This is a genomic window from Pseudomonas corrugata (assembly GCF_001269905.1).
GTDB classification, from domain to species: Bacteria; Pseudomonadota; Gammaproteobacteria; order Pseudomonadales; family Pseudomonadaceae; genus Aquipseudomonas; species Aquipseudomonas corrugata.
Genome location: NZ_LHVK01000003.1, coordinates 455,382 through 569,621, shown reverse-complemented (window position 1 = coordinate 569,621; position 114,240 = coordinate 455,382). Strand labels below are relative to the sequence as shown.

Below are 114,240 nucleotides of genomic sequence, written 5' to 3'. Positions count from 1 at the left end.
CTGGCTGTGCGCTACAGGTTGCATCATCCTGTATATGGTCCAGAAAACGCGCAAGACCTGAGCGCAGGACCGGCTCGCGCTGCACCGATGAGCGCGAGCCCGGGTTTCAACCCTGCAAAGAGCGTTCAACCGTGACGCTCACCCCGTTTGCTTTCGCCCAAACGTCGAACGATAGCTGCCCGGCGGAACGCCGAAGAAGTCCCGAAAACGCCGTTGAAAATGCGGGGAGCTGACGAAGCCCGTCGCCACGGCGACTTCTGTCATCGATCGATTGGTCTGCTGGATGAGCTGGCGTGCCCGGGTCAGGCGCAACTCCAGGTAATAACGCGTTGGGGTCGCGCCGAGAAAGCTGCAGAAGCGTCGCTCCAACTGACGCTTGGAAATCTTGACGCAAGCCGCCAACTCGTCGATCGTCAACGGCTCTTCGATGTTCTGCCACATCAATTCCAGCGCCAGCTTGAGGCTTTCCGGCAGCCTCGGGTCTGTCTCGACGAAGACCGGGGGCAGGTCCGACGCATCGCCCGATTCATCACATCGCAGGATTTCCTCGATAGCCCCCACCAGGGCCTCCCCTCCCGTCTGACGGATCAACTGAAGCATCATCCGCAGCGAACTGTTCGCACCGGCACAGCTGACCCGTCCGCGATCGACGACATAGGCCCGGCTCGACACCTTCACATGAGGGAAGACTTCCAACATCATCGCTCGGCTTTCCGGGTGGACGGCACACTCGAATCCATCCAGCAGGCTGGCGTCGGCAACGAAGAACACGCCATTCCACAGCCCTCCCAGTATGGCCCCCGATGCCGCATTGGCGCGCAGCTTGCGCCGCAGCAGTGGTACACCTTGCAGCTTCACGCGAAAACCGCCGGCGACGATAAGAATGTCCTGGTTTTCCGACAACTGCGCCAGCTCGATGTCGGTGGAAATGACAATCCCCAGGTCACTCGTCACCTGTCCCCCCGACACCCCTACCGTCAGAATCTCGTACAGTGGCATGTCACACATCAGGTTGGCCGTTACCAGAGCGTCCACCGCGCCGGTGAAGGACATCATCGAGAAATTGTCCATCAACACGAAAGCGACACGGGTCGGCGCCTGATCAGCCCCCGGCGAGCCGAGTCGCCGATAAGCCATGTTCTTGTTTTTAAGTACGCTCTCGAATGCGCTTGGCATAGGTCTCTTCCAGAAGACGATCAGACTGCTGTCACTCTCGCACCTCAGGCAAGCGGCCATGGTATGAGGAGCGTCGCTATCGTGTGGATTAGCGACGCGGGCAGCAATAGCCGCCCCTTAACTGCCTGACGCCCTAAAGTCCGTACGCCTTTAGTCGATAGATTGAGAGTAGACATGGGCGCTTTCCTTTCCAGCACTCACAACGCTCGCCGCCATTGTTTCCGCCGACCCAACACTTATAAATACCCGCGGGAGAAGTCATGAATATCAAACAGAAGCTGACATGGGCGTTCGCGACCATCGCCTGCCTTCCGGTCATCCTGGTGGCGGTGCTCGTCGTGCTGAACCTGCGCGACGCGGCGAAAACCAACTTCCTCGACAGCAGCGGCCGGGAAATCCGCCAGATCGACAATGGCATGAAGACGTTCTTCGATGGCATCAGCCAGAACGTCGAATTCTTCGCCAAGGATCCGCGGATCGTGGCGGCCAAGGACCTGAAAAACTATACGGGCGCCGACGCTGCACAAACGCCACTGCCTGAAATCAATAAACAGCTTCTGGATATCTTCGACCGCTTCGCCAAGAGCCATCCGACCACCGCCTATCTTTCCGTGGGCCTTGCCGATGGCGGCTATGCCAGCTGGCCTGATGACCCCAAAATCTCCAACTACGACCCACGCGTGCGCCCGTGGTACAAGGCCGCCATCGCCGCGCCTGGCGTGACTGTGCGTACAGACGCCTATTACTGGGCGCCGGATGATATATCGCTGATCGGCATCGTTCACACGGTATCCGACGCTGCCGGCAAACTGGTGGGTGTCGTCGGCCTCGACGTGTCGCTCAAGCAACTGACCGAACTGGTCAAGAATATCAAGCTGGGCGAAAGCGGCTACCTCATTCTGGTCGAGGGGAACGGCAACGTCCTGGTGGATGCCAGCGATGCCAAGCACAACTTCAAGCCTTTGGCCGACCTCGGCCCGAACTACGCCGCGCTGGCCAAGAGCAGCGATGGCATGACCCAGGTCGAGATCGACGGCGTGTCTTACATGGTCAACATTGTGACCTCCAAGACCCTGGGCTGGCGCTTCATCGGCCTTATCAAAAGCGAAGAGGTCATGGCCGGGGCCTCCAGCCTGACTTGGTTGATCGCTATTATCGCCGCTGTGCTGGCAGTCATCTTCGCCGTGGTCGGCGCAAGCTTCGCCAGTGTCATCGTTCGACCGATCCGCGGCGTTGCAAATGGCTTGCAGGAAATCGCTGAAGGCGAAGGCGACCTCACCCGTCAACTCTCCGTACAGGGCAAGGACGAAACGGCCAGCCTGGCAAGCTGGTTCAACCAGTTCCTGGGCATGATTGCGCAGCTGGTACAGCGAATCGGCAGTGCCTCCTCCGACTTGCAAAGCGCTGCGGCCGATACCAGCGAAGTCGCCACCAACATGAACGAAGCCGCCGGCCGCCAGCGCCAGGCAGTGGAGCTGGTCAGTACCGCTTTCAATGAAATGGTCGCGACCGCCAACGAAGTGGCCCGCTCCTGCAGCCAGGCCGCCACCAGCGCGGACACCGGCTACCGGGACGTGCACGACGGCCAGCATCACATCGGCGAAGCCACCGGCAGCGTGCTTAAGCTGAGCGAAGACCTGCAGCAGTCGACCCAGACCATGCAGGCGCTCGAGCAGGACAGCAAGAACATCAACACCATCCTCGACACCATCCGCTCGATTGCCGAGCAGACCAACCTGTTGGCCCTCAACGCCGCCATCGAAGCCGCGCGCGCCGGCGACCAGGGTCGCGGATTCGCCGTCGTGGCCGATGAAGTGCGGGCGCTGGCACGACGTACCGCCGACTCCACCGGCGAGATCGACAGCCTGCTCGGTAACCTGGCCCGGCGTACCCAGGAAGTGACACAGCAGATGCAGAGCAGCCTGCAAGTGTCGCAAACCAGCGTGGAACGCATCCAGCAGGCCCGCGACAGTTTCGACAAGATCCGCAACTCGGTGGATTCGATCCGCGATCAGAACACCCAGATCGCGACCGCCGCCGAGGAACAACATCAGGTGGCCGAAGACATCAACCGGCACATCGCGCAGATCCATGCCGATGCGCAGCTGGTCGAGGAATTTGCCCACTCGGCGCAGACCGGTTCGGGTCGCCTGACAGACATTTCCGGTCAACTGAGGGGGTTGGTGGGACGCTTCAAGTTCTAAGCAAGGTTGCTGAAGGAGCCCACTCGAGGCTTCTACATTGCCCCCTGTTGGGGGCAATGTCCCTTATGAGAACGTCTGGTGGCCTATCCTTGCATTCACGTCTCTATACCGGACACCGCTATGGCCGCCTCCGAATCAGAGCTTCTTCAAAGCTGGCATCACAATGCCCGGGCCTGGATCAATGCCATTCGCACCGGCGCCATCGAAAGCCGGCGCGAAGTCACCGACCAGGCCATCCTGCTGGCAGTACTCAGCCGCCAACCCGAGCGCGTGCTTGACCTGGGCTGTGGTGAAGGTTGGTTACTGCGAGCCCTGGCTGGGCGGGGCATCCAAGCCGTTGGAGTGGATGGCGATGCCACGCTGGTGGCGTCAGCACGGACGACCGGTTCTTCGCCCGTGCACCTGGCCAGCTATGAAGCGCTGGTGCAGGCGAAGGTGGATGTCGGCAGCGACTACGACCTGATCTGCGCCAACTTCGCCCTGTTGCACCAGGACATCATCCCCCTGCTCACCGCCATGAAGGCCCTGCTCGCCCCTGGCGGCGCCCTGGTGATCCAGACCCTGCATCCCTGGGTCGCCGCCGCGGGCGACTATCAGGATGGCTGGCGGCTGGAGCGTTTTGAAGGCTTCAAGGGGCAGTGGCAACCAATGCCGTGGTATCTGCGCACCCTGCCCAGCTGGTTCAATGCCCTGGATATGGCGGGCTTTGGGTTGACGGGCCTGCAGGAACCGCAACATCCGCAGAGCACGGTGCCGCAGTCATTGTTGTTGGTGGCTGAGTGAGGCCGCCGTTGCACCGAATTACTTCGGCGCATAATCCTTGCACATACCCTGCGCTACGCCAGCCAGTGGTGAGTTGACGAGGTTATTCGCCATGCTCATCACTTGAAATTTATAAGCCGGATCGGACTTTATCTTCCTGACTTCCACCTTGGTCGCCTCGTCGATCCTGGGATCAGCGGCCATGGCATTCTCCACGTCACCGTTCAGGCCTGGGTTGGTTTTGTTGCACACCTGCTCCATGGCAACCATGGCGACCAGGCCCTGATGCTTTTCATCCTGCTGATTCGCGAAGACGACGCCAGCAAAACCCATCCCTGCCAGGCACAGTGAAAGTGTGGACATCCTTAACAACGACATTCAAACGCTCCTTGATTGTAGAACCCAGGCCATCTGTCGGCCAAAACATGCGCACTTTATCACGCCGTTTCGCGAACTTCGTTACAGGCCGCGACAGGTCTTTCGAACCAGAATCGACCCTTTGGACACGCTCTGCCGTACCACAATTCAAGCGCCCGAGGATGAACATACGTTCATCCCAATCATGGTCAAACGCGTCTACCCTGCGGGTTACAACATAGTGACTACAGGAGTACCCACCATGTTCTCGCACGAAAGCACGCCGTTGATTTTAATGTTCGTCATTTTGCTGCTGTGCATGCTTGCGGCTGTTCTACACCCGGTTCACGCTTTCTTTGACCGGGTTCGCAGGCGCAGGGGATCATCTGCCGAGATTGCGAAAGAGGTGGACTCGCGCTGAATGTATTCTCTGAAAGGCCCGGCGGCGTCCGGGCTTTTCTGTGCCTATGCCTCGAACCGCGGTCATGGACGACCGGGCTGGAGCCAGGCAAGCGGTAACCAGACACACACTTCGAAACCTTCCTGTCGACCAGTCGCAGGGGACACCAATTTCATTCTCGCGTTGACCCCTTGCACGATGGTTTTCGTAATCGCCAACCCCAGCCCTGAACCACTGATTTCACTGTGACCACGTACAAAGCGCTCTGTAAGATGCTGCAATACCGACTGCGGCACCGCCGGGCCGCCATTGACCACCCGCAGTAGTGCCTGTTCGGTGAGGCTGACTTCTATCGGTTGATCTGCTGCCCCGTACTTGAGCGCATTCTCGATCAGGTTGCGCAGGAGGATGCCAAAGGCGTCCGGATCGATGTTCGAGTACACGCTGGCTTGGCCTGGCAGATGCAACTCGATGCGCTGACCGCTGCGTTGGTTCCACTCATCGACTCCATGGGCGAGCAATGGAATCAGGTCCTGAGGTGTTTCGGACAGCAGCCCACCGCCCTCGGCCTTGGCCAGTTGCATGAGCTTTTCCGAAAGCCGCACCAACTCGCGCAACGCGTTCTCGATCTTCGCCGCTCGCACTCGCAATGGGCCTTCGGGCGCCTCGTGATGTAGCCGCTGGATCTGCGCCAGGGTCGCGGCCAATGGCGTGCGCAACTCATGGGCGCTGTTGGCGGTGAAGCTGCGCTCGGCTTCCAGGGCCTTGCGCAAGCGCTCCAGCAGATGGTTGACGGCCTCGGCCAGCGGATCAATTTCTGCCGGCAGGCGGGCCACCTTGATCGGCGATAAATCACCCACGCCACGCGCCTCGACCGCACGACGATACGCCAGCACACTGCGAAGACTGATCCGCACGAACAACCAGGTGCCCAACAGGCTGACGGGAATCAGCGCCAACAGCGGCAACAACAGGGCAAACAGAGCTTCTCGGGCGGCTTCACGGCGATGCCCCAGCGGCTCGGCGATTTCAATGAACAGCGTTCCGCGCAATGCGCTGGCACCATACAAGCGGTACTTTTCAGAGGTGGAGAAACCCTCAATCGGTTGTTGATTGAAGATATTCGGGTTGGCATCGTGGGACTGCATCAGGATCTGGCCGCTGGCATCTCGCACCAGGTACGTCAGGTATTCCTTATGCATTTTCAACGTCGCAACGTGCTGAGCCTCACGGGGCCCCTCCCGGTTGCTGATTTCCAACACGGCCAGTGGCAAGATGCGTTGCGCGGTCTCTTCCAGTGCGCTGTCGAACGCCTCGTTCAACTCATGTTGCACCACCAGCCAGGCACCGACTGTCGCGCCCAGCCACAGCAAGGTCATACCCAGGGTCAACCCCAGGCCGAGGCGTTTTTGCAGGCTCGAAGAAGGCTTCATGCGGCCATCAACCGGTAGCCCATGCCACGCACGGTTTCAATCAGCTCGCGTCCGAGTTTCTTACGCAGACGACTGATGTAGACCTCGATGGTATTGCTCTCGATTTCGGCACCGAAGGCATACAGCCGCTCTTCCAGCTGCGACTTGGACAACAACGCGCTGGGACGCTGCACGAACGCTTCGAACAACGCCCATTCGCGTGCCGTCAGGTCCACGATGGTACCGTCACGCTGCACAGTGCGGGCGCTCATGTCCACCTGCAGATGACCGAGCCTGATCTGCGGGTTGGGGTTGCCGCTGTAACGTCGGGCCACCGCGGCGACTCGGGCAGAGAGCTCGGACAGGTCGAACGGTTTGACCAGATAATCATCAGCCCCGGCATTGAGGCCGGCAATGCGATCGGAAATCTGATCCTGGGCCGTCAGGATAATCACCGGGGTCACATTCCCCGCCGTGCGCTGCTGACGCAGAAAATCCAGCCCGCGACCGTCCGGCAGCATCAGGTCCAGCAGAATCAGGTCGTATGGCGTGGTGCGTACGCTGTCGCGCGCATGGTCCAGACGCTGCACCCAATCCACGGCGTGACCGTCATCCGCGATCTGCTCGCGCACCGCGTCCCCCAACCCAAGGGCGTCCTCGACCAATAGAACCCGCATCTGGCAACTCCTGTGGTGGTTGTCGTGCCGCACCTTAATCGTCTTACCTGACGTGAATCTGAAGATTCAGCTGATTGTCAGGAATGCACTCTAGGGTATGCGACAGATGCCGACCGCGGCAGGAGACAGATCATGAAATCAGCTTTTATTGCCCATGCAACCCTTTTGAGCCTGCTGCTCAGCGGTCATGCCCTGGCCGACGAAGACTGCAGCGACCCGGTGAGCGACTGGCAACCCCGTGACACCTTGCGTCTGCAAGTCGAGCGGCAGTATGGCTGGAACGTGCAACGCATCAAGGTTGACGACGGCTGTTACGAGCTCAGGGGATTGGATCGAAAAGGCAACGCCATCGAAGCCAGCTACTCACCGGCCTCGCTGCGCCTGCGCACCCTAGAGATCCATTTCCGCGACGATGGCGATGCCAAGGACTACCTCGGCAGCCCGATCACCGAATGACGCCTCACCTCTCGATGAGTTTTTCCTGCGCTTCAGGTTGCTGTCAGCAAGCAGGTCCAGGCTCTCGACCTAACGATCAGAAGGAGACACTCATGAAGAAGATCATCGCAGCCACCTGCCTCGCCGGCGCCATTGCCCTGCCAGGGTTGGCCCATGCCCGTGAAGTGACGCTGACCACCCAGCTCAAGGACTACAGCGGCAATGATGCCTACCTGGCGATCTACGTGACCGACGCCAATGGCCAATACCAGAAAACCCTCTGGGTGGCCGGCAAGAAGGCCAAGTACTACAAGCACCTGGGAGACTGGGCCCGTGGTAGCGGAATGAACCGCACCGAGTTTGATGGGGTCAGCGGTGCCAGCGTCGGCAGTGGGCGCACGCTCAAAGTCAGCGTCGAACTGGCAGACACCCTGATCGATGCCGGGTACCAGATCCGCATCGACAGTGCCGTCGAGGACAAACGTGACGCCCGCGCCGATGTCAGCGTGCCACTCACGTCCAAGGGCGCGGGCCAGCCAGCGGCCGGCAGCACTTATGTCGAGTCCTTTACTTACGATCTGTAGCACCTGCCCTTTCCGGAGGCTGAACATGCTTCGCCAGTCCCATTCCCTGCCCGGTCTGATCGCCGCCCTGTTGGTCATGCTGTTGGCCATCAGCGGCGCGATCCTGTCGGTCGACCCGGCGCTGGAACGCTTGCACAGTACCACCACCGCGACCGGACAACTCAACGTCGGCCAACTGGCCGGACGTGTTGCCAATCACTTCCCGGGCGTAGAGCAGATCCAGCGTACAGCGTCCGGGACAGTCATCGTCTACTACAACCGGAACGGTCAGGCCGGGGCTGAAACGGTCGATCCGCTGACCGGCGAAGGCCTGGCACCCTATGCACCCAGCGCGTTCACGCGCTGGGTGAAAGAGCTGCACCGCTCGATGTTCCTCGGCTCGCCAGGCCACGGGGTGTCGGGGGTCGGCGCGCTGTTCATGCTGATGCTGTCGGTGTCTGGCGCGCTATTGCTCGCCCGGCGCCTGGGGGGTTGGCGCAACGTGCTGCGGCCACTGCGGGGCACCTTCAGCCAGCGCTGGCATGCTGAGGTCGGCCGACTGGCCTTGCTCGGTCTGCTGCTGTCGGCGTTGAGCGGGCTCTATATGTCTGCCACCATCTTCGGCTTTATCGCTGACGGCAGTCAGAGTGAACCCGCCTTCCCCGCTGACGTCAGTAACGGCCCGGCCTTGCCGGTGGCGAGCCTTCAAGCCTTGCAGGCTACCGACCTCAATGAGCTGCGCGAACTGGTCTACCCCAGTCCCGGTAACCCGAAGGATGTGTTTTCCTTGCGCACGATCCAGGGCGACGGCTACGTGGATCAGGTCAGCGGCGCCTTGCTGTCCTATCAGCCCCACGACTCGATGCATCGTCTTTATGAATTGATTTACCAGATGCACACCGGCGAGGGCCTGTGGTGGCTGGGCCTGCCCCTGGGACTCTGCGCCCTCTGCGTACCGTTGATGAGCGTGACCGGCATCCTGTTGTGGTGGCGCCGCCGCAAGGCTGGCCCGAAGATCCGCCACAACACCCCTGCCCACTCTGCCGACAGCGTGATTCTGGTGGGCAGTGAAAACAACAGCACCTGGGGCTTTGCCAACACCTTGCACGCCGCCTTGCACCTGGCCGGACACCGGGTGCATAGCGCGACCATGAATCAGTACGCCAACGACTACAGCAACGCCCAGCGGGTGCTCATCCTGACGGCGACCCACGGTGACGGCGACGCGCCAGCCTCGGCCTCGCAGTTCCTGGCGCGGCTGGCCAAAACCGGTATCAAGCCCGGACTGCCCTTTGCTGTGCTGGGCTTCGGTGATCGGCAGTTCCCGCAGTTCTGCCAGTTCGCCCATCAGGTGCACGACGCCATGTTGCAGGCCGGTGGCGCGCCGTTACTGGGGCTGGAAACCGTCAACCGCCAGTCCTCTCAGGAATTTACGCGATGGGGCCACGCGCTGAGCGAAGTGCTCCAGCATGACCTGACACTGATCCATGCCCCGCAGCGGCCACAGACTCACCCATTGCAGCTGACCGAGCGCATTGTCTACGGCGAACAGGTGAACGCCCCCACCCACGTCTTGCGCTTCAAAGCGTCCAGCGAGTTGCCGGACTTCCTGGCCGGTGACTTGGTCGCGATAGTGCCCCCGGGCAGTCAGACCCCGCGTTTCTATTCGCTGGCCAGCGGTTCGCAGGACGGCGTGCTGGAAATCTGCGTGCGCAAACACAACGGAGGCGTGTGCTCGGAGTTTCTTCACGGCCTGGACATTGGTGCGTCGATCGAAGCGTTTATCCAGCCAAACCCGCAATTTCGTCCGGCGTCGGGCACGCACCCGGTAATCCTGATCGGCGCCGGTACCGGCATCGGCCCCCTGGCCGGTTTTATCCGCAACAACACGGCCCGCCACCCGATGCATTTGTATTGGGGTGGACGCAACCCGGCCTCGGACTTTCTCTATGAGCCGCAGCTCAACCAGTACCTGGCCGACCGTCGCCTGACGGCACTGCGCGCCGCCTTTTCTCAGGTTCAGGACCGCTGCTACGTGCAAGACCGACTGATCGGCGATGCCCTGGCCCTGCGTCGACTGATTGAGAAAGGTGCCCAGGTGCTGGTGTGTGGCAGCCGCGAGATGGCCAAAAGCGTGATGCAAGCCCTCGATGAAGTATTGGCGCCTCTCAATCTGAATGTTCTGACCCTCAAGGCACAAGGACGCTACCGTGAAGACGTCTACTGAGTTGCAGCGCTACAGCCTGAGCGGCGAAACCATGGGCACCCGCTACACCGCTCTGTTCTATGCCGGGGCCGGGATCGATAGCGACGAAGTGGGTCGTCACTTGGCCTGCGCTGTGGCCCGGGTGGACCAGCAAATGTCCACCTGGAAACCCGACTCGGACCTCAACCGCCTCAACGCCGCGCCCGAGCAACAATGGGTAGCAGTGCCCCGGGAACTGGCGACAGTGTTGTCTGCGGCACTGCGTATCAGTCAGCAATCCGCTGGGGCCTTCGACATCGCGGTGGGAGACCTGGTTGATGCCTGGGGGTTCGGCCCCGGAGAACAGACAGTCACAGAACAGGCGCTCGCGACGATGCCGCCGAACACCCGGTTGTCAGCCAGCGCCGCGCTGGTGGTTGACCCTTTACGCAATCAGGTGCGCAAACGCGCGCCGCTGCACCTTGATCTGAATGGCATCGCCAAAGGATTTGGAGTCGATGAACTGGCCCGTTGCCTGGACGGTTTTGGTATCAGCCGCTACCTCGTCGGCATCGATGGCGAGATGCGCGCCCGGGGCGTCAAACCCGACGGTCAGTGCTGGGTCGTGGCGGTGGAAAAACCTGAACGGGGCGTACGTGAAGTCATGGGTGTCATGGAGCTTGGCGATGCCGCGATCGCGACCTCCGGGGACTACCGACACTGGGTCGACGTGGCCGGTCAAGCCTATGCCCATACCATGAATCCGGCCACTGGCGCGCCGCTGTGCAACCCCATCGCCGCCGTCACCGTGGTGGCCGCTTCGTGCATGCTCGCTGATGCCTGGGCCACGGCGCTGATGGTGTTGGGTGAAACCGAAGGGCCACGTCTGGCTCAGGAACGCGGGATGGATGCGTTGTTCGTGCTGCGCGACGAACAGCGATTCAAGGAAATATCCATTGTCGGCGGTCGGTTGCAGGCGCAGATTGAAACCCGTCCGATGTGAAACCCTTGATAGCAGCGAGTCGCTCTCAACCATGAAATTCATGCACAGGCACACCGAGTCCCACCGCAGTGATCGTATCGGCTGGCTGCGCGCCGCCGTTCTTGGGGCCAACGACGGAATTGTCTCCACCGCCAGCCTGCTGATCGGCGTGGCCGCCGCCAACTCCAGCCATGTCACGTTGCTGGTCACGGGCATGGCCGGGCTGATGGCCGGCGCCATGTCCATGGCAGCAGGTGAGTACATCTCCGTGCATTCCCAGGCCGATACCGAGCGTGCCGATTTATCCCGCGAACGGGCCGAGTTGGCCAGTGACCCGAAAGCCGAACACATCGAGCTCGCCAACATCTACATGCAGCGAGGCGTATCACCCGAGCTGGCGCGACAGGTGGCCGATCAATTAATGGCCCATGATGCGCTCGGCTCACATTCCCGCGACGAACTGGGTATCAGCGCCACCTTCACCGCCAAACCCTTGCAGGCTGCCCTCGCCTCCGCCGCCAGTTTCGTGGTGGGTGCCGCCTTGCCCCTGACGGTGACGTTTGTCGCGCCGGAACACAGCGTGGTGCCCTGGATATCGTGCATGTCATTGGTGTTTCTCGGGACACTGGGCGCCATCGCCGCCAAGGCCGGCGGAGCCAAGGTCATCACTGGGGCCTGGCGGGTGACATTCTGGGGGGCGCTGGCCATGGGCGTCACGGCACTGGTGGGATCGCTGTTTGGAGCGGTGGTTTGACGAGGCGTACGCGCTCGAAACCATAAAGGGGTCGTTCACAGTAAAAATGCTATCGCCAGGCTGGGTAGTACCAACAAAACCGCCGCGGTGGTTCGCTGGCTGTGCTCTTGCGCGTTACGGAAAATTTTCTGCGGGCAACTGATCTACATCAAGTCCGTTCAGCGCGCAGCAAATACCTTAAAACCTGGCTGTTGATGATCAAACTCCAAGGGTCGCCGTGGAGCTCGTAAAGCCGGCAGTCTGGCTTCCTGCCTGGCGACCCACGTCCTACCTTGCAGGCCCGCTCTATTTTACCAGTCGATCCGTTTTCAACATAAACAAGGAGCTAGCTGACTTTCATACCAGGGAGTTTCCGATGCTGAACATCAAAATACGCGGTCCAGGATGCGCCAACTGCAAAAAGCTCGAGACCGCAGGTGCTTGCGCCTAGCGCAACGCAATCCGAACCAAGTAACTATCAACCTGATTGACCGGACTTGCTATTACAAAAACAATGATAATGAGGGCTGGCAGATGAAAACTATTCTATTGGCACTAGCCTGTACTTTATCCAGTGCATTTACGGCATCCATCTTTGCAGCAGATGCACAAAAAATATTCTCCCAAGGAGGCGCTAATCCAGGGGCCATAGCCTGCTCAACCTGTCATGGTCCTGACGGTCTGGGTATGCCTGCGGCTGGTTTCCCAAGGCTTGCGGGCCTACCTGTTGATTATCTGACGAAGCAGATCGCTGATTTCCGCTCAGGCGCCAGAAGTAATCCAATAATGCAACCAGTCGCTCAGGCATTGAGCGAAGACGAATCAAAAGCCCTCGCGGTTATGTTTGCCAAGATGCCAAGCTCAGTAGTAACACCAATCAATCGTGCACACGCCGCGAAAGGACCTGGCGAGGTCATGGCTTTGAGAGGTGCATGGGATCGAAATATTCCCGAGTGCGTAGCGTGCCATGGGCCAAGTGGTATCGGAGTCGGCGGCGCTTTTCCGCCGCTTTCAGGCCAGTCGGCTCAATACCTCACATCTCAACTGAATGCCTGGCGGCAGAAGACTCGCAGAAATGATCCAGCCGATCTCATGGGCCATATTGCGCGCTCGCTCACTGATAGCGAAGTCGAGGCCGTTGCCCAATATTTTGCGCAACTCAGTAAATAGAGGCCCAGCCATGAAATCAATCGTCGCGGCACTTATTACTTACAACATCCTATCGATGGCTTGTGCTACTGAAGTTGTAGAATCAACCGCGCCATCCAAAAATCCGAACCCAATCCGGAATAAGGCTGCCACATTCGTCCCTCCCGCGGAGCAAGCGCTACCTGACAATGCTTTTGGTCGATTAGTCCAGCAAGGCCGCGCAATCTTTGTAGATACGAAAGCCAATGCATCCGAGTTCGTTGGAGACGGATTGAACTGCACCAACTGCCATTTGGAACAAGGAAGAAAAGCTGACTCTGCTCCTCTTTGGGGGGCTTACACAATGTACCCGGCCTATCGAAAAAAGAACGACAAGGTCAATACCTACGCTGAGCGCTTACAAGGGTGCTTTCAGTTCAGCATGAACGGAAAGCCGCCTCCGGCAGACAGCCAAGTCATCGCGGCTCTAACCGCATACTCCTACTGGCTCGCAACGGGCGCACCTACAGGCCAAGAGCTGCCCGGACGTTCCTATCCCGAGATTCCTGAACCTGCCGGCGGTTTCGATCTCACCAAGGGAAAGGCCATCTACGCCAAGCAGTGTTCTGTATGCCACGGAGCTGAAGGTGAAGGTCAGAAAGCAGGAAGCGACTATGTGTTTCCACCACTTTGGGGCAAAGATTCATTCAACTGGGGTGCGGGAATGCATCGAATCAATACCGCTGCCGGCTTCATAAAATCGAACATGCCGTTAGGCAAGGGGGGAACACTCTCCTCCGATGAGGCGTGGCATGTTGCAGCCTATATGAACAGCCACGAACGACCAAAAGACCCAAGGATGATAGCCGGCTCTGTCGAACAGACCAGACTGAAATTTCATGAGACGGACGGGGTCAATCTTTATGGGCAAAAGGTGAACGGAGTGATAATCGGCCAAGGCACTGAGTGAGTCAGCTCAAACGAAACCAAGCTATCCCTGACTGCACGAGTGTCGTCATGTTATAGCTTGGTGACGCTGCATCCTCTCTTGTCGCCAGTCCTCAATGTAGAAACCTTACCCAGCCAGCAACTGCAAGCGTCGCAAGGCAGGTCCAGCCTGAGAAAAGCCAACGCCACACGAGCGTCCGCGGAACAAATCCCACACCTCTCACAAAAGCCACACTCATGGCTGCGAACAATGCTGTCGCCAGAGCATGATCCGGCCTGCCATCGGCAGCAGCCATCATGGGAGGATAGAGCGTACATGCAAGCATGATTGCTATAGCGATAACCAGACTCGGCAAACGAATCTGTGAGATCGGTTGTGGGTCAGCGACACGCGGCATCATGACCGTGCCTCCTCGTTGTCACTCGAGGCTCGGCCGACTTCGTTCTCGCCCCACATCGCATTGAGAATAGCCAGTAGCAACGCAAAACCGACACCCAGCATCCAGGCGAAATACCACATGTTCATGACTCCTTTGCCGGCATTAATAGGCCGAATGTTCGTTGGCTTTGATCTGCGCGATGGTTACCTTGCCCCGCATGACGCGGTAAGCCCAAGAGGTATAAAGCACAATCAGTGGCATGAAGATCAGCGTGGCCCAGAACATGATGGTCAGGCTCAAGTGACTGGAGACGCTGTCCCACACCGTAAGACTCGCTGCAGGCATCGTGGATGACGGCATAACGAACGGAAACATCGATATACCTGCCGTGCTGATAACACCGATGACCGCGAGCGATGACGCAATAAACGCTGAAAGTGTACGTCGCACCATCAACAACAAAGCAGCGCCTGCTGCGCCACTCAATCCCAATGCGGGCAGTAACCACAGCAAAGGATAGTGGCCATAGTTGTCCATCCAGGCTCCAGCTTCGCGTACCACGGATTTGCCGAGAATGTCGGGCAGTCCCGCTGTATCAACCACGGACGTGATGCGGTAGCCATCGATCCATTGCAGCCAGATGCCGGCAACCAGGAAGGTACACACCAGCACGACCGCTGCACCCACCCCGCCTTTGATTGCCCTTGCCTGGATAACACCCTCAGTGCGATGTGCCAGATAAGCACCGCCTTGCAGAGTGATCATTGCACCGCTCACAGCACCGGTAAGTAACGCGAAGGGATTGAGCAGTTGCCAGAAACTGCCGGTGTAGGTCGACACCAGAAAATCGTTGAAGTGGAAAGGTACACCTTGCAGAAGGTTTCCAAACGCAATCCCGAACACCAGAGGCGGCACTGCCCCACCCACGAAGAGTCCCCAGTCCCAAGTGCTACGCCAGGTGGAGTTGTGGATCTTGCTGCGATAGTCAAAACCCACGGGGCGGAAGAACAACGCCCAGAGGACCAGAATCATTGCCCAATAGAAACCGCTGAACGCTGTGGCATACACCACAGGCCATGCCGCGAACAATGCGCCGCCCGCAGTGATGAACCAAACCTGATTCCCATCCCAATGCGGACCGACGGTATTGATGACGACGCGACGCTCCATGTCATTGCGGCCAACAAATGGCAGCAGCGTGCCAACTCCCATATCGTGGCCATCCATGATGGCGAAGCCGATCAGCAGCACACCGACCAGCGCCCACCAGATAATTTTCAGGGTGAAGTAATCAAGCATGGAGGAGTTCCTTCAAATGGGCATCGTGAACATAACGGCCGGTGCCGAGGCTGCCTGGACCTTGACGGGCAAACTTGACCATCAGGAACATTTCAACCACCAGCAGCACGGTGTAGAAAACGATGAATCCCGCCAGCGAGCCATAGAGGTTGTTGACGCTGAGCGTGGATACGCTCATGTGGGTCGGCAGCACGCCGTATATGGTCCAAGGCTGGCGGCCGTATTCAGCGACGAACCAGCCAAGCTCACAGGCAATCCATGGCGCAGGCAGCATGCAGAGCGCCCAACGCAGTAGCCAGCGGCGGCGCGTGCAGGTCGACTTCAGGGTGCTCCAGAAGGCAAGCCCGAAGAGCATAAGCATGGCAAAGCCGAGACATACCATGATCCTGAACGCCCAGAACATGGGCGTCACGCGCGGCACCGTATCGTTCACAGCCTTTTCGATAATGGCCGGCGTAGCCTGGTTGACGTCCTCGACATACTTCTTGAGCAACAGGCCGAAGCCCAGATCGGCCTGGTATTTCTCGAATGTATTGAGCGCTGCTGAATCGGTGCGATTGGCCCTGACGGCTTCAAGAGCATTGACGGCGGTAATGCCTCGGAGAATTCGAGCGCGGTTCTTTTCCTTAATCTCATGAATGCCTGGAATCTGCTTGCTGACTGATCGTGTGCCAATGAGGCCCATCAACCAAGGCACTTCGACTTCCCAGTTATTTTTGGACTCGGCTTCATTGATACTGGCCACCAACGTCAGGCCTGCCGGTGCAGGCTTGGTTTCCCACATGGCCTCCATGGCAGCCATTTTTGTTTGCTGTGCCTCACCCACCGTGTAACCAGACTCATCACCCAGTACGATCACACTCAGCACCGATGCCAGGCCAAAGGCTGCCGCCACCCGGAAGCTGCGTTTGGCAAACTCGACATCACGATTCTTGAGCAAATACCAACTGGAAATCGACAGCACAAACATCGAGCCGGTGACGTAACCGGCTGAGACGGTGTGTACGAACTTGGCCTGCGCCACTGGATTGAAAACCACCGCCCAGAAATCAACCACCTCCATGCGCATGGTGATGTAACTGAATTCTGAACCCACCGGGTTCTGCATCCATCCATTGGCGATCAAAATCCACAACGCTGAAAGGTTTGTGCCAATCGCCATCAGCAACGTGACCAGTAAATGGTGCTCTTTCTTCAGACGATCCCAACCAAAGAAGAACAGGCCGATCATGGTCGATTCAAGAAAGAACGCCATCAAGCCTTCGATTGCCAGCGGGGCTCCGAAAATATCGCCGACGTAATGCGAGTAGTACGCCCAGTTCGTACCGAACTGAAATTCCAGAGTGATGCCCGTGGTCACCCCCAAGGCAAAGTTGATGCCGAACAGCTTGCCCCAGAAACGCGTCATGTCCTTCCAGATGACATTACCGGTCATCACATAGACACTTTCCATGATGACCAGCAGCCAAACCATGCCAACCGTGAGCGGTACAAAAAGAAAGTGGTAAAGCGCGGTGGCTGCAAACTGCAGCCGAGACAAATCCACCAGGTGTTCTGAAATCACTTGCTTGCCCCTTGAGTCGAGGTGGGTACGCCGAACCTGTCGCCGATAGTGTTCGAATCGACGCTAACGCGCGAATCCCGGATGAACATCCACCACAACACTGTCAGCACCAGTAGTTTGATCACTACTGCCGTGAGCAGTTGGCGTCGCAGTCGTTTGTCGGAAATGGTCATGACTATGCAGATAGCACAGGGCATGCCAAGGGCAAGCAGTTGTATTTTTTCTTTTTTAAAACAGTCAGTTAACCACTAGATCGGTGATACGCAAGATGCCTCGGCAGGGCTAATGCACTGCCAATCTGCCAGGGCTGGCAGTCATTGGCAGTCTTGCGCTTGAACACTTGTTACTAGGCCAGACCTTGCTCTTTCAATCGTCGGTACAACGTCCGTTCGCTAATACCCAGGTGCCTGGCCAGCTCACTGCGAGTACCTTTGAAAGTTGCCAGTTCCTGTGTCAGCGAGTTGCCGTCGAAAGCAGTTGAAGGAGCGGACTGAGCAGACGCCGCCACGGATACCGGGGGCAAATGTATGGAGCGGATCACCCCATCGTCAGCAAACAGACTGGCTCTTTCCAGAACGTTGCGTAATTCACGAATATTGCCGGGCCAGGCATACCGCTGCAATTGCATTAAAGCATCTGCATCTATCGTCAGTCGGCGCTTGCCTGTACCGACACGTTGCAGAAATGAATTTACAAGCAGACCAATGTCTTCCACTCGGTTACGCAAGGGCGGTAGTTGAATTGGAAAGGCGCTGATGCGGTAGTACAGATCCTGTCTGAACTCCCCCTTCTCCATCATCTTTTCCAGTGGTTTGTGGGTCGCAGCAATCAACCTGAAGTTGGCATGAAGGGTTTCGACACTCCCGACACGGCGATAAGTGCCCGATTCGATCAGGCGCAACAACTTCACTTGCATGGCCAGTGGAACATCGCCAATTTCATCGAGGAACAATGTGCCGCCTTGGGCAGTTTCAACCAGGCCAGGCTTACGCGTGGTGGCACCGGTGAATGCTCCTTTTTCATGGCCGAACAGTTCGCTCTCGAATAACGTTTCGGTCAATCCAGAGCAATCAACGACGACAAAGGGTCCAGTGGCCCGCTCGCTGGTTTCATGTACGGCGCGGGCAAACAGCTCTTTGCCCGTACCGGATTCACCCAGCAACAGCACTGGCAGCATTGATGGTGCCACCCGCTGCAGCTCCGACAGGGCACGGTTGAAGGCGGGTGAGCAGCCGACAAGCCCCTCATTGCTGGGTCGCGCATAGGCACTGCGGACCAGGGTGAGACGCTCCACGTAGGCAGTAATAACACCGTGTTCGTCTAGGATCGGACGCAACTCGACGTCGACATGCTCAGGCCCACGAGGCGTGTGGTGAATGTGCAGGACACGATCCGGTCCGCGCATTTCCTGCGCTTTTTTCATCGGGCAATTCTCACCCGCCTGATCACAAGGTACGTCGTAATGGTGTGAGATTTGATAACACTTATGACCGATAAAGGGTTTGTCAGCGCTGCCAAACTGCCGTTGATAGGCCGTGTTGGCAGCCAGGATGTTGTAGTCCGGATCGAGCACGATCATTGGCTGGGATTCGTGCTCAAGAAACGAAACAAGTGACTGCACTTGTTCCGAGTGCGGGAGTGAGTGGGTTGGGGTGGGCAGGATAGTTTTCATCGTGGCTCCTGATATTCCATCCATCCTGTAATGGCACTGCCACCTCTGTCAACACGGACTGCCAATGGCAGTAAATCCAAGTGAATATTGAAAGAGTCAGACTACTTCACGAAAAATAAAAACCAATAAAATCAAATAGATAAGACTTAATTTTCGTACCGATCCGGTCTGGCAGACTTATTGCTATGTCAGTCCTTAGGCTGGGTAAAGCCCCTAAGGAGACAGGTCATGAGCATAAAACTTCACGTCGAAGGATTCTTCGACTCTGCTACCAATACCGTCAGCTATCTTGTGTTGGATGAGGCCACCCATCACTGCGCTGTAATCGACAGCGTACTTGATTACGATCCCAAATCCGGCCACACCGCCACAACGTCTGCCGACAGATTGATTGCGAGGGTGAACGAACTCAATGCACGGGTCGACTGGATTCTTGAGACCCACGTCCATGCAGACCACTTGACGGCTGCGCCCTACCTGAAGGAAAAGCTCGGTGGAAAAATAGGAATCGGTAGCCAGATTTCGACGGTGCAGGAAGTGTTCGGCACGCTGTTCAATACAGGTCGCGGTATGGCCCGCGACGGAAGCCAGTTCGATCACCTGTTCGTTGATGACGAACCGTTTGCCATTGGCACGCTGCAATGCCACGCGCTCCATACACCGGGCCATACACCAGCCTGCATGACTTATTTGATCAGCGATGGGACCGAAACGGCCGCATTCGTCGGCGATACCCTGTTTATGCCGGACTACGGTACTGCACGCTGTGACTTTCCCGGGGGCAACGCGCGTACGTTATTCCATTCAATCAACAAGGTGCTGAGTCTGCCGGCCAACACCTTGTTGTACATGTGCCACGACTACCAGCCTGGTGGTCGCGAAGTGCAGTTCGTCAGTACCGTTGCCGACCAGCGCGCGCACAACGTCCATGTGCGTAATGGCATCAGTGAGGAGGAGTTCGTGGCGATGCGCACCAAGCGTGATGCGTCGATGGACATGCCAACACTGATCCTGCCATCCGTTCAGGTCAACATGCGCGCCGGGCATTTGCCTGAGCCTGAAGCGAACGGGACGCGCTACCTGAAAATCCCGCTCAACGCCGCCTGACGTTGCCCCTCCCCCTAGAAAATCAGAAGAAAAATACCCTTGACGGAGACCCTTATGGACATTCGTTGCCTTGCACCTGGACTGTCGGTATCAGAACAGATTTTTCCCAATCAATTGGCAGAACTGAAAGACGCCGGTTTTCGCGCCATCGTGTGTAACCGTCCCGATGGCGAAGGAGGCGACCAACCCCTATTTGCCGAAATCAAACGAGCCGCCCAAGCCCTTGGCCTCGAGGCGCACTACCTTCCCGCGGAATCAGGCAAAGTCACCGACGAGCAAGCCATCGCTTTCGGCAAGCTCCTTGAAACACTGCCAAAACCGGTGTTGGCCTACTGCCGTTCCGGTATGCGCTCGACAACGATGTGGGCGCTGTCACAAGCGGGCCAACAATCCCTGCCCCACATTGTCGAGACCGCCAAAAAAGCCGGGTTCGATATGAAAGGCGTCATCCGCCGTATTGTGAATCAGGGACGCACGCCGGTCGAAGTCGCTGAGGCGCAGCACACTGTGGTTATCATCGGGGGCGGTGCGGCAGGTATTGCGGCGGCATCCAGCTTGCTGGCACGAGCCCCAGGACTCGACGTTGCCATCATCGACCCGGCAGATGTGCACTACTATCAGCCTGGCTGGACACTTGTCGGCTGTGGCGTCTTCGATGCAGCCCAAACTGCACGCACGATGGGTACGACCATCCCCCGCGGTGTGCATTGGATCAAGTCGGCGGTCGCCGCTTTTGAACCCGAAAGAAATGCCGTCATTCTTGATGGATGCAGAGTCGTCAAATATGAGCAACTGATCGTCTGCCCTGGCCTGAAGCTCAATTGGCATGCAATCGAGGGGTTGTCGGACACCCTGGGTCGCAACGGCGTGACTTCAAACTACCTGTATCACCTTGCGCCTTATACGTGGGAACTCGTGCAGCAACTGAATGGTGGACGAGCCATCTTCACGCAACCGCCCATGCCAATCAAATGTGCCGGGGCGCCGCAAAAAGCAATGTACCTGTCTGCCGATCATTGGAAACGTACTGGTGTATTGGACAAAGTCGAGATCGAGTTCCGCAGCGCCGGCGCGGTGCTGTTCGGCGTTCCCGACTATGTGCCTGCATTGATGGAATACGTCGCGGCCTATGGTATCGACCTGAACTTCGGCAACACCCTCACCAGCGTAAATGGACCCGCACGGACTGCAACGTTCAACTGTGTCAATCCGGATGGCAGCGCCCATCTTGTTACGCGCGACTTTGATCTCCTGCATGTGGTGCCACCACAGATCGCGCCGGATTTCGTTCGGGTCAGCCCTCTCGCAGACGCGGCTGGCTGGGTTGATGTCGACCCTGCCACCCTGCGTCATAAAACCTGGGCAAATATTCACGCCCTGGGAGACGCCACCAACTCCAGCAACGCGAAAACCGCGGCAGCCGCACGCAAACAGGCGCCAGTCGTTGCCCATAATGTATTGGCAGCAATGGGGAAAGCGAAAGGCAGCGCCCATTACGACGGGTACGGCTCCTGCCCGCTGACGGTTGAACGCGGCAAGATCGTACTGGCTGAATTCACCTATGGCGGCAAGGTTGCCCCCAGTTTTCCATCCTGGCTGATTGACGGTACCCGGCCATCGAGGCTGGCATGGCTGCTCAAAGAGCGGATTCTTCCACCGCTGTATTGGAAGGGAATGCTCAAAGGCCATGAGTGGATGGCGAAACCTGAGATGGCTGATTTATGAAATCAGGACTGAAGGCAAGGAGACTGGGATGATCGTGGTCTTACTGCTCGGGCTCACTGTAGGAGTCATTCTTGCGCTGACCGGCGCCGGCGGAGGAATACTGGCTGTTCCGTTACTGGTATTCGGCGTCGGGTTGAGCATGGCCGAGGCGGGCCCCATTGGGTTACTGGCTGTCGGGTTAGCTGCGACCCTGGGTGCCGTAATGGGACTCAAGAACGGCACCGTCCGCTATAAAGCGGCGCTTCTGATTGCCGGCGCGGGGATCGTCTGTTCTCCCCTTGGACTCTGGCTGGCGCAGCGCACACCTAATCGCCCGTTGACGATCATGTTTGCCTTCGTGCTGATGTACGTTGCGTTTCGGGTCTATCAACGATCGCTCGCGCCCTCCACTGAGCCGAAGCCCTTCGTCACATCCAAACCGCCACCTTGTCTATTGGACGTCAACCGAGGAAAGCTCAACTGGACCGGTCCGTGTGCTTGGGCACTCACCGTCTCCGGCATTGTCGCGGGCGGGTTGTCTGGATTGCTCGGCGTGGGCGGAGGCTTTGTGATGGTGCCGGCGCTCCAGCGATACACCAATTTGACCCCGCAGTCAGTGCTCGCAACGTCTCTGGCCGTGATCGCGCTGGTTTCCATTTCCGGTGTTGCCGCAAGCTCGGCAGCCGGGCACCTGCAGTGGGCAGTTGCCATTCCGTTTTCCATCGGAGCATTGGCTGGAATGGTGTGCGGACGCCTGATCGCGGCCCGGCTGGCGGGTCCATACTTACAGAGGGGCTTCGCCGCAGTTTCCATGGTAGTTGCGGTGGCGTTGCTGGTGAAGGCGATTTAGTCATGTGCATAAGCCGCCGTCACGCAAAGCAGGTGTTCTATCGCATCAGGAGCCCCGCAGCACTGGCTGTCATCCAGAACCTCTATCAACAATTTCGCGCCGGAGAATCCTCATGAATGTCGACTGGCTCAACTTCACACCCTGGTCGTCCCTTGCCGGAGGCGCATTGATTGGCCTGGCCGCCAGTCTATTTGTCGTTGCCAACGGACGTATCGCAGGCATCAGCGGTCTGATCGGCAGCCTTTTGCAGCGTGGGAGCGAGGGGGTGAGTGAGAAAGCTCTTTTTCTCCTGGGCCTGCTCATCGCGCCGCTTCTCTGGGGCTTGTTCGGCACGCTGCCACAGATCGAGTTCAAAAGTGGCTGGTTCGGACTGGCCGTCGCCGGTGTATTGGTGGGCATTGGCACACGATACGGATCAGGTTGCACCAGTGGCCATGGGGTATGCGGCCTATCGCGCCTTTCGCCGCGATCGATGGTCGCCACTGTTTGTTTCATGTTCAGTGGTTTCGCCACAGTGTTTGTCTTGCGTCATCTGCTGGAGGGGTGGACATGATCAAACTGACCGCATTCATCGCTGGCCTGGTGTTCGGCTTGGGTCTGCTTCTGGCAGGCATGGCCAACCCGAGCAAAGTGCTCGCTTTCCTGGATCTGGCTGGTGCCTGGGATCCATCCCTGGCATTGGTCATGGTCGGGGCCATTGGCACAGCCGTTGGCCCGCTAACCTGGGCGCGACAACAAACCAGTTCGCTGCTGGGAAGGCCCATGCAGCTACCGATCAAACGTGAATTGGACCCCCGCTTGATTGGCGGGAGCCTGTTGTTCGGCATTGGCTGGGGAATAGCGGGCATCTGCCCTGGCCCCGCAGTCGCAATTCTGCTGACTGGACGCTGGCAGATAATCGTATTCATGTTGGCCATGCTGGCCGGCATGTTGTTGTTTACTGCGCTGGAGACCCGGCGCAGTCATTGATCGGGAGATCGTCATGAAAGCGAACATTGGAACCATTGACCGTAGCCTGCGTATCGTCGCCGGTCTGCTTCTCATTGGCCTCAGTCTGTCCGGTGTGATCGGCGTGTGGGGTTGGATAGGTTTAGTGCCGCTGGCCACTGGCATTTTCCGTTTCTGCCCCGCCTATGCATTGCTAGGCATCAAAACCTGTAACCGTTGCTGAACGAAAACCGTTGCACATCAGGTACGCAGCGCTGATCACGGTTCCTTACAGAACCTTTGGCAGATCAGCACTGCTCTCGTGTATCGAAAAGAGAATTCCATCATGAACCCCCATGTAGAAGCTTTTTTTGACTCCGCTACTTATACCTACAGCTATGTTGTCAGTGACCCAACCACAGGCCGCTGCGCCATTATCGACTCTGTGCTCGATTACGACCCCGCATCAGGTCGCACCTCCTGCAAAAGCGCGGAACGTTTAATCACCTACGTGCGTGAGCAGGCGCTTACGGTAGAGTGGTTATTAGAGACCCATGTACATGCCGACCATCTTTCCGCGGCTCAGTATCTAAAGCACGAGTTGGGCGGCCAACTGGCCATCGGCGATCAGATCACCGTGATTCAGAATACTTTTGGCAAGTTGTTCAACGTCGGCAGCGAGTTCGCCACCGATGGTCGTCAATTCGACCGGCTGCTGAAAGACGGTGAGCGCTTTTGGGTCGGAGGAATCGAAGCGCACGCCATCCATACGCCGGGACATACACCGGCCTGCATGACCTATCTAATCGGAGATGCTGGTTTTGTCGGCGACACACTGTTCATGCCTGACTACGGCACGGCCCGATGCGACTTTCCCGGCGGCGATGCGCGAAAACTCTTCCAGTCCATTCAGAAGTTGTTCGAGTTGCCCGACGATACCCGTTTGTTCATGTGCCACGACTACAAGGCCCCGGGTCGGGATGACTACCGCAATGAAACCACCATTGCCGAGCAAAGAGCCCACAATATTCATGTGCATGAGGGCACTGGAGAAGCGGATTTCGTAGCTATGCGCCAAGCGCGGGACGCTACGTTGGGCATGCCGACACTTATCCTGCCATCCGTGCAAGTGAACATGCGAGCAGGTCATTTGCCTCCACCTGAAAGCAATGGCACTTGCTACCTGAAAATCCCTCTCAATGTGCTCTGAGGGCTGACGTCAATTGACTCACTTGAGCATTCAGCGTCGACCAATGTCATCGCAGCCTCACAAGGGTAGCTGAACGCTTCAGCTCGTGATTCAACTCCCCGCCAAGGCCATGCGCTGCAACCCCGGCAGTTGAATCCATGAACGTGCAAGTGGATGGCTACTGGTTAACGCTGCTCTGAGCGGAGCCGTTTCAAGACTTGTTCGAGCAAGGAGATTTTAATGTCCGACCTGAAAGATCCACGCGTGTTCTTTGCTGCGGAGAGAACCCTGCTGGCGTGGAACCGAACCAGTCTTTCGCTTATGGCCTTCGGCTTTGTGATTGAACGATCCGGGCTACTGCTACAGATGCTCAAACCCGGTGCTTCGGGCAGCCCTGAAAGGCATTTCTCCTTCTGGATCGGACTCGCTTTTCTCATGCTGGGCTCATGGGTTGCATGCTGGTCATCCTGGCAGTACAAACGCGTCGTCAAGGCTCTGGAGCCCGTTGAAATCCCTGACGGGTACAGTATCAATTCCGGCCCTATGGCAAATGTGATCACTGCTGCTCTGGGAGCCTTGCTCATGGTCTATCTTTCCATCATCTGAGTAGGCCTCAGCCTTTACAGCAAGAGGGTTCAGCTGGATGTCCTCTATTGATACATGACCAGCCTTGCGAGGGCTTCATCACCAGGCGGGCGACCATGATGACTGGACAGCGCGGGAGCATGCTCGTTCGACCTACCCGTTCGGCAGCCCAACCTCATCCTGCTTCATACGCAGATCAAAAATGGCTTCAGCCTTCAACCTAGGTTCTGTACGAAAAGTCTTGAGACGAAGGTCAGGCAAGGCGAAAACAGCCGAGCAAGCGCAGTGTACTGGAGTACATGAGCATTCCGAGGCTGTTTTCAACGCAGCAGGAACGAGTATCAAGGCTTTTCGTACAGGGCCTAGCCTGCTCATGCCCCTTGACCCGCTCCCGCTGAGCGGTGGGAACAGGAGAAACTCATTGAAGAAGCCGGTCGGTGAAGCAGGAAAAGAGCAAACACCCATTGCGTCACATTCCACCGCCTGGCACACCCTGCCCGCGGAGCAGGTGACGAACCTGCTTGAAGTCGATGAGCACGTCGGGCTGAACGCCGCCGAAGTGCAAGCCCGGCTCGACCGTACTGGTTTAAATCGCTTGCCGGAAGCAATACGACGACCTGCCTGGCTGAGATTCTTGCTGCAATTTCACAACATTCTGATTTATGTACTTATAGGATCCGCCGCAATTACCGCGATGTTGCAACACCTGTCGGATACGGTGGTGATTCTGGCAGTGGTGGTTACCAATGCAATCATTGGATATGTTCAGGAAGGCAAAGCGGAAAAAGCCATGGACGCTATCCGGCAGATGCTGGCACCGCACGCCGCCGTGATTCGTGCAGGCGAACGCTTGAGCGTTGCAGGCGAGAAAATAGTACCGGGCGATATCGTACTACTGGAGGCCGGCGACAAAGTCCCTGCTGATTTACGCCTGTTGCACGCCAACAGACTACAAGTTCAAGAAGCAATTCTTACCGGTGAATCCCTACCAGTAGAAAAACATACCAAACCCGTGGGACTTGACGCTGCCCTGGCTGATCGTACCTGCATGGCGTTCAGCGGCACGCTTGTGACTTGCGGGCAAGCGACAGGGGTTGTGGTTGCTACCGCAACTGCTGCCGAAATCGGACGCATCAGTACGCTGCTGGCGGAAGTAGAAACGCTGACGACTCCGCTGGTGCAACAAATGAACGTATTTGCGCACCGGCTGACGATTCTGATCTTGTTAGTTGGCGGATTGTTGCTCGTGTTTGGTCATTATGTCGGGCGCTACGAGTTCACAGAGATTTTCATGGTCGTGGTCGGTATATCGGTAGCAGCAATACCTGAAGGGCTGCCCGCCGTACTTACCATCACCCTAGCTGTCGGAGTCAGAGCGATGGCTCGTCGCAACGCCATTGTTCGTCGCCTGCCTGCCATCGAAACAATCGGCTCGGTGTCCGTCATCTGCACAGACAAAACCGGCACACTTACCCGCAACGAAATGATGGTGGCGTCGGTCGTCACGAAAGATCACTACTTCACGGTCGATGGCGCAGGTTATCAACCAATGGGAAGCATCAGCCTTGCAGATAAGCCAGTCGACAAGTCGTCTCAGCCTGAGCTGGAGGAGCTGGGTCGCGCAGCCGGTTTGTGCAACGATGCCGTGCTGCGCCTGCATGGAGATACATGGAAGGTTGAAGGCGATCCGATGGAGGGAGCCTTGTTGGCATTTTCCGGAAAAACCGGAATCGATCGCGATGAAGATCATCAGGCCTGGCCCCGCACCGACGCCATACCGTTTGACGCCAAACACCGCTTCATGGCGACACTGCACCACAACCATGATCAACATGCCTCTATCTACGTAAAAGGCGCGCCAGAACAAATACTGGCCATGAGCACGCAGCAGCGGGTAAAGGCTCGCGAGACTGAACCTCTCGATGCGGACTACTGGCACGCACAGGCAAACGCCATCGCCGCCAAGGGGCAGCGCGTATTGGCGCTAGCAGTCAGACAAGTTCCACCCGGGCATACCGTGTTGGAGTTTGAGGATGTGCAAGGAAGGTTAACGTTGCTTGGCATGGTCGGATTGATCGACCCACCCAGGCCCGAGACAATAAAGGCAGTTCAGCAATGCCAGGCAGCAGGCATTGTTGTAAAGATGATCACTGGCGATCATGGCGGCACCGCCGCGGCTATCGGTCGCCACATTGGCCTGCAGAATGCCGACAAGGTGCTGACCGGCGCTGAGCTGGACACCATGAACGATGCAGCCCTCAAGGAGGCGGTAAAGAGCGTCAATATCTTTGCTCGCACCAGCCCTGAGCATAAGCTCAGGCTTGTAATGCTGCTGCAATCGAACGGCATGACAGTGGCCATGACCGGTGATGGAGTGAACGATGCACCAGCGCTAAAACGTGCCGATGCCGGTATCGCCATGGGTGGAAAAGGCAGTGAAGCCGCCAAGGAAGCCGCAGACCTGGTGCTGGCCGACGACAACTTCGCATCCATCGTCGCCGCTGTGCGCGAAGGCCGGACGGTCTACGACAACATCAAGAAAGTGCTGAGCTGGACGTTACCTACCAACGCGGGCGAGACAATGACCATCATTGTTGCCCTACTCCTCGGTATTACACTGCCAGTGACGCCGATACAAATTCTGTGGATCAATCTGATAACCGCAGTGACGCTCGGCATCGCACTGGCGTTCGAGCCGACCGAAGAAAACACCATGCGCAGGCCGCCCCGCTCACGCAAAGAGCCACTCATAAGCGGTACTTTAGTCTGGCATATGGTGCTTGTCTCGATTCTGTTTCTCTGCGGCGTCTACGGTATTTTTTCGTATGCACTCGACCGAGGCTACTCAGTGGCGTTGGCCCGAACCATCGCGGTCAACACGTTGGTCGTGATGGAAATATTCCACCTGTTCTTCATCCGCAATCTCTACAGCACATCGCTTACCTGGAAAGGCATTCGAGGCACCAAAGTCGTGTGGATGACAGTCGCCGTGGTCACCCTTGCGCAGTTCGCCATCACGTATGCACCACCGCTGCAAAAGTTTTTTGCAACCGAAGCGATCCCCTTCATTGATGGTCTGCTGATCATCGGGGTTGGCGTTGCGCTCTTTGCAATCATCGAGATTGAGAAACAGATTCGAATCCGCCTGTCCAAGTAATGCGGGTTGCAAGCTGACATCGTCAGGCGATACTGGGCAAGCGCCCATCCGGCAATTGCATACCCCGTATAAGAGCGCCCCTATCAATATGAGCTGGATCAGCTGGCGTCAAAATTGAATCGCTATACTTGACCGTCTTGCATCGATCCAAGGTTCGCCCGATGACTGATTCACTCAACGCTCAACCAGACGTGGTCATTATCGGCGGGGGGCAATCAGCCTTGGCTACAGCGTATTTTCTGCGCCGCACACCTCTTTCGTTCATCATCCTCGACGCAGAGAATGAACCCGGAGGTGCCTGGCGGCATGGCTGGAACTCGTTGCGTCTATTCTCGCCTGCCACCTGGAGTTCGATACCTGGCTGGATGATGCCCCCCACGCAAGATGGCTACCCTTCACGAAATCATGTGATCGAATACCTCACTCAATACGAACAGCGCTACCATTTCCCGGTAGAGCGTCCGGTTCGGGTCACTTCTGTTAAGCGAACGGAAACTGGCCTGCGGGTACATTCTGACGACAAGCATTGGGATACCAAGGTTGTTGTCAGCGCTACAGGCACCTGGAGCAATCCTTACGTTCCCCACTACCCCAATGCCGAGCTATTCGCCGGTCGGCAGTTGCATTCCGCCAACTATGTCGAAGCACAAGCATTCGCGGGCAAGAAGGTGTTGGTGGTAGGAGGCGGTAATTCAGGGGCACAGATTCTGGCCGAAGTCTCAAAGGTCGCCGAGACCACATGGGTCACTCCCGTTGAACCGATATTCCTGCCTGACGATGTGGATGGACGGGTCCTGTTCGAGCGCGCAACCGAGCGTTGGAAAGCCCAGCTGGAGGGACGTCTCATTGAACAGCCAGTGGGTGGGCTAGGCGATATTGTCATGGTTGCGCCAGTTGTCGAGGCCCGAGCGCGCAACGTCCTCAAGTCTGTACGACCTTTCAAAAGCTTCACTCGCAACGGAGTTATCTGGGCCGATGGTTCTGAATCTGCGGTAGACGCGGTGATTTGGTGCACCGGATTCAGGCCGGCCGTACAGCATCTGGATTCACTGGGAGTGGTCAACACCGAAGGCTGCGTTGAAGTGGAAGGCACCCACTCGACCAGAGAGTCAAGGCTATGGCTGGTCGGCTACGGCGAATGGACAGGTTCGGCCTCCGCCACACTGGTCGGCGTGACACGAACAGCACGCAGCACAGTCAGTGAGATTGTGGCGTTTCTTGCTGATCAGTCCGTCTGAGGGATCTGCAGTCGACCTAAAAATCATGCACATGAAAAAGGCCAATGCTGTGAACATTGGCCTAAGTCATTGAAAAATATGGTCGGGGCGGAGTGATTTCAACACTCGAGCCCTAGCCCTCCATATCGGGGTCTACATCGTCACAACTAATTGTTTTTTAAGAAATTAATTTTTTATCGGAGCAAAACATCCGATTTTTGTGCGTATGCAAACGAGAAACCGTCGGCGTTTTTCAAGGTAGTTGTCGCGTCACCGTCTAACTATGCTGCTCTTTTCTCGGCCTGCAGCTCTCGATCCGGATTCAGCAGCACCGTGCCTATCGGCTCCCAGTTCCGTGTTCGTCCAGACCAGCGTTCCGGGCTTTTCTTTCGGGCTTGCTCGTACAGTTCATGACGCTGAGCCAGGATCTGTTGATCCTGCCCTCGATGCCGCTCCGCCGGGGTCACGAAGCGGATCCGGCTATGCCGGTGTTCGTGGTTGTACCAACGCATGAAATCCCTGACCCAGATGCGTGCGGCGTCCAGGCTGGCAAAGCCATCTGCCGGCCATTGCGGGCAGTATTTCAACGTTCTAAACAGCGATTCCGAGTATGGATTGTCATTGCTCACACGCGGTCGGCCACGTGACGGTGTGATGCCCAGGTCATGCATCTTGCTCAACAGCGTCAGTGATTTCATCGGGGCACCATTGTCCGAGTGCAGTACCAGCGGTTCATGCAAACATTGCTCGCCGATCACGCTACGCTGCAGCAACGCAGCCGCCTTCTCACCGCTTTCCTCTTCGTAAACCTCCCAGCCCACGGCCTTGCGGCTGTAAATGTCCTCGATCAGGTACAAGTAGTAATACTTGCCACGCACCGGCGACGGCAGGTAGGTGATGTCCCACGACCACACCTGATTCGCCCCCTTGGCCGTGTGGGTCGTCGGTGCCGCATGCCGTCGCGGGCGCTGGCTACGACCTCGATGCTGTTGTTGACCCGCAGCCCGCAGCACCCGATAAAACGTGGCYTCCGATGCCAGATAGCGCTGTTGATCGGCCAGTCTCGGCACGATCTGACTCGGCGGCAGGTCGGCGTACGCCGGGCTGTTGCACAGCGTCAGGATTGCCTGTCGCTCGATCTCGCTCAACGCATTACGCGGCGTGGGTCGTAGTGTGGTCGTTCGGGCGTCAGCCTGAATAGCCTCGGTTTCAGTCCAGCGCTGCAAGGTTCTGAGCGAGAGGCCGACTTCCTGGCAGGCCCTGATTTTCCGGGCTCCGGCCATTTGCGCYTCATTCAACCAGGTTACGAGTAACTGCCGCTCTGGCAAAGCCGTTAGCTGTCCTCGTTGTCGATCCCCCAGTAATCGTTGAGCTTTTTTCGCAGCACCAACAACGCGGCGGTTTCAGCCAGCGCCTTGTCTTTGCGGCGCAGTTCACGCTCAAGTTCCTGGATGCGTTTCTTGTCCTTACGGGCTTGTTCGCGATCGTCTTTTTGCTGGGCTTTTTCCGTCTTCTGGCCACTGATGAAGGCTTGCCTCCAGGCGCTGATTTGCTCGGGATACAGGCCTTTACGGCGGCAGTACTCACCCAGTTCAATCTCGGACAGGCCGGCGGCTTCAAGGACGACAGCAAACTTGATTTCGGCTGTCCAGTTCTGGGTCGATGAGGTGTTATCGGGCACTGCGTTTCCTTCAGAACCGACCTGCTTGCGCCAGTTCGACAAAGACATTTCGCTGACCCCTTCGCGCCGGGAAACCTCGGCCATCGACAGGTTGAGCGGAGGAAGCAGCATCTTGAGCAATGCGGCTTTGCGTTCAGGTGAATAGTACGGCACGAACAGTCTCTTTCCGCCCCCGATCTGCTTTTTCAGGAAAATTCGGAGAGGCGACAACTATCCTGACACCGGGGGAGAACGACGTCGGAAACGAGTGATTTTGATAAGGACACCTCTGGTCTGACTGAGATGCTTGATTTCACTAGCTTGTACAAGATTGGTGCAAGGTAATTTTTAAGTAGTGCATCAGTAAGGTCATTACTTTTAACAGAGCAATTTCCTTCCTTATGCAAACCCTTATAAATCAATAAGTTAATGAATTATTGCATTTCCTCCTACTCAAAATCACCTTCTGAGGTAATCCCTCCTAACCAATGAATACGGTGCTTTCAGCGGTGTGGCGATTCCCAATTTAACGACTTACTTCTTTCTAAGTTTACTCCTGAAAATCGACATCGGAGGGTGGCTCAAATGAGCGAAATCACGTCGAGGGAGCGCGGGCGCCCTCCCTTTGCATTGCAGGGATTTGCAGTTTTTTTGAGTCAAGCAATCATCAAAATAATACCCATCCCCGACCGCGCTCAGCCGAGTGCAGGGATGCGGAAAAAACGATCCATTTAGACTGGAGGCGTGGTGGGGGGATGACGGCGCGCGCCGGACACCATTGCCTTTTCTACAGAAACAAAGACCCATTTCTTGATGATATTTTTTGAAATTATCATCGACCGGATTACAGCTTTGTTGTAATTTCCAGTCGTTAATCTCCTAATTTCAGGATCAAGGGCATGGACGAGCAACCCACCGTTTATCAAATTTTTACACCTGCGACTCCTGCGAATTTAGTTTTTATTGAGCGAGAGGACATTAATAACAATTTAGTCAATTCCTTACGGACACCAGGAAAACAACTCGTAATATATGGCCATTCAGGAACTGGCAAATCCACAATAATAAATAAAAAATTAGAACAACTTTTTGAAAGCCAAATAACCACTCGCTGCATGCAGGGCATGAGCTTTGAACAAATTGTTCTAGACGCATTTGATCAACTTTCACCATATTACTCAGCTGAAAAAGCTGACAAGAAAACCACTACAAAAGGTGCAAACTTAAGCGCGACTTATCTAGGAATACAGAGCCAGATTTCTGGTCTAACGGCTACGGAACGGGCAGACAAGTCAGCTAGAATTCTCCCTCCTCAGCTGACCTTGCAAAATTTGGCCCGTTTTATGGGACAATCCAAAAGCTGCTGGATCCTTGAAGACTTTCACAAAATTGCAGAAACTGACAGAACCAAACTTTCCCAAGCCATGAAAGTTTTCGTTGATATGTCAGCAGAGTACCCCGACTTAAAAATTATCGCGATCGGCGCCGTTGATTCAGCAAGACAAGTTGTACAATACGACAATGAAATGCGCACGCGCGCCGCTGAAATTCATGTGCCATTAATGAACATTTATGAGCTACAAGACATCATTATAAAAGGTAGCAAGTTGATGAATTTAAAGTTCGATTCATCCTTGACAACCACAATTAGCCACTACGCAGCGGGGCTCCCTTCCATCTGCCATACGCTATGTCTAAATATTTGCCTACATCTTAATCTTGAAGCCCCGAGCGGAACACCACTAACCATCAACAAAAAATCCTTAGAACCCGCAATAAAAATGTATTTAGACGGAGCATCAGACACATTGAAAATGGCTTTTGAAACTAATCTAAAACAAGCTAAAATTAAAAAATATAACAACGCAGAGTTGATTGTTAAAGCGCTATCGGAACTTCCTCAAGAGGGAGCCACTCGCGCTGATATTTTTAAACGCATAACAAGAAACGAAAGAGGCTACCCCCAGGGAAACTTGACAAAATATCTCAAACAAATGTGTGAAACCTCATCCATCCCTCTAATTCGATCTAGTGAAAGCTCTGGAAAATATGCATTTATTGACCCTCTATATCGAGCATTTGCAATTGCATTAAATTCCAGCACTCAGTCCAACCTCAACCACGAGCTTATTGACTGGAATACAGCAATAGAAAACTTCGTGAAGAGCTTCAACACCGATGAGTTAACTAAAAGCATCACTGGGCGCTTCCAGAGTTTCACGATAGACCATAAAGCTTTCCAGAGAGAATAAATGTGCCTTTCCATAACGTTTGCTTCATAACATTCTAGTGCAATCTAATTCAGGCTGGCGAGGGATAGTGGATCAGACTACCTACAACTAAGCACCCACAATTTATCAAGTTTGGTAATAAAACGCCGGTTCATCATCTCTCGGCGCCCCCCAGTCGGGATCACCAGGCACGCTGGCTAATCGCCGCGTCCCTCCGCCCCAACGCCATTGATCTGATCTAGGCTCTGTACGAAAAGTCCTGAGACGAAAAAAACAGCCGAGGAAGCGGAGTGTACTGGAGTACATAAGCATTCCGAGGCTGTTTTCAACGCAGCATGAACGAGTATCAAGGCTTTTCGTACAGAGCCTAGGTTACGGTTTTAACCTCGGTACCTCGTCAGCCAATACTTGTGTGAACGACAGTTCGCCAAAGTTAATTTCATTGCCAGGGCCAACTGTCATCTTTTCGAACGAACCATTGTTATAGTGAATCTGCCAGGAGACCATTCCCTTACCAGATACGTCGATGGCGCCGCTGGCAGACATAAGGGACCCGTGGATTTGAAACCACGCAGGGGTAACCGTAACCTCAGTGTCTGCAAACGTTAATTTCAAGCCGCGAGATTTGAGCTGAGTTTCCCGTTTGTTAGAGTCAGTCGCTGGGTGGTCACACTCGATCTCTTCAACGATAAAGCCATCCAGTGTTTTCAGTGGTGAAACCCATAGCCTGATCGTGTTCATCAGGTTGTCCAGCTGTTCGATCCAGAGAGCTGCTGCTTCAGCGCAAGCGTTGTTAGTTTGACTGCGCTCTTCAATATGCCGCCTTGCTGCATTCATAAGAGCGTGCTGGATTGAGTTCATTTTTTCGTCCTTGTCTAAAATGGAGGCACTGTGCCACCAAGAAGCTTTATACCTTAAGCCTCACCAGAGAGTCACCGAGAAATTTCGCTTGATGCGAGGACTCTCAAACGTTCTCGCCGATTTCGTACGACTTAAATCGCAACACATTCCCTCCTAGCCAATAATTCAAGCTCTTCATCCGCGCTTGAACAGGCTGCAATTCATTCGCCGCATAGATCTGCGCCGCCTCCCGAATCGACCCAAACCCACCCGCATTCTGCGGCACAATCCCCATCAACTGCGGCGGTATCCGCAAGCTCGCCAACACATCGTCCCGCGTCTGATTCTTGATCGAATTAAACTCATCCTTCGCCGCCACCTCGCTCACAGGTATCAACTGAATCCCATCCTTCTTCCCAGTCGGCGAGTACACGAACAGGTTCCGAAAATTCCCCGGCCCCTTCGATTCCTTCAGTGCCTTACGCAACGCCTCAATATCCGCCTCAGTCTGCGCCGCATCCGTCATGTACAAGATGAACCCCGCGTGACTCCCATTCTCGTAATACTTACGCCGAAACAACGTCGCCGCCTCATTCAACAACGCCGATTGCAAGGCACTGATCCACTCCGGCAGCCCATAGATCTCCTGGTGCATATCCGCTTCCCGCAGATGAAAAATGCTGCCCGGCTCAAACGGATGCTCCGCCTTCCAGCCTTGCACCTGGTAAAACCTCCCCTCCGGCCCCACCCGCATGTATTTCGCTAACGGCGACACCAATTGCCAGGTATCTCCCAGCACCGAACGCCGCCGCTCCAGGTACGCATTGCCCAAACACAAGAAATCCAGGGCAAACTGCTCAAACGCCGCCCGTGACAACATCGGATGCGGAATAAACGTCTTGCTCAACAAATTGCGCTTGAACATCAACCCAGAATGCAGATGCACGCTCGCCCCCACCGACCGCGCCAGCCCGTGAAGCGACAACGGCGGCTCGTACCATCGCCCGTTGAACCAGCATTCCAGATAATCAAACACCTCCCGCCCACCCAACACGGGCGTTGGCTCGCCAAAAGTGAAGACCTGGGGACCTGCACTGGATTCGGCCACTAGCGCCTGACTAGCAAGTTGTTCCGTCATGTATAAATCTCCATAAGTCCGGTGTTGGCAGCGGTCTGCCCTTCGAGTGGTTCGTTGTGCAATGCGTGAAAGAGTGCCCACGCCAAGTCGGCGTGGCCGGTGCTCTGATTACGACCAGCTGTGTAGGTGAACTGGCGCCCGCCAGCCGTGATGGTTTTGCGGATAGCCATCAGCGACTGCGCCATATCCGTCCAGCCGGCATCAAACTCCAGCCGGCCCTTGTGGATAACGTCATAGGCCTTGAGCACCAGCCGGGTTTTCACCTCGGGGGAATAGCTGAAGGTAGTCACCGCCGGAAAGAACTGGCGCACCAACTGCGCCACGCCGCTACCCAAGCCGGTGACATCGATGCCGATGTAGGTCACCCAATAGCGGTCGCAAACGCCCTTGATCGCAGCAGCCTGGGCGGCGAAGTCCATACCGCGAAACTGGTGACGCTCGATCACGCGGAATTTCCCGCCCGGTACCAGCGGCGGCGCGACCACCACAAGGCCGGAACAATCACCCGTCTCGGCCGGGTCATACCCAACCCAAACCTGGCGATCGCCAAAAGGACGCATAGCGAACGGCTTGTAGTCCTCGGCCCATTCCACCCAGCTATCGACCATGCACGGCTGCAGCATCGCCAGCGGGAAGATGCTCGCGCCATCGTCGACGAACTCGCACATCAGCAGGTTGGCGAACGCCTCGGGGCTGTATTCCCTGCGCAGTTCCTCGATGTCGAACAGGTCGCAACCGCCCTGCTCCGCATCCAGCAGCGTGACGATCTGGCGCCACAGCCGATCCTCACAAAGCCGCCCTTGCTGAAGAGCCCCGTGGGTCACGTCGACTTTGGTGTGCTGCGCGGCGGGCTTGCCCTTGTTGAACCGCTCACCGGTCCAGAAGGTATAGGCCTCGTGAGCCATGCTGGAGGGCGTGGAGAAGTAGGTTTTACGCCACTTCTTGTGCATCGCCATGCCCGAGGCGACTTTGTTCAGCTCCTCGAACTTGAACGTCCAGAAGAACTCGTCGAAGTAAAAATTGCCGTGATAGCCCTGTGCGGTGCGGGCGTTGGTGCCGAGGAAAAACAGCTCGGCGCCATTGGGCAGCACAATCGGGTCGCCAGTCAGCTCAACTCCGATAACTTCCCGAGCGAAGGCTTGGATATAACCCCGAAACAGATACGCCTGATTCTTCGACGCCGACAGAAAAATCTGATTGCGCCCCGTGTCCAGAGCATCAATGAAAGCCTCGCGAGCAAAGTAGTATGTAGCACCGATCTGCCGGCTTTTGAGAATGACGCGAGTACGCTGATTGCCGGCCCGGTACCAGTCTTTCTGGTAGTCGAAACAGCAATCGATGAAGGCCTCACGCAGTAGCTCGATCTGGTCTTCATTGATCTCATTCCTGACGGCTTTTTTCTTCGGCTCAGCGTTCCGTTTGGCAAGATTCGGGTTGAGATCAGTTTCTGTGCCGCCACCCTGATAACGCTGGATCCGTGCCTGGCGCTCAAGCTGCCGGTGCAGCAGGTCAATCTCTTTGAAGTCGCCACCGGTCTTGCTGTCCTTGAGGATCAATTGCACCAGGCGCGCTTCCAGGGCGCCGCCGATTCGCTCGACGTTATCTGCCCGGTCCCATTGGTCGCGGGCCTTCCAGCTGTGCAGCATTTTTTCCTTGGCGCCCGTCGCCTCGGCAATCTCGCAGATGCGCCAACCCATCCAATACAGAAACTTGGATTGGCGTCGGGGATCGATGGGCAGTAGCTCAGATGTCGTCATGACCCAGATGCTGCCGCCCACCGCAGCAGCTCAGTAGCGCCGGCCCTTGTGCCCTCCCTGTCTACAGCCCTGCTTCGTTGCCGCCGCGCGCGCCCGTGACGACCATGCCGCTCATTGCAACGCATTGAGGATTCCCCGGCATGAAGAAATTCCGCAGCAACTGGCGCCGAAGTCTGCGAGCGCTACCGCTCTTACGACACGACCCACAGCGGCAACCAGAATGCCGACGACCTGACACCCAGCATCGACGAATACCGCCGCGACTTACGTTGGGCCGTGCGCGACTTCCTAGGCGTCAATCGCACCACCGTGGAGTTGATCTGATGCCGATTACCGTCCGCACGGTGCAAAACGACACGGTCGACACGCTGTGTTGGCGTCACTACGGCCGCACCGCTGGGGTGACCGAAACCGTACTCAATGCCAATCCTGGCCTTGCCGATTTCGGCCCGATCCTACCCCAAGGCTTGGCTGTGCAAATGCCCGAGGTCCAGACGGTCGCTCCACATCGGCAGATGGTGAATTTATGGGACTGATCCACAACGGGACTTCGCGCTCATGAACAAACCCGAAAGCCTACGCACTCATCTGATCGCCACAGTTGCCGAACTCAAGCACAACCCCGACCGGCTATTAATCTTCATCGACAACGGCAAGATCCGCTGCACTGCTGCTACCAGCCTGTCTTTCGAATACAGCTTCGACCTGCAGGTCGTCCTGACCGACTTCGCCGGCCATCCTGTACCGTCATGCTGCCGTTACTGAGTTGGGTGAGCATGAATCAATCCGAACTGCTGGAGAACTTGATTAAATCTGCCAACGGCATCCGATTCGAAGCTGACCTACTGGATAGCAGCAAGGTGGATCTTAGTCTCACACTGCCGCTGACCGAGCGTGTTGTAGTGGAAAAAAACGCCGACGGTAAGACCACCGTTCGCCACCCAGGCGAGCCTCAGCGCGTGGCCATGTATGCCAACCCGACTTGGATACCTGGTATACAAGGCAATGGTAGCGAATGGAGCGTATCAAAATGACCAACCAACTGGAGGCATTGGAAGACTGGGCATCCGGTGTACTGAGCCAGTTTGAGCCGGCGTCGCGCAACAAACTAGCCCGCAGCATCGGCCAAACACTACGACGGAGTCAGCAGCAACGGATCATCTCTCAGCGCAACCCGGACGGGAGTGTGTATGCACCACGAAAGCAACGCGACCTGAGAGCAAAACAAGGACGTGTGAAGCGAAAGGCGAGGATGTTTCAAAAAATACGTATGGCTAGATTTTTGAGAGTTGATGGGAATGGCAATGCTTCAAGCGTAGGATTCACAGGATGAATTGCACGTATTGCTCGAGTCCACCAGTTTGGGCTAAAAGAACGTAACGAGTGTAGAGGCGAAAGGCTGAAATACGAAGCACGAGAGCTGTTGGGTTTATCAAATGATGACCTCAACCTGATCCAGGATCGCCTGCTCGCACACGTCAGCAAATACTCAGCGTAAATGCAACAGAGTCTAATCCGTGACAAAATGGAGCAGACCGAACCGGATACAAGAGAAGGACATAGCAATGGAGCATGCTGTAACGTTAGCCGATATTAATGTAAGAGTTTCGACCGAAGATACTATTGGCGAAATGGAAATCATCGAAGTCAAAGAACATAATGAATACCATCCAAAAACACACTATCTACTGATTGAAACCCAGCTAAAATCTCATAGCTGGTCGTCCGACAAAACTTCTACATCCACTGCCAGAATAAAGGTTAGAGCCACCTATCTATACGGCAGTGAAGGTCCGCAAAAAGCAGGATCTTTGATAAGTGAAATGGGTGGAGAATGTAGTCGGCAGAGAGTAAAACTGACCAACGGGTCTGTCATGGTAAATAGCTCTATGCAGGGTTTACATGTAGGCACCTATCTATTCCATAAAATAGTCAGTTGGGCAAAACAATTCGACCCATCTTACAAGATCGTACCAATATCCGTCATTGCAGGAGATGGCTACAAGGAAAATAAGGAGAGGCGAAATAAACTGTACTGCAATTCAGGCATTAGATTCATATGGGATGGTCCTGAGGGTATGCAAGGAAGCTCCGACCCCACATTGACTGTCTCTGACCTCATTGCATACGCAAACTGGCCCAACATAAACAAAGACTACGGACTACAATCGCTCGACAAAACCTGGCGAGAGATATCTAAGCTGAAGGAAAAAGTAAGAGGCCTAAAAAGCTCAAATCTTTACTATCGCCGCGAATACAAGACACTCGAATCACGCTTGAAGGCCATCGCAGGCTTCCTAAACCTTCCTATGTATATTCTATGTCTCTTCCTAGGCATTATCATCGGCAAAGCCTTAATTTGGCATCATCAACTTTAAAAGCAATACTGTATAATTATTTTTTCACAAAAATAATTATACAGCCGCAACAGAAATAAAAATTCACCCCACACACTTAAGCACCAATGAGTTTATACTAAAAGACACCAAAACGTTTTTCGAAGCTTTAACAAAGCCAGCCAAAAATCATTTTAATTGATATTCTAACAACCCCAATAAGAGCGACTCAAGAAATGAATGATTTAATCGGAGCAGCTCGTAACTTTGAAAAAACAATCTCCACATTACTTTCGCACAGCGGCTTCACACTACTCACTAAAAGCCCGTCACACGCCGACTTCTTTACAAAGAAAAATGGCACTACTTGGGCAGTAGAGATCAAATACTATAAAACACATAGAGCACAACTGAAGCTCCTGAGCAACGCTGCACAACAAATACGCCTAGAAATGGATAAAAATCCAAAACTATCAGGCATGCTGATCGTCTCGTGCATTATTACGGGAGCTCAAAGGGAATATCTCAAAAAAGAATACAGGGTCGTAGTTCTAGATAGGCAGCTACTTTTGCACTTGGCCTCTGACTCCCCGGAAATAACGGAAGACTTACATGCATTATTTGAAATTAACCCAGACGATTTATCTATTGCCGTCGACCAATTCTACGACTTGGCAATAGACATTAACCCTCCCCAATTCGACGAACATTCGACACCTCCATCGATAGACACCGCTGGGACAAATCTATGCAAAGAATTGCGAGCGATAAAACCCGGAAAACCAGCATGGAACGATTATGAAGCGAAATGCAGGGAGATCCTTGAATATCTCTTCAAGGATCATTTAACAGGCTGGAAAGAACAGCAAAAAACTGACGATGATTTAAATCGTTTTGATTTTGTATGCAGAATCAAACCATCAACTGAATTTTGGAACTTCGCCCTTCAACATTTGCACAGCAGATATATTCTTTTTGAATTCAAAAACTATTCCAAACCTATCAAACAAGGCCAAGTCCTAACAACCGAAAAATACCTTCTCGAAAAAGGCCTACGAAAAGTCGCCATCATGATCACGCGGAAAGGCGCACATGAAAGCGCAATAAAAATGGCCCAGGGGGCGATGCGTGAACTTGGAAAGCTGATTATCATTCTTGACGATGAGCAAATTTGTAAAATGTTGCATATGAAAGAAAAAGGCAGTGATCCGACTGACTACCTGTTCGAAATCACTGACGAATTTCTACTTTCCCTGCCCCGCTGATTTTGATTACATGCAAACCTGTAGGCGCTAATCCACACCCTAAAGGTCTGCGTCACCGTGGCGCCTAGCGCCACCACCGGCCTCCACGAGCAACCTACGATCCTCCCCAGCCAATCGAAAACTCCTCCGCTACGGGCACTCCATGCGTATGACTTTTCCTTGAACACGTTACGAGTCAGAGCCGACCGCAAATGGAGTCACACAAAAGTCAGTAACGGCTTCGCTGGTCGCTGCGCGGAGTCGTGTAAAATATTTGTGGCAAGCTCCCAGCTCCATCGCGAGCTTTTAGACTGCGCTAGCCACGTCGTTCTCCTGTCTATGCTATGAAAATTTATCGAATCTCCGCGTTTTGCTGTTGTGGTGATATCAAGGCTTAAGGCAACACCTTGAATACAGTAAAAATACATACCTTTATTAGCTTGATCGAAAGCAAGCTAAGCAAAATAAACCTAGCATAAACTTGCATATCAGTTAGCCATCGTCTATAGCATTACATCAATAGCAATAGTCAAATGTCGTTCAATTTCATACTGGAGAAGATCAGGGATGAAACTTTCAACGTCGATCATTATTATGTCTCTGTCCGCATGTCCATCGGTCTCATTTGCAGGTTGGTTCTCACAATCAGAGGCCGTTCAGTTAATTCCCAGCTTGAGCGCTCCACAAAAGCTCAATGATACTATGTATGTAAAAGCTACTGGCTCAAGTCCTGATCTGCTAGGATTTTGCAACGACAGCTTCTTAAATGCGATAGGCCGAAAGGTCATCGGTGCAAGTAATCAGACCATGCTTCTCCTGACGTACGACGGCGCCCCCTTGGTAACTGTGAAATATGAACAAGACGGTAGAAATTGTAAAAAGGAATACATTTTAAGCAGCAATCTAACCGGTTACTTGTTACTTGAAAACCTTGATAAAGAGCACAAAATAAGCTTCTCTTACGCTAAAAATGAGAAAGTCACATCTCTGCAGAACGCTGTTGATACATTTAAATATCTAAATTCATCAACGAACGCAATCGCGGCAATCATAGCCAAACCGCTAACCAAAGAAATGATTTCAGTTGTTGATAATGCAATCGCAAGTTCGGCTAGCACCACAGATCTTCAAATAATAACTTTTAGACTTCCTGACGATGACGAAAAAAGCAAAATATCTCTATCTGCGAAGATCGGCTCAGATAAGTATTACCTAGCAGATATATATCTCACCAAGAAAAATTCTTTACTGGAAGACAAAAGTTCCGACCGCATTATGAATCTTCAGCTAGATAGCAACACAACATTAATCAACCAACTTAAAGAACGCCGCACCAAGGAAAACATTAATTATATAGCTGGTAATTTTTCCACCATTCAGAACGAATGTAACAGTCTAAAATCCAATTACTCGACCAAGCTAAACTCTTACGATGTGCAACGTCTATTGGAAGCATACCTTTTGGAGCAGCATGGTCGGTTTTTGTCCCCACGCACTCTAGAACTTTGCTTGGGTCATCCAATGAAAGATCCGCAGCGAGAATTGACTTTCAAATCCATCGCCGACGAACTAGCCCCCCCCACGGAAACTGTCGATACTTATTTTGTTAAATATCTGAACAACGCAGAGTTTGACGCCATTGCAACCCCCAATACAAAAGTCAATGACATCGACACCAATCTGCGTATCAAAACCATAGAAGATTATGTATCACTCCATGATGTTACCCCACCTACCTGCCATACTGCTGTTTCGTCAAATCGAGTCGGCTTTGTCCAAACCGTCGGGGGGCAACCTTATTATATGACCGCAACCATAGATAAGTTCTATACAAAAACCGAAGCAAGCAATGGGCTTAAACCAAAAATCACAAGTATGTCTATAAGCTCATATCCCGAAGCAGACTACACCGCTATACCCAAAGTTATCCAATGCGTGAGCGAGTGGAAGCAAACACTGGACAACAGAGGTAACTGGTTCAGTAGCGCGAACCATTTCTAACATCTACAGAGACTAGGATAGTTAAGGATAATTTATGCAGCACTACAAAGCATACTTCGCAATCCTAGCATCACTTATGTCTTTCCATGTCAACGCTCAAGACGAAACTTGGGCAGCACGAGAGGGGTGCAACCTGAACCAATGGCACCCAGCAGGACTTTATCCTGAAGCAGCAGCTAAACTAGCAGATCTAGGACTCTCAGCCCGTATAACGCAGGCACTCAACACGAAAAAGGAGGCACAAAACGTCCACAACGTGGACAAATATATAAACGGCATCCCATATACGGGGCTGTTGTCGGCACACTTATGCTAGCCAGCTACTGACCACGGGGGTGGCTTCGATTGATTGGATCGCGGAACAGATGGGGCATACGAATGGAAACATGATTCGACAGCATTATGGTACTTGGATCAATGAGGACGGCCCGGATGTGATTGGGATGCTGCAGCACGCACTAGATCTGTAGCATGACCCATAGCTGATGGAATCCGATGGTTAAATCTTATCCCCCGTTGCTAAAAACTCACATGAGTGCAACGATAAAGGCCTATTGCCCCCCCCATTTCATGCCAACGCTGTGCTCAGACACCTTCCTTGCAAAGAACGGATTCCATTTATGAATGTAGCCACACCAGAGGTAAATATTTTTGATAGTATTTTATTGAAAACAAAGAAAATAATAATATTCGCATGGAGTAGCCTGAGTTGGTCCCTACCGATAAAACTAATCATAGGTGCGCTTTTAGGAGCATTAGGCGGCTCTAGCATACTTGGACTACTAAGCGAGTACGCCACTTATTTTTATGCAATATCCTATGGCGTTAGACCCCCCATAGAAGGCATACCATATTTAAAAGCAAGCGTAACATTGATAAACCTTGCGTTCTTGATTTCTGGGTCATTGATATATTGTTTAACTATCCTAGCATTCAAAATATTCGCAAAACTCAATAACTGGACCAGTTATCTAGTCAAATGGAGACCAAACAGTAGAATTCCGCGACTACTTATGACTTTCAATCCCGACCTCAGTGAGTACTTCAAGAACAAGCCTTGGTGGCTGGGCTGGGCAGCCGCAATAGCTACCGGCACAATCATTTATAGCATATTTTTTATCATCGCTTATCCTCAAAATCTTACAAAAATCCGCCCTGACATTCTTAATATCGCCATTATATCCTACTCTATATTCGCCGCTTTCGCCTTTATCACGCTGATAAGACCATCCACAATAAAATGGATAGCCTTGATAACCACAGCCATCTACTTTTCCGCATGGGTCGTATTTCTATTCAATCCGAACTATTACTCAAACCTTCTGAGACTTGTTGGCTACGGCGGAGGAATCCCGGTTACAATAGAACTGATAGATAGTACGTCCTCTAAGAACAATCTTGATAAGAAACTTTACCTCATCATACGAAGCACCGAAGCTTTCATTCTATTGAATGATTCAACAAATCAATTCATTGAAATACCAAAAAATCAAATAAAAATGATTAAACATGACACTGGAGGTTTGGATTATCTCCTGCCTTATCTTCCTACCATCGATCAACAGATTCAGCGATCGAGAGAGGCAGAATCCACACCAGCAGACTCTGGCGGCTAGCGCCTCTTCGATAGGCATCACAGAAGCCTCGACAACGCGTTAGAAACGGACCACTAGCGCGCCCACATTGGCATCACCATTCCCATATTGTTCCCATATCGCCCTTTTCCAGACGCCAGAAACCACAAACCCCCGACTTTCTCTAGGAAAATCAGGGGTTTGTGTTTGCAGAATGTGGCGGTGAAGGAGAGATTCGAACTCTCGATACAGTTTCCTGTATACACACTTTCCAGGCGTGCTCCTTAAGCCACTCGGACACTTCACCGTGTCTCGGCAAACTGTTCAGTCTGTCGAGGCGCGCTAATGTAGTCGAAAGCCTTTCCGATGGCAAAGGTTTTTTTCAGAATTTTCATGCGGTTAAGATGTTCCGGCATTTCAAACACGACAGAACAGGGCAAACCGGCCAATCTCCGGGTCGGCTTGTACACCGCCTAGTGGATGCAGACACGGCCGACCGGGCGGGACAGACTGTTTATACCGCCCGGGGCTGACCGGTGAGTCAGTCATGGCGCTTTACCTGATCCGTGACGGTGGGTAACGTTTGCGGCACTTATCTTACAAGGAATGCGTCATGAGCGACCTGATTGCCTACCATCTCGAAGACGGTATCGCGACCCTGACCTTGAACAACGGCAAGGTCAATGCCATCTCACCGGACGTCATTGCCGCGTTTAACGCCGCACTGGATCAGGCGACGGAGGATCGGGCGGTCGTGATCATCACCGGGCAACCGGGGATCTTGTCGGGTGGTTATGATTTGAAGGTGATGACTGCCGGCCCCAAAGAAGCGGTAGGCCTGGTCACCGCCGGCTCGACCCTGTCCCGTCGACTGTTGTCACACCCCTTCCCGGTCATTGTCGCTTGCCCTGGCCACGCTGTGGCAAAAGGCGCATTCCTGCTGCTCTCGGCTGACTACCGCATCGGTGTGGACGGGCCATTCAGCATTGGCCTGAACGAAGTGCAAATCGGCATGACCATGCATCACGCCGGCATCGAGTTGGCCCGTGATCGCTTGCGCAGGTCTGCGTTTCATCGCTCGGTCATCAATGGCGAGATGTTCAACCCGCAGAGTGCCGTGGATGCGGGCTTCCTCGATAAAGTAGTCTCGGTGCAGGAGTTGCAGGACGCGGCGCTGGAAGCGGCGCGTCAGTTGCAGAAAATCAACATGAAGGCGCACAAGAACACCAAGTTGAAAGTGCGCAAGGCACTGTTGGAAGCCTTGGACACTGCGATCCTGCTGGACCAGGAATACCAGGGTTAATCCCTGTTTGTCCTTGTGGAGCGAGCCTGCGCGCGATAGCGGTACATCAGCAGCATTTGTCTATTGAATGTACCCCTGCCATCGCGAGCAGGCTCGCTCCCACAAAAAACCGAGGCCGCTCTAGCCTGCGGCTTTCCCTCCGTTGAAAACATGCCCTCGAACATCGCCCCGTCTCCTTCCTCCTGGGGGCAATTGCCGAAACCAGTGCACACTCGTACACTGAACCACCTTTTTGTCCCGGTGGGCCTGTGGATGTTGTTCGTATTGCGTATGTTGCTGATGGGTCTGCATTTTCTTGTAGCGGGGGTGTTGGGTGTGATCCTGGGCCTGTGCCGCCCCTTCAACCCGGACAACAGCCGTTTATGCGCAAGGTTGTATGCGTGGCCCGCCATGTGGATTATGGGTTTACGGGTCAAGGCCGACGTTGAGACGTTGGTAGGCAAATCCCAGAGCTGCGTGATCATCGCTAACCATCAATCCAACTATGACCTGTTCGTGTTCGGCAACGTGGTGCCCCATCGCACCGTTTGCATCGGCAAAAAGAGCTTGAAGTGGGTGCCGCTGTTCGGGCAGTTGTTCTGGCTGGCGGGTAACGTGTTGATCGATAGAGGCAACGCGATCAAGGCGCGCCGCGCCATGCAGACCACGACCCACACGCTGCAGCATGAACAGACGTCCATCTGGGTCTTCCCGGAGGGCACCCGCAATCTAGGCGGGGATTTGCTGCCGTTCAAGAAAGGCGCTTTTCAGATGGCGATCGCCGCCGGGGTGCCGATTGTGCCGGTATGCGTGAGCCGCTACATCAAGCATATGCACCTCAATCGCTGGCACAGCGGTGACATTCTCATACGCTCGCTGCCGGCAATTCCTACGCAAGGGCTGACCCTGGATGACATGCCCCAGCTCATCGCCCGGTGCCGAGAGCAGATGAACGAGTGCATCGCGGCGATGGACAGCCAATTGCAGGCCGGTTGAGCACAGCCTCTCCTCACGATGGGTGTTTCTGTGAGCGAACTCAGCGGATTTTGCTGACTCTCAAGCAACAGGGCGCGCTAAGCTGCACTGTGCCTGCTACTGCCATTTTCCAATAAGAAGTGAACCACCATCATGGGTAGAGTCGTTGCTGCTGCGGTTTACAGCGCCGGTAAGAAAGTCACCAATATCACCCTCGACGAAGGCAGCGCCTGGGCCGCAAAACCAGGACATTTTGTGTGGATCGGCCTCGAAGAACCCAGTGCTCAGGAGCTGACCAATCTGCAGCGTCAATTCAACCTTCACGAACTGGCGATTGAAGATGCCATGGAGAAGCACAGCCGTCCCAAGCTTGAGACTTTCGGTGATGCGCTGTTCATCGTCACGTATTCGCCGATACGCAAGGACGGCAAGCTGCAGTTCATCGAAACCCATATCTTCGCCGGCAAGGGCTACATCATCACCGCCCGTAATGGGCATTCGGCCTCCTACGCCCATGTCCGACAACGCTGTGAGGCACGTCCACTCCTGCTAGAGCATGGGGAAGATTTCGTACTCTATGCCATCCTCGATTTCGTCATTGAAAACTATCAGCCGATGGGCGAAGCCATTCATAACGAGATCGATGAGCTGGAGCACCATGTGCTGTGCAGCGCCTTGAACGAACGGGACATCCAGAACCTGCACAGCTTGCGTCGCGATGTGCTGCGCCTGCGCCGCTACGCAGCGCCGATGGTGGAAATCAGTGAAGAACTGCAGAAGCTGAACTTTCCTTTTATCGACAAGAACATGCGCCCGTACTTCCGCGATGTGCAGATTCATGTCACACGGCAGATGGAAGACCTGACGACCCTGGCGGACATTGCCAGCCAGACCATCGAAGTCGGCGTGCTGCTCGAAGCGTCACGCCAGAGCGTGGTGCAGCGCAAGTTCGCGGCATGGGCGGCAATCCTGGCGTTTCCAACGGCGGTGGCCGGGATCTACGGGATGAACTTCCAGGACATGCCGGAGCTGAGTTGGCATTACGGCTACTTCACGGTGCTGGGGGTGATCACCGTGGGATGTACTGCATTATGGGTCAGCTTCAAGCGGTCGGGGTGGTTGTAGGCAGGCCTGCTCCCCATTTGACCGTACACATAACCCTGTGGGAGCGAGCCTGCTCGCGATGGCGGTTTATCAACTGGCACTGTTGTCGGCTGACCCTCCGCTATCGCGAGCAGGCTCGCCCCCACATGTAGGTCTTCAACCCTGGGTCGTTCTGGCCTGTGGCTTGTGAGCAACGAAACGCATCATCCACTCTGCCACGGTCGTGCCGTGATGTTCCTGTTCCAGGCTCGCCACGCCCTGGCTGTAGATCTGCTCGCCAAGGTGTTGCTGGCGGAGTTCCAGCAACGCCCGGGAATAATCGTGGATGAATTCAGGGTGGCCCTGGAAGCACAGCACCTGATCATTGATGTGGTAGGCAGCGTACGGGCAGAAATCGCTGGAGGCGATGACCGTAGCGTTTTCGGGCAACTGAGTGACCTGGTCCTGATGACTGATCAGCAGGGTCAACTCCTCCATCACCGGACTCATCCATGGGGCCTTGGCCGCGAGCTTGTAACGATGCGTGCCGACGCCCCAACCCTGGGCCGCACGTTCGGTCTTGCCGCCCAACAACAGCGCCAACAGCTGGTGGCCAAAGCAAATGCCCAACAGTTTGTCGCCACGCTGGTAGCGGTCCAGAAGATACTTCTTGAGGGTTTGAATCCAGGGATCGGTACCAAAGGAATCGGCCTTGCTACCGGTCACCAGGTAGGCATCGAACACCTCGTCATCGCTCGGATACTGGCCCTCTACGACGTTGTAAACGACAAAGTCGGCCGCAACAGGCTGTTGTGAAAACAGACGCTGGAACATCTGCCCGTAACCCTGATATTGATCGACCAGCTCTGGACGCAGGATATCGGTTTCGAGGATGCAGATGCGTAGGGACATAAAAAATACCTGACACGGTGATGGGAATATTGCACACCTCAGAGCCTGCCTTGAAATACCCCTCAAGGCAAGCCCCCCGCAATCAGAACAAGGCCTGCCTAGCGGCTTTTTCCAGCAACAGGGCCGGCGGTGAGAAACGTTCGCCATATTGCTCGGCCAGGTACTGGGCCCGGGCCACGAAGTCACGCGGGCCGTACTGATTGATGAACTGCAATGCACCGCCAGTCCAGGTCGCGAAACCGATCCCGAAGATCGAACCAACGTTGGCATCGGCCGTCGACATGAGCACGCCCTCCTCCATACAACGCACGGTTTCCAGGGCCTGGATAAACAGCAGGCGATCACGGATGTCCTGGGGCGGAATCTGCCTGTCGGCATCCTCGAAACGACGTTTGAGCTCCGGCCACAGATGTTTTCGGCCACCGACCGGGTATTCGTAGAAACCGGCTCCGGCAGCTTTTCCCGGTCGCTGGTATTCCTTGAGCAACACGTCAATCACGGCGAACGCTGGATGCTCAATCGGCGTTTTCCCTTCTGCTTTAAGGTCCTTGGCGGTTTCGGCACGGATATGACTGATCAAGCTGAGGGAAACTTCGTCGGAAACTGCCAGAGGCCCGACCTGCATCCCGGCCTTGCGGGCCTCGGTCTCGATCATCGGCGCTCCCACCCCTTCACCGAGCATGGCGATGCCCTCATGGATAAAGGTGCCGAATACCCGCGACGTGAAGAAACCGCGACTGTCATTGACCACGATCGGCGTTTTGTTGATCTGCAGGACGAAATCGAAACCACGAGCCAAGGTGGCATCGCTGGTGTGGACGCCCTTGACGATTTCCACCAATGGCATTTTTTCCACCGGACTGAAGAAATGCAGGCCGATGAACTTTTTCGGGTCGGCTATCGCAGCAGCCAGGCCGGTGATGGGCAACGTCGAGGTGTTGGAGGCGATCACCACTTGCGGCCCCACTACCGCGTGGGCAGCCGCCAACACTTCGGCCTTCAGGGCTCGGTCCTCAAACACTGCTTCGATGATCAGATCGCAAGCGGACAGGTGCGCATCGTTGTCAGTGGTGTGGATCCGCGCCAGCGTGGTTTCGCGTTGCTGCACGGTGATCTGCTCGCGGGCGACTTGCTTGTCCAGTAGCACGGCCAAACGGGCCTTGCCCTGCTCGGCGGCGGCCAGGTCGATATCCTTGAGGACCACCTCGATGCCGGCCAGGGCGCTGACACAGGCAATGCCGGCCCCCATCATGCCAGCGCCGAGCACACCGACTTTCTTTGTCAGATAAGGTGCAAACCCTCGTGGGCGCGAGCCTCCGGCCTTGATCTCGTTGAGCTGGAACCAGAAGGTGCCGATCAGGTTCTTGGCGATCTGGCCCGTGGTCAATTCAGTGAAATAGCGGGTTTCGATCAGGTGCGCCGCGTCAAAGTCCACCTGGGCACCCTCCACCGCGGCACAGAGGATTTTTTCCGGCGCCGGCAAGCACCCCTGGGTCTTGTTGCGCAGGATCGAAGGTGCAATCGCCAGCGTCTGCATGACGCCCGGATCGGACGGCGTGCCCCCGGGGATCCGATAGTCCTTTACGTCCCAAGGCTGGACCGCGGCCGGATTGGCGAGAATCCAGGCACGAGCCTTGGCCAGCAGTTCATCACCATCGACCGCCAGTTCATCGATCAACCCGGCCTGCAGCGCTTGTCGAGGGCACACCCGCTTGCCTTCGAGCAGATACGGCAAGGCCTTCTCCAGGCCGAGCAGGCGCACCATCCGTACCACCCCACCGCCACCTGGCAGCAAGCCCAGGGTGACTTCCGGCAGTCCGATCCGCACCGACGGATGATCCAGCGCCACGCGATGATGGCAAGCCAGGCAGATCTCCCAGCCGCCTCCGAGCGCCGCACCATTGATGGCGGCCACTACCGGCTTGCCTAGCGTCTCAAGGGCGCGCAATTGCGCCTTGAGTCCAAGGATCATCGTGTAGAAAGCCTTGGCCTCGGACTTGCCGACCGCGACCAGCTCATTGAGGTCACCTCCGGCGAAGAACGTCTTCTTGGCCGAGGTGATGATCACGCCGGCGATCGAGTCTCTTTCGGCAACCAGACGTGCCACGCAGGCGGCCATGGCCTCACGGTACACGGCATTCATGGTATTGGCGCTCTGGCCAGGCAGGTCCATTGTCAGGATGACGATCCGGTCCTGGCCAGTTTCGTAACGAATGGCAGCGGTCATTGAAAAATGTCCTTTGAAGTCGGCTCAGAGGCGTTCGATAACAGTGGCAATGCCCATGCCGCCGCCCACACACAAGGTCGCCAGCCCGTAGCGCAGGCGACGCACCTCCAACTCATCGAGCAGGGTGCCGAGAATGGCACACCCCGTTGCCCCCAAGGGATGTCCCATGGCGATGGCGCCACCGTTGACGTTGACCCTGGCGGGGTCGATGGCCATGTCCTTGATGAACTTGAGTACTACCGAGGCGAAGGCTTCGTTGACCTCGAACAAGTCGATGTCCTGCACCCGCAACCCGGCCTTGGCCAAGGCTTTGCGGGTGGCCGGCGCCGGCCCGGTGAGCATGATGGTCGGATCGGTGCTGGTGACAGCCGTGGCGACGACCCGCGCTCGAGGCCGCAGGCCCAGGGCACGTCCCTTGGCCTCGGAGCCGATCAGCATCAGTGCCGCCCCATCGACGATCCCGGAGCTGTTGCCGGGTGTGTGCACATGATCGATCCGCTCGACATGGCTGTAGACCCGTAACGCCGTGGCATCGAAGCCCATCTGGCCCATGGCTTCGAAACTTGGCTTGAGCCTGCCCAGGCCTTCAAGGGTGGAATCGACGCGGATGAATTCGTCATGATCCAGCAGCACGATGCCGTTCTGATCCCGTACTGCCACCAGGGATTTCTCGAAAGCGCCATCAGCCCGGGCCCGCCCGGCTTTTTTCTGGGAGTTCAGCGCATAGGCATCGACGTCTTCGCGACTGAAGCCTTCCAGCGTGGCGATCAGGTCGGCACCGATGCCTTGAGGAACGAAGTGACCCTGCAAGTTGGATTGCGGATCCAGCGCCCACGCACCGCCGTCGCTTCCCATTGGCACCCGGGACATCGACTCGACACCACCGGCCACCACCAGGTCTTCGAACCCGGAGCGCACTTTCATGGCGGCCAGGTTCACCGCTTCAAGGCCCGAGGCGCAAAACCGATTGAGCTGGACACCCGCCACACTGACATCCCAACCGGCCATCAAGACGGCGGTCTTGGCAATGTCAGCCCCCTGCTCGCCTACCGGTGTCACGCAACCGAGCACGACGTCATCGACCTGGCTGGTGTCCAGATCCATGCGCTGCTGCAAGGCCTGAAGCAACCCTCCCACCAGGTTCACCGGCTTGACGCTGTACAGCGCACCATCAGCCTTGCCCTTGCCACGGGGTGTGCGCAAGGCATCGAAAATCAACGCTTGGGTCATGACATCCTCGAACCACGACGAATAACGCAATGCCTGCAACCATAAGCCCAGCGGCTCCGGATTCAATGACCCGAGCGCTCAACCGCATTGACGACCACGGTCAGACGAACGGTAGCCTGCTATCGGGTTAACCGATTCAGGAACGCAAGCTGTCTAGCTAAAGGACCCGCAAGAAGGTGGCAATAGGCCTCATTCCTTTTTTATAGCGACAGGTTTGAAACTGATACGAATTGGATCTAAGCCAACGGGGCTGCGGCCCCTAATGTAATCCTTGTACAAGAGAGTCGTCGGGTTTTGCCGAGGCGCTTGTCAGACAGGAAGTGCAACGCCAGCCACCATGGAGTTATGCAGGCTGGCCTCAGGAAATAACAAAAAAGGCGGGTCAGCCATGTTCAAACATTCGAAAGTTCGTCAAGCCGGACTCATTCTCTTCGCCACGACGCTGCTGTTGATTTTGCCGAATATTCCCAAAGTGATCGGCTAAGCACGGCGCGCGCGTGTCTGCATCAGTAGTGAGCGGTATCGCCTTCCATTGTGTCGCCAAAAAATGTGACGGGCTCGTTGTTCGAGCGGTGTTGGCTGTGCCAACCTTTGCGCCACTCTCTCGACATGGAAGGCGATCCATTGAAAGCTCTCATCCTGTTCGGGGCGCTGCTGCTCAGCACGCCTCTGTATGCCGCCCAACTGGTGCTGGAGTTGGGCGCGACTGCGCGTGCCTGGCAAACCGAAGAGCTGCTCAAGCATCCTGAAGCTCGAACCATCCAGATACCCGACGACGTCTCCTACAAGAAACCGATGAGCTACCGCGCCGTGCCTCTGACGGCGCTGCTGACCGGTGTCCGGCCGGATGATCACCTGCAGGCCGTTGCACTGGACGGTTTCGCCGCCGAAATGTCCGCGGCGCCATTGATCAGCAAGAACGGCGCACGCGCCTGGCTGGCAATCGAAGATCCGGCCGCCCCTTGGCCATCCCTGGGCGAGGGCAAACCCAGTGCAGGGCCTTTCTATCTGGTCTGGACCGATCCTCAAGCGGGTCATATCAGCCCGGAACAATGGCCGTATGCGGTGGCGAGCATCAAGCGCATGTCAGCCGTGGCCGAGCGCTTCCCCGCCCTGCTGCCCGCGCCCACCCTGGCCAAGGACGATCCGGTCAACAAGGGCTTCGAACTGTTCCAGAAGAATTGCCTGGCATGCCATCGGCTCAATGGTGCAGGCGACGCGCAGTTTGGCCCGGACCTGAATATTCCCTTCAATCCCACGGAGTATTTCTCGGGAGATTTCCTCAAGCGCTATATCCGGGACCCTCAGGGCCTGCGTCACTGGCCTCAAGGCAAGATGCCGGCGTTTTCAGCGGCGGTGCTGCCGGACTCGGAACTGGATCTGTTGGTGGGCTACCTGAAGCATATGGCGGGGCGTAAACAGCCGTTGAGCCAGTAAGACCATTCATGTGACGAGGGAGCTCTCTCCCTCGCTGCAGCTCCAAGTCATTGTTGCTGGACTGTGATCACCGGTGCCGGCGTCATGGCCATTCTGGCCCGCATCTGCTCACCGCCACCACGACGCAAGCCACGTACCGGGCAAGCATCGAGGTAATCCAGGCCAACGGCCAGTTTAAGGTGTCGCTCCGGACGTGACAGCTGGTGGGTCACGTCGAAGCTGTACCAGGCGTCCTCGAGCCAGGCCTCGGCCCAGGCATGGCTGGCCAGGTGTTCACTGTCCCCGCTGTACACGTAGCCCGACACATAGCGTGCCGGTATGCCCAGGCTGCGGGCGCAGGCCAGGAATACGTGGGTATGGTCCTGGCACACCCCGCTACCACTGGCGAATGCCTGGGCCGCGCCGGTTTCCACTTCAGTGGAACCAGGGGCGTAGGCCATGTGCTGGTTCACCCCCTGCATCAGGTCGATCAGCGCCGTGCGGTCGCGGCGATGTCCGCATTGCTTCCGAGCAAAGGCACGTAGCGCTTCGTCCGCTTCGGTCAGCCGGGTGAAACGCAAGAACGGCAAGGCTGATTGCTCCTCGTGCTCGGCCTCGCGCAACGGGTCGATGTCCACCTGCCCCCGCGCGCCGATGATGATCGTTTCATGGGGCTCATCCAGGGTAAGGACGTGAAGGATGTTGCCGTACGGGTCCAACTGCGCGCGCACCGGCCTCGGCAGATCGAGCTGCCAGCTCAGTACCTGCTGGCGTTCACTGTCGTGAGGAGTCAGGCGCAGGTACTGGATGCTGGCGCGAACCTGCTGTTCGTAGTGGTAAGCCGTTTCATGGCTGATCGAGAGTCTCATATGACCTCCAGGTAGGAACTGTGGACGGCGTGGCTCAGTTCCCGAACCAGCGGAATGAATTCGGTGAGCCAGGCATGCAGGCCACCGTCGAGGATTTCGTTGATACCGATGTAGCGCAGCCGTGCAACGATTTCCACTGCCAGGCGTTGTGCCAGCTGTCCGTTGGTACAACTGCCAGTGCCCCGGCACAGGCTGCACACACGAAAACGGCCAACCCGAAGGTCAGCCGCTGTGCTGTGGCAGGGTATGGAAATCAGGCCTGGAAACGCCGGATCTCCTGCTTCACCCCCCAACCTTCGATGATGCCGCCCAGGGGCTCTACCACCGCCTCGAAGTCTTGCTCGAAATCTCCAATGTCATCATAGGTGGCATACATCACCCGGCTCAATTCCAATGACCAGGCACCATCGTCCCGTGCGCTGATCTGTGCGTTCAACGACTCACCCCGAAAATGACCTGCAGCCCTGCGCGCCCGCTCCTCATCCGGGAAAATGGCGTAGAACTCGATTGGATGGAATTGTGAGAAGTCGAACCCGCCTTCTTTCATGCGGCGCAGCACGCTGGTGCTGATGTCTTCTTGATAGGCTGTGCTCATGAAACGTCCTCCTCGATCGATGGATAGACTTTCCGTCTTCCCGTGCGAGCAACCCGTTGGATTGCAAGCGATACGGCATCAAATGACCGTCGGGACACAAGCATGTAGCTGACAAGACCGGACCTTGGTGATCCTTTCGCTGATCTCTATTGCAGAGTAGCCGCAAGTGGTGACCACTGCCAAGCGGGGCCAGGCCATGAACTTCATGAAATCGGTTTAATGTTGATGATTTCAATGCTGTGCTGGGACTTGAGATTCTTGACCGTCGGCTCGGCGGTTCGCCCTTCCAGATCATTGAGGTCCAACTTGGCAGACACCGGGAGCAGTCTTTCGCGAATCAACTGTGCCGCCTGCTCCATGGTGGGCTCCTGGTCATAGTCGAACTGCTCGGCGATCGCTTCGCCGTGGTCATCAACGAACGTGATTTCCCACTTTTGCATTGGTGTCTCCTCGATCAAATCATGGCCGGGCTTACCTCTATCTCGACATTTGGGGGGGAATAATCGTTCCGCTGATTACCTGGACGGCACCAATGAAAAGACCGCCTCAAGGGCGGTCCCGGTGTGGACATCCATCAGACCTGCCGATTATTTCTCGGCACGTTCCCTCAAGGCCTTCAAGGTATTGAACGGTGCATCCACCACGAATTTGTTGGCCAGCCAGGACGGCACATCACCACCGGGCTCGGTATGGACCTGATAGGTTACCTCGATCTGGTCCTCGCCCTTGGGCGTGAATTTCCAGAAACCATCGACCTGGGCCACTCGCACAAACCCCTTCTCTTCCGGCAGGTAGGTCGGCACGCCCTTGAGGTTGCGGGTCAGGCTGCCATCGGCGCCTTCGATGGTGGTGACTTGCAGCACCGAATCCCGGGACGTGACCGGCCACGGCGTGTTGAATTGGGTATAGGTCCAACTCTGGTTGCCTTCGTGCTTGAGCAGCTTCTGGGTCTTGCACTCATGGATCCAGGCACAGGCACCCGGGACGTCTTCCTGCAAGGCTCGCAACTTCGTCATGGTGGTCTTCATGACAGTCACGCCACGGTAGGCCTTGTACTTGGAGCCGGCCACGTCACTGAGTGAAACCTTGATCCCGTCCCGCTCCTTGACGACCTGCCAGTCTTCCGCCTGCGCAGTTGCGGTTGCCAGAAAGGCGGTCAAGCCACACAACACAGCCATACGATGCAGCGAACCCATAGTTTTTTTCCTTATTGTCGAAGTCCGGTCATTTGAATTTCGTCATTGGGCTTCGTTATTCAGCCCTGTCCATTGAACCGTTAAACGCTGTGGCCTGCTCCCACCACCCGATCAGTCGGATGGCTTCCTCGCTGCTGTTGCCGCAGACCTCGATGTCGGCTGCAAACCCCGAACACACAGCTGGACGTTCCGGCAGACCGAAGATCCGGCACAAGTTATCGACCGATAATTGCACACAACGTTCTCCCGCAGGTTTGCCGTGAGGCATGCCTGGGATCGACGAGCTGATGGAAGGGGCAATGCAGCAGGCGCCACAGCCTTCACGGCATTTCATGACGACGACATCCTCACGGGTAACGGCCCAATAACGAAATACAGAGTAACGGCTTAAACACTCGTTTTAAATTACCGTCTGCGTGTTTTTTTGCCCAATGGCAGATGACTGAACAGTCAGCGACGAACTGCGTCGAGAAGACTTATCGCTTGAACTCAAAGTCCAGGGCCGCCCCCTCCACTTCCCGTCGCTCCGAGTTACGCAACGGCAGCTGCATTTCGTTATTCAGCAGACGGCCATTGAGCTGAAATGGATCCGGCTTCTGCCCGAACATGGACGGCAGCAGCGGCTCACGCTGGGGTAGCGGCACTGTGCCGGGTGGTTGCAGTTTCTGAACCATGTCATGTGGCAGGCTCAAATCCAGGTTGGCTGGCGGTAATGGAGTCTTGGCAACCTCATGGGCAGACTTGCTCTTGGAGGCAATAGGGGCCCGTTTCTTCTGCGGGGAAGCCGTTTTTTTAGCAGGCGCTTTTTTCGCTGCCTGTGGCTTTTTCGACACGCTTTTCGTGGCGCTGGCGGCCGGTTTTTCTTGCGCCGAAGCAGCCACGACACCTCCGGCGTGGAAGACAGTCAGCAGGCCGATCAAAACCCAGGTCGCAGGAGCAATGGCTTTCATAGATACAACGGCACTTACGGCAGAGAAGTACATGCTCGCCTGATAATCAGACGCTGACAAGCACGTTGATCCCTACAAAAAACCGCTGGCGGTCTCCTGGCATAGTTGTGTGGCCAACAGCCCCAGCGTCATCAAGGCCCGCTCCGCCTCACGGTTCCAAGGGATGCCGCAGTTCAGGCGAATGCAGTGGTTGAACTGCTCGGTGTTACTGAAGATCAACCCCGGCGCAATACTGATCCCCTGCTGCAAGGCCCGGACGTGCAGCTCTTGGGTATTGACCCGCCCCGGCAGACTGACCCACAGGATGAAGCCGCCGGTGGGACGGCTCATTTGCGTGCCTTCGGGGAAGTACTGTTGCACCGCGAGCTGGAAGGCACTGAGATTCTTGCGGTACTCCTGGCGGATATAGCGCAGATGGCGGTCGTAGCCGCCATTCTCCAGATAGGCCGCGATGCCCATCTGCGTGACGCTGCACGCCGAATGCGTACTGAACGTCTGCAGTCGCTGGATCTCCTGCTGGAATTTGCCGGCGATCATCCAGCCGATGCGTACACCCGGCGACAACGTCTTGGAAAAACTCGAACAGTAGATGACCCGGTCCAGTCGATCATAGGCCTTGAGCGCTTTGGTGCGACCTTGCTCGAACATCAACTCGCCGTAGATGTCATCCTCGACAATCTGAATGTCGAAGTCCGAAGCCAGTCGCAACAGTTGCTTCTGCCGCTCCTCGGGCATCGTACCGCCAAGAGGGTTGCTCAGCCGCGTGGTCAGCACCAGCGCCTTGATCGACCACTGGTTGGCCGCCAGTTGCAGGGCCTCCAGACTCATGCCGGTCACCGGGTCGCTGGGGATCTCGATGACCTTGAGGCCCAACAGATCCGCCAGTTGCAGCAAACCATAGTAAGTGGGCGATTCGGCAGCGATCAGATCTCCTGGCCGGGTCAGTACCCGCAGGGACATCTGCAGCGCATCGACGCAGCCGTGGGTAATCACCACTTCGGAAGGGTCCACGACGACGCCTGCGTCGCGCATGCGAATCGCCACCTGGCGACGCAACGGTTCGAAGCCCGGGCTGAACATGTAGCTGAACGCCCGCGGGCTATGGAAGCGCGTGACCTTGGCCAATTGCTGATGCAATGCCCGTACAGGCAGGTAATCCACACTCGGGACCGCCGCCCCCAACGGAAATACCCCTTCGCGACGGGACTCGACCAATACCTGCTGGATGATACTGCTGCGAGTCACCAACCCTGGACGCTCTACCCGGGCAATATCCGGGGTCGGCGCCGTAAGCGCCGGCGTCTGGTGCACGTAATAACCCGACTGCGGTCGCGCACGAATCAGCCCTTGGTCCTCAAGGTTGGCATAGGCCTGTAACACCGTCGCGTGACTGACGTTGAGCTGCGAACTCATCTTGCGCACCGACGGCACGCGCTCACCGGGTTGATACACACCCCGGCGGATGTCTTCGGCCAGTTGCTGAGCAATACGTTGGTAGAGCAAGAGGTTGGTCATGACGCAGCACTCGATTTCACGGGCATGTTGTTCTTGTAGGAAACGATACCGGAACAGTTTAGAAGTGTACGGGGACAGTTACCAGATTACTCGACCGTACAGTGCAGTGACAGCCCCAACTGTGCGCGAACGTGGAACCACAAGCACAAAAAAACCCGGCGCCCCTGAGGGGCCGGGTTTTCCAGTGACGCGACCCTTTAGCGGGCAGCGCCGAGCTGGCCCTTCTCGTCGGAGAACACAATTTCAACCCGCCGGTTCTGTGCCCGGCCACGCTCGGTGGCGTTGACGTCCACCGGGAACTCGTCGCCGTAGCCTTCGACCTGGATGCGCTTGTCATCGATCCCCAGATCCACCAGCACATCCGCCACCGCCTGGGCGCGGTCCCGGGACAGCTTGAGGTTCTCCTGCTTGCCACCGGTGCTGTCGGTATAGCCTTCGATGCGCACCACCCGCTTGGGGTTGAGTTGCAGGAACTGCACGATCTTGAGCACGACCCGGTTGGCCGAGTTTTTCAATTCAGCCTGGCCGGTGTCGAACAGGACATCGCCGAGAGTCATCACCAGGCCGCGATCGGTCTGGGTGGTGGTCATTTCCATGATCTGCTCTTCCAGCCACTTGCCCTGCTGCTGGACACTGAGCAACTTGGATTCGCGCAGAGCCAACTGCAGGCGCTGGCGCTCCAGTTCGAGCTTCGTCGCACGCTCTGTGTTCAGCACCTGGTTGCTGTGCTCTCGGGCGATCTCACTGTAGCGCTGGCTGAGGTAGGCGTAATGTAATACATCCTCACCGCTGCCCCAGTAAGTAGACAAGCGATCAGCCCGGGCCAGTGACTCTCCGGCGCGAATCACGTCTCTGGGCGCTGCGCGCAGGACGTTGGCGTCTTCCTTCACCTTCTGGAAATCGGTACTGGCTTTTTCCAGTGCCGCTTCACTGCGCTGACCTGCACAGCCGTACAGACTGGCCAGGCCCGCCAGGATCAAACCGCCAAACACATGGGAGTGCTTCATTGGGCATCCTCCCGCAGTTGTTTACGCAAGCGCTTGATACGGGTGTCGAGCACGTTCAACTGCTCCTGGCTCTTGAGGGTCAGCACCTTCGCTTCGGCCAGACGTGCGTCCAGCTCGGCTTGCTCGGCGCGCATGCGCGCCTTCTTGTACGACTCATCGGCCATGTTGGACTTTGCGCGGGCGAACTTTTCTTCGGCGAGTTTCAATTCAGGCACTTCATCGGCAGTGGCTCCCACCGCCCGGGCTTGTTCCAGCGCCTGTTCAGTCAGGCGGATCTGTTCATTCGGCGCCGGATCGGCTGCGCAGCCCGCCAGAGCCAGAACGGCCAGGGCAGCGAAAAGAGGTCGAATAGTCACTAATGTTCCCTACTGTTTTGGGGCGCCGACAGGTGGCTGCAACTGTGTGTTCCAACGTTCGAGATTGCGCTGCAACACAGCCTCCGTCAGGCCGGACGCGGCCAATTCTGTCATCTTTTGTGCCAGCTGTCCGCGCAACCATGGGTCGTTGCAGGCGGAGTCATGGGAAACCGCGAGGAACAGCCCCGGTTTATCCACCGGTTGTGCAGCAGCTTGCAGGTCGTTCGCCATGCCCAACGTCTGCGCCATCGCCAGGCCCGAGTAACGCCCGGCGAGGACATACTCCACCTCCCCCAGCAGCAATTTCTGAAAGGCCTGGGTCAGGTTGGAGGTGCGGACCAGGGTCAATTTCTGCTCGGCAAAGAGACCAAATTCCTGGGTCATACGAGCCTTTTCCGACAAGGCACCGGGATGACCTTGCAGATCTTCGGGCCGATTGACGACCAGTGGAGAATCCTTGCGGGTCCAGACCAGGTGATCGTTCTCCAGCACGGGGGGATGAACGTAGTCCAGGAAATCAAGCCCGGTGGGCGTCAGCGAGGCATCGGCGAACAGATCCATGCGCCCGCTGCGCACCTCCTCCAGTGCCTGGGCTTGAGTGCCGGCATAGAGCAATACGACCTTGATGCCCAACGCTCCCGCAACCTGACTCAGCAAGTCGGCACTGGCACCGATCAAGTGCTTGGGATCCTGGGGGTCCTGCCAGAGATAAGGCGGCGCATCCGGGCTGCCGGTGGCGATCAGCCGCTCGCACTTGCCGGCGGCGACAGACAGGCCCGGCACGCTCGCCAGCGCCCACAGCAACGACCAGCCGGCCAAACGGCGAAGATCCATGGCGTTACGCTCCCCTTGAAAATGCAGACAATAAAAAGCCCGGCCAGGACCGCATTGCGCTCATTCAAGGACTCAGAGGTACCTTAAATGAACTGCACTACGGTCAAAGCCGGGCTCTTTATAAGTGAAGAGGCCGGATTAGACCAGCTTCTCCAACTCAGGGACCGCTTCGAACAGATCTGCCACCAGGCCGTAATCGGCCACCTGGAAGATCGGTGCTTCTTCGTCCTTGTTGATCGCAACGATCACCTTGGAGTCCTTCATACCAGCCAGGTGCTGGATCGCGCCGGAGATACCGACGGCAATGTACAGCTGTGGCGCAACAATCTTGCCGGTCTGACCGACCTGCATGTCGTTGGGTACGAAACCTGCGTCGACCGCAGCGCGGGAAGCGCCGACGGCAGCGCCCAGCTTGTCAGCCAGGGCGTACAGGTGCTTGAAGTTGTCACCGTTCTGCATGCCACGGCCGCCGGAAACGACGATCTTGGCAGCGGTCAGTTCAGGACGATCGGACTTGGCCAGTTCTTCGTTGACGAAGCTGGAAATGCCGGCGTCGTGGGCAGCGCTGACGGCTTCGACGGCGGCCGAGCCACCTTCGGCCGCTACCGGGTCGAAACCGGTGGCGCGGACAGTGATGACCTTGATCGCAGCGGTCGACTGCACGGTGGCAATGGCGTTACCGGCATAGATCGGACGCTGGAAAGTGTCGGCGCTTTCCACCGAGATGATCTCGGAAATCTGGTCGACGTCCAGGGCAGCGGCAACGCGCGGCAGGATGTTCTTGCCGTTGGACGTGGCGGCAGCCAGGATGTGGCTGTAGGCCTTGCCCAACTCGGCTACCAGTGGTGCAACGTTTTCCGGCAACTGGTGCGCGTAAGCGGCATTGTCGGCCGACAGCACTTTCGCCACGCCAGCGATTTTCGCGGCAGCTTCAGCCACGGCGCCAGCGCCCTGCCCGGCTACCAGAACGTGGATATCGCCACCGATTTTGGCAGCGGCAGCAACGGTGTTCAGCGTGGCCGGGGCCAGCGCCTTGTTATCGTGTTCAGCGATTACCAAGATAGTCATGATCAGATTACCTTCGCTTCGTTTTTCAGTTTCTCGACCAGTTCAGCCACCGACTTGACCTTGATGCCCGCGCTGCGTGCGGCCGGCGCTTCGACTTTGAGGGTCTTGTTGGTGGAGGCGGTGGAAACGCCCAAAGCGTCAGGAGTCAGCACTTCAAGCGGCTTCTTCTTGGCTTTCATGATGTTTGGCAGAGACGCGTAGCGCGGCTCGTTCAAACGCAGGTCGGTGGTGACAATGGCCGGCAGCTTCAGGGAAACGGTCTGCGCGCCGCCGTCGATTTCACGGGTCACGGCAACGCTGTCGCCGGACACTTCGACTTTCGACGCAAAGGTGCCCTGACCGTATCCGCTCAATGCGGCGAGCATCTGGCCAGTCTGGTTGTTGTCGCTGTCGATGGCTTGTTTGCCGAGGATCACCAGCTGTGGCTGTTCCTTGTCGACAACGGCCTTGAGCAGCTTGGCCACGGCCAGGGAAGTCAGCTCCTCGGCGGATTCGACGAGAATGGCACGATCGGCACCCAGCGCCAGCGCAGTGCGCAGTTGCTCCTGGGCGGTGGTCGGGCCGATGGAGACGACGACGATTTCGGTCGCCACGCCTTTTTCTTTCAGGCGTACGGCTTCTTCCACGGCGATTTCGCAGAAAGGGTTCATCGACATCTTGACGTTGGCGAGGTCGACGCCGGAGTTGTCCGCCTTGACGCGAACCTTGACGTTATAGTCGACCACTCGTTTGACAGCTACAAGAACCTTCATGGATTCCTCGTTACTCTCCGGTGAAAAGAAAGTCGCCTAGGCGAACCTGGCGGTTGATGCTCATGGGCGCAAGGGCACCTCTAAAAACGCCGGCATGAACCACACATGACCTTGCTCACGGGAGTGAAGACCGCTCGTCGATGGTGACCGATGAGTCATTCATTATCGCGGCGTGTAAACTGCGCGTCCGAACACGCAATACGTCACTTTGTGCTGCCTTCGCCCTGTCTTTAGAGGTGCTCTTGAAACCAACAGTCAGCCTACGGCGAGCGCAAAACCGCCCGTATCTTGACCGGAACGCCTATTCCGGTCAATACGGCAAAATGGCCAGTCATAAGCCGCACGTCGGTGATTTATCTGGCCTGCGGCTATTTCAAACAAACGTTTGTATTGGACCCTGAGAGTGGTGTAGATATAATGCGCCCCCAAGAGAGAACTGCGGGTCATCCATTGTCGCTTTCGTCTTTTCCCGAAGGAAACAATGGATGCAACGCCCAACCTCCAATTAGAAAAACCGTGAGCCTTGAGAGTAGGAGATAGCCTGTGGAACGCGAATACATGGAATTCGACGTGGTCATCGTCGGTGCCGGCCCCGCTGGCCTGTCTGCCGCCTGCCGCCTGAAGCAGAAGGCCGCCGAAGCCGGTAAGGAAATCAGCGTCTGCGTGGTGGAAAAAGGCTCCGAAGTCGGTGCACACATCCTTTCCGGCGCGGTGTTCGAGCCCCGCGCCCTGAATGAACTGTTCCCGGACTGGAAGGAACTCGGCGCCCCGCTGAACACGCCAGTCAAGCGCGATGACATTTATGTCCTGAGGAACGCCGACACTGCGAACAAAATCCCTGACTTCTTCGTGCCCAAGACCATGCACAACGAAGGCAACTATATTATTTCCCTCGGCAATCTTTGCCGCTGGCTGGCCCAGCAGGCCGAGAACCTCGGCGTGGAAATCTACCCGGGCTTCGCCGCCCAGGAAGCGCTGTTTGACGAAAACGGCGTTGTCCGCGGGATTATCACCGGCGATCTGGGTGTCGACCGTGAAGGCCATCCGAAGGAAGGCCTCTACACGCCCGGCATGGAACTGCGCGGTAAGTACACGTTGTTCGCCGAAGGCTGCCGCGGCCATATCGGCAAGCAACTGATCAAGCGCTTCAACCTGGACAGCGATGCAGACGCCCAGCACTACGGCATCGGTTTGAAGGAAATCTGGGAAATCGACCCGGCCAAACATCAACCTGGCCTGGTGGTGCACACCGCCGGCTGGCCGCTGGACATCATGGGCACCGAGAACACCGGCGGCTCGTTCCTATATCACTTGGAAAACAACCAGGTGGTCGTGGGCCTGATCGTCGACCTGTCCTACAGCAACACCTACCTGTCGCCGTTCGACGAGTTCCAACGCCTCAAGCATCACCCGGTGCTCAAGCAGTATCTGGAAGGCGGCAAGCGCGTCAGCTACGGCGCCCGCGCCATCTGCAAGGGCGGCCTGAACTCGCTGCCGAAAATGGTCTTCAAAGGCGGTGCATTGATCGGTTGCGACCTGGGCACGCTGAACTTCGCCAAGATCAAGGGCAGCCACACCGCCATGAAGTCCGGCATGCTCGCCGCCGATGCCGTGGCCGATCGCCTGTTCGCCGAATCCGAAGGCGGTGATGAACTGACTGCTTACGTTGATAGCTTCAAGAAGAGCTGGCTGTATGAAGAGCTGTTCGCCAGCCGCAACTTCGGCGCGGCGATCCACAAGTATGGCGCAATCATCGGTGGCGGCTTCAACTGGCTCGACCAGAACATATTCGGCGGCAAGCTGCCGTTCACCCTGCATGACAACAAACCCGACTATGCCTGCCTGAAGCTGGCAGCCGATTGCAAGAAGATCGACTATCCGAAACCGGACGGCAAGATCAGCTTCGACAAACTCAGCTCGGTGTTCATCTCCGGTACCAACCATGAAGAAGAACAACCCTGCCACCTGAAACTGACCGATCCGAGCATCCCGATCAGCAAGAACCTGCCCCTGTACGACGAACCGGCCCAACGCTACTGCCCGGCCGGCGTGTATGAGGTGGTGACCAAGGAGGACGGCGAGAAACGCTTCCAGATCAACGCCCAGAATTGCGTCCACTGCAAGACCTGCGACATCAAGGACCCGGCCCAGAACATCACCTGGGTCTCGCCGGAAGGCGCCGGTGGGCCGACTTACCCGAACATGTAAGCCGATTCGCTGAACATCATGGCTCCCGCAATGGGGGCCTTTTTGTTGCCTGCAATGAATGGAGCGCCGATCTCCCTGTGGGAGCGAGCCTGCTCGCGAAGGCGGTGTGTCAGCCAGTAAAAATGCCGATAGATGAACCGCTATCGCGAGCAGGCTCGCTCCCACAGGGGATCTGCAGCGGTTCAGGCGGCACGTTCCTCCCCGGGGTTGCGCTCGAAGTAGCGCTTGTACTCCCGGCTGAACTGCGACGAGCTCTGGTAGCCCACCTGATGTGCGACCTGGGCCACGCCCATGCCCTCGCTGAGCAACAGCCGCTGCGCCTTGAGCAGGCGCAATCGCTTGAGGTACTGCACCGGCGACAGCAAGGTACTGCGCTTGAAATGCTCATGAAAGGTTGAAGCGCTCATGTTCGCGCAGTTGGCCAGCGTCTCGACGTTGAGCGGCTCGGTGAAGTGCGCGTGCAAATGGCTCAATGCGGCAGCGATCCGGGCGAACTGCCCTTGCTGCTCCACCAACGCCCGCAACACATCGGCCTGGGGGCCGCGCAACGCCGCGAAGAGCAATTCCCGCAAGCGCGCCTGGCCCATCACCTGGCATTCCAGCGGATCGTGCAGGCAGTGCAACAGACGCTCGACGCATCCGCGCATGGCGCCATCGAGCACGGCGCTGGTCATGGATTCCGGCGTCTGGGCCGCGAGGCTTCGCCCCGGCATCAACCCCATGGCCAGCACCAGCTCGCCCAACAGCGCCCGATCGATCGCAACGGAAATCCCGAGCAGCGGAGCATCGGGCATGGCGTAGGTTTCGCACTCGAACGGCACCGGCAGCGCCTGGATCAGGTAATGCCCGGCGCCGTATTCCAGCGTGCGCGGTCCCAGGTAAGCCAGTTTGCTGCCCTGGGCAATGATCACCAGGCTCGGCTCGTAGAGCTGCGGACCACGGGCGATGTCTTGGCTGCACCGCAGCACTTGTACGCCAGGCAGCTGTGTAGGAATAAAGCCGTCACGGGTCGCCAGAGGTTCGATCAGCGAAACCAGCGCCGCGTTGGCATCGAGATAGCGGGTCAGCAACATGGGAAAAACTTCACGGAAAAAGGGATGGGAACATCATCGCAGGTCTGGCGCTCCATAGGATCGATCTACGGCCAAGGTCGGAGGATTAGGCATGACACCCGTAGGAATCGCCATCGCGGGATGCGGCCATGGCTCCCAGAATAGATCGCCTGACTGTTCATTGTTTAGCGAGGTTCACTATGTACACTGCCATCGGATACGCCGCTCAATCGCCCACCGCGCCCCTCGCCCCCATGAAGTTCGAGCGGCGCAGCCCGCAGGCCGACGACGTGGCAATCGACATTCTCTACTGTGGCGTCTGCCACTCCGATATCCACCAGGCCCGCAACGAATGGGGCATCGCGGTCTACCCGCTGATGCCCGGCCACGAGATCGTAGGCAAGGTTACCGCCGTCGGTGCAGATGTCACCCGCTATAAGATCGGCGACTTGGTGGGTGTTGGCTGCATGGTCGACTCCTGCCGCGAGTGCGAAGCCTGCCATGCTGACCTGGAGCAATACTGCTACCAGGGCATGACCCAGACCTATGCCAGCCCGGACCGTATCAGCGGCGGCCATACCATGGGTGGCTACTCCGACAGCATCGTGGTCAACGAACATTTCGTGTTGCGTATCCCCGCCGCACTCGACCCGGCCAGCGCCGCACCGATTCTCTGCGCCGGCATCACCACCTACTCCCCCCTCAAGCACTACGGCGTGAAGGCCGGTGACAAGGTCGGCGTGCTCGGCATGGGCGGCCTCGGCCACATGGGTATCAAGTTCGCCAAGGCCATGGGCGCCGAAGTGACGTTGTTCACCCGCTCGGCGAGCAAGGCGGAAGAAGCCCGTCGCCAGGGCGCGGACCATGTGATCGTGTCCACCGACGCCGAGCAGATGGCCGCTGCCGCCGGACGCTTCCACTTCCTGCTGGACACCATTCCAGTACAGCACGACCTCAATCCCTACCTGGGGACGTTGCGTTTCGACGGCGTGCACATCCTGGTGGGCCTGGTCGAGCCGATCGATCCGCCGGTCCATGCCGCCAATTTGATCATGGGTCGTCGCGTATTGGCCGGTTCGTTGATCGGTGGCATCGCAGAAACCCAGGAAGTGCTGGATTTCTGCGCCGAGCACAACATCAGTTGCGACGTTGAAATGCTCGACATCCGCCAGATCAACGAAGCCTACAGCCGCATGATCGCCGGTGACGTGAAGTACCGCTTTGTCATCGACATGGCGACGCTCAAGGCCTGACGCAGTGGCCTGTACGGTTAATTCGAGTGCATGCATTAGCCACACAGGCCACTAATCAGACCTTGGCACCCAGCTCCGCCGACAGCCGGGCTGTGACCCCTTTGACCAGGGGAATCAGCTCGGCCATTTTTTCCAACGGCATGTAGGGCACGGTGCTGGCAATGCTGATACCGGCGACAATCCGCTTGCCTGCGTCCCGGATCGGTGCCGCCACGCAACGGATCGACGGTTCGTTGTCTTCCAGGTCGAAGGCGTAGCCTCCCGCCACATACTCCACCATTCGCTGCTGGAACTGCTCCCAGGATTGCTCCTGGTGCTGGGGCCAGAACTGATTCTTCCCAGCGGCCGGCAGACTGATTTCGTACAAGCGCCGCCAATTTTCCTCGGGATCATCGAGCATCAGCGCCTTGCCGATCCCCGTGCGTGCCAATGGCATGCGATGACCCACCCGCGAGCGCATTTCCGGGCCGTTGCGCCCCGGATTCTTCAGCAGGTACAAAACTTCGTCACCCTCGCGAATCGCCAGGTGAACGGTGTCGCCGGTCAACGCCGACAACTCGTCCAGATACGGTCCCGCCAGGCTCACCAGCGGCAGATCTTCCCGCGCCTGGAAACCCAGTTCGATCAACTTCGGCCCCAGCAGGTAACCCACCTGTGGCACCACGCGCAGGTAACGCTCGTCCACCAGGCAACTGGCCAGGCGATGGGTGGTGCTGCGGGTCGTGCCGATCAGCCGGGCGATTTCCTTCAGGTCACGGGCACCGCTGGCGACCGCCTGAACCACACCCAGGCCGCGCAGTAATGTCTGGGTGCCTGTAGGCGCTGCGTCCTTGGTGATTTTTGGATCGTCTTGCTGCATATCCGGCCTTCAACAGTGAGCGGGGAACGGGCCGCATTATGGTCGCCCGCCCCGTCGGACTACAACTCGATGCGCTCGACCTTCCCAACCAGCAGGATGTAGGACAGCGCCCCCACCAGTGCCAGAACGGCGATATAGGTGATGGCCGGGGCAAACGAATCGCCGCTGGCGAGGAAGCCGATGACGATCGGCGTGGCGATGGCCGCCAGGTTACCGATCAAGTTGAACACCCCACCCGTCAGCCCGAGCAGCCGCGACGGCGCCAGGGTCGACACCAGCGACCAGGTGATCGATGCCAGGCCGTTGCCGAAGAAAGCCAGCGCCAGGAACGCGATCACCATCGGCGTCGATTCAACGAAGTTGGCACCAATGATCGAGGTCGAGATCAGCAGCCCGCCAATGATCGGCAGCTTCCGGGCGAACCCGACCGTGGCGCCGCGACGGATCAGCCAGTCGGAAAAGAACCCGGAACACAACACGCCGACAAACGCCGCGAGGAACGGCAGCGACGCCAGCAGGCCGGACTTGATGAAGTCCATGCCGCGATATTTCACCAGGTAGGTCGGGAACCACGTCAGGAAAAACCACAGCGTGGAGTTCAGGCAGAACTGGCCCAGGTAAATGCCCCACAGCTTGCGCCGGGTCAGCACGACACCCAGGTCGGTCCAGCTGAATTTTGCCTTGGTCTCGGCCGCCTCGGCCTGGATGTCCACCAAACCGCCGCCCTCGCGAATCAAATCAATTTCGGCAGCGTTGGCGCCCTTGAAATCCCGAGGCTCGCGATACACCGCGTACCAGATCACCGCCCAGACAATGCCCACCGCACCGGTCACCACGAACACCATGTGCCAGCCGAACGTGTGTTGCAGCCAGGCCAGCACTGGCGTCAGGAAAGCCAGGCCAACGAACTGTCCGGAGGTGTAGAAGCCGATGGCAGTGGCCCGCTCGCGCTCGGGAAACCATGTGGTGACCACACGGCTGTTGATGGGATAGGCCGGCGCCTCCAGGGCGCCGACCGCCATGCGCAGCACGAACAAGGCGATGAAACTGGCGGCAAAACCGAGCATCACCGTGGCCACCGACCACAACAGCAACGCGACGCTGTACAGAATCCGCGGTGGCACGCGGTCCACCAGCCAGCCGCCGGGGATCTGCATGGCTGCGTAGGTCCAGCCGAACGCCGAGAAGATCAGCCCGACATGGATCGGATCGATGCCCAGTTCACTGGTCAGCGCGGGAGCGGCAATCGACAGGTTGCTGCGGTCCAGGTAGTTGATTACCACCGTGATGAAAAGCAGGACCATGATGAAAAAACGCTTGCGGCTGGGCGTCGCCAACGACGCCTGCGCGCTCAGGGTGTGCGCTTGCATGTGAGGTGCCTCTTCTTATGTTTATTGAGGAAACGGGCGCGAGGATGGGGGATCTCCTTGCCGATGGAGATCCTTTGTGGGAGCGAGCCTGCTCGCGATGGCGGTATGTCAGTAGCGCATTAATCAGCTGATCCACCGCGATCGCGAGCAGGCTCGCTCCCACAAGGTTCAGTGGTGGGCCTGGGAACTCACCACTCGGCAAAACTGCCATCGGCATGGCGCCAGATCGGATTGCGCCAGCGGTGGCCGACGGCGGCGCGTTCGATGACGTACTCCTCGTTGATCTCGATACCCAGGCCCGGGCCGTTGGGGATCTTCACGAAGCCTTTGTCGTAGTCGAACACCCGCGCATCCTTGACGTAATCCAGCAGGTCGTTGCTCTCGTTGTAGTGGATGCCCAGGCTCTGCTCCTGGATGAACGCGTTGTAGCAAGCCGCATCCAGTTGCAGGCACGCCGCCAGGGCAATCGGACCCAGCGGGCAGTGCAGCGCCAGCGCCACATCGTAGGCCTCGGCCATGTTGGCGATCTTGCGGGTTTCGGTGATCCCGCCGGCGTGGGAAGCATCCGGCTGGATGATGTCCACGTAACCTTCGCTGAGCACCCGTTTGAAATCCCAGCGGGAAAACAGGCGCTCGCCCAGGGCAATCGGCGTGCTGGTCAGCGGCGCCAGTTCCTTGAGGGCTTCATAGTTTTCGCTGAGCACCGGTTCTTCGATGAACATCAGCTTGTATGGGTCGAGCTCCTTCATCAGCACCTTGGCCATCGGCTTGTGGACCCGGCCGTGGAAGTCCACGCCAATGCCGACGTTCGGCCCTACCGCGTCCCGCACCGCGGCCACGTTGGCGAGCGCCAGGTCGACTTTTTCGAAGGTGTCGAGAAACTGCAGTTCTTCAGTACCGTTCATTTTCACCGCGGTGAAGCCCCGCCCTACGGCTTCTTTCGCCGCGCGAGCGGTGTCCGCCGGCCGGTCGCCGCCGATCCAGGAGTAGACGCGAATCTTGTCGCGCACCTGACCGCCCAGCAGGTCGCTGACCGACACGCCCAGGGCCTTGCCCTTGATGTCCCACAGCGCTTGGTCGATACCGGCCAGAGCACTCATATGGACGGCACCACCGCGATAGAAACCACCGCGATACAGGACAGTCCAGATGTCTTCGATATTGCGTGGGTCTTTGCCGATCAGGTAGTCGGACAATTCCTCAACGGCGGCCGCCACCGTATGGGCGCGGCCCTCGACCACCGGCTCGCCCCAGCCAGTCACGCCCTCGTCGGTTTCGACCTTGAGGAAGCACCAGCGCGGCGGAACGATAAAGGTGGTCAGCTTGGTGATTTTCATCTTGTTGTCTCTCTTGTCAGATGCAGCGCACGCAGCGCTGGAAAAGTCTTCAGTTCAAGGCATTCCATGCGGCCACGTAAGCCTTGGCGCGCACCGCAACTTCGTCCGCCGTCAGGCCCGGCTTGAACAGCCCGGAGCCCAGGCCGAACCCCTTGACGCCCGCCTCGAGGAACACCGCCATGTTGTCCGGCGTGATCCCTCCCACCGGCACCAGCACGGTTCCGGCCGGCAACACCGCGAGCCAGGCCTTGACCACCGCCGGGCCCATTTGCTCGGCAGGAAAAAGCTTCAGCACATGGGCGCCTTCGGCCAGCGCGGCAAATGCCTCGGTAGGCGTGGCGACGCCGGGCGAGAGGTAGAGCCCTGCCGCTTTCGCCGCCCGCAACACGTTCGGATCGCTGTGGGGCATGACGATCACCTGGCCGCCGGCGGCCTTCACCAGCTCCACCTGCTCCGGCGTCAGCACGGTGCCGGCACCGATCAGGCAGTCGGCGGGCAAGGTATTACGCAGAATGCGGATACTTTCGTACGGCTCGGGGGAATTGAGCGGTACCTCAATGACGCGAAATCCAGCGCTGTACAGGACTTCGCCGATGGCTGCCGCTTCTTCAGGACGCAGACCCCGCAGGATAGCGATCAACCCGTTGTGCGCCAGTGCTTGTGTGAGCATGTCAGACCTCCAGTCAGGTTTAACGCGATACGCTGGATTCAAGCAGCCCGGCCGCCACGGCCAGCTGCCACAAACCTCGTTCGGTGGCCTGTTCAGCCAGGGTCACCCGGGCAAATCCGCAGGCGTCGAGGGCCCGTTGATAACGGGCGCAGAGTTGGGAATTGCCAATCAGCACCACCGTCGGCAAGTGCACGCTGTTGCGCCGATGGCGTTGTGCCGCGGCCAGTGCCGTCAGCTCATGGCCAATCAACAAGCCGGAGAGATAGTCAGCCTGAGCGCTTGCGCCGAGTTCACCGGTCAGCCCCAGGCTGCGAGCGCTGAACACGGTGGACAGTGGCCCGATCTGTCCGTCCGTCGACAGCGCTACCTGCACACCACGATCGAAGGCCACGCCATCGAACGCGACGCCGCGCTGCTGGGTACGGCCGAGAATGCTGTGGTCGCTGAGCACCGCGAAGATTTCGCCGGTCATGAAGGTATCGAAATGCACAATGCAGCCATCGACTACTTCCACCCATTTCGAGTGGCTGCCGGGTAAGCCGATCAGCACCGCTTCGCTCGGCAAGCTGTGCAAGGCGCCGAGTACTTGAGTTTCTTCGCCGCGCATCACATTGGGTAACCGCGAGCGCTGGATCACCCCAGGCACGATATGCACATCGACACCGCGAAGGCTGCGAACGGTTTGCAGGGAATGTCCGAGATTGGCGACGTTTGCCGGTGTGTCGCAGTAAGGCGCTTCGCACCAACCCTGGGCGCTGCCGACCATGCCGCAGGCAATGACGGGCAGGCCCGGCTGCGCGTCCAACCAATCACCGCAGGCCTCGTCGAACGCCAGCTCGAAACCGTCGGTGCATTCCCGACCGGCCACGGTCCGCGGCCCGGAAGGCAACTGCATGATCCCCGACGACAGCGAGCGCTGCTCAAGCACCTCGCCTCCCGCGGCGAGTTTATAAGCCCGTAGTGAGGTGGTTCCCCAATCGAGCGCGATCAATTGCGCCTGCATCCGCTTCACCTGTTCTGTTTTTTGGCAGTGAGTGGCACGGACTATAAACCTGGCCGCAGATAAATCTCAATATATAAATATCACTCCCATATATTGGGATGAACACAAAGACATCCGAAACCATCGCCATCCACTCTCGTCCCTGCTACGTTTCCTGTCCGGATGCCTTAACTCTCAGGGATAATGAAATGGGACAACTGCTGAAAATCCTCGGCCGCACTTCCTCGATCAACGTCAGAAAAGTGCTATGGACCTGCCAGGAACTGGACATCTCCTACGAACGTGAAGACTGGGGCATCGGCTTCAATTCAACTCACGATCCGGCATTCCTCGCACTTAACCCAAACGCTCAGGTACCGGTGATCATCGATGAGAACGGTGTGCTTTGGGAGTCGAACACCATCTGCCGTTACCTGGTAGGCAAGCATGGGCGCAGTGATCTGCTCGCCGTCGAACCAGCCGCACGGGCGAGGATCGAGCAGTGGATGGATTGGCAGGCGACGGAACTCAACCCGTCATGGGGTTACGCGTTTCATGCGCTGGTGCGCAAGAATCCGGATATGCAGGATCCACAATCCATCGCCGCCGGAGTCAGAGGCTGGAACGAAAAGATGGGGTTGCTCGAGCAGCAGTTGAATCGCACCGGCGCCTATGTCGCCGGTGCGGATTTCTCCCTGGCGGACGTGCTCATCGGCCTGTCCGTGCACCGCTGGCGCCAGACGCCCATGGAGCGGCCGGACTACCCGGCCGTCGCCGCGTACTGCAAACGGCTCGAACAACGACCGGGATTTGCCGAGTATGCCGGCGCCGGGTATTCCTGAAACCTTCAATTGCCTTGGGCGAAATCCCGTAGCACCTTGCCGTCCATCCGGTAGCGCACCCATTCTTCCTGGGGTTGCGCGCCGAGGGATTTGTAGAATTCGATCGCAGGTGTGTTCCAGTCCAGGACACTCCATTCGAAACGACCGCAATCGTTGTCGCAGGCGACTTTGGCCAGGTGACGCAACAACGTCTTGCCCGCACCGCCGCCACGCTGTTCGGGCGTGATGTACAAGTCTTCCAGATACAGACAGTTACTGCCCAACCAGGTGGAGTAGCTGAAGAAAAACACCGCGAAACCAATCGGTACGCCATCACGCAGGCAGATCAGCCCGTGGGCAGTTGCGCCTTCGCTGAACAGGCTGCGCTCGATGTCGGCCACACTGGCGATAACTTCGTGACGGGCTTTTTCGTAGTCGGCCAGCTCGGTGATGAAGGCAAGGATTTGAGGCGCATCGCTGGGTTGCGCAGGACGGATCTCGATCGACATGAACGGGCCTTGTAGCCAATGGAAAGCGCCATACTAAGCCGCCACGCGGCACTCGTCACATTTCAATCCAAATGATGACGCACGCTCGAAAGCACCATTCGTCGCCCCCGAGGCACCAACCTCGATCCAAGGCAGCCCAAGATCAGGCAAACATCTGAAAAATGGAGGCGACACCATGATCACTTCAAGGCTGACTGCGTTCACATTTGCCGCACTGCTCTCTTCGGTGGCCTTAGCGGCGTCCACCTCTGGTACCGGACCGACCGACCCGGTGGAGGCTCCCCACTCGCCGGCCACACAGGGCATGCCCAAGTTGAACACCGACGGCACCGGTGGCGGCACCTTGAACAATGGCCAGCCACCCGCCACCGGCACCGATCCGCGCGTGCAAGGTAATGACATGGGCCGTCAGGGTGGCATGAACACGCCGGACTCTGCAGCGCCCGATAACGCCGAAACCGGCGTGGGCTCGAAAACCACCACCGGTGGTTCGGGCTCCGAAGGTGGCGCCAGCCAGTAGCCTCTGCTCACACACTTGAGGAGGAGAATCCCATGCCTCGTGGAAGCAAAGACAAATACACCGCCGAGCAAAAGCGCAAGGCCGGACACATCGAAAAAAGCTACGAGAAGAAAGGCCTGTCCGAGGACACGGCCGAGGCACGGGCCTGGGCGACGGTGAACAAACAGTCCGGCGGCGGCGAGCGTTCCGGCGGTTCGGGGAAACATAAACCGGCCGCGGAAAAGAAAACCGACCGCAAGGAATCGGCCCGTCGTGCGGCCAAGACCCGGGAAGGCCACCCGCGCCGCAGCAGGGCTTCCCATGAAACCCAGACCGTCGACAGCCTGATGAAAGAAGCCCGGGCGAAGAACATTCCCGGGCGTTCGAAGATGCGCAAGCAAGAGTTGATCGAGGCGTTGCGCAAGGCAGCTTGATTGGCGGCGTCAGGGCGGGCCCCATCGCAGGTAAGCCCGCTCCCACACTGAGCCGCGCCGTGCACGGAATCTGTGACTGACACATAACCCTGCGGGAGCCGGGCTTGCCCGCGATGGGGCCCGCCCGGTCGAAGCAGGTTTCAGCGCTGTTTCATGCGGTCGATGACCACGGCGAGCAGCAGGATCGAGCCACGGATGACGTATTGGTAGAAGGTGTCGATGTTCTTCAGGTTCATCGCGTTTTCAATGATTGCCAGAATCAGCACTCCGGCAATCACATGACGGATCATGCCGATCCCGCCGCTTAACGATACCCCACCCAGGACGCAGGCCGAGATCACCGTCAGTTCGAAGCCCTGGCCGATCATCGGTTGGCCGGAGGTCATGCGCGAGGCCAGGATCACACCCGCCAGCGCCCCGATCACCCCATGCACAGCGAAGATGATGATCTTGGTGCGATCGACGTTCACGCCCGCCAGCAACGCCGCTTCCTGATTACCACCAATGGCCATGGTGTTACGCCCATAGGTGGTGTAGTTCAACAACCAGCCGAAGAACACAAAGCAGACGACGGTGATCAGGATCGGTACCGGCACACCGAACAACTGGCCGTTGCCATACACGAAGAACGATTCCTGGGACACACCCACTGCCTTGCCATTGGCAAAGATGTAGGCCAGGCCACGAACGATCTGCATGGTCGCCAGCGTGGTGATCAAGGCATTGACCCGCAGCTTGGCAATGACGATGCCGTTGATCAGGCCAACGATCAGCCCCATCACCAGCGCGGCGCAGACGCCCAGGAACACGCTGTTGGTATCGCGCATCACCACCGCCGCGACCACGCCGGCGCAGGCAATCACCGAGCCGACGGACAAGTCGAAGTGCCCGGACGCCAGGCAATACAACATGGTGCAGGCCGCGATGCCGGTGGTGGAAATCGCCAGGCCAAGGCCCCGCATGTTCAAAGGCGACAGGAAGTTGTCGATCATCAGCGTACAAAGTACGAAGATACCGATAGCCGCCAGCAGCATGACCCAGTCGTCCAGGAAGCGACGCATATCCAGGGGTTTGCGTGCCGTTGGCAGTGCATTGTTTTGAATGGTCATGATTTACCTCTCAGTTCGCCGCGTCGGCAACGCGTTGGCGTGGCAGCGCCAGTTGCAACAGGTTGGATTCGTTGGCCTGGTCACGCGGCAGCTCGCCGCGCATGGCCCCTTCGCACAGCACCAGGATCCGGTCGGAAATGCCCATCACTTCCATCAGGTCGCTGGACACCACAATCACCGCAATGCCATTGGCCGCCAGGTTGTGGATGATCTGGTAGATCTCCGCCTTCGCACCGATGTCGATGCCGCGCGTGGGCTCGTCCAGCAACAGGACTTTCATCGGCATCGACAGCCAGCGACCGAGGATCGCCTTCTGCTGGTTGCCGCCGGACAGGTACATGATTTTCTGCCCCGCCGTCGGAGTCTTCACTTTCAACGCCCTGATCTGCTTGTCGGCATTGCCCTTTTCCCAGTCGCCGCGCAGCAGGCAGCCGAAGGTTGAATGGGCACTGCGGGCGCTGATGTTGATGTTCTCACCGACGCTGGCCAGCGGCATGATGCCTTCCTTCTTGCGGTCTTCCGGACAGAGCAGCACGCCGGCGGCGATGGCATCCCGGGGCGAACGCAGTTTCAGCGCCTCACCGTGCAGGACCATGCTGCCTTCGGTCTGGCGTTCCAGGCCGCTGAGCAATCGCAGCAACTCGGTACGTCCGGCCCCCACCAGCCCGAACAATCCGAGGATTTCACCTTTATGCACCTGGAAACTCACCGGCTCACGCAACCCTGGACCGAGCAGGCGCTCGACCTGCAGCGCCACGTGACCGCGCTCACGGGGGCGGTAATCGTAGATGTCCTCGATGTCGCGACCAACCATGCAGGTGACCAACTGATCGTGGGTCAACTCGCTCATGTTGTCGAAGGTGCGCACATAGCGGCCGTCCTTGAATACCGTCACCGCGTTACAGATGCGGAACACCTCTTCCATGCGGTGGCTGACATACAGCACTACTTTGCCCTCGTCCCGCAGACGCGCGATGATCGCCATCAAGCGGTCGATTTCCCGAGCAGAAAGACTACTGGTGGGTTCATCGAAAGCAATTACATGGGCGCCACGGGATAGGGCCTTGGCGATTTCCACCAGTTGGCGCTGACCGAGGGACAGGCGACCGACTTTTTCCTGGGGATCGATTTCGTCGGCCAGGCCTTTGAGCAGCGTCAATGCCTGCTGGCGCAACACGCCGCGGTTGACCAGGCCGAAACGCGCCGGCAGATGGCCCAGGAACAGATTCTCGGCCACCGTCATTTCCGGCACCAGGTGCAGCTCCTGGTGAATCACCGCCACGCCGCTGGCGATGCTGTCGGCCGTGCATTTGAAGGCCATCGTCTGTTCGCCGATCTGCAGCTCGCCGCTGCTCGGGATGTAGGCCCCACCCAGAATCTTCAGCAACGTGGACTTGCCCGCGCCGTTTTCCCCCATCAAGGCATGAACCTGGCCTGGATGGGCAACAAAGCTGATATTGGCCAACGCCTGTACGCCGGGAAAGGCCTTGCCGATTCCATTGAACCGCAAGCTGGCGCCAATGTTGTGTTGCTGTGTCGCTGTTTGCGCTTGCATAACCACCTCGAACTCACAGAGATCAAGCGGCCCCAAGACACCAGGGCCGCTTTTGAATCAACCGGCCGTCAATTCCACAGGCCGATCTTTTCCAGCTCCTGCTTGAAGTTCTCCCGAGTGATCAGCGTCACCTCGTCCATGGCGGTGTACTTCGGTGGTTCCTTGCCGGTGGTGACCCACTCGAACATCATCTCGGCAGTCTTGTAGCCTTCGATGTGCGGGCTAGGCAGCATCGAACCGAAGAAACCGCTGTGGGGCTTCTTCAGCTCGCCAATGGCGTCGGTGCCGTTGATGCCGATCCCGATCACGTTGTCAGCCTTGAACCCGGCGCTTTCAGTCGCGCGCACGCCGCCCAGCACAGTGTTGTCGTTCATGCCGCCGATGATCAGGTTCTTCGCACCGCTGGGCAGTTTCACCAGGGCGGAGTTGGTGGAGTCCATGCTCCCCGGTACGTCGAGGGTCTTGAGCGCCGTGGTGAGGATATGATCGTCCGGCATACCGGCTTTCTTGAGAGCGTCAATCGAACCGTCAGTGCGTTTCTTGCCGGTGTCCAGCTCGTTGAAGGTGTTGATCACCGCGTAGGTTTCTTTCCAGTCCCAACCACGTTTTTTGGCTTCAGCGGCCATGGCGGCGCCCTGCTTCTGGCCCACTTCGAACGCGGCCATGCCGAGGTACGGCACGTCTTCCATGAACTTGCCGCTGGCATCGACGAAACGGTCATCGACGGCGATGACTTTCATGTCGTTGAGTTTGGCCTTGGCAACGATGGCCGGGCCGAGCGACACGTCCGGCGGGCAGATCACAAAGCCCTTGGCGCCGTTGGCCGCGAGGCTGTCGATGGCCGAGAGGGTCTTCTCGCCATCGGGCACGGCAATCTTGATCACCTTGAAGCCCTTGTCCTTGCCCGCCTTCTCGGCGAACGCCCATTCGGTCTGGAACCAGGGCTCCTCGGCTTGCTTGACCAGAAAACCGATCTTCACTTCTTCAGCCGCCAGCAAGGTACTGCTAAGACCGACCGCGGCAACTGCCAGGGCAACGCGGCACAGGGAACGGATCCCACGACGATGATTCATAGTTGACTCCTTGTTTTTTTTATTGAAAGCCAAACGTCCAGGGTCTGCTCCACCTTCGGTGGCAAAACGCAGGCTGGACGGCACAGCAAGTTGCTACAGCATAGATCCAAATAGTCATATCGTATGATGATTGAATTACAGGCGAAGTTTCCGACTGTAATTCAGGAATATTCAGTCGTGGTACATGACCGAACGTCCACCATCAATGGTGATGCATGAAGCGTTGATGAAAGGTGCTTCATCACTGGCCAGGAACACGGCCGTCATTGCCACTTCGATCGGTTGCCCGATGCGGCGTGGCGGGTGCAGATCCAGCGCGCGCTGGCGTTCGGCATGAGGATCGGCAAAGCCGTTCCAATAGTCGACGTTCAGTTGGGTTTCGATGTAGCCCGGTGCGATGGCGTTGACGCGTATGCCCTTGGGGGCGTATTCGATGCCCAGGGCGCGGGTCAGGCCGAGCAAGCCATGCTTGGCCACCGGGTAAGGAAAACAGCCGGGAATGATGTGGGACGAGTGGGTCGACGCAATGTTGATAATGCTGCCGACGCCCTGCTCGATCATCTGTGGCAACACAGCCTTGCAGCCGTACCACGCACCGTCCAGGTCGATGGCGAAGCAGCGGCGCCAGTCTTCCTCAGTCATTTCCAACGGGTCGCGGAACACATTGACGCCGGCGCAGTTCACCAGCACGTCGATGCGGCCGTGTAATTCAACGGCACGGCGGGCCATGGCCTGCAGGTCCTGCGGGTTCGACACATCGGCCTGCAAGGCTTGCACATCTGCGCCGCGCTCACGCCAGTAGGCGGCAACCTGTTCGACCTTGCCAGCCTGGATGTCGCTGATCACCAGTCGCGCCTGTTGTGAAGCGAAGGCAGCGACGATTGCTTCGCCGATACCTTGGGCGGCACCGGTCAGCAGCACCACTTTGTTCCTCAGCCGCTCACCCTTCGGCGGCTCAGGCACCGGCGGCAAGGAAAGGACCTCAGCCACGGCTCACGACTCCGCTATCCGCTGCCACGACAAAAACCGGGCATCCAGGGATGACCGGCCGAAGGCAATGGGAGGACTGTAGGTCTCGCACGCCACCGGGGCGTACGGGGATGGATCGTTGCATCGCTTCACCTGTTTTGTTTTTTTAGTGTGAATGCATGTTGCTGATGGGCCGACTATAAACCCGGCCACCCAATAATCTCAATATATATATTTACATCCCATATTTTGGGATTCAACCCGCAAAGCGCGTGCAGCTCACACCTGGCACATCGACCCGCATGGACAGCAGCGCGCCATCCAGCGGATGAGCCAACGGACTGGCCGCACTGGTGATGTACAGGGTCTTGAGATCTTCTCCTCCAAACACGCAACTGGTGGGACGGCTGACCGGCAGTTCGACCACCCGGTCAACCTGGCCATCAGGGCTGATTCGCAGCAGGCAACTGCCGTCCCAGCGGGCGTTCCAGACATAACCGCGGGCGTCCATCGCCGACCCGTCCGGCCCGCCACGCGAATGAGGGCCGAACCAGACTTCAGCGGGCGCCAGGTTGCCATCGGGGTAGATGAAATGCCGGTACAACGTGCCGTCGAGGCTTTCACCGAAATACACCGTGGTGCCGTCAGGACTCCACAACAGCGTGTTGGGAATGCCTCGCCCACGCAGCAACGGCATGACCCGGCCATCGGTGCCCACGCGAAACAAGCCCCCGGAGCGGTGTTCCAAGGGCAGATCCTCACCGTTTTCACCGATGTTGTTCTGCATGGTGCCGAGCCACAGCTGGCCCAAGTCATCACAGCGGGCTTCATTGGCGCGGTTGCCGGGCTGGGGGTCGGCCATGCACAGCAGCGTCAGGCGCGGCTCCAGGCCTGGCGATTCCAGGTCAAGGCGGTAGACGCCACTGCTCAATGTCACCAGCGCATCCCCCCTCTGTGTCGGGATGAAGGCGGACACGTGCTCGGGCATCTGCCAGATCTGTACATTGGCGCCGATCAACCGCAGCGCCTGTTTGCCGGCAATGTCGACCCAATACAGCGCCTGGGTCGGCGCGTCCCAGAATGGCCCCTCGCCCAGTTTCGCCCGGTGCTCCGTTAACGCCTTCCACATCATTGAAACCTCCCGTTTCCGGCTTGTCCGGCAGTGTCCGTACGGCCTGCCATCACCTCTGGGTAGAAGCGCTTGATGGCCAGGTCAGCGTTGTCGATCAGAGTCATGCAGGCCCAGACGCCCCGTGCCGCATCACGAGACGCAATGGCTTCGGCGATGTCCTTGTGGATCGGCAAAGTACGGCGCAGTTCATCCGGATCGGCGGCCGATACCTCGAACGATACCGCCAGCAACGCCCCCAGGGCCGGGATCATTTGTTCTATGAATTGATTGTGGCTGGCGGCAAGGATGCACTCGTGGAAAAACTGGTCGGCCCGGTTGTAATCGGCGCCGCTGTCCACGGCCCGCTCCAGCGCATGGTAGGCCAGGCGGATCGCCTGCACCTGCTCGACCGTTGCACGCTCGCAGGCCCAGCGCACAGCCATTGGCTCGATGGTGCGGCGCAGATCCAACAGGTCATCGACAAAGTTCTCTGGCAGACCGCTGCGTGACAGCCAGCCGACCACCTGTGGATCGAATAGATTCCAGCGCCGCACCGGCAGCACTCGCGTACCTACCTTCGGCCCGACCTCGAGCATGCCTTTGGCCACCAGGGTCTTGATCGCCTCGCGAATCACCGTGCGACTGACGCCCAGTTGCTCGCCCAGGTCCGCCTCGACCTTGATGGTCTGTCCAGGCTTGACCTGGCCGGCGGCGATCCAACCGCCGAGCCAATCGACGGTCGATGCGTGAAAACTGCTGGACATGAAAACCCCGTGGGCCACTCTTATTGGTGGCTCACGCTAATCATCATATGATTGACTGTCAATTGAATTTGTTCTGGGCACATATGTGGGAGCTCCCACAGGCTCGCTCCCGCAGGGGTTACGGTTCCAGGCCGATAGGGAAGAACACCCCACCACTCCACACCCCCAACCAGCGCTGCCCGTCCATCTCACGAGTCACTGCCAGCTCCACCAACTGATAGAACACATTCCGGTGGATCAACGCTTCGAGATTGCTGCGCACATGCACGTATGGCGCCGGCTCCTGGGTATGCGGATCGATCACCACCCGCATCGGATGGTCGGGACCGGCCTCGGTGGTTTCATCGACATGGGTGGTAAAGCGCAACAACTGCCCTTCTCCATGGCCTTCGACCTCCAGGGTCACGGCCACGAATGGCGCATCGTCGACCTGAATGCCGACTTTTTCCACAGGGGTAATCAGGAAGTAGTCATCGCCGTCGCGGCGGATGATGGTGGAGAACAGCTTGACCATCGGCTTGCGCCCGATGGGCGTGCCCAAGTAGTACCAGGTGCCATCGCGCGCGATGCGCATGTCGATGTTGCCGCAGAAGTCGGGATTCCATAAGTGGACCGGCGGCAGGCCTTTGGTCTTGGGGATCTGCCCCAGCAGGTCATTGGCTTTTTGCGGTCCGCTCATGGTGACTCCTTGTGTTTACTCGTCGCTCATCCCCAACAGGCTGCGGGCATATTCACGCAACGGCGTGGCGATGAGATCTTGGGGCTGCTTGTCGTGCAACGTCAGTAAACCGCCACGACTCTTGATACGTGCAGTATCAATCAAATACTGGGTGCTGGTCTCGATCAACATGATCTGAATCACGCTGGTATCGACACCCAGGCGATCCACGGCTTCTTCGTCCAGCCATTCGTCAGAATTGCCGATGCGGTTGTCGGCCTTGGCGAACCGGGTGTACAGCAAGTAATGAGCACCCGCGGCACGGGCCTCGCCCATTGCCTGGTCAAGACCTTCGGGAACACGGGCGCGACGAACCATCGGGAAGTATTCGATGAACCCGTTGAAGGCTTCTTCGGCCACGACATTGGGACGCGGATAGGCGCCACCCGGCGGCGCGAAGGCGCCTTGGGCGATGAAGATGAACGAATCAGGCTGGATACGCAGGTTATTCACACGGCGACTGTCGCTGTGATCCAGCAGACCGGCGTCACTCAGGTGATAACGAACGCCCTCCCCCATGTCGCTGACATTCATACAGCCACCCAGCGCCAAAACGGCCAGCAGCAAAACCAGGCTACGCATCCTACCCTCCAGAAGCCGGTGTCGGAAAACCGGCGAATGGCCGTTGAATGCAGCTTTTGCGCCAGCTCAATGAAAATGGATTGACTGGAACAATGTAATCGCGGGCAAGCCTTGCTCCCACAGGGTAAACACCGTACCTGTGGGAGCAAGGCTTGCCCGCGATTGCGCGGGATCAGCCGCCGATGATCTTCATGATGGTCGCGCCCCCGGAGAACGCCACCTCTTGCTTGTCCCCCAAGGCCTTGACCAGCAACCGCTGAAGGGCCGGCAGCGCCTGATGACGGGGCTTGTCCAGAAGATCACCGACAAAGTGGCGGTTGCTGGAAGACAGGCAACCATGCAACCAGCCTGTGGAAGACAACCGCAACCGCGAGCAAGTGCGGCAGAAAGGCACGCTTTCGTTGGCGATCACACCGAAATAGCCCATGCCTGGGATCTCGTAGCGCACCGCCGTCGCATCCACCGGCGCGTCGGCTTGCAGGTATTCGTACTGGTCGCCGATCAGGCCCAACAGTTGTTGCAGGCTGACAAACTGCTGCAAAAACCCATTGGAATCGCTGGCCAGGTGCCCCATGCGCATCAGCTCGATGAAGCGCAGCTCATAGCCACGCTCCAGGCAATAATCAAGCAATGGCATCACCTGATCCAGGTTTTGCCCGCGCAACGGCACCATGTTGACCTTGATCTTCATGCCCGCTGCGTGGGCCTGGTCCATGCCGTCGAGCACCGTCGCCAAGTCGCCGCCACGGGCGATGCTACGAAACGCAGCGGGGTCCAGGGTGTCGAGGGAAACGTTGATGCGGCGAATGCCCGCCTCCACAAGCAAAGGCAACTTCTTCGCCAACAGCTGGCCGTTGGTGGTCAGGCTGATGTCCTCCAGCCCCATCTGTCCCACCGCCGTCATGAAGCGTTCGAGCTTGGGGCTGACCAACGGCTCGCCCCCGGTGATGCGCAATCGTTCGATGCCGGCGGCTTCGATCAGGTAAGCCACGCCACGCGCCATCGCCTCGGCCGACAACTCGTCCTGCGCGGCCACCAGACGCTTGCCGTCGGGCACGCAATAGGTGCAGGCATAGTTGCAGGCGGAAGTCAGGCTGATCCGCAAATTGCGAAAACGCCTGCCCTGACGGTCAACGATCATGGATGACTCCGGCGAAAGAAAAATCGGACTTGCGAAACTTGACCTAGAATTCAGGTTTTCGCAAGACCCAAGCCTGAGTATATTACTGGGGCACTGCGCCATGTAAGCGGACATGGCGCAATCAGGTATCTGAATGCCTTAACTGCTCGGTACGTCGGTATCACGCTTGCGCTTGTTGCCCATGCGCACACCGATGTCCATCAGGAACTGGAAGAAACCCTCCTGATCCTCCAGCACGTTGCTCCAGAACGGCGAGTGGTACAACGCCACCGCACCATGCACCAACGCCCAGGCAGCGCAGTAATGGAAGTAAGGCGGCACGTCTTCGAGCTTGCCTTCGCTGATCCGGCCCTTGATCAGCAACGTCAGGCGCTCGAAGTTCGAAGCCCGGATCTTGTGGAGTTCCTCGACCATCTCAGGCACCTGGTTGCCCTTGACCACCTTCTCTTCCAGGCGGTCGAACAAACGGTAGCGCTGGGGATCGCGCATGCGGAATTCGAAGTAGGCCCGGGACAGCGCCTCCTTATCCTTGTCCACATCCGCCGAATGCAGCAATTCGTTCAAATCGCGCTCGTAATCGAGCATCAGGCGCAGGTAAATCTCCGCCTTGGATTTGAAGTGTTTATAAATCGTGCCTTTGCCGATACCCACGGCATCCGCAATCATCTCGACGGTGACGCTGTCTTCGCCCTGGTCGAGAAACAACTTGAGTGCGGTGTCGAGAATTTCCTGCTCGCGGCGGCGAAACTCACGGACCTTACGAGGTTCTTTGTGCATAAGAAAAAGGTCTGAAGGTCAAAATTCGAAGCCGGGTATTATGCCTAACTTACGCAAAAATGCACGGATCATCCGTTCCCGGCCATAGTTCTTAACAAAATCGTACAACATTGGCTCGCCGCTGCTTACGCCATCGCGTCGCCCCGACAACCGGTGGCGACAGTGAGAACTTATCCGAAGCGAGCGTATTCCAAATTTGTTTAAAAACCGCCCCGACCAAACTGGACGCGTCGGCATCCTGATCAATACTTGAACTGTCGGTGCGTCATCTCCCCCAAGTGACGCGCCGGTAAAGGTACCAAAGGACCGTGTGCCTTTGTTTTACTCCTAATGGTCTTAACCCGGATTCACCCCCCAGAACCCGGGTTTTTTTTGCTCGAAATTCAAGCCTTTACCGAACCGACATGAGCCAGCGGAAACAGCCGCTTGAAATTCTCTGTCGTCTGGTCAGCGAACCGCTCGTAGGACTCCCCGCGCAGCATTGCCAGGAACTCCGCCACTTCCCGTACGTATTGCGGAAGATTCGGTTTGCCGCGATACGGGATCGGGGCCAGATACGGCGAGTCGGTTTCCACCAGCAGGCGATCGGCCGGCACCCTGCTGGCTACGTCGCGCAAGGCATCGGCATTACGGAACGTGACGATCCCGGACAGGGAGATGTAATAACCCATGTCCAGCGCCGCCTTGGCCATGTCCCAGTCTTCGGTAAAACAGTGCAGCACGCCGGCCTGGGGCAGCGCAGCGTCGCGCAGCAAGGCCAGGGTGTCGGCCCGGGCACCCCGGGTGTGGATGATTACCGGCTTGCCGGTCTGCTTCGCGGCGTCCAGGTGCAGGCGGAATGAGGCCTGCTGCACCTCGGCGGCTTCCGGCTCGTAGTGATAGTCCAGGCCGGTTTCACCGATGGCGACGACTCGCGGATGGTCGAGCTCACGCAACAACCAGTCCAGGGCCGGCGCAGCATCGGGCTGGACATCCAGCGGATGGACGCCGACCGAACAATCGACGTCCTCATAACGGTCGGCCAGGACCTTGACGTCGGCGGCATTGTCGGCGCTGACACCGATACACAGGAAGTGTCCGACGCCCCGCTGACGGGCAGCGTCCAGCGCTGCATCCAGGGAACCGCCATGGGCGGCCAGGTCGAGACGATCGAGGTGACAATGAGAATCTACAAGCATAAAGGGTCGGGCTACATCGTATGGGTGGGACGGTCGGACTTCAGGGTTCCGGCCAGGTGGGTTTCAATCTGATTGCGGGCCGAGCTGTCGCCGTCATTGAACTGCACGCCGACGCCGGCTGCTCGATTGCCCTGGGCACCTTTGGGGGTCATCCAGATCACCTTGCCGGCAACCGGGATCTTCTCCGGTTCATCCATCAGGCTCAACAACATGAACACCTCATCACCCAGCCGATAATGCTTGTTGGTGGGGATGAACAGGCCGCCGTTCCTGATGAAGGGCATATAGGCGGCGTAAAGCACCGATTTATCCTTGATGGCCAGGGACAGGATGCCGTTGCGCGGTCCGGGACTGACAGGTTCGTTCATGCTGATCTCCGCTGCGATTGAGCTGAGTCTAGCCTCAGTACGAAAAGCCTTGATACTTGTTCATGCTGCGTTGAAAACAGCCTCGGAATGCTCATGTACTCCAGTACACTGCGCTTCCTCGGCTGTTTTCGCCTTGCCTGACCTTCGTCTCAAGACTTTTCGTACTGAGTCTAGGAGCCTTGGCGACGTCTGTCAGTTACGACCCGGCAAACTCGCCCACTGCACCAACAGCGCCTCAAGCAACAGCACCCGGTTGAGGTTCGCCTTGCTCAGCACCTTCTGACGTTGGGCAAGCAACCAGTCCTGAATGTTCAAGATTTTGTCCTGGCTGCTTTTTTGCGCCAGGTACTGAATCACTTTGCGCATATCCGCCAGCCCGAGGCCCGCCTCATCTTCGGTGAGCTGATAGCGCAGGATCAGGCTCGACCAGTCGCAGAACCAGTCGAACAGCAACAGCAGCGGGACCGCGTTCCACCCCTCGGCCAATTGCGTCGGCGATTGCTGCTGCTTGAGCAGCTTCTTCACACCGTCCACCACCAATGCCCGCTGTTCACGCACACCCTGGGCCTGAAGACTGACGGCCGCCAGGGGCGAACCGGCGGCGAGGGTCAGCAATTCGACACGCTCGTCATCGGTGCTGTCGGGCAGGGCCTGGGCCAGCCACTGCAAACTCATCGCCTCGCTCGGCAATGGGCAGGCTTGTTGCACGCAACGGCTCTTGATGGTTGGCAGCAAGCGGCTCGGCTGGTGACTGACCAGCAAGAGGATGGTGTCACCGGAAGGCTCTTCGAGGCTCTTGAGCAAGGCATTGGCGGCGTTGATGTTCATCGACTCGACGGGCTCGATCAGCACCACCTTGCGTCCACCCAGCTGCGAAGTCTGGACCACGAAACTGACCAGGTCACGGACCTGGTCGACCTTGATCGCCTTGTCCGCCTCCTCCGGCTCCAGCACATAGTTATCGGGATGGCTGCCAGCCTTGAGCAGCAGGCAGGACTTGCACTCGCCGCACGCGTTCGAGGCGCCCGGGCGCTGGCACAGCAGGTGGGCCATCAGGCGTTCGGCCAGCGCTCGCTTGCCGATCCCGACCGGACCATGCAGCAGGTACGCATGGGCATGCTGGGCACGACCGGCCAGTTGTTGCCAGAGACCGTCCTGCCAGGGATAGGCTTCAGCCACGGACACGCTCCAGCAGACCTGGCACCAGGCTGTCCAGCGATTGCTGGACCTGGGTCAGCGGCTGGGCGGCATCGATCAACAGGTAACGCGCCGGATCGGCCTTGGCACGGCTCAGGAAGGCGTTGCGCACGGCATTGAAGAATGCCTCGCCCTCAAGCTCGAAACGATCCAGCCGACCACGGGCGCTGGCACGGGCCAGGCCGATTTCCACCGGCAGGTCGAACACCAGCGTCAGGTCCGGTCGCAGGTCGCCCTGGACGAAGGTTTCCAGTGCCGCGATGCGCTCCAGGGACAAGCCCCGGCCACCACCTTGATAGGCATAGGTCGAATCGGTAAAGCGATCGCAGAGCACCACTGCGCCACGGGCCAGGGCCGGACGAATCACCTCGGACAGGTGTTGTGCCCGGGCGGCGAACACCAGCAACAGCTCGGTGTCGGGGTTCATCACTTCTTCGGCCGGCGCCAGCAGCACCTCACGGATCCGCTCCGCCAGCGGCGTACCGCCCGGCTCGCGGGTCAGCACCACCTCGATCCCCGCAGTACGAAGGCGTTCGGCCAGGAATTCGCGGTTGGTGCTCTTGCCGGCGCCCTCCGGGCCCTCCAGCGTTATAAACAAGCCAGTCACGGGCAGTCCTTAGTCAGAGTCATTGCGGGCTCGGGCGCTCGTCAGCATTCGGTTCAGGAGCAGGCTTCTCGGGTTGCACCTGGGGCAGGGCATCGGGGGCCGTATCAGGCGAGGCAGCGGGAATCGGCGCCGAGTCGTCCAGCGTAGCCGGAGCCGGACTGGAGCGATAGTCGGCGCGACGTTTGAGTTGGTATTCACGCACCGCGTTGTTGTGCTCATCCAGATTGTTGGAGAACACGTGGCTGCCATCCCCGCGCGCGACGAAGTAAAGGCTGTTGCCCGACGCTGGATTCAACGCGGCATGAATCGCCTCGCGCCCCACCATTGAAATCGGCGTTGGCGGTAGCCCGGGCACCATGTAGGTGTTGTAGGGATTCTCTTCCTTCAAATGGGCACGGGTGAGTTTGCCGGTGTAGCGCTCGCCAAGGCCATAGATCACCGTGGGGTCGGTCTGCAGCAGCATGCCCATGCGCAGGCGACGCACGAACACACCGGCGATCTGACTGCGCTCCTGAGGTACGCCGGTTTCCTTTTCCACAAGGGACGCCATGATCAGCGCCTGGTAAGGCTGTGTGTAAGGCACATCGGCGGCGCGTTCGGCCCATTCCCTGGCCAGCACGTCTTCAAGCCGGTCATACGCCTTGTTCAGCAGATCAACGTCCGACGTCCCGCGCACGAAGCGATAGGTATCCGGGAAAAACCGTCCTTCAGGGAACACTCCGGAATGTCCCAGCCGATCCATCACCTCGCTGTCACTCAAGCCGGTGAGGGTCTGCTGGAGTTTTTCATCCTTGGCCAGGGCAGCACGGACCTGACGGAAATTCCAGCCTTCCACCAGCGTCAGGCTGTACTGCACCACCTCGCCGCGTTTCCATACGCCGATCAGGTTCTCCATGGTCATGCCCGGCACCATCCGGTATTCACCGGAGTGCAGTGGCTGGCCGGCGAGATTGAAACGCCAATACACCCTCAGCCAGAACGCGTCCCTGATCAGGCCGTCGGCCTCGAGACGATAGAAGGTTTTGGTCGGGGTGGTCCCGTTAGGGATCTCCAGCAGTTCTTCCTGGGTGATGTTCAGCGGCTGTTGCAACGCCGAATGAATTTTCCAGGCCGAAGCGCCCCACAGCAGCCCTGCCAGAACCAGGCCGGTTTCCAGCAACAGCAAGAATTTACGTCTCACGAATCAAACATCCAATAACGCGCGGGCAAGGGTCTGCAGTTTACGGGTGAGCGGCCCGGCCGACCAGCGCGTCGAACCGCATGCGCGCACCGGCCATACGCCATACACGCTGTTGCAGACAAAGACCTCATCGGCCTGGTGCAGTTGCTCGAGGCGGATATCGGCCACTTGCGTGGCGATGCCCTGTGACTCGGCTTGAAACAATAATTCGGCACGCATCACGCCTGCCACGCCGCACCGGCTCAGATCAGCAGTCACCAACACCCCATCGCGTACGATAAACAGATTGCTGAAGACCCCTTCGATCACGCGCCCGGACATATCCAGCATCAGACCCTCGGCGTGCTCCGAGTCGGTCCATTCGGCGCGAGCCATGACCTGTTCAAGACGATTGAGGTGTTTGAGGCCGGCAAGCAGTGGCTGCTCGGACAAGCGGGTCGCACAAGGAAACAGGGAAACGCCCCGCTCGGCATGAGCAGCAGGATAAGCCGCCGGCGGATTCCCTTGCAGGATGCGCCGAGCCTGGACCGAGGGGACAGCGGCATAACCGCGCTGGCTGTCGCCACGGGTCACGATCAGCTTCAGCACCCCTTCACCCAGGCGTTGCGCATAGGCGTTCAGTTCAGTGCTCAATGCCCCTTTGTCGACATTGAGCGCCAACCGCCGGCAGCCCTGCTCGAGCCGCTGCAGATGACGCTCCAGCAGCGTCGGCACACCGTCGCGCACGGCGATGGTTTCAAACAACCCATCGCCATAAGCCAGGCCGCGATCCTTCAGCGATAAAACGTCAGCCGGCTGACCGTCGACCCAGCTGTCCATCAGCCGGCGAACCGGCGGAACACCAGCGAGCCGTTGGTGCCGCCGAAGCCGAAGGAGTTGGACAGCACTACATCGATGTCCATGCCCCGGGCGGTGTGCGGAACGAAGTCCAGGTCGCAACCTTCGTCCGGCTCGTCGAGGTTGATGGTTGGCGGCGCAACCTGGCTGTTGATCGCCAGCACGCTGAAGATCGCTTCCACCGCGCCGGCGGCGCCCAGCAGGTGACCGGTCATCGATTTGGTCGAGCTGACCGCCAGTTTGTAGGCATGCTCGCCGAAGACGGTCTTGATCGCCTGGGCTTCGGCCAGGTCGCCCGCCGGTGTCGACGTGCCATGGGCGTTGATGTACTGCACCTGTTCGCTATTGATCTTCGCGTCACGCAGGGCATTGGCGATGCATCGGGCAGCACCGGCGCCATCGGCCGGCGGCGACGTCATGTGGTACGCGTCACCGCTGGTACCAAAGCCGATCAACTCGGCATAGATGGTCGCGCCACGCGCCTTGGCGTGCTCCAGCTCCTCGAGCACCAGCGCACCGGCACCGTCGGACAGCACAAAGCCATCGCGGCCCTTGTCCCAAGGTCTGCTGGCACGGGTCGGCTCGTCGTTGCGGGTCGACAGTGCCCGAGAGGCACCGAAGCCGCCCATGCCTAGGCCACAAGCCGCCATCTCGGCGCCGCCAGCGATCATCACGTCAGCTTCGTCGTACATGATGTTGCGCGCGGCCATGCCGATGCAGTGGGTACCCGTGGTGCATGCCGTGGCAATGGCGTAGTTGGGTCCCTGTGCACCCAGATGGATGGACAGGAAACCGGAAATCATATTGATGATCGAGCCCGGCACGAAGAACGGAGAAATCCGCCGCGGCCCCGAATCATGCAGCGTGCGGCTGGTTTCTTCGATATTGGTCAAGCCGCCAATACCCGAACCCATGGCCACGCCGATGCGTTCACGGTTGGCATCGGTGACTTCCAGGCCGGCATTACGCACTGCCTGAAAACCGGCAGCCAGGCCGTATTGAATGAACAGGTCGAGCTTTCGGGCTTCCTTGACCGACAGGTATTCCTCGACATTGAAGCCCTTTACCGAGCCGCCAAAACGGGTGGAATAGGCAGAAAGGTCGGTGTGTTCGATCAGACCAATGCCACTACGGCCAGCCAGAATGCCCTGCCAACTGCTCGGCACATCCGTGCCCAGTGGCGACAACATACCCATACCGGTGACTACGACGCGTCTACGCGACACAGCACTCTCCTTTTTCTAATGACGACTTTTCATCAGGCCTAAAGAAAAAACCGCACGCCGTGATGGCAGTGCGGTTTTTCCATGACAGCGAGCGACGACTAAAAACGATCAGCCTTGCTGGCTGTTTACGTAGTCGATAGCCAGCTGAACAGTGGTGATTTTTTCAGCTTCTTCGTCAGGGATTTCGGTCTCGAATTCCTCTTCCAGAGCCATCACCAGCTCAACGGTGTCAAGGGAGTCGGCACCCAGGTCTTCAACGAAAGATGCTTCATTCTTGACTTCATCTTCCTTAACGCCCAGTTGCTCGGCAACGATTTTCTTGACGCGCTCTTCGATGGTGCTCATACCTTGTTTTCACTCCTAATGGACAATTCAGGCAACTGGCCGGTGGGTAAGTGTATAGAAAGGCTTTTCGATTTTTCAACCGAAAGCTTTTCCTTCGAACCCTGACGGCCCGCCGCCTATAAATAAGTTGCAGCTTTATAACGGATTTTAGACAGCTCGTATGACATTTTTTTGAAGCAATCCGTCACATTTAACTCATGTACATCCCGCCGTTCACCGGGATTGTAGCTCCGGTCACGTATGCCGCAGCGTCGGACGCAAGAAAAGCGACCACGGACGCGATCTCTTCGGCCTGCCCCAGGCGCCCCAGCGGAATTTGTGTCAACAAGGCTTCACGCTGAGCTTCCGGCAGTTCGCGGGTCATGTCGGTGTCGATGAAACCCGGCGCGACCGAGTTTACCGTAATCGAGCGCGAACCCACTTCACGCGCCAGCGCCCGACTGAAACCTTCCAGACCGGCCTTGGCCGCAGCATAGTTTACTTGGCCGGCGTTGCCCATGGCACCTACAACCGAACCGATACTGATGATCCGCCCCCAACGAGCCTTGGTCATGCCGCGCAGAACGCCCTTGGACAGCCGGTACAGACTGTTCAGGTTGGTATCGATCACGTCGAACCATTCGTCATCTTTCATGCGCATCATGAGGTTATCACGAGTGATACCGGCATTATTGACCAGGATAGCCGGGACACCGAACTGCTCCTGGATACTGGCCAATACCGCCGCAACGGATTCGTCGCTGGTGACGTTCAGCTCAAGACCAGTGCCTTGAATACCGTTTTCCTTCAGGGTCGCGGCGATACGCTCGGCGCCCGAAGCGGAAGTCGCGGTGCCGACAACGATGGCGCCTTGGCGACCCAGTTCCAGGGCAATGGCCTGGCCGATGCCGCGGCTTGCACCGGTCACCAGTGCAACTTTACCTTGCAGACTCATGCAAGCTTCTCCTGTTCAGGCCTGCGCTGCACGGGCGGCAGCGAAAGCGTCTGGGGTGTTGAGATTGGAAGTCGACACGCCTTCGGCGCAGCGTTTGTTCAGGCCGGCCAGCACCTTGCCAGGGCCACACTCGACCAGTTCGATCGCACCCTTGGCCGCCAGGGTCTGCACCGATTCGACCCAGCGAACCGGCTTGTAGAGCTGCTCCAGCAGATCACGCTTGAGGGTCTCAAGGTCTGGCGCCACATCAGCGCTGACGTTCTGCACCACGGGAATCTGCGGGGACTGCCAATCAATGGCGGCAATGGATTCGGCGAAGCGCTCGGCAGCAGGACGCATCAATTCACAGTGCGACGGCACGCTGACCGGCAACGGCATGGCGCGCTTGGCACCACGGGCCTTGCAGCCTTCGATGGCGCGTTCGACCGCAGCCTTGGCACCGGCGATCACGACCTGCCCCGGGGAGTTGAAGTTAACCGCACTGACCACATCGCCTTGCGCCGCCTCGGCACAGGCTGCCAGCACATCGGCATCGTCCAGGCCGAGGATCGCGGCCATGCCGCCCTGCCCAGCCGGAACGGCCTCCTGCATCAACTGGCCACGACGCTCCACCAGTTTCACCGCGTCGCCCAGGCTCAGGCTGCCCGCAGCGACAAGGGCGCTGTACTCTCCCAGGCTATGACCGGCAACAAAGGCCGGACGCGCACCACCTTCAGCCAGCCAAAGACGCCAAAGGGCTACCGAGGCGGTCAGGATGGCCGGCTGGGTTTTATCGGTTTGATTGAGTTGCTCTTCGGGCCCTTGCTGGGTCAGTGCCCACAAGTCATAGCCGAGTGCATCGGACGCTTCTTTGAATGTTTCGAGGATCAGCGGGTATTGCGCGCCCAGCTCGGCCAACATGCCGAGGGACTGCGAGCCCTGTCCTGGAAAGACGAATGCGAGGGAAGCAGACATGAAAACAAAGCCCCTAATGATCTTGTCGCCAAAAATTGACGCCCCGTGGGGCGCTAGGAAACTGACAGTTGGATGGCGGGTTGAACCGACCGGTCACATTTAAGCATTGTCGGACGAAAACGCCTAAGTTAACAAATCTTCGAGACGTCCATGAAGGCGTTCGGGCAGGTTTTCCTGGATTTCTATCACGGCCCGGTTGATAGCGCTTTGAAAACCCTGCACGCCCGCCGAACCATGACTCTTGATCACAATACCCTGCAGCCCGAGAAAACTGGCCCCGTTATGCCGCGCCGGCGCCAGGTCCGCCTGCAGGCGACGCATCAAGGGCAGCGCCAGGGCACCCACCACCCGTGAGACCAGACTCTGCCGGAACAGGGTCTCGATCCGCTCGCCAATCATGGTTGCCAGGCCTTCACTGGATTTGAGCAGGATATTGCCGACGAAGCCGTCACATACCACCACGTCCGCCTCGCCCCGGTACAAACCGTCGCCCTCGACGAAACCGATGTAGTTGATTCCCCGCGCGTTCTGCAACAACGTGGCGGCCAGCTTGACCTGCTGGTTGCCCTTGATGTCTTCGGTTCCAATGTTCAGCAACGCCACGCGAGGACGCACAATACCGAGGGTTTCAGCCGCCACCGAGCCCATCACTGCAAATTGCAGCAGGTGCTCGGCGCTGCAATCGACATTGGCACCCAGGTCCAGCAACTGGCAAAACCCTCTCCGGGTCGGAATGGCCGCGACCATCGCCGGTCGGTCGATGCCCGGCAGAGTCTTGAGCACATAGCGCGACAGCGCCATCAGCGCCCCGGTATTGCCGGCACTGACACAGGCCTGCACCTTGCCGTCGCGCAGCAGCTCAAGGGCCACCCGCATCGACGCGTCAGGCTTGCCGCGCAAGGCCTGGGCCGGCTTTTCGTCCATGGTGATGACTTCGCAGGCAGGGGTAATCGTCAGGCGCGCGCGATCCGCTGCCGTCCGGCCGCTGAGCATTTCTTCAAGAAGGGAGGGTTGACCGACGAGGGTCAGGTGCAGCGAGGGTGTTGCATTCAAGCAAGCAAGGCTGGCCTGAACAATGCTGCGGGGACCGAAGTCCCCGCCCATTGCGTCAATTGCGATGACTTGAGCGGACAAGGATTACTCGTCAGCGCCCTTGTCGATCACTTTACGACCACGGTATACGCCTTCTGGCGATACGTGGTGACGCAGGTGAACTTCACCAGTGGTTTTTTCTACAGACAGGGTGCTAGCCTCGAGAGCGTCGTGCGAACGGCGCATGTCACGGGCAGAGCGGGATTTTTTGTTCTGCTGAACAGCCATAATTGATTAACTCCTAAACGTTTGGGTCACGCTTTAACTGCGCCAATACACTGAACGGGTTGGACCGCGTTACCTCGTCCTCGCTCGGTTCGGGTTCATCTGCTCCCGCCGGCTGCTGGCATTCTTCCGGATGATGAGCAGGCACAATGGGCAAGGCGAGCAGAAGCTCCTCCTCGATCAGTGACTGCAGATCCAATGGATCTTCGCCCAGTTCCAGCACGTCATAACCTTTCGGCAACGACTGGGTATTCGCACCCTCCTTCACCACGGCGTAACTGCATTCGCTGTGGATCGGCAGGGTGACCAGCTCAAGACAACGCTGGCAAACCATTTTGACTTCAGTGTCGATAAAGCTGTGGATAACCACAGATTTACGTTCATCTCGTTCAAAAACGAATTTGGCCTGGACCGTACCGACATCATCGGAAAGCGGGTCGCAGAGTCTCTTCAAATCGGCCAGCAGCAGTTCACCTTGAAGGGTGGTGCCACGGTCAGCCAATTTGCGCGGGTCAACGTGAGGTGGAATCGGGTCATTCAACATAGGCGCAGCATTATAGGGATGCCCCCGCCCATGTCAAAGGAAATTCAGCCCTGTCCGTCACTTGCGCGCCTCGCTAGAATTCGCCCCTGACTTTTGGAGATGCCCATGCTGCCTTTATTACTTGCCTCCAGCTCGGTCTACCGCCGGGAATTGCTCGCTCGCCTGGGGCTGCCATTCGTCTGCCGCTCGCCGGACATCGACGAAAGTCATCGCCCCGGCGAGCCTCCCCGGGCACTGGTAGAGCGCCTGGCCCGGGAAAAGGCCCTGGCACTGGCTGAAAGCCACCCGGCACACCTGATCATCGGTTCGGACCAGGTCGCTGTGCTCGGCGAGCGCATCCTGGGCAAACCCCACACCTTCGACAATGCCCGCGAACAACTGCTGGCCGCCAGCGGGACCAGGGTCACATTCCTGACCGGCCTGGCATTGCTCAACAGCCAGACCGGCGCCTGCCAGGTCGATTGCGTGCCCTTTACCGTCAACATGCGCACGCTCGACCCGGAACGGGTCGAGCGCTACCTGCGGATCGAACAGCCTTATGATTGCGCCGGCAGCTTCAAAGCCGAGGGCCTGGGGGTGAGTTTGTTCCAGAGCACCGAAGGCCCCGACGCCACCAGCCTGGTCGGCCTGCCCCTGATCCGCCTTGTGGATATGTTGCTGGCGGAGGGCCTGCAAATCCCCTGACAGGACCACCCTGTAGGAGCTGCCGAGCGAAGCGAGGCTGCGATCCCCCCCCCCCTGACACTTGAGTCTCAAGCGAAAGATCAAAAGATCGCAGGCTGCGCCAGCTCCAACAAGGGCAATCAGCGCAATGCCGGCCCCTGGAACCCCATCCACATCGCCAGGCGCTCGGCAATGCTCGCCCCCAGCTTCTTCGAGAAACGATCGAGCGGCGACTCTTCGACGGTGAAGTCCACCAACTCCTTCTCACCGATCACATCCCGCGCCACCGAACTGGCACTGCCCAACCCGTCAATCAGCCCCAGGGACAACGCCTGCTCTCCGGACCAGACCAGACCGGAGAACAGCTCCGGGTGATCCTTGTCCTTGAGCCGGTCACCCCGCCCTTTCTTGACGCTGGCGATGAACTGCTTGTGGGTCGTATCGAGCACCCCCTGCCAGAAAGCGGTTTCTTCCGGCTTCTGCGGCTGAAAAGGATCGAGGAAGGATTTATGCTCACCAGCGGTGTACACCCGACGCTCGATACCGAGCTTGTCCAGGGTCTCGACAAAACCATAACCGGCAGCGGTTACACCAATGGACCCCACCAGACTGGCCTTGTCGGCATAGACCTGATCCGCCGCACTGGCAATGTAGTAGGCACCGGAAGCACCCAGGTCGGCGATCACCGCATAGACCTTGATATCCGGATGCGCCGCACGCAGGCGAACGATCTCGTCATAGACGTAGCCCGCCTGCACCGGACTGCCGCCCGGACTGTTGATGCGCAGCACCACTCCCTTGACTTTCGAATCCTCGAACGCAGCCTGCAGACTGCCAATTATGTTGTCCGCGCTCGCCGCCTCCTTGTCCGCGATCATGCCTTCGATATCGATCACCGCGGTGTAGGCCGAACCGCTGCCGGGATTCTTCTTCAGATCGATCGCCTGGATAATGACCCCCAGCCCGACGAAAAGATAAATAAAGACCAGGCACTTGAAGAAGATACCCCAGCGGCGCGCACGTCGCTGCTCCTGTACCCCGGCCATCAGGGTCTTTTCCAGCAACTTCCAGCTCTTGTCGTCACCGTTGTCAGCGCTTGCCTTGGCCGGTGCCTTCCATTCATCGGTCATACTTGCATCCTTCAACAAATTTAATCGGGGTGCCGGCTCAGCCAGGCGTGCAACTCAGGAAAATGGTCTATTGCCAGTCTCGGCTCGAACGCCCGTAGCGCCTCGATCGTCTGCGCGCCATAACTGACAGCCACCGAACCCATGCCGGCGTTGCGAGCCATCTGCAGATCGAACGATGAATCCCCCACCATCAGCGCCTGCTCCGGGCGCACCTCGCAATGCGCCAGGATCTGCTCGAGCATCAGCGGGTGCGGCTTGCTGGCGGTCTCATCGGCGGCACGGGTGATATCGAAATAATCCTCCCAGCCATGAGCCTTCAGCACCCGATCGAGTCCGCGACGAGCTTTCCCAGTGGCAACGGCCAGGTGATAACCCTCCGCTCGCAATGCCCCAAGCGTATCTGCCACACCCTCGAACAAGGGCGACGGCTCCGCCTCCAGGGCAATGTAGTGGTCGGCGTAATGCTGGCGGAAAATCGTCAGCGCATCGTCATCGATGTCCGGATACAGGCTGCGAATCGCTTCCGGCAATCCAAGACCGATGATGCCTTTTACCGCAAAGTCATCGCGCCTGGCAAAACCCGTGCGGTCAGACGCGACATGCATCGACTCCACGATCCGACCAATTGAATTGGCCAGGGTGCCATCCCAATCGAAGATCAGGAGCTTGTAGTCAGGGCGCACTCAATCGCTCCACAGTCTTGGCCCACATGGCGTCCACGGGTGCCTGCAACTTCAGCTCACCCCCATCGGGCAGCGGTACGGTGAGCATATAGGCATGAAGAAACAGGCGTTTTCCGCCCAGATCCCGGATCTCGCGGCTGAAATCGTCGTCCCCGTATTTGGGGTCACCGGCGATGCAATGACCGGCATGCAATGTATGAACACGAATCTGGTGGGTACGACCGGTCACCGGCTTGGCCTCGACCATAGTGGCGAAGTCACCGAAACGCCGCAGCACCTTGAATACGGTGAGCGCATCCTTGCCCTCGTCGTTGACCTCGACCATGCGCTCGCCTGAGCGCAGGTTACTCTTGAGCAATGGCGCACGGACCTGCTTGATGGACGTCGCCCAATGCCCCCGCACGAGAGCCATATAGCGCTTGTCGATGCCGTCACCGCGCAGTTGCTCGTGCAAATGGCGCAGCATGCTGCGTTTCTTGGCGATCATCAGCAGCCCGGAGGTGTCGCGATCCAGGCGATGAACCAACTCCAGCTCCTTGGCGTCCGGCCGCAACTGACGAAAGGCTTCGATCACGCCGAAATCCAGGCCGCTGCCACCGTGAACCGCGATGCCTGCGGGCTTGTTGATCACAATCAGCGCTTTGTCTTCATAGATGATCGACTCTTCCAGGCGCTGCAGCAGGCCCTGGGCAACCGGCACCGGTTCATCGCGCTCGGGCACGCGAACCGGCGGCACGCGCACGATATCGCCGGCCTGGAGCTTGTACTCAGGTTTGATACGACCTTTGTTCACCCGCACCTCGCCCTTGCGCAAAATGCGATAAATCAAGGTCTTGGGCACGCCCTTGAGCCGAGCGAGAAGGAAGTTATCGATTCGTTGGCCGGCATATTCCGGCGAGACCTCGAGCAGTTGAACGCTCGGGGTCGAAGGGGCAGTAGTCGTCATGGCGGCGATCATAACAATTTTTTATGGAATTGAAGCACTTAATCATTGCTGCTATAGTCGCGAACGCCGCCAAAAGTGGCTGGACAGCGGACTAACGGTCAAAAACCGGCCCTGACCAACGCAATTCACGAGGACGAGAGGCCGTCCTACGGGGCTTTTGCCACGATTCGGTGAGTTAGCAGGTGTAACGAGCGCAGGTGACATGAGGCCTGAAATACGCCGCAAAGCAGAGTTTTCACTCGCCTTGCGCGCCACATTCACGGCCAGTTCACAAAGTGCAGTCAGTTGCTAGCGACCCCGGGCGAAAGCTTCGGAAACAACGCCTAATTTAGCCATGATGCGTGACCTCCCCTTCCGGAGCTCACGGTAAATGCCAACCCGCTGCGGATTCTGCGCGCGGCAGCACCCGAATTATCAGGGATACGTGTAGGGTGGAGATGTACAACCGTCGGACTGTGTAGCACTAGGCTTGTTTCAGACGCTTCATCTCGTCCACAGACGCCGGTTGATTCCTCCTCCTGACTGAGTGCTTGAGTACCAGCAAGCAGGACGCGTCCGTCGCGACTTCGCCATCATTGGGCCGAACTCGCTGGACACTGGAGTGGTCAGCCACTTCCATGACGCACCTGACACCGACCGTGAGAAGTCGTGTGTGCCGAACGCCGTTTCCGGCAGCCCGGAAACCGACGGTACTACATGAAAAGAATGCTGATTAACGCAACTCAACCCGAAGAGTTGCGTGTTGCACTGGTAGACGGCCAGCGCCTCTACGACCTGGATATCGAATCCGGTGCACGCGAGCAGAAGAAGGCCAACATCTATAAAGGCCGGATTACTCGCATCGAACCAAGCCTTGAGGCTGCCTTTGTCGATTTCGGCTCCGAGCGCCACGGCTTCCTGCCCCTCAAAGAAATCTCCCGCGAATACTTCAAGAAAGCCCCTGAAGGCCGCGTCAACATCAAGGACGTCCTGAGCGAAGGCCAGGAAGTCATCGTCCAGGTCGAAAAAGAAGAACGTGGCAACAAGGGCGCTGCCCTGACCACCTTCATCAGCCTGGCCGGCCGTTACCTGGTCCTGATGCCGAACAACCCGCGTGCCGGCGGCATCTCCCGCCGCATCGAAGGCGAAGAGCGCAACGAACTGCGTGAAGCCCTCAACGGCCTGGTTGCCCCGGCCGACATGGGCCTGATCGTGCGCACTGCCGGCCTTGGCCGCAGCAGCGAAGAAATGCAATGGGACCTCGACTACCTGCTGCAGCTGTGGACGGCCATCAAGGAAGCCTCGCTGGATCGCTCCGCGCCGTTCCTGATCTACCAGGAAAGCAACGTCATCATCCGCGCCATCCGCGATTACCTGCGCCAGGACATCGGCGAAGTGCTGATCGACAGCGTTGAAGCCCAGGACGAAGCCCTGACCTTCATCCGCCAGGTGATGCCGCAGTACGCCAGCAAGATCAAGCTCTATGAAGACAGCGTTCCGCTGTTCAACCGTTTCCAGATCGAAAGCCAGATCGAGACCGCTTTCCAGCGCGTCGTCGAGCTGCCGTCCGGCGGTTCCATCGTCATCGATCCGACCGAAGCCCTGGTGTCCATCGACATCAACTCGGCGCGCGCCACCAAAGGCAGCGACATCGAAGAAACCGCCCTGCAGACCAACCTTGAAGCGGCCGAAGAAATCGCCCGTCAGTTGCGCCTGCGCGACATCGGCGGCCTGATCGTCATCGACTTCATCGACATGACCCCGGCCAAGAACCAGCGCGCCGTGGAAGAAAAGGTCCGTGAGTGCCTGGAAGCCGACCGCGCCCGTGTACAGGTCGGTCGCATCTCGCGCTTCGGCCTGCTGGAAATGTCCCGTCAGCGTCTGCGTCCGTCCCTGGGCGAAAGCAGCGGCATCGTCTGCCCACGCTGCAACGGCACCGGCATCATCCGTGACGTCGAGTCGCTGTCCCTGGCGATCCTGCGCCTGATCGAAGAAGAAGCCTTGAAAGACCGCACCGCCGAAGTCCGCGCCCAGGTGCCGATCCCGGTGGCAGCGTTCCTGCTCAACGAAAAGCGCAACTCGATTACCAAGATCGAGCTGCGCACCCGGGCCCGAATCGTCATCCTGCCGAACGATCACCTCGAGACGCCGCATTTCGAAGTCCAGCGCCTGCGCGACGACAGCCCGGAAGCCCACAACAACCAGTCCAGCTACGAGATCGCCGCTGCCGCAGCCGAAGTGGAAGAAGTCCAGCCGGCTGCCGCCACCCGCACCCTGGTCCGCCAGGAAGCCGCTGTGAAGACTGCCCCTGCCCGCGCCAATGCTCCGGTTCCGACCGAAGTCGTCGCACCGGCACCGGCTCCGGTTGCTGCACCTGAGCCAAGCCTGTTCAAGGGCCTGGTGAAGTCTCTGGTCAGCCTGTTCGCGACCAAGGAAGAGCCTGCCGCACCAGCCGTGGTTGCCAAGCCTGCCGCCACCGAGCGTCCTGCCCGCAACGAAGAACGCCGTAACGGTCGCCAGCAGACCCGCAACCGCAACGGTCGTCGTGACGAAGAGCGCAAGCCACGCGAAGAACGTGCACCGCGTGAAGAGCGTGCACCACGTGAGCCTCGTGAAGAGCGCCAGCCTCGCGAAGCCCGTGAGGAAGTGCCGGCCGTAGCCCGCGAAGAACGCGCTCCACGCCCGCCGCGTGAAGAGCGTCAACCGCGGGCTCCACGTGAGGATCGCAAGCCGCGTGGCGAGCGTGAAGAACGTGTTCGCGAACTGCGCGAGCCCCTGGATGCCGCCCCGGCCGCTGCCACCAACGCTGAAGAGCGTCCGGCTCGCCAGCCTCGCGAAGAGCGCGCACCACGCCCTCCGCGTGAAGAGCGTCAACCACGCGCCGAGCAGACCGCCGCCGCTACCAGCGAAGAGGAAGTGCTGAACGCCGAAGAGCAACTGCAGGAAGACGGCCAGGATAACGCCGAAGGTGATCGTCCACGCCGCCGCTCCCGTGGCCAGCGTCGTCGCAGCAACCGTCGTGAGCGTCAGCGTGATGCCAACGGTAATGTGATCGAAGGCTCGGAAGAGTCCGAATCCACCGAAGCGCCAAGCACAGCAGACCTGGCCGCCGGCCTGGCAGTGACCGCGGCAGTTGCCAGCAGCACGGTCAGCGCTCCAGCCGAAGCCCAGGCCAACGAACAGGCCGAACGCGCTACCGCTGCGGTAGAAGATGCGCCGGTTGAAACGCCGGTGGTCGAAGCTACTACCGCTGTGCAAGTGACGGCCTCGCCAGAAGTGGAAATTGCACCAGCTCCTGAAGCCCAGCCTGAAGCTGCCGTCGAGCCTGCACCGGTCGTCGAACAGCCGGCGGTGGCAGCAGAAACTTCCGTTGAAGCTGCTGTTGAAACGGACGCCGAGGAAAAAGCACCGACACCTGTGCGCGAAGAGCAGACCGCGTTCAACTGGAACCCGGAACCTGCCGCACCGGCACCGGTGGTCGAGCCAGAGCCGATGCCAGAGCCTGTCAAGGCAGCCGAGCCTGCAGTGGTCGAGCCAGCGCCAGTGGTTGAAGCCCCGGTGGTTGTCGAAGCACCGGCCCCCGTCGAGGAGCCTGCTCCCGCCAGCGCCTTGACCGCGAACGGTCGCGCTCCAAACGACCCGCGTGAAGTGCGTCGTCGCAAGCGTGAAGCCGAGCGCCTGCAGAAGGAAGCCGAAGAGGCTGCCGCCCAGGCGTCCGTTGCCGAGCCGGCCCCCGCAGTGGAAGTAGTCGAGGCAACTCCAGCCCCGGTGACTGAAACCGCAGCCGAACCAGCTCCGATCGAATCGGCGCCGGTGACCGACGAAGCTCAGCCTTCCGCTGAAGCTGAGGAAGTCACACCTCATCGCGCCCCAATGGAAAAAGAGCACGAGCCCAAGCCTCACGCCTGATTCCATAGCCCAATAAAAAGCCCCGCTTGGTAATGCCAGGCGGGGCTTTTTATTTCGTGTCGACTATCAGGTCGTCATCGCGAGCAGGCTCGCTCCCACAAGAGATCTGCGTCGATCAAAAATTCTCAACCCACCGCAGGAAAATGTGGGAGCGAGCCCGCTCGCGATAGCGGCAGCCCATTCAACATCAATGTTATTGCTGGAAATTCAAAGCCTCAGGCACATCCACATCCCAAACCACACCAGGATCGTCAACCGTAATCTCGACCACTCGCGCCCCGGTAAACAATACCTTCGCACCACGATCGCCGGTCAGCGCCATCAATTTCGGGCCAAACTCGCGGCCAAACCCTACGGGATGCCCATATTCACCCTCATGAACCGGCACGCAGATGCCATCCTCGGCAGTTCCCGCCGCCACCCGTTCGATGCTGGACGGCAGAATAAATGGCATGTCAGCCAGCACAATCAACCAGCCAGCCAGGTCCGGGCATGCCTGGACACCCGCTGCGATGCTGTCTCCCAGGCCGGGGGAGTCCAGTTCGACGACCTCGCATCCATAGGCCTGGGCCATGCGAATGGCCTGTGGGCGCCCTCCGCGCGTCACCAGCAGCCGCTTTTCCAGGGAAGCTGGCAGATTCAACAGCACCTGCTCAATCACTGAGCGGACGGCGCCGTCACGCCCCGTGCAGTCAGCCAATAACTTATCCTTGTCGGAACCGGCAATCTGACGAAAACGGCTGCCCAGTCCGGCCGCGACAATGATCACGCCAATAGATCCGCTCATGCGCCCTCCTTGTCCCTACCCACGGCCTACAACGGCTTCTTCTGCCGCAGTTCGACGCCGTTCTTGATCGCCACGATTTCGGCCAGCAGCGACAAGGCGATTTCCGCCGGGGTGTGGCTGCCGATGTGCAGGCCGATCGGACCATGCAGCCGCTCAATGGCCTGTGCTGACAAGCCTAGCTGAAGCAGGTTGTCCCGGCGCTTCCGACTGTTGACCCGCGATCCCAGGGCCCCCACATAAAAAGCCGGGGAATCCAGGGCGGTCAGCAAGGCCATGTCGTCCAGGCGCGGATCATGAGTCAGGGCAACGATCGCCGTGCGCTCGTCGGTCTGGATATTCAACACTGCTTCGTCGGGCATCCCCGAGACGAAGCGGCCGTGCTGTTCTTCCCAGCCGTAGACGAATTCCTTGCGCGGATCGCAGATCAGCACTTCGAAGTCCAGTAACCGGGCCATTTCAGCGACATAGCGCGACAATTGCCCGGCTCCGATCAACAACAACCGCCAACGTGGCCCGTAGATGGCGCGCAGGGTCCGTCCATCGAAAACCAGCACGTCGCTCTTGCTGGCGGGCGTCAACACCACATGGCCGGTGGCAATGCTCAGCTCACGGGCGACAATCTGATGGGCTTCACAACGCTCCAGCAGTTCGGCGACCCATTGCGGGTCACCGACACGCTCTTCCGTCAGGCGCAAGGTACCGCCACACGGCAAACCAAAGCGCGCCGCCTCCTCGCGGGTGACGCCGTAGGTGATCATCTGCACCGGCAGACCGTCCGCCGGGATGCGGCCGTCATGCAATCGGGCAATCAGGTCATCCTCGACACAACCGCCCGACACCGAACCGATCACCACCCCGTCTTCGCGCAAGGCGAGCATAGCCCCCGGAGGTCTTGGCGCGGTGCCCCAGGCCTGAACCACCGTGAACAACACCACGCGCTGCCCGGCGCGGCGCCACTGGAGCACGCTACGCAGGACGTTCAGGTCAACGCTGTCCATCAAGCCTTGGCCTGCTGCCAGCCTTGCAACTGATAGCGTACCGGCAGGTTGCGGATACGCTGGCCGGTGGCGGCGAAAATCGCATTGCACAGCGCCGGCGCAATCGGCGGCACCCCTGGCTCACCGACACCGCCCAACGGCACCTCGCCTGGTGGCGTGACCAGGTGCACCGCCACTTCCTTGGGCGCCAGGGACATGCGCGCCACTTCATACATGTGGAAGTTGTCCTGCTGGACCTTGCCATCCTTGAAACTGATCTCCCCCACCATCGCATTGCCCAGGCCCATGACGCAGGCGCCTTCGAACTGGGAGCGGATGCGCTCGGGGTTGATCTGCGGGCCGCAATCGACGGCGATGTTCGCCTTGTGCACGATCACCGTGCCGTCCTCCTTGACCTCCACTTCAATGGCGGCCGCCACGTAGGTGACGAAGCTGTAATGAACTGCCAGCCCCAGGCCACGGCCCTTGGGCAGTTTCTGTCCCCAACCGGCCGCCTTGGCAGCGGTTTCCAGCACGGTGCGGATCCGCGCCGTATCGATGGGATAGCGCTCGGGGGATTCACCGTAGTTCCAGTCTTCATTCAAGGTACGCGGGTCGATCTCGCGATCCGGGCCGAGCAACTTGAGGTGGTACTTCAGCGGATCCTGGCCGGCCTTGTGGGCCAATTCGTCGATAAAGCTCTGGATGGCAAAACCGTGAGGAATGTTCGACACCGAGCGGTACCAACCCACCCGGGTGTGAGCCACCGCTTCGGGGTTCTCCAGGCGCAGATTGGGGATGGCGTAGGCCATGTTGGTCAGGCCCATACCTACTTCGAATGGTGCCTCGTGGACCATATTCGGCGCAAACAGCGCGGTGATGCTCGGCGCTACGGTTCGATGCAGCCAGCCGGACGGCATCCCGTCCCGGTTCAAGCCGGCCTTGAGGTATTCGGCCGATACAGTGTGGAAATACGAGTGATGAATGTCATCCTCACGAGTCCACTGCACCCGAATTGCCTGGCCCGCAAACTCCTTGGCCAGCACCGCCGCCTCGACGACGAAGTCAGGCTTGGATTTGCGGCCAAAACCGCCACCCAGCAGCGTGATATTGATCGTGACCTTGTCAAAAGGGATTCCCAATCGTTCGGCGACGCGCTCTCGGGTCACCTGTGGCGCCTGGCTCGGTGCCCAGGCTTCGCAGTGGCCGTCCTTGAACCGGGCAATGGCCACCATCGGTTCCATCGGTGACTGGGACAGGTGCGGCAGGTAATACGAGGCTTCCAGGGTCGAATCGGCCTTCGCCAGCGCATCGTCGAGGTCACCGGTGCTGCGCAGGACTTTTCCGGGCTTGAGAGCCGCAGCCTCAAGCTCCTTGCGATAGGCGATCGAGTCATAAGCGGCATTCGGACCGTCATCCCACTCGATTTTCAGCGCGTCGCGCCCCTTGATCGCGGCCCAGGTATTCTTCGCCACCACCGCCACGCCCCCCAGGGGCTGGAACTCCGAGGGTAGCGGACGCCCTTCGATCTGCACCACTTTGACCACGCCCGGTACTTTCAGCGCCGCGCGGTCATCCACGCTTCTGACCTTGCCGCCATAGACCGGTGGGCGCGCCACGACCGCATAAAGCATGCCGTCCAAATGCACATCGGCGCCGAACACGGCGCGACCGTTGACGACGTCCGCACCGTCGATGGCCCGGCTCGCCTCCTTGCCAATGTAGCGAAACTCGGCAGGTTGCTTGAGGCGCAAGCTATCACGGGCAGGCACCGGCAAGGCGCTGGCTGCGGCGGCCAATGCCCCGTAGCCCAGTTTCCGACCGGAAGGCTGGTGCACCACGTTATGCAACTGGGCATGGCATTCACCCACCGGAACGTTCCATTGGGCCGCGGCGGCCTGCTCCAGCATGGTCCGGGCGGCGGCACCGCAACGGCGCATCGGCTCGTACCAGTGGCGCATGCTGCGCGAGCCGTCGGTGTCCTGGTTGCCGAAACGTGCCTCATCGGCCGGCGCCTGCTGCACCTTCACCAATGCCCAGTCGGCGTCCAGTTCATCGGCCACCACCATGCTGAGGCTGGTGCGCACACCCTGGCCCATTTCCGAACGGTTGCAGATCACCGTCACGCTGCCATCGGCGGCAATGCTCACGTACACCTTCGGGTCATCAACCGCGCCATGGGGCATGCCCTCGGCACCGAATTTCTTTTCCTCGGCAAAGGCATCCGGCATGCCCCAACTGGCGGCCAACACCAGCACACCGGTGGCGCTCGCACCCTTGAGGAAGCCACGTCGACTGAGATTGCTCAGCACGAAATCATTGGGCAAACGGCTCATGCCTTGGCCTCCTTCAGGTGCGTGGAAGCCTGGCGGATCGCAGTCTTGATCCGGTTATACGTCCCGCAGCGGCAGATATTGCCGACCATGGCTTCCTCGATCTGCTCATCGCTCGGGTTGGGGTTGCTCTTGAGCAAGGCGGTGGCGGACATGATCTGCCCACCCTGGCAGTAACCACATTGGGCCACGGCGGTATCGAGCCAGGCCTTTTGCACGACCTGTCCAACCGGGTCGGCATGCAGCGCGTCGATGGTGCTGACGTTCTGCCCCTGCACCGAGCCTATCGGCGTGATGCAACTGCGCGCCGGAGCGCCGTCGATGTGGATGGTGCACGCGCCGCACAGGCCCATGCCGCAGCCGAATTTAGTGCCGTTGTACCCAGCGACATCCCGGATAGCCCACAGCAGCGGCATGTCCTCGGTCACATCCAGTTGATGGTCTTGTCCATTGAGTTTCAGGGTAATCATGGGCACGCCCGCATAGTTATCGAGTTATGGGGTCGAGCAATCTGCCGCTTGGGTGACGGTTCGGCGTCGCAGACTGGCTCAGGCTGATCGGGCTCTCTTATCCAGACACGCACGTGTCTGCACCGGGCCCTCTACGGTGCGTAGCGTCGCATCGTCAGCAGATTAAATTAACCCAGGTTCAAGCAAAACGCCCTGCACAATCCTGCACAAATGATGCTTGTGCGAGGTTTGTGCAGGGCGTCCCCGGTGCATGGCGAACCTTGACTCAGTAGCGATTGGGCTCCATTTCCAGGTCAACCTGGAAACGTTCGGAAATATCTTTTTGGATACGCTGGGCCAGGTCCAGCAGTTGAAGACCAGTGGCCTCGCCATAGTTGACCAGCACCAGCGCCTGCAACTTATGCACGCCGGCATCGCCCTCACGAAACCCCTTCCAGCCAGCACGCTCGATCAGCCAGCCCGCGGCGATTTTCATCTGGCCCTCGGGCTGTGGATAAGCCACCAGATCGGGGTATTGCACCTTGAGTTGCGTGACGTGCGCGGCCGGCACCAGCGGGTTCTTGAAGAAACTGCCGGCATTGCCCAGCACGGCCGGGTCCGGCAATTTTTCGCTGCGGATGCTGCAAATGGCCCGGCTGACATCGATGGGTGTCGCCTGGTCGATGCCCTGCTCGGTCAATCGTTGACGGACCGGGCCATACTCCAGGTGCAGATGAGCGGCACGACTGAGGGCGAAGCGCACCCGCAGGATCAACCAACGACCCGGTTGCTGCTTGAACAGGCTGTCACGGTAGGCGAAACGACATTGCTCGAGCGTGAAATCCCGCAACTCGCCAGTCTGGCGGTCCAGGGCGGTAAGGCCGGCAAAGACGTCCTTTATTTCCACGCCATAGGCGCCGATGTTTTGCATCGGCGCGGCGCCCACCGTACCGGGGATCAGGCTGAGGTTCTCCAGCCCCGCCCAGCCTTGCGCCAACGTGTGCTGGACGAAAGGATGCCAGGGTTCTCCGGCCTCGGCCTCGATCACCACCCGATCACCCTCATCGCTCAGCAGACGGATCCCGCGACTGGCCATGCGCAACACCAACGCATCGATGTCGCCGGTAAGCAGCAGATTGCTGCCTCCACCGATCACCAACAGCGGCACCTCATGCCCGGCGGCGTAGGCCAGCGCCTCGCGGATATCCCCATCACCATGGGCCTCGGCGAACAGCCGGGCCTTGACGTCCACCCCGAAACTGTTGAACGGCTTGAGGCTGACGTCGGCCTGTACCTGCAAGCTCATAGCCGTCCCTTCAATTCGATCACCAAGCGATCCGTGGCGCGTTCGATCAGGTCCAGGACCTGCTCGAAACCCTGTTCGCCGTCATAGTATGGGTCCGGTACGTCATCGACTCCGGCCTCGTAGCGCCGCAGGAACAGATCCAGTTCAGCACGGCCATCGGCCGGCTGCAGAGCCTTGAGATTGCGCAGGTTGCTGCTGTCCATCGCCAGGATCAGGTCATACGCGGCGAAATCGGCGCGGCTGACTTGTCGGGCGCGCTGGGCCGACAAATCATAGCCGCGCCGCAGGGCCGCGGCCTGGCTGCGCTTGTCCGGCGGCTTGCCCACATGCCAGTCACCGGTGCCAGCGGAGGCCACCTCCACCTGCCCGGTCAGCCCGGCCTCGTGCAGTTTGTGTCGCAGGATGCCTTCGGCGGTAGGCGAACGGCAGATGTTGCCGAGGCAGACGAACAGAACCCGCATCAGGCCTCCAGCAGGCGACGGACGCGCTCAAGATCTTCCACCGTGTCGACGCCGGTTGGCGGGGCGATCAACGCATCGGCAACATGGATCCGCACACCGTGCCAGAGCGCGCGCAGCTGCTCCAGGGCCTCGGTGTTTTCCAGCCAGCACGGACCCCAGGCGACGAAGTCCTGAAGAAAACCGGCGCGGTAGGCATAAATGCCGATATGGCGACGATATGGCACACCTTCAGGCATGACATCACGGTTTTGAGCGAACGCATCTCGAGCCCAGGGCAATGTAGCGCGACTGAAGGTCAGCGCCAGGCCGTCCAGATCACTGATTACCTTGACCACGTTCGGGTTGAACAGGGTCTGCACGTCCTTGATCGGCTCGGCCAGCGTGGCCATGCGCGCTTCGGGATGGGCCGCCAGGTTGGCTGCGACCTGATCGATCACGCTGGGCGGGATCAGCGGTTCGTCGCCTTGCACGTTGACCACGATGGAGTCGGACTCCAGGCCCAGCTTCGCGGCAACTTCCGCCAGGCGATCAGTGCCGGAATTGTGATCTTCCCGAGTCATGACCACCTCGGCACCAAAGCCCTCGCAGGCCTCGACGATGCGCTGGTCGTCCGTCGCCACTACCACGCGTCGGGCGCTGCTCCTGCAGGCCTGTTCCCACACGTGCTGGATCATCGGTTTGCCGGCGATCGACAACAAAGGTTTGCCGGGCAAGCGCGTCGAAGCGAAGCGCGACGGGATTACAACGGTGAAGTCGACGCTCATTTATCCAGGCGCTCATCGGTGGTCAGGGTACGCGCTTCGCTTTCGAGCATCACCGGGATGCCGTCACGAATCGGGTAAGCCAGGCCAGCGCCCTTGCTGATCAGCTCGGTCTTGTCGGCACTGAGCTTGAGCGGGCCTTTGCAAACCGGGCAGGCCAGGATATCGAGCAGTTTGGTGTCCATGGAATTTCCCCTGGATAAGGTTCTTAAGGTAATAGCCGATCCGGCAACAGGCGCATCAACTGCGTATCGAACCATGCCTCGAAGGCCGCTGAAGGCACGGCGTCCACCGCCAGGTACCACCAGTCGGAAGCGGCAAAGGCACGGCATTTGACCGCGTCCTTTTCCGTCATGACCACCGGTAGTGGCGGTGTGAAATTCAAGGCCTCGAAGCTGTATTCGGCATGGTCGGCAAACCCGTGCGGTATAGGCCGCCAGTGTAGCGTTTCGAGGGTCTTGAAGAAACGTTGCGGATTGCCGATACCGGCCACGGCATGCAAGGCCTGACCGGACGAAAAGTGGTCGAGGGGGCGTCGTTCGCCACTGGCCAGATTCACCAGGGCGGTGGGCCGCAGTTCGAAGGCGAAACCGTCTTCACGATCGGCACCGGCGCCGTTGTAAAGCACCGCATCCACCGACTGCAGGCGCTCGACCGGTTCGCGCAACGGACCGGCAGGCAGGCAACGCCGGTTGCCCAAGCCGCGGGCATTGTCGATCAACACCAGTTCGAGATCGCGAGCAAGCCGGTAATGCTGCATGCCATCATCGGACAGGATCAGGTCCAGCGGTTCCGATGCCAGCAGCGCCTGGACCGCGCGGCTGCGATCCGGGTCAATCATCAGCGGTACGCCGGTGCGCTGAACGATCAGCAAAGGCTCGTCACCGGCGATATCGGCGCCCTGCTCAGCCTCGACTCGCCACGGCAATTGCGGCGGTTTGGCGCCATACCCCCGGCTGACCACGCCAACCCGCAGGCCACAGCGCTGGCAGTGCTGGATCATCCACAGGATCATCGGCGTCTTGCCGGTGCCACCCACGGTGATGTTGCCCACCACCACCAGCGGCACGGGCGGCTGATAGATATCGCCCTCACCCGCCAGGAAACGCTCACGCTTGCCGACCACCACGCGCCGGTACAGCCACTCCAGTGGCCGCAACAGCACCAGGGCCGGGTGACCGTCATACCACGCGGCAAGCAATCGATCGGACATGGCCATCAGGGTGCGGGCGCCGCCTCGACCGTGGTCATGCGCAAGTGGCTGAAGCCGAGCTTGCCGGCCGCGTCCATGGCGGTGATGACCGATTGATGGGGAGTCTTGCCGTCAGCACTGATGGACAGCGGCAGGTTGGTGTCGCCCCCGGACTCTTTCTGCAACACCTCGATCAGGGTCGCCAGGTCGCTCTTGGGCAACAACTGGTTGTTTACCGAAATCGACCCTTCTGCGCTGATGGTGATTTCCAGATTCTTCAACTGCTGGTCTTCGGCCGGCGAACCACTGACCGCCTGCGGCAACTCGACTTTGAGCTGGGTTTCCCGGGTAAAGGTGGTGGTCACGACGAAAAACAGCAGCAGGATGAACACCACGTCGATCAGCGACGCGAGGTTGATCTCGATGTTTTCCCGTGGTTTGCGGCGGAACTTCACTTCTTGCTCCCGGCCAGGTCCACGTCACGATCGCCCTGCACCACCTCGACCAACTTGATGGCTTCCTGCTCCATGCCCACCACCAGCTCGTCGACGCGGCGCTGCAGGAACCGATGGAAGAACACCGACGGGATACCCACCATCAGGCCCGCGGCGGTGGTGATCAAGGCTTTGGAGATACCACCGGCCAACGCCGAGGCATTGGTACTTACGCCGGATCCGGTAAAGGCGCTGAAAATGTCGATCATGCCCAGCACCGTACCCAGCAGGCCCAGCAACGGGGCCATGGCGGCGATGGTACCCAGGGCATTGATGTAGCGCTCCAGCTCATGGATGACCCGGGCCGCGGCTTCCTCTATGCACTCTTTCATGATCTCGCGACCATGCTTGGAGTTGGCCAGGCCGGCCGCCAGGATCTCGCCCAATGGCGAACTGGACCGCAGCTCCTTGAGCTTGTCCTTGTTAAGTTGTTTGTCCTTGATCCAGACCCAGACCTGCCCGAGCAAATGCTCCGGGGTCACGCGGCTGGCCCGCAGGGTCCACAGGCGTTCGGCAACGATACCCAGTGCCGCGATGGAACTCAGAATGATCGGCAACATCATCCAGCCGCCGGATTTGACCAATTCCCACACAGTGACTGCCCCCTCGAAAAAGTGCGCCACTTTATCATAGAGACTCGCCATGCAGACCCGTCCCGCCGACTAACGTAGGTGCTGGCGAAGCCTGCGATCTTTTGATCTTGATCTGGTGGTGTTCGCTCGGGATGCAATTGTCTGGGGCAAGATCGCTGCCTCGCTTCGCTCGACCGCTCCTACACGCTGGAATTTCAGGGCCCCGCAGCCGGCGGGTCACGCCAGTAGCGCCGATGGCCGGCCTGGGTATCCGGCAGCTCGAAGGCCCCCAGTTGCAGACGAATGGCGCCCTGTTCGGCACTGTCGTAGATCGTCATGTCCAACCGTCGATACCGGGCCATCACCTGAGGATGCGGATGGCCAAACGCGTTGCCCTGGCCCCGGGAGATCAACACCGAATGTGGCTTGAGGCGCGACAGCAACGCCATCGACGATGAGCTGCGGCTGCCATGGTGGGGCGCAGCCAGCCACTGGGTCGGCACTGCCAGGGGGCCATCGAGCAACGCGCGCTCGGCATGGGTATCGATGTCGCCGGTCAACAGGATCCGTTCACCGTTGGCCTCGACCAGCAAGACGCAGGATTTCTGGTTGCTTTCATGGGCCGACAACCATTGCCACACTTCGAAGCGCACGCCGTCCCATTCCCAATGTTCGCCGCTGTCGCAGGCCTCAGCTTCAAGGGCGACGGGCAACGCGGCCGGATCGCCGCTGATTACCCGGAACGTTGCCAGCCCGTTACGCACGGCCTGGGCACCGCCGGCGTGATCGGCATCGGCATGGCTGAGCAGCATCAGGTCCAGCTTCCGCACTCCCAGTTTGCGCAAGGTCGGTAGCACGACACGCTCGCCCACATCGGCATCGCCGAAACGTGGTCCTGCGTCATAGAGCAGGTTGTGGTGACGGGTGCGCACCAGCACTGCCAGCCCCTGGCCAACGTCGAGTTGCCAGATATGCGCTCGCCCTGACGGCACCTCTTCCCGTGGTGCAAACACCATCAGCAGCAACATCGGCCACCCCAGTAGACGCAGCGGCACGCCCTTGGGCAATAACAGCACAAAGGCGCCGAGCGCTGCGATGCACCACGTCCACAGAGGGACCGGAACGGGGACCCAGACCGGCACTCGCCCGGCCACCAGCGCGAGCCCCTCGAACATCAGGTCGAGCAACCCCCCGGCGATCCATAGCAGCGCTTCACCGATGAACGGCACCGGCAGCAATACCGTGCCGAGCAACGCCGACGGCAGTACCAGCAGGCTGATCCAGGGCACCGCCAGAAGATTCACCAGCGGCCCGCTGAGGCTCACGGGCAGGCCCAATATCAGCAACAACGGGCACAATCCGACTGCCACCAACCACTGGGCGCGGGTCCAGGTTTGCCACCAGCGCCAGGGTCCCAGGCGCCCGCCGAAGGTGAACATCAGTACCGCGACTGCGGCAAATGACAGCCAGAATCCCGGCCGCAGGCTGGCCAAAGGATCGAACAGCAGCACGCCATCGAAAGCCAGCAGCCACGCCCACCAGGGATCGGGGTGTTTGAAGCGCAAGCGCCACAGCAGCACCAGGCCAATCATTGCGCAGGCCCGCCGCACCGGCACCTCGAACCCGGCAAGCAAGCCGTAGCCCAGGGCCGCGAAGAAGGCCAGGGCACAGGCCCACGGTAACCATGGCAGACGCCCCGGCCACACGCCATAACGCGCCGCACCGGCCACCAGCAGGTACACCAGGCCGGCAAGCAAGCCGATGTGTTGTCCGGAAATGACCAGCAGATGGACCGTGCCGGTGTCTTGCAGCACCTGCCAGTCTTCACGGCTCAACCCGCCGCCATCGCCCAGGACCAATGCCATCAGCGCACCGGAGCGGCCTTGGGCATCGACCTGTGCCAGTGCCTGGCGTACCCCGTCGCGCCAAGCCCCCTGGGCCGGTTGCAAACGACGACCATCCTTGACCGTACCGGTTGCGCCAATGCCTCGACTCAGCAACCAGGCTTCATGGTCAAAACCGTGCGGGTTCATCAGCCCGGCGGGCCGCTTCAGTTTCACCGCCAACCGCCAATGCTCGCCACTGCTCACCGGTGCCCCCCCGAACCAGGCCAGACGCATTGACGTCGGTAGCCGGGTGCGACGCGATCGTGCCTCGACCAGATCGAAGCGCACCACGCCGTCACTGTAGTGCGGCAACCCGGTGACACGCCCTTCGACCCAACGGGTTTCGCCATCCAGCAACGCCGGCAGGCGCTCGTCCAGCGCGAACTGCGCCGACAGGCAGGCCCAGGCCAGCCCCAACAGGAAAAAACCCAGCGGATACATTCGAAACGGCAGCACCATCAGCGCCAGCATCGGCAACGCGGCGACCAGCCACAACGGCGGCAATGCCGGAAAGAAAACCGGGGCCACCAGCCCCAGTGCAAGCGCGACCCACCCTGTGCGCATAACCCAT

Annotated in this window: 111 protein-coding genes, 1 tRNA gene and 7 pseudogenes (1 of these 119 cut by a window edge); 43 read left to right on the top strand and 76 right to left on the bottom strand. The window is 58.4% G+C overall.

Annotation, left to right across the window (positions count from 1 at the left end):
* Window positions 1–61 carry the final stretch of a hypothetical protein gene (locus tag AD665_RS02935; RefSeq protein WP_024779341.1) on the top strand. 146 nt of this gene lie to the left of the window's left edge, so the window shows 61 of its 207 coding nt (coding positions 147–207); its start codon lies beyond the left edge, outside the window; its stop codon occupies window positions 59–61.
* Window positions 62–138: 77 nt separating this feature from the next.
* Here AD665_RS02935 and AD665_RS02930 read toward each other — a convergent pair whose 3' ends face one another.
* Complete coding sequence (locus AD665_RS02930) at window positions 139–1,176, bottom strand: GlxA family transcriptional regulator (protein WP_053190840.1); 1,038 nt, start codon at window positions 1,174–1,176, stop codon at window positions 139–141.
* Between the two features lie 260 nt (window positions 1,177–1,436).
* On the opposite strand from AD665_RS02930, the pseudogene AD665_RS28090 reads away from it, so the two are divergent.
* From AD665_RS28090 to AD665_RS02920, 3 genes and pseudogenes are all read left to right on the top strand, one after another.
* Window positions 1,437–2,519: pseudogene (locus tag AD665_RS28090) on the top strand (cache domain-containing protein); the annotation flags it as partial.
* Between the two features lie 324 nt (window positions 2,520–2,843).
* Window positions 2,844–3,380 (top strand): annotated as a pseudogene (locus AD665_RS28085) (methyl-accepting chemotaxis protein); the annotation flags it as partial.
* 120 nt (window positions 3,381–3,500) lie between these two features.
* Complete coding sequence (locus AD665_RS02920; RefSeq protein ID WP_033034624.1) at window positions 3,501–4,163, top strand: class I SAM-dependent methyltransferase; 663 nt, start codon at window positions 3,501–3,503, stop codon at window positions 4,161–4,163.
* Window positions 4,164–4,181: 18 nt separating this feature from the next.
* On the opposite strand, the gene AD665_RS02915 is transcribed toward AD665_RS02920, so the two are convergent.
* A complete protein-coding gene (locus AD665_RS02915; protein WP_033034626.1) occupies window positions 4,182–4,520 on the bottom strand; it encodes a hypothetical protein in 339 nt (112 codons plus the stop codon).
* Window positions 4,521–4,761: 241 nt separating this feature from the next.
* On the opposite strand from AD665_RS02915, the gene AD665_RS27550 reads away from it, so the two are divergent.
* Complete coding sequence (locus AD665_RS27550) at window positions 4,762–4,920, top strand: hypothetical protein (RefSeq protein WP_167355717.1); 159 nt, start codon at window positions 4,762–4,764, stop codon at window positions 4,918–4,920.
* Window positions 4,921–4,982: 62 nt separating this feature from the next.
* Here the strand turns inward: AD665_RS27550 and AD665_RS02910 are convergent, their stop codons facing one another.
* Together AD665_RS02910 and AD665_RS02905 are read right to left on the bottom strand one after the other, a co-directional pair.
* On the bottom strand, window positions 4,983–6,332 hold the full coding sequence (locus AD665_RS02910; protein ID WP_024779345.1) for a sensor histidine kinase: 1,350 nt from the start codon (window positions 6,330–6,332) through the stop codon (window positions 4,983–4,985).
* Complete coding sequence (locus AD665_RS02905; protein WP_024779346.1) at window positions 6,329–6,988, bottom strand: response regulator transcription factor; 660 nt, start codon at window positions 6,986–6,988, stop codon at window positions 6,329–6,331. Before AD665_RS02905 ends, AD665_RS02910 begins: the two co-directional genes overlap by 4 nt.
* Before the next feature lie 132 nt (window positions 6,989–7,120).
* Between AD665_RS02905 and AD665_RS02900 the strand changes: the two genes are divergently transcribed.
* The 7 genes from AD665_RS02900 (at window position 7,121) to AD665_RS02875 (ending at window position 13,984) form a co-directional block, all read left to right on the top strand.
* Window positions 7,121–7,444: a PepSY domain-containing protein gene (locus AD665_RS02900; protein WP_024779347.1), complete on the top strand. Its 324-nt coding sequence runs from the start codon at window positions 7,121–7,123 to the stop codon at window positions 7,442–7,444.
* Between the two features lie 92 nt (window positions 7,445–7,536).
* A complete protein-coding gene (locus AD665_RS02895) occupies window positions 7,537–8,007 on the top strand; it encodes a DUF2271 domain-containing protein (RefSeq protein ID WP_024779348.1) in 471 nt (156 codons plus the stop codon).
* A 25-nt stretch (window positions 8,008–8,032) separates the two neighbouring features.
* Window positions 8,033–10,213 carry a PepSY domain-containing protein gene (locus AD665_RS02890; RefSeq protein ID WP_053190837.1) on the top strand — a complete coding sequence of 727 codons (2,181 nt, stop codon included), beginning with the start codon at window positions 8,033–8,035 and terminating at the stop codon, window positions 10,211–10,213.
* On the top strand, window positions 10,197–11,174 hold the full coding sequence (locus AD665_RS02885) for an FAD:protein FMN transferase (RefSeq protein ID WP_231995022.1): 978 nt from the start codon (window positions 10,197–10,199) through the stop codon (window positions 11,172–11,174). Before AD665_RS02890 ends, AD665_RS02885 begins: the two co-directional genes overlap by 17 nt.
* A 31-nt stretch (window positions 11,175–11,205) precedes the next feature.
* A complete protein-coding gene (locus tag AD665_RS02880) occupies window positions 11,206–11,907 on the top strand; it encodes a VIT1/CCC1 transporter family protein (protein WP_053190835.1) in 702 nt (233 codons plus the stop codon).
* Between the two features lie 513 nt (window positions 11,908–12,420).
* Window positions 12,421–13,056, top strand: coding sequence for a c-type cytochrome (locus AD665_RS26665; RefSeq protein ID WP_080996549.1), 636 nt, complete (start codon window positions 12,421–12,423; stop codon window positions 13,054–13,056).
* 10 nt (window positions 13,057–13,066) lie between these two features.
* Window positions 13,067–13,984, top strand: a complete 918-nt coding sequence (locus AD665_RS02875; RefSeq protein ID WP_053190832.1) for a c-type cytochrome — start codon at window positions 13,067–13,069, stop codon at window positions 13,982–13,984.
* Between the two features lie 91 nt (window positions 13,985–14,075).
* Here AD665_RS02875 and AD665_RS27760 read toward each other — a convergent pair whose 3' ends face one another.
* The 6 genes from AD665_RS27760 to AD665_RS02855 form a co-directional block, all read right to left on the bottom strand.
* The gene (locus AD665_RS27760; RefSeq protein ID WP_265069336.1) at window positions 14,076–14,360 is read right to left on the bottom strand and encodes a cyd operon YbgE family protein; all 285 of its coding nucleotides are present in this window, start codon (window positions 14,358–14,360) and stop codon (window positions 14,076–14,078) included.
* Window positions 14,360–14,482 (bottom strand): cytochrome bd-I oxidase subunit CydX, encoded by a 123-nt coding sequence (gene cydX / locus AD665_RS26655; RefSeq protein WP_024779353.1) that lies wholly within the window; start codon window positions 14,480–14,482, stop codon window positions 14,360–14,362. The genes AD665_RS27760 and cydX overlap by 1 nt, the downstream gene beginning before the upstream one ends.
* Before the next feature lie 22 nt (window positions 14,483–14,504).
* Window positions 14,505–15,641 carry a cytochrome d ubiquinol oxidase subunit II gene (gene cydB / locus AD665_RS02870; RefSeq protein ID WP_024779354.1) on the bottom strand — a complete coding sequence of 379 codons (1,137 nt, stop codon included), beginning with the start codon at window positions 15,639–15,641 and terminating at the stop codon, window positions 14,505–14,507.
* Complete coding sequence (locus AD665_RS02865; RefSeq protein WP_024779355.1) at window positions 15,634–17,205, bottom strand: cytochrome ubiquinol oxidase subunit I; 1,572 nt, start codon at window positions 17,203–17,205, stop codon at window positions 15,634–15,636. Before AD665_RS02865 ends, cydB begins: the two co-directional genes overlap by 8 nt.
* On the bottom strand, window positions 17,202–17,378 hold the full coding sequence (gene cydP, locus AD665_RS28040; protein WP_024779356.1) for a cytochrome oxidase putative small subunit CydP: 177 nt from the start codon (window positions 17,376–17,378) through the stop codon (window positions 17,202–17,204). The genes AD665_RS02865 and cydP overlap by 4 nt, the downstream gene beginning before the upstream one ends.
* Window positions 17,379–17,551: 173 nt before the next feature.
* Window positions 17,552–18,877, bottom strand: a complete 1,326-nt coding sequence (locus AD665_RS02855; protein ID WP_024779357.1) for a sigma-54 interaction domain-containing protein — start codon at window positions 18,875–18,877, stop codon at window positions 17,552–17,554.
* Between the two features lie 228 nt (window positions 18,878–19,105).
* Here AD665_RS02855 and AD665_RS02850 point away from each other — a divergent pair, with 228 nt between their 5' ends.
* From AD665_RS02850 to AD665_RS02805, 10 genes are all read left to right on the top strand, one after another.
* Entirely contained in the window at window positions 19,106–19,984 is an 879-nt protein-coding gene (locus tag AD665_RS02850; RefSeq protein WP_053190827.1) for an MBL fold metallo-hydrolase, read from the top strand.
* 54 nt (window positions 19,985–20,038) lie between these two features.
* Window positions 20,039–21,709: a bifunctional protein tyrosine phosphatase family protein/NAD(P)/FAD-dependent oxidoreductase gene (locus AD665_RS02845; RefSeq protein ID WP_024779359.1), complete on the top strand. Its 1,671-nt coding sequence runs from the start codon at window positions 20,039–20,041 to the stop codon at window positions 21,707–21,709.
* A 28-nt stretch (window positions 21,710–21,737) separates the two neighbouring features.
* Window positions 21,738–22,538 carry a sulfite exporter TauE/SafE family protein gene (locus AD665_RS02840; RefSeq protein WP_024779360.1) on the top strand — a complete coding sequence of 267 codons (801 nt, stop codon included), beginning with the start codon at window positions 21,738–21,740 and terminating at the stop codon, window positions 22,536–22,538.
* A gap of 112 nt (window positions 22,539–22,650) precedes the next feature.
* Complete coding sequence (locus AD665_RS02835) at window positions 22,651–23,091, top strand: YeeE/YedE family protein (RefSeq protein ID WP_024779361.1); 441 nt, start codon at window positions 22,651–22,653, stop codon at window positions 23,089–23,091.
* On the top strand, window positions 23,088–23,507 hold the full coding sequence (locus AD665_RS02830; protein WP_024779362.1) for a DUF6691 family protein: 420 nt from the start codon (window positions 23,088–23,090) through the stop codon (window positions 23,505–23,507). Before AD665_RS02835 ends, AD665_RS02830 begins: the two co-directional genes overlap by 4 nt.
* Before the next feature lie 13 nt (window positions 23,508–23,520).
* Window positions 23,521–23,709 carry a YgaP family membrane protein gene (locus tag AD665_RS02825; RefSeq protein WP_024779363.1) on the top strand — a complete coding sequence of 63 codons (189 nt, stop codon included), beginning with the start codon at window positions 23,521–23,523 and terminating at the stop codon, window positions 23,707–23,709.
* Window positions 23,710–23,811: 102 nt separating this feature from the next.
* Entirely contained in the window at window positions 23,812–24,675 is an 864-nt protein-coding gene (locus AD665_RS02820) for an MBL fold metallo-hydrolase (protein ID WP_024779364.1), read from the top strand.
* Between the two features lie 219 nt (window positions 24,676–24,894).
* Window positions 24,895–25,260, top strand: coding sequence for a YidH family protein (locus AD665_RS02815; protein WP_024779365.1), 366 nt, complete (start codon window positions 24,895–24,897; stop codon window positions 25,258–25,260).
* 400 nt (window positions 25,261–25,660) lie between these two features.
* Entirely contained in the window at window positions 25,661–28,396 is a 2,736-nt protein-coding gene (locus AD665_RS02810) for a cation-transporting P-type ATPase (protein WP_053190825.1), read from the top strand.
* Between the two features lie 161 nt (window positions 28,397–28,557).
* Window positions 28,558–29,634 carry an ArsO family NAD(P)H-dependent flavin-containing monooxygenase gene (locus AD665_RS02805; protein ID WP_053190822.1) on the top strand — a complete coding sequence of 359 codons (1,077 nt, stop codon included), beginning with the start codon at window positions 28,558–28,560 and terminating at the stop codon, window positions 29,632–29,634.
* Between the two features lie 260 nt (window positions 29,635–29,894).
* On the opposite strand, the gene AD665_RS26645 is transcribed toward AD665_RS02805, so the two are convergent.
* Window positions 29,895–31,447, bottom strand: a protein-coding gene (locus AD665_RS26645; RefSeq protein WP_155514776.1) for an IS3 family transposase whose coding sequence is annotated in 2 segments (ribosomal slippage) — window positions 29,895–30,985 and window positions 30,985–31,447 — 1,554 coding nt in all. Because the reading frame shifts where the segments join, the coding sequence is not laid out codon by codon here.
* 725 nt (window positions 31,448–32,172) lie between these two features.
* On the opposite strand from AD665_RS26645, the gene AD665_RS02790 reads away from it, so the two are divergent.
* On the top strand, window positions 32,173–33,525 hold the full coding sequence (locus tag AD665_RS02790) for a P-loop NTPase family protein (protein ID WP_122319517.1): 1,353 nt from the start codon (window positions 32,173–32,175) through the stop codon (window positions 33,523–33,525).
* Window positions 33,526–33,876: 351 nt separating this feature from the next.
* Here the strand turns inward: AD665_RS02790 and AD665_RS02785 are convergent, their stop codons facing one another.
* From AD665_RS02785 to AD665_RS02775, 3 genes are all read right to left on the bottom strand, one after another.
* On the bottom strand, window positions 33,877–34,365 hold the full coding sequence (locus AD665_RS02785) for a hypothetical protein (protein ID WP_053190811.1): 489 nt from the start codon (window positions 34,363–34,365) through the stop codon (window positions 33,877–33,879).
* A gap of 103 nt (window positions 34,366–34,468) precedes the next feature.
* Entirely contained in the window at window positions 34,469–35,482 is a 1,014-nt protein-coding gene (locus tag AD665_RS02780; protein WP_053190808.1) for a phage portal protein, read from the bottom strand.
* Window positions 35,479–37,239 carry a terminase ATPase subunit family protein gene (locus AD665_RS02775; RefSeq protein ID WP_053191296.1) on the bottom strand — a complete coding sequence of 587 codons (1,761 nt, stop codon included), beginning with the start codon at window positions 37,237–37,239 and terminating at the stop codon, window positions 35,479–35,481. The genes AD665_RS02780 and AD665_RS02775 overlap by 4 nt, the downstream gene beginning before the upstream one ends.
* A 153-nt stretch (window positions 37,240–37,392) precedes the next feature.
* Between AD665_RS02775 and AD665_RS26640 the strand changes: the two are divergent.
* The 9 genes and pseudogenes from AD665_RS26640 to AD665_RS27280 all read left to right on the top strand — a co-directional run.
* Window positions 37,393–37,563: pseudogene (locus AD665_RS26640) on the top strand (head completion/stabilization protein); the annotation flags it as partial.
* Window positions 37,563–37,775: a tail protein X gene (locus AD665_RS02770; protein WP_053190805.1), complete on the top strand. Its 213-nt coding sequence runs from the start codon at window positions 37,563–37,565 to the stop codon at window positions 37,773–37,775. The pseudogene AD665_RS26640 and the gene AD665_RS02770, both read left to right, overlap by 1 nt.
* 22 nt (window positions 37,776–37,797) lie before the next feature.
* Window positions 37,798–38,273: pseudogene (locus AD665_RS02765) on the top strand (phage tail protein).
* A pseudogene (locus AD665_RS26635) lies at window positions 38,270–38,737 on the top strand (phage virion morphogenesis protein). Before AD665_RS02765 ends, AD665_RS26635 begins: the two co-directional pseudogenes overlap by 4 nt.
* 67 nt (window positions 38,738–38,804) lie before the next feature.
* On the top strand, window positions 38,805–39,617 hold the full coding sequence (locus AD665_RS27285) for a hypothetical protein (protein ID WP_147460438.1): 813 nt from the start codon (window positions 38,805–38,807) through the stop codon (window positions 39,615–39,617).
* A 194-nt stretch (window positions 39,618–39,811) separates the two neighbouring features.
* Window positions 39,812–40,840, top strand: coding sequence for a hypothetical protein (locus AD665_RS02755; RefSeq protein ID WP_147460437.1), 1,029 nt, complete (start codon window positions 39,812–39,814; stop codon window positions 40,838–40,840).
* Window positions 40,841–41,386: 546 nt separating this feature from the next.
* A complete protein-coding gene (locus AD665_RS02750) occupies window positions 41,387–42,820 on the top strand; it encodes a hypothetical protein (protein ID WP_147460436.1) in 1,434 nt (477 codons plus the stop codon).
* A 290-nt stretch (window positions 42,821–43,110) separates the two neighbouring features.
* Window positions 43,111–43,290 (top strand): annotated as a pseudogene (locus tag AD665_RS27750) (site-specific integrase); the annotation flags it as partial.
* A gap of 150 nt (window positions 43,291–43,440) precedes the next feature.
* Complete coding sequence (locus AD665_RS27280) at window positions 43,441–44,436, top strand: hypothetical protein (RefSeq protein ID WP_147460435.1); 996 nt, start codon at window positions 43,441–43,443, stop codon at window positions 44,434–44,436.
* A 175-nt stretch (window positions 44,437–44,611) separates the two neighbouring features.
* On the opposite strand, the gene AD665_RS02740 is transcribed toward AD665_RS27280, so the two are convergent.
* A tRNA-Ser gene (locus AD665_RS02740) sits at window positions 44,612–44,701 on the bottom strand.
* Window positions 44,702–45,007: 306 nt separating this feature from the next.
* Here AD665_RS02740 and AD665_RS02735 point away from each other — a divergent pair.
* From AD665_RS02735 to AD665_RS02725, 3 genes are all read left to right on the top strand, one after another.
* Window positions 45,008–45,697, top strand: coding sequence for a crotonase/enoyl-CoA hydratase family protein (locus tag AD665_RS02735; protein WP_053190789.1), 690 nt, complete (start codon window positions 45,008–45,010; stop codon window positions 45,695–45,697).
* A gap of 252 nt (window positions 45,698–45,949) precedes the next feature.
* Window positions 45,950–46,672 (top strand): lysophospholipid acyltransferase family protein, encoded by a 723-nt coding sequence (locus AD665_RS02730; RefSeq protein ID WP_053190788.1) that lies wholly within the window; start codon window positions 45,950–45,952, stop codon window positions 46,670–46,672.
* Between the two features lie 132 nt (window positions 46,673–46,804).
* Window positions 46,805–47,776: a magnesium and cobalt transport protein CorA gene (locus AD665_RS02725; RefSeq protein ID WP_024776862.1), complete on the top strand. Its 972-nt coding sequence runs from the start codon at window positions 46,805–46,807 to the stop codon at window positions 47,774–47,776.
* 135 nt (window positions 47,777–47,911) lie between these two features.
* On the opposite strand, the gene AD665_RS02720 is transcribed toward AD665_RS02725, so the two are convergent.
* The 3 genes from AD665_RS02720 to AD665_RS02710 form a co-directional block, all read right to left on the bottom strand.
* Complete coding sequence (locus AD665_RS02720; RefSeq protein ID WP_024776863.1) at window positions 47,912–48,646, bottom strand: amidotransferase; 735 nt, start codon at window positions 48,644–48,646, stop codon at window positions 47,912–47,914.
* Between the two features lie 82 nt (window positions 48,647–48,728).
* Window positions 48,729–50,873 carry a 3-hydroxyacyl-CoA dehydrogenase NAD-binding domain-containing protein gene (locus tag AD665_RS02715; protein WP_053190785.1) on the bottom strand — a complete coding sequence of 715 codons (2,145 nt, stop codon included), beginning with the start codon at window positions 50,871–50,873 and terminating at the stop codon, window positions 48,729–48,731.
* Window positions 50,874–50,897: 24 nt separating this feature from the next.
* The gene (locus AD665_RS02710) at window positions 50,898–52,103 is read right to left on the bottom strand and encodes an acetyl-CoA C-acetyltransferase (protein WP_053191294.1); all 1,206 of its coding nucleotides are present in this window, start codon (window positions 52,101–52,103) and stop codon (window positions 50,898–50,900) included.
* 609 nt (window positions 52,104–52,712) lie between these two features.
* Between AD665_RS02710 and AD665_RS02705 the strand changes: the two genes are divergently transcribed.
* Window positions 52,713–53,540 (top strand): c-type cytochrome, encoded by an 828-nt coding sequence (locus AD665_RS02705; RefSeq protein ID WP_033034133.1) that lies wholly within the window; start codon window positions 52,713–52,715, stop codon window positions 53,538–53,540.
* Window positions 53,541–53,587: 47 nt separating this feature from the next.
* Here the strand turns inward: AD665_RS02705 and AD665_RS02700 are convergent, their stop codons facing one another.
* The 13 genes and pseudogenes from AD665_RS02700 to AD665_RS02645 all read right to left on the bottom strand — a co-directional run bounded on the left by AD665_RS02700 (window position 53,588) and on the right by AD665_RS02645 (window position 62,661).
* Entirely contained in the window at window positions 53,588–54,388 is an 801-nt protein-coding gene (locus AD665_RS02700) for a transglutaminase family protein (protein WP_053190783.1), read from the bottom strand.
* Window positions 54,385–54,552 (bottom strand): annotated as a pseudogene (locus AD665_RS02695) (alpha-E domain-containing protein); the annotation flags it as partial. The pseudogene AD665_RS02695 and the gene AD665_RS02700, both read right to left, overlap by 4 nt.
* 89 nt (window positions 54,553–54,641) lie before the next feature.
* Window positions 54,642–54,983, bottom strand: coding sequence for a ribonuclease E inhibitor RraB (locus AD665_RS02690; protein ID WP_047699165.1), 342 nt, complete (start codon window positions 54,981–54,983; stop codon window positions 54,642–54,644).
* A gap of 203 nt (window positions 54,984–55,186) precedes the next feature.
* The gene (locus AD665_RS02685) at window positions 55,187–55,423 is read right to left on the bottom strand and encodes a hypothetical protein (RefSeq protein ID WP_024776870.1); all 237 of its coding nucleotides are present in this window, start codon (window positions 55,421–55,423) and stop codon (window positions 55,187–55,189) included.
* Window positions 55,424–55,570: 147 nt separating this feature from the next.
* Window positions 55,571–56,179 (bottom strand): START domain-containing protein, encoded by a 609-nt coding sequence (locus AD665_RS02680; RefSeq protein ID WP_053190780.1) that lies wholly within the window; start codon window positions 56,177–56,179, stop codon window positions 55,571–55,573.
* 55 nt (window positions 56,180–56,234) lie between these two features.
* Entirely contained in the window at window positions 56,235–56,513 is a 279-nt protein-coding gene (locus AD665_RS26625; protein WP_055135102.1) for a YkgJ family cysteine cluster protein, read from the bottom strand.
* Between the two features lie 142 nt (window positions 56,514–56,655).
* Window positions 56,656–57,129 (bottom strand): hypothetical protein, encoded by a 474-nt coding sequence (locus tag AD665_RS02675; protein WP_053190778.1) that lies wholly within the window; start codon window positions 57,127–57,129, stop codon window positions 56,656–56,658.
* Window positions 57,130–57,201: 72 nt separating this feature from the next.
* On the bottom strand, window positions 57,202–58,644 hold the full coding sequence (locus AD665_RS02670; RefSeq protein WP_024776873.1) for an aminotransferase-like domain-containing protein: 1,443 nt from the start codon (window positions 58,642–58,644) through the stop codon (window positions 57,202–57,204).
* A 197-nt stretch (window positions 58,645–58,841) separates the two neighbouring features.
* Entirely contained in the window at window positions 58,842–59,651 is an 810-nt protein-coding gene (locus tag AD665_RS02665; protein ID WP_024776874.1) for an OmpA family protein, read from the bottom strand.
* The gene (locus tag AD665_RS02660; protein WP_003204190.1) at window positions 59,648–60,007 is read right to left on the bottom strand and encodes a DUF4398 domain-containing protein; all 360 of its coding nucleotides are present in this window, start codon (window positions 60,005–60,007) and stop codon (window positions 59,648–59,650) included. Before AD665_RS02660 ends, AD665_RS02665 begins: the two co-directional genes overlap by 4 nt.
* A gap of 9 nt (window positions 60,008–60,016) precedes the next feature.
* Window positions 60,017–60,841 (bottom strand): substrate-binding periplasmic protein, encoded by an 825-nt coding sequence (locus AD665_RS02655; protein WP_053190776.1) that lies wholly within the window; start codon window positions 60,839–60,841, stop codon window positions 60,017–60,019.
* A gap of 138 nt (window positions 60,842–60,979) precedes the next feature.
* Complete coding sequence (locus AD665_RS02650) at window positions 60,980–61,909, bottom strand: electron transfer flavoprotein subunit alpha/FixB family protein (protein WP_024776876.1); 930 nt, start codon at window positions 61,907–61,909, stop codon at window positions 60,980–60,982.
* Window positions 61,910–61,911: 2 nt separating this feature from the next.
* On the bottom strand, window positions 61,912–62,661 hold the full coding sequence (locus AD665_RS02645) for an electron transfer flavoprotein subunit beta/FixA family protein (protein WP_024776877.1): 750 nt from the start codon (window positions 62,659–62,661) through the stop codon (window positions 61,912–61,914).
* A gap of 543 nt (window positions 62,662–63,204) precedes the next feature.
* Between AD665_RS02645 and AD665_RS02640 the strand changes: the two genes are divergently transcribed.
* Window positions 63,205–64,869 carry an electron transfer flavoprotein-ubiquinone oxidoreductase gene (locus AD665_RS02640; protein ID WP_053190773.1) on the top strand — a complete coding sequence of 555 codons (1,665 nt, stop codon included), beginning with the start codon at window positions 63,205–63,207 and terminating at the stop codon, window positions 64,867–64,869.
* 182 nt (window positions 64,870–65,051) lie between these two features.
* Here the strand turns inward: AD665_RS02640 and AD665_RS02635 are convergent, their stop codons facing one another.
* Window positions 65,052–65,942 carry an AraC family transcriptional regulator gene (locus AD665_RS02635; protein ID WP_024776879.1) on the bottom strand — a complete coding sequence of 297 codons (891 nt, stop codon included), beginning with the start codon at window positions 65,940–65,942 and terminating at the stop codon, window positions 65,052–65,054.
* A gap of 179 nt (window positions 65,943–66,121) precedes the next feature.
* Between AD665_RS02635 and AD665_RS02630 the strand changes: the two genes are divergently transcribed.
* Window positions 66,122–67,174, top strand: a complete 1,053-nt coding sequence (locus tag AD665_RS02630; RefSeq protein WP_024776880.1) for an NAD(P)-dependent alcohol dehydrogenase — start codon at window positions 66,122–66,124, stop codon at window positions 67,172–67,174.
* Between the two features lie 55 nt (window positions 67,175–67,229).
* Here AD665_RS02630 and AD665_RS02625 read toward each other — a convergent pair whose 3' ends face one another.
* The 5 genes from AD665_RS02625 to AD665_RS02605 form a co-directional block, all read right to left on the bottom strand.
* Window positions 67,230–68,033: an IclR family transcriptional regulator gene (locus AD665_RS02625; RefSeq protein WP_024776881.1), complete on the bottom strand. Its 804-nt coding sequence runs from the start codon at window positions 68,031–68,033 to the stop codon at window positions 67,230–67,232.
* A gap of 59 nt (window positions 68,034–68,092) precedes the next feature.
* Entirely contained in the window at window positions 68,093–69,403 is a 1,311-nt protein-coding gene (locus AD665_RS02620; RefSeq protein WP_053190770.1) for an MFS transporter, read from the bottom strand.
* A 188-nt stretch (window positions 69,404–69,591) separates the two neighbouring features.
* On the bottom strand, window positions 69,592–70,740 hold the full coding sequence (gene dgoD, locus AD665_RS02615; protein ID WP_024776883.1) for a galactonate dehydratase: 1,149 nt from the start codon (window positions 70,738–70,740) through the stop codon (window positions 69,592–69,594).
* Window positions 70,741–70,789: 49 nt separating this feature from the next.
* The gene (locus AD665_RS02610) at window positions 70,790–71,410 is read right to left on the bottom strand and encodes a 2-dehydro-3-deoxy-6-phosphogalactonate aldolase (protein ID WP_024776884.1); all 621 of its coding nucleotides are present in this window, start codon (window positions 71,408–71,410) and stop codon (window positions 70,790–70,792) included.
* A 19-nt stretch (window positions 71,411–71,429) separates the two neighbouring features.
* Window positions 71,430–72,413: a 2-dehydro-3-deoxygalactonokinase gene (locus AD665_RS02605; RefSeq protein ID WP_024776885.1), complete on the bottom strand. Its 984-nt coding sequence runs from the start codon at window positions 72,411–72,413 to the stop codon at window positions 71,430–71,432.
* Window positions 72,414–72,601: 188 nt separating this feature from the next.
* On the opposite strand from AD665_RS02605, the gene AD665_RS02600 reads away from it, so the two are divergent.
* The gene (locus AD665_RS02600; RefSeq protein ID WP_024776886.1) at window positions 72,602–73,234 is read left to right on the top strand and encodes a glutathione S-transferase family protein; all 633 of its coding nucleotides are present in this window, start codon (window positions 72,602–72,604) and stop codon (window positions 73,232–73,234) included.
* 5 nt (window positions 73,235–73,239) lie between these two features.
* Here the strand turns inward: AD665_RS02600 and AD665_RS02595 are convergent, their stop codons facing one another.
* Window positions 73,240–73,722 (bottom strand): GNAT family N-acetyltransferase, encoded by a 483-nt coding sequence (locus tag AD665_RS02595; RefSeq protein ID WP_003179435.1) that lies wholly within the window; start codon window positions 73,720–73,722, stop codon window positions 73,240–73,242.
* A 175-nt stretch (window positions 73,723–73,897) separates the two neighbouring features.
* On the opposite strand from AD665_RS02595, the gene AD665_RS02590 reads away from it, so the two are divergent.
* Both AD665_RS02590 and AD665_RS02585 read left to right on the top strand, forming a co-directional pair.
* Complete coding sequence (locus tag AD665_RS02590) at window positions 73,898–74,242, top strand: hypothetical protein (protein ID WP_024776887.1); 345 nt, start codon at window positions 73,898–73,900, stop codon at window positions 74,240–74,242.
* A 32-nt stretch (window positions 74,243–74,274) separates the two neighbouring features.
* A complete protein-coding gene (locus AD665_RS02585) occupies window positions 74,275–74,655 on the top strand; it encodes a Rho termination factor N-terminal domain-containing protein (RefSeq protein WP_024776888.1) in 381 nt (126 codons plus the stop codon).
* Window positions 74,656–74,795: 140 nt separating this feature from the next.
* Here the strand turns inward: AD665_RS02585 and araH are convergent, their stop codons facing one another.
* The 23 genes from araH to AD665_RS02475 all read right to left on the bottom strand — a co-directional run bounded on the left by araH (window position 74,796) and on the right by AD665_RS02475 (window position 95,141).
* A complete protein-coding gene (araH, locus tag AD665_RS02580) occupies window positions 74,796–75,764 on the bottom strand; it encodes an L-arabinose ABC transporter permease AraH (protein ID WP_024776889.1) in 969 nt (322 codons plus the stop codon).
* A 10-nt stretch (window positions 75,765–75,774) separates the two neighbouring features.
* Window positions 75,775–77,319 carry an L-arabinose ABC transporter ATP-binding protein AraG gene (araG, locus tag AD665_RS02575; protein WP_053190766.1) on the bottom strand — a complete coding sequence of 515 codons (1,545 nt, stop codon included), beginning with the start codon at window positions 77,317–77,319 and terminating at the stop codon, window positions 75,775–75,777.
* A 68-nt stretch (window positions 77,320–77,387) separates the two neighbouring features.
* Window positions 77,388–78,392 (bottom strand): substrate-binding domain-containing protein, encoded by a 1,005-nt coding sequence (locus AD665_RS02570; RefSeq protein WP_024776891.1) that lies wholly within the window; start codon window positions 78,390–78,392, stop codon window positions 77,388–77,390.
* A 171-nt stretch (window positions 78,393–78,563) separates the two neighbouring features.
* Window positions 78,564–79,382 (bottom strand): SDR family oxidoreductase, encoded by an 819-nt coding sequence (locus AD665_RS02565; protein WP_053190763.1) that lies wholly within the window; start codon window positions 79,380–79,382, stop codon window positions 78,564–78,566.
* Window positions 79,383–79,617: 235 nt separating this feature from the next.
* Window positions 79,618–80,493: an SMP-30/gluconolactonase/LRE family protein gene (locus tag AD665_RS02560; protein ID WP_053190760.1), complete on the bottom strand. Its 876-nt coding sequence runs from the start codon at window positions 80,491–80,493 to the stop codon at window positions 79,618–79,620.
* Window positions 80,490–81,236: a FadR/GntR family transcriptional regulator gene (locus AD665_RS02555; RefSeq protein WP_024776894.1), complete on the bottom strand. Its 747-nt coding sequence runs from the start codon at window positions 81,234–81,236 to the stop codon at window positions 80,490–80,492. Before AD665_RS02555 ends, AD665_RS02560 begins: the two co-directional genes overlap by 4 nt.
* A 118-nt stretch (window positions 81,237–81,354) precedes the next feature.
* Window positions 81,355–81,915, bottom strand: a complete 561-nt coding sequence (locus tag AD665_RS02550; RefSeq protein WP_024776895.1) for a DUF1285 domain-containing protein — start codon at window positions 81,913–81,915, stop codon at window positions 81,355–81,357.
* A gap of 15 nt (window positions 81,916–81,930) precedes the next feature.
* Window positions 81,931–82,536, bottom strand: coding sequence for a DUF4823 domain-containing protein (locus AD665_RS02545; RefSeq protein WP_024776896.1), 606 nt, complete (start codon window positions 82,534–82,536; stop codon window positions 81,931–81,933).
* A gap of 172 nt (window positions 82,537–82,708) precedes the next feature.
* Window positions 82,709–83,677 carry a GTP 3',8-cyclase MoaA gene (locus AD665_RS02540; protein WP_024776897.1) on the bottom strand — a complete coding sequence of 323 codons (969 nt, stop codon included), beginning with the start codon at window positions 83,675–83,677 and terminating at the stop codon, window positions 82,709–82,711.
* A 138-nt stretch (window positions 83,678–83,815) separates the two neighbouring features.
* Entirely contained in the window at window positions 83,816–84,454 is a 639-nt protein-coding gene (locus AD665_RS02535) for a TetR/AcrR family transcriptional regulator (RefSeq protein ID WP_003204240.1), read from the bottom strand.
* Between the two features lie 383 nt (window positions 84,455–84,837).
* Window positions 84,838–85,632, bottom strand: a complete 795-nt coding sequence (locus AD665_RS02530) for a TatD family hydrolase (RefSeq protein ID WP_024776898.1) — start codon at window positions 85,630–85,632, stop codon at window positions 84,838–84,840.
* Between the two features lie 11 nt (window positions 85,633–85,643).
* Window positions 85,644–86,000: a PilZ domain-containing protein gene (locus AD665_RS02525; protein WP_024776899.1), complete on the bottom strand. Its 357-nt coding sequence runs from the start codon at window positions 85,998–86,000 to the stop codon at window positions 85,644–85,646.
* 192 nt (window positions 86,001–86,192) lie between these two features.
* Window positions 86,193–87,179, bottom strand: a complete 987-nt coding sequence (locus tag AD665_RS02520) for a DNA polymerase III subunit delta' (RefSeq protein WP_024776900.1) — start codon at window positions 87,177–87,179, stop codon at window positions 86,193–86,195.
* Complete coding sequence (tmk, locus tag AD665_RS02515) at window positions 87,172–87,804, bottom strand: dTMP kinase (RefSeq protein ID WP_024776901.1); 633 nt, start codon at window positions 87,802–87,804, stop codon at window positions 87,172–87,174. Before tmk ends, AD665_RS02520 begins: the two co-directional genes overlap by 8 nt.
* Window positions 87,805–87,823: 19 nt before the next feature.
* A complete protein-coding gene (mltG, locus tag AD665_RS02510; protein WP_024776902.1) occupies window positions 87,824–88,984 on the bottom strand; it encodes an endolytic transglycosylase MltG in 1,161 nt (386 codons plus the stop codon).
* A 3-nt stretch (window positions 88,985–88,987) separates the two neighbouring features.
* Entirely contained in the window at window positions 88,988–89,803 is an 816-nt protein-coding gene (gene pabC / locus AD665_RS02505; RefSeq protein WP_024776903.1) for an aminodeoxychorismate lyase, read from the bottom strand.
* Window positions 89,803–91,047, bottom strand: a complete 1,245-nt coding sequence (gene fabF / locus AD665_RS02500) for a beta-ketoacyl-ACP synthase II (RefSeq protein WP_024776904.1) — start codon at window positions 91,045–91,047, stop codon at window positions 89,803–89,805. The genes pabC and fabF overlap by 1 nt, the downstream gene beginning before the upstream one ends.
* Before the next feature lie 108 nt (window positions 91,048–91,155).
* On the bottom strand, window positions 91,156–91,392 hold the full coding sequence (gene acpP, locus AD665_RS02495) for an acyl carrier protein (protein WP_024776905.1): 237 nt from the start codon (window positions 91,390–91,392) through the stop codon (window positions 91,156–91,158).
* 190 nt (window positions 91,393–91,582) lie between these two features.
* A complete protein-coding gene (gene fabG, locus AD665_RS02490; RefSeq protein ID WP_024776906.1) occupies window positions 91,583–92,326 on the bottom strand; it encodes a 3-oxoacyl-ACP reductase FabG in 744 nt (247 codons plus the stop codon).
* Window positions 92,327–92,341: 15 nt separating this feature from the next.
* Entirely contained in the window at window positions 92,342–93,280 is a 939-nt protein-coding gene (gene fabD / locus AD665_RS02485; RefSeq protein ID WP_024776907.1) for an ACP S-malonyltransferase, read from the bottom strand.
* Window positions 93,281–93,403: 123 nt separating this feature from the next.
* Window positions 93,404–94,414: a phosphate acyltransferase PlsX gene (gene plsX / locus AD665_RS02480; protein ID WP_080686185.1), complete on the bottom strand. Its 1,011-nt coding sequence runs from the start codon at window positions 94,412–94,414 to the stop codon at window positions 93,404–93,406.
* A gap of 3 nt (window positions 94,415–94,417) precedes the next feature.
* A complete protein-coding gene (gene rpmF / locus AD665_RS26620; protein WP_003179396.1) occupies window positions 94,418–94,600 on the bottom strand; it encodes a 50S ribosomal protein L32 in 183 nt (60 codons plus the stop codon).
* 13 nt (window positions 94,601–94,613) lie between these two features.
* Entirely contained in the window at window positions 94,614–95,141 is a 528-nt protein-coding gene (locus AD665_RS02475) for a YceD family protein (protein WP_003204262.1), read from the bottom strand.
* A 105-nt stretch (window positions 95,142–95,246) separates the two neighbouring features.
* Here AD665_RS02475 and AD665_RS02470 point away from each other — a divergent pair, with 105 nt between their 5' ends.
* Entirely contained in the window at window positions 95,247–95,825 is a 579-nt protein-coding gene (locus tag AD665_RS02470; protein WP_053190758.1) for a Maf family protein, read from the top strand.
* A 119-nt stretch (window positions 95,826–95,944) separates the two neighbouring features.
* Here AD665_RS02470 and AD665_RS02465 read toward each other — a convergent pair whose 3' ends face one another.
* Genes AD665_RS02465 through rluC form a run of 3 tightly spaced genes read right to left on the bottom strand, consistent with a single transcriptional unit; the run spans window position 95,945 to window position 98,563 of the window.
* Entirely contained in the window at window positions 95,945–96,934 is a 990-nt protein-coding gene (locus tag AD665_RS02465; RefSeq protein WP_053190756.1) for a S49 family peptidase, read from the bottom strand.
* Window positions 96,935–96,954: 20 nt separating this feature from the next.
* Complete coding sequence (locus tag AD665_RS02460; RefSeq protein WP_024776911.1) at window positions 96,955–97,617, bottom strand: HAD-IA family hydrolase; 663 nt, start codon at window positions 97,615–97,617, stop codon at window positions 96,955–96,957.
* Window positions 97,607–98,563, bottom strand: a complete 957-nt coding sequence (gene rluC / locus AD665_RS02455) for a 23S rRNA pseudouridine(955/2504/2580) synthase RluC (protein ID WP_024776912.1) — start codon at window positions 98,561–98,563, stop codon at window positions 97,607–97,609. The genes AD665_RS02460 and rluC overlap by 11 nt, the downstream gene beginning before the upstream one ends.
* 696 nt (window positions 98,564–99,259) lie before the next feature.
* Between rluC and rne the strand changes: the two genes are divergently transcribed.
* Window positions 99,260–102,451 (top strand): ribonuclease E, encoded by a 3,192-nt coding sequence (gene rne, locus AD665_RS02450; RefSeq protein WP_053190753.1) that lies wholly within the window; start codon window positions 99,260–99,262, stop codon window positions 102,449–102,451.
* Window positions 102,452–102,644: 193 nt separating this feature from the next.
* Here the strand turns inward: rne and AD665_RS02445 are convergent, their stop codons facing one another.
* From AD665_RS02445 to AD665_RS02390, 12 genes are all read right to left on the bottom strand, one after another.
* Window positions 102,645–103,238, bottom strand: a complete 594-nt coding sequence (locus AD665_RS02445; RefSeq protein WP_024776914.1) for a nucleotidyltransferase family protein — start codon at window positions 103,236–103,238, stop codon at window positions 102,645–102,647.
* A gap of 26 nt (window positions 103,239–103,264) precedes the next feature.
* Window positions 103,265–104,236, bottom strand: a complete 972-nt coding sequence (locus AD665_RS02440; protein ID WP_053190750.1) for an XdhC family protein — start codon at window positions 104,234–104,236, stop codon at window positions 103,265–103,267.
* Window positions 104,236–106,551, bottom strand: coding sequence for a xanthine dehydrogenase family protein molybdopterin-binding subunit (locus AD665_RS02435; protein ID WP_053190748.1), 2,316 nt, complete (start codon window positions 106,549–106,551; stop codon window positions 104,236–104,238). The genes AD665_RS02440 and AD665_RS02435 overlap by 1 nt, the downstream gene beginning before the upstream one ends.
* Window positions 106,548–107,018 (bottom strand): (2Fe-2S)-binding protein, encoded by a 471-nt coding sequence (locus AD665_RS02430; protein WP_024776917.1) that lies wholly within the window; start codon window positions 107,016–107,018, stop codon window positions 106,548–106,550. The genes AD665_RS02435 and AD665_RS02430 overlap by 4 nt, the downstream gene beginning before the upstream one ends.
* A 265-nt stretch (window positions 107,019–107,283) precedes the next feature.
* Window positions 107,284–108,303 (bottom strand): UDP-N-acetylmuramate dehydrogenase, encoded by a 1,020-nt coding sequence (gene murB / locus AD665_RS02425; protein WP_024776918.1) that lies wholly within the window; start codon window positions 108,301–108,303, stop codon window positions 107,284–107,286.
* Window positions 108,300–108,764, bottom strand: a complete 465-nt coding sequence (locus tag AD665_RS02420) for a low molecular weight protein-tyrosine-phosphatase (RefSeq protein ID WP_024776919.1) — start codon at window positions 108,762–108,764, stop codon at window positions 108,300–108,302. Before AD665_RS02420 ends, murB begins: the two co-directional genes overlap by 4 nt.
* Window positions 108,764–109,528, bottom strand: a complete 765-nt coding sequence (kdsB, locus tag AD665_RS02415; RefSeq protein WP_053190745.1) for a 3-deoxy-manno-octulosonate cytidylyltransferase — start codon at window positions 109,526–109,528, stop codon at window positions 108,764–108,766. The genes AD665_RS02420 and kdsB overlap by 1 nt, the downstream gene beginning before the upstream one ends.
* Window positions 109,525–109,710, bottom strand: a complete 186-nt coding sequence (locus AD665_RS02410; RefSeq protein ID WP_003179363.1) for a Trm112 family protein — start codon at window positions 109,708–109,710, stop codon at window positions 109,525–109,527. Before AD665_RS02410 ends, kdsB begins: the two co-directional genes overlap by 4 nt.
* A gap of 23 nt (window positions 109,711–109,733) precedes the next feature.
* Window positions 109,734–110,744 (bottom strand): tetraacyldisaccharide 4'-kinase, encoded by a 1,011-nt coding sequence (gene lpxK, locus AD665_RS02405; protein WP_024776921.1) that lies wholly within the window; start codon window positions 110,742–110,744, stop codon window positions 109,734–109,736.
* Window positions 110,744–111,172, bottom strand: a complete 429-nt coding sequence (locus AD665_RS02400; protein WP_024776922.1) for an ExbD/TolR family protein — start codon at window positions 111,170–111,172, stop codon at window positions 110,744–110,746. The genes lpxK and AD665_RS02400 overlap by 1 nt, the downstream gene beginning before the upstream one ends.
* Complete coding sequence (locus AD665_RS02395) at window positions 111,169–111,804, bottom strand: MotA/TolQ/ExbB proton channel family protein (RefSeq protein ID WP_162164403.1); 636 nt, start codon at window positions 111,802–111,804, stop codon at window positions 111,169–111,171. The genes AD665_RS02400 and AD665_RS02395 overlap by 4 nt, the downstream gene beginning before the upstream one ends.
* 194 nt (window positions 111,805–111,998) lie before the next feature.
* Window positions 111,999–114,233: a DNA internalization-related competence protein ComEC/Rec2 gene (locus AD665_RS02390; protein ID WP_053190742.1), complete on the bottom strand. Its 2,235-nt coding sequence runs from the start codon at window positions 114,231–114,233 to the stop codon at window positions 111,999–112,001.
* Window positions 114,234–114,240 lie beyond the last annotated feature (7 nt).

Excerpts from the sequence above, each read along its gene's own strand:
- AD665_RS02930 (WP_053190840.1), bottom strand. The coding sequence starts at position 1,176 with ATGCCAAGCGCATTCGAGAGCGTACTTAAAAACAAGAACATGGCTTAT.
- AD665_RS02920 (WP_033034624.1), top strand. The coding sequence starts at position 3,501 with ATGGCCGCCTCCGAATCAGAGCTTCTTCAAAGCTGGCATCACAATGCC.
- AD665_RS02915 (WP_033034626.1), bottom strand. The coding sequence starts at position 4,520 with ATGTCGTTGTTAAGGATGTCCACACTTTCACTGTGCCTGGCAGGGATG.
- AD665_RS27550 (WP_167355717.1), top strand. The coding sequence starts at position 4,762 with ATGTTCTCGCACGAAAGCACGCCGTTGATTTTAATGTTCGTCATTTTG.
- AD665_RS02910 (WP_024779345.1), bottom strand. The coding sequence starts at position 6,332 with ATGAAGCCTTCTTCGAGCCTGCAAAAACGCCTCGGCCTGGGGTTGACC.
- AD665_RS02905 (WP_024779346.1), bottom strand. The coding sequence starts at position 6,988 with ATGCGGGTTCTATTGGTCGAGGACGCCCTTGGGTTGGGGGACGCGGTG.
- AD665_RS02900 (WP_024779347.1), top strand. The coding sequence starts at position 7,121 with ATGAAATCAGCTTTTATTGCCCATGCAACCCTTTTGAGCCTGCTGCTC.
- AD665_RS02895 (WP_024779348.1), top strand. The coding sequence starts at position 7,537 with ATGAAGAAGATCATCGCAGCCACCTGCCTCGCCGGCGCCATTGCCCTG.
- AD665_RS02890 (WP_053190837.1), top strand. The coding sequence starts at position 8,033 with ATGCTTCGCCAGTCCCATTCCCTGCCCGGTCTGATCGCCGCCCTGTTG.
- AD665_RS02880 (WP_053190835.1), top strand. The coding sequence starts at position 11,206 with ATGAAATTCATGCACAGGCACACCGAGTCCCACCGCAGTGATCGTATC.
- AD665_RS26665 (WP_080996549.1), top strand. The coding sequence starts at position 12,421 with ATGAAAACTATTCTATTGGCACTAGCCTGTACTTTATCCAGTGCATTT.
- AD665_RS02875 (WP_053190832.1), top strand. The coding sequence starts at position 13,067 with ATGAAATCAATCGTCGCGGCACTTATTACTTACAACATCCTATCGATG.
- AD665_RS27760 (WP_265069336.1), bottom strand. The coding sequence starts at position 14,360 with ATGCCGCGTGTCGCTGACCCACAACCGATCTCACAGATTCGTTTGCCG.
- cydX (WP_024779353.1), bottom strand. The coding sequence starts at position 14,482 with ATGTGGTATTTCGCCTGGATGCTGGGTGTCGGTTTTGCGTTGCTACTG.
- cydB (WP_024779354.1), bottom strand. The coding sequence starts at position 15,641 with ATGCTTGATTACTTCACCCTGAAAATTATCTGGTGGGCGCTGGTCGGT.
- cydP (WP_024779356.1), bottom strand. The coding sequence starts at position 17,378 with ATGACCATTTCCGACAAACGACTGCGACGCCAACTGCTCACGGCAGTA.
- AD665_RS02855 (WP_024779357.1), bottom strand. The coding sequence starts at position 18,877 with ATGAAAACTATCCTGCCCACCCCAACCCACTCACTCCCGCACTCGGAA.
- AD665_RS02850 (WP_053190827.1), top strand. The coding sequence starts at position 19,106 with ATGAGCATAAAACTTCACGTCGAAGGATTCTTCGACTCTGCTACCAAT.
- AD665_RS02845 (WP_024779359.1), top strand. The coding sequence starts at position 20,039 with ATGGACATTCGTTGCCTTGCACCTGGACTGTCGGTATCAGAACAGATT.
- AD665_RS02840 (WP_024779360.1), top strand. The coding sequence starts at position 21,738 with ATGATCGTGGTCTTACTGCTCGGGCTCACTGTAGGAGTCATTCTTGCG.
- AD665_RS02835 (WP_024779361.1), top strand. The coding sequence starts at position 22,651 with ATGAATGTCGACTGGCTCAACTTCACACCCTGGTCGTCCCTTGCCGGA.
- AD665_RS02830 (WP_024779362.1), top strand. The coding sequence starts at position 23,088 with ATGATCAAACTGACCGCATTCATCGCTGGCCTGGTGTTCGGCTTGGGT.
- AD665_RS02825 (WP_024779363.1), top strand. The coding sequence starts at position 23,521 with ATGAAAGCGAACATTGGAACCATTGACCGTAGCCTGCGTATCGTCGCC.
- AD665_RS02820 (WP_024779364.1), top strand. The coding sequence starts at position 23,812 with ATGAACCCCCATGTAGAAGCTTTTTTTGACTCCGCTACTTATACCTAC.
- AD665_RS02815 (WP_024779365.1), top strand. The coding sequence starts at position 24,895 with ATGTCCGACCTGAAAGATCCACGCGTGTTCTTTGCTGCGGAGAGAACC.
- AD665_RS02805 (WP_053190822.1), top strand. The coding sequence starts at position 28,558 with ATGACTGATTCACTCAACGCTCAACCAGACGTGGTCATTATCGGCGGG.
- AD665_RS02790 (WP_122319517.1), top strand. The coding sequence starts at position 32,173 with ATGGACGAGCAACCCACCGTTTATCAAATTTTTACACCTGCGACTCCT.
- AD665_RS02785 (WP_053190811.1), bottom strand. The coding sequence starts at position 34,365 with ATGAACTCAATCCAGCACGCTCTTATGAATGCAGCAAGGCGGCATATT.
- AD665_RS02780 (WP_053190808.1), bottom strand. The coding sequence starts at position 35,482 with ATGACGGAACAACTTGCTAGTCAGGCGCTAGTGGCCGAATCCAGTGCA.
- AD665_RS02775 (WP_053191296.1), bottom strand. The coding sequence starts at position 37,239 with ATGACGACATCTGAGCTACTGCCCATCGATCCCCGACGCCAATCCAAG.
- AD665_RS02770 (WP_053190805.1), top strand. The coding sequence starts at position 37,563 with ATGCCGATTACCGTCCGCACGGTGCAAAACGACACGGTCGACACGCTG.
- AD665_RS27285 (WP_147460438.1), top strand. The coding sequence starts at position 38,805 with ATGGAGCATGCTGTAACGTTAGCCGATATTAATGTAAGAGTTTCGACC.
- AD665_RS02755 (WP_147460437.1), top strand. The coding sequence starts at position 39,812 with ATGAATGATTTAATCGGAGCAGCTCGTAACTTTGAAAAAACAATCTCC.
- AD665_RS02750 (WP_147460436.1), top strand. The coding sequence starts at position 41,387 with ATGAAACTTTCAACGTCGATCATTATTATGTCTCTGTCCGCATGTCCA.
- AD665_RS27280 (WP_147460435.1), top strand. The coding sequence starts at position 43,441 with ATGAATGTAGCCACACCAGAGGTAAATATTTTTGATAGTATTTTATTG.
- AD665_RS02735 (WP_053190789.1), top strand. The coding sequence starts at position 45,008 with ATGAGCGACCTGATTGCCTACCATCTCGAAGACGGTATCGCGACCCTG.
- AD665_RS02730 (WP_053190788.1), top strand. The coding sequence starts at position 45,950 with ATGTTGTTCGTATTGCGTATGTTGCTGATGGGTCTGCATTTTCTTGTA.
- AD665_RS02725 (WP_024776862.1), top strand. The coding sequence starts at position 46,805 with ATGGGTAGAGTCGTTGCTGCTGCGGTTTACAGCGCCGGTAAGAAAGTC.
- AD665_RS02720 (WP_024776863.1), bottom strand. The coding sequence starts at position 48,646 with ATGTCCCTACGCATCTGCATCCTCGAAACCGATATCCTGCGTCCAGAG.
- AD665_RS02715 (WP_053190785.1), bottom strand. The coding sequence starts at position 50,873 with ATGACCGCTGCCATTCGTTACGAAACTGGCCAGGACCGGATCGTCATC.
- AD665_RS02710 (WP_053191294.1), bottom strand. The coding sequence starts at position 52,103 with ATGACCCAAGCGTTGATTTTCGATGCCTTGCGCACACCCCGTGGCAAG.
- AD665_RS02705 (WP_033034133.1), top strand. The coding sequence starts at position 52,713 with ATGGAAGGCGATCCATTGAAAGCTCTCATCCTGTTCGGGGCGCTGCTG.
- AD665_RS02700 (WP_053190783.1), bottom strand. The coding sequence starts at position 54,388 with ATGAGACTCTCGATCAGCCATGAAACGGCTTACCACTACGAACAGCAG.
- AD665_RS02690 (WP_047699165.1), bottom strand. The coding sequence starts at position 54,983 with ATGAGCACAGCCTATCAAGAAGACATCAGCACCAGCGTGCTGCGCCGC.
- AD665_RS02685 (WP_024776870.1), bottom strand. The coding sequence starts at position 55,423 with ATGCAAAAGTGGGAAATCACGTTCGTTGATGACCACGGCGAAGCGATC.
- AD665_RS02680 (WP_053190780.1), bottom strand. The coding sequence starts at position 56,179 with ATGGGTTCGCTGCATCGTATGGCTGTGTTGTGTGGCTTGACCGCCTTT.
- AD665_RS26625 (WP_055135102.1), bottom strand. The coding sequence starts at position 56,513 with ATGAAATGCCGTGAAGGCTGTGGCGCCTGCTGCATTGCCCCTTCCATC.
- AD665_RS02675 (WP_053190778.1), bottom strand. The coding sequence starts at position 57,129 with ATGAAAGCCATTGCTCCTGCGACCTGGGTTTTGATCGGCCTGCTGACT.
- AD665_RS02670 (WP_024776873.1), bottom strand. The coding sequence starts at position 58,644 with ATGACCAACCTCTTGCTCTACCAACGTATTGCTCAGCAACTGGCCGAA.
- AD665_RS02665 (WP_024776874.1), bottom strand. The coding sequence starts at position 59,651 with ATGAAGCACTCCCATGTGTTTGGCGGTTTGATCCTGGCGGGCCTGGCC.
- AD665_RS02655 (WP_053190776.1), bottom strand. The coding sequence starts at position 60,841 with ATGGATCTTCGCCGTTTGGCCGGCTGGTCGTTGCTGTGGGCGCTGGCG.
- AD665_RS02650 (WP_024776876.1), bottom strand. The coding sequence starts at position 61,909 with ATGACTATCTTGGTAATCGCTGAACACGATAACAAGGCGCTGGCCCCG.
- AD665_RS02645 (WP_024776877.1), bottom strand. The coding sequence starts at position 62,661 with ATGAAGGTTCTTGTAGCTGTCAAACGAGTGGTCGACTATAACGTCAAG.
- AD665_RS02635 (WP_024776879.1), bottom strand. The coding sequence starts at position 65,942 with ATGTTGCTGACCCGCTATCTCGATGCCAACGCGGCGCTGGTTTCGCTG.
- AD665_RS02630 (WP_024776880.1), top strand. The coding sequence starts at position 66,122 with ATGTACACTGCCATCGGATACGCCGCTCAATCGCCCACCGCGCCCCTC.
- AD665_RS02625 (WP_024776881.1), bottom strand. The coding sequence starts at position 68,033 with ATGCAGCAAGACGATCCAAAAATCACCAAGGACGCAGCGCCTACAGGC.
- AD665_RS02620 (WP_053190770.1), bottom strand. The coding sequence starts at position 69,403 with ATGCAAGCGCACACCCTGAGCGCGCAGGCGTCGTTGGCGACGCCCAGC.
- dgoD (WP_024776883.1), bottom strand. The coding sequence starts at position 70,740 with ATGAAAATCACCAAGCTGACCACCTTTATCGTTCCGCCGCGCTGGTGC.
- AD665_RS02610 (WP_024776884.1), bottom strand. The coding sequence starts at position 71,410 with ATGCTCACACAAGCACTGGCGCACAACGGGTTGATCGCTATCCTGCGG.
- AD665_RS02605 (WP_024776885.1), bottom strand. The coding sequence starts at position 72,413 with ATGCAGGCGCAATTGATCGCGCTCGATTGGGGAACCACCTCACTACGG.
- AD665_RS02600 (WP_024776886.1), top strand. The coding sequence starts at position 72,602 with ATGGGACAACTGCTGAAAATCCTCGGCCGCACTTCCTCGATCAACGTC.
- AD665_RS02595 (WP_003179435.1), bottom strand. The coding sequence starts at position 73,722 with ATGTCGATCGAGATCCGTCCTGCGCAACCCAGCGATGCGCCTCAAATC.
- AD665_RS02590 (WP_024776887.1), top strand. The coding sequence starts at position 73,898 with ATGATCACTTCAAGGCTGACTGCGTTCACATTTGCCGCACTGCTCTCT.
- AD665_RS02585 (WP_024776888.1), top strand. The coding sequence starts at position 74,275 with ATGCCTCGTGGAAGCAAAGACAAATACACCGCCGAGCAAAAGCGCAAG.
- araH (WP_024776889.1), bottom strand. The coding sequence starts at position 75,764 with ATGACCATTCAAAACAATGCACTGCCAACGGCACGCAAACCCCTGGAT.
- araG (WP_053190766.1), bottom strand. The coding sequence starts at position 77,319 with ATGCAAGCGCAAACAGCGACACAGCAACACAACATTGGCGCCAGCTTG.
- AD665_RS02570 (WP_024776891.1), bottom strand. The coding sequence starts at position 78,392 with ATGAATCATCGTCGTGGGATCCGTTCCCTGTGCCGCGTTGCCCTGGCA.
- AD665_RS02560 (WP_053190760.1), bottom strand. The coding sequence starts at position 80,493 with ATGATGTGGAAGGCGTTAACGGAGCACCGGGCGAAACTGGGCGAGGGG.
- AD665_RS02555 (WP_024776894.1), bottom strand. The coding sequence starts at position 81,236 with ATGTCCAGCAGTTTTCACGCATCGACCGTCGATTGGCTCGGCGGTTGG.
- AD665_RS02550 (WP_024776895.1), bottom strand. The coding sequence starts at position 81,915 with ATGAGCGGACCGCAAAAAGCCAATGACCTGCTGGGGCAGATCCCCAAG.
- AD665_RS02545 (WP_024776896.1), bottom strand. The coding sequence starts at position 82,536 with ATGCGTAGCCTGGTTTTGCTGCTGGCCGTTTTGGCGCTGGGTGGCTGT.
- AD665_RS02540 (WP_024776897.1), bottom strand. The coding sequence starts at position 83,677 with ATGATCGTTGACCGTCAGGGCAGGCGTTTTCGCAATTTGCGGATCAGC.
- AD665_RS02535 (WP_003204240.1), bottom strand. The coding sequence starts at position 84,454 with ATGCACAAAGAACCTCGTAAGGTCCGTGAGTTTCGCCGCCGCGAGCAG.
- AD665_RS02530 (WP_024776898.1), bottom strand. The coding sequence starts at position 85,632 with ATGCTTGTAGATTCTCATTGTCACCTCGATCGTCTCGACCTGGCCGCC.
- AD665_RS02525 (WP_024776899.1), bottom strand. The coding sequence starts at position 86,000 with ATGAACGAACCTGTCAGTCCCGGACCGCGCAACGGCATCCTGTCCCTG.
- pabC (WP_024776903.1), bottom strand. The coding sequence starts at position 89,803 with ATGGACAGCTGGGTCGACGGTCAGCCGGCTGACGTTTTATCGCTGAAG.
- acpP (WP_024776905.1), bottom strand. The coding sequence starts at position 91,392 with ATGAGCACCATCGAAGAGCGCGTCAAGAAAATCGTTGCCGAGCAACTG.
- fabG (WP_024776906.1), bottom strand. The coding sequence starts at position 92,326 with ATGAGTCTGCAAGGTAAAGTTGCACTGGTGACCGGTGCAAGCCGCGGC.
- fabD (WP_024776907.1), bottom strand. The coding sequence starts at position 93,280 with ATGTCTGCTTCCCTCGCATTCGTCTTTCCAGGACAGGGCTCGCAGTCC.
- rpmF (WP_003179396.1), bottom strand. The coding sequence starts at position 94,600 with ATGGCTGTTCAGCAGAACAAAAAATCCCGCTCTGCCCGTGACATGCGC.
- AD665_RS02475 (WP_003204262.1), bottom strand. The coding sequence starts at position 95,141 with ATGTTGAATGACCCGATTCCACCTCACGTTGACCCGCGCAAATTGGCT.
- AD665_RS02470 (WP_053190758.1), top strand. The coding sequence starts at position 95,247 with ATGCTGCCTTTATTACTTGCCTCCAGCTCGGTCTACCGCCGGGAATTG.
- AD665_RS02465 (WP_053190756.1), bottom strand. The coding sequence starts at position 96,934 with ATGACCGATGAATGGAAGGCACCGGCCAAGGCAAGCGCTGACAACGGT.
- rluC (WP_024776912.1), bottom strand. The coding sequence starts at position 98,563 with ATGACGACTACTGCCCCTTCGACCCCGAGCGTTCAACTGCTCGAGGTC.
- rne (WP_053190753.1), top strand. The coding sequence starts at position 99,260 with ATGAAAAGAATGCTGATTAACGCAACTCAACCCGAAGAGTTGCGTGTT.
- AD665_RS02445 (WP_024776914.1), bottom strand. The coding sequence starts at position 103,238 with ATGAGCGGATCTATTGGCGTGATCATTGTCGCGGCCGGACTGGGCAGC.
- AD665_RS02440 (WP_053190750.1), bottom strand. The coding sequence starts at position 104,236 with ATGGACAGCGTTGACCTGAACGTCCTGCGTAGCGTGCTCCAGTGGCGC.
- AD665_RS02435 (WP_053190748.1), bottom strand. The coding sequence starts at position 106,551 with ATGAGCCGTTTGCCCAATGATTTCGTGCTGAGCAATCTCAGTCGACGT.
- AD665_RS02430 (WP_024776917.1), bottom strand. The coding sequence starts at position 107,018 with ATGATTACCCTGAAACTCAATGGACAAGACCATCAACTGGATGTGACC.
- murB (WP_024776918.1), bottom strand. The coding sequence starts at position 108,303 with ATGAGCTTGCAGGTACAGGCCGACGTCAGCCTCAAGCCGTTCAACAGT.
- AD665_RS02420 (WP_024776919.1), bottom strand. The coding sequence starts at position 108,764 with ATGCGGGTTCTGTTCGTCTGCCTCGGCAACATCTGCCGTTCGCCTACC.
- kdsB (WP_053190745.1), bottom strand. The coding sequence starts at position 109,528 with ATGAGCGTCGACTTCACCGTTGTAATCCCGTCGCGCTTCGCTTCGACG.
- AD665_RS02410 (WP_003179363.1), bottom strand. The coding sequence starts at position 109,710 with ATGGACACCAAACTGCTCGATATCCTGGCCTGCCCGGTTTGCAAAGGC.
- lpxK (WP_024776921.1), bottom strand. The coding sequence starts at position 110,744 with ATGGCCATGTCCGATCGATTGCTTGCCGCGTGGTATGACGGTCACCCG.
- AD665_RS02390 (WP_053190742.1), bottom strand. The coding sequence starts at position 114,233 with ATGCGCACAGGGTGGGTCGCGCTTGCACTGGGGCTGGTGGCCCCGGTT.